This window comes from Deinococcus deserti VCD115 (assembly GCF_000020685.1).
GTDB lineage: Bacteria > Deinococcota > Deinococci > Deinococcales > Deinococcaceae > Deinococcus > Deinococcus deserti.
In genome coordinates, this window is sequence record NC_012526.1 from 20,001 (window position 1) to 131,141 (window position 111,141).

Genomic DNA, 111,141 nt, shown 5'->3' on the forward strand with positions numbered 1-111,141 from the left:
ATGCGCTCACGAAGGACGAGGCCGGGCGGTAAATCAGATCATCCGGAGTACCGAATTGTTCCAGGCGTCCTGCGTTCATCAGGGCGATCTGGTCGCCCAGCCGCAACGCTTCATCAATGTCATGCGTCACCAGGACCACGGTCTTGTGAAGGCGGCGTTGAATCTCACGGAAGGCCTGCTGCAGATGCTCGCGTGCCAGTGGGTCCAGTGCGCCGAAAGGTTCATCCATCAGCAGCACCGGTGGGTCCGCAGCAAGGGCCCGTGCCACCCCGACTCGCTGTGCCTGCCCGCCCGAGAGCTGAGCTGGGCGCTTGTGCCGGAAAGTGTCAGGATCCAGACCGACCAGGTCAAGCAGTTCGTCCACCCGGCGGGCTGTCTCCTGACGCGAACGCCCAAGCAGTTCCGGCACGGTGGCTACGTTCTGGGCCACGTTCAGGTGGGGAAACAGCCCGATCTGCTGAATGACATAGCCGATGCCCCGGCGCAGCACCTCCGGGCGCAGTTCACGCGTGTCCTGACCGCCAAGCCGCACCATTCCAGCGGTAGGCTCAATCAGGCGGTTGATCATGCGCAGGGTGGTGGTCTTCCCACAGCCCGAGGGCCCCAGCAACGCCGTGACCTGACCGGCAGGGAAGACCAGGCTCAGATCCTGAACCACCGCCTGAGCGCCGTAATGTTTTTCCAGATGCTCAAGCTCGATCATTCGTCTCCCGCCCGACCCAGCCTGCCGCTCAGCCACCTTTCGGCGGCGCGCAGCAGAGCGTCCACCAGCACTGCGAGCAGGGCTGCCGGGACCGCGCCCAGTAGAATCAGGTCAGTCGCTGCGCTTTGCAGCCCCTTGAAAATATAGGTACCCAGCCCGCCTGCCCCGATCAGCGCAGCGACCGCTGCCACACCCACCAGCATGACCGCTGCCTGCCGCACACCACTGAGCCACACAGGCAGTGCCAGCGGCAGCTCGACCCGCCAGAACGTCTGAGCTGGGGTCATGCCCATGCCCCTGGCCGCGTCCACGGTGCCGGGCGGCACCCCACGCAGCGCTTCAATGCCGTTCCGGAGGACCGGCAGCAGGGCGTAAAGCGTCATGGCCGTGAGGGCCGGAGCGACACCAATACCGGCAACGCCCACTTCCCTTAAAGCGGGAAAGGCGCGTGACAGTGCAGCAAGCGGCACAATCAGCAGACCCAGGAGGGCGAGGCTGGGGATGGTCTGAACAGCGTTTGCTATGCCCAGCGCGCCAGCGGCCACCCGTTCCCAGCGGACCGCCCAGAGTGTCAGTGGCACGCCCAGGAAAACTGCCAGTCCCAGCGCTGAGCCCACCAGCCGCAGATGCTGGCCGAATTCCTGCACCCAGCGGGGACCCTCGCTGCGGGCTTCCACGAGGACCGACCAGGTGCTCAGCTGACCGCTCAGTACCAGGAGCGCAGTTGCGGGCACCCAGGCCCAGGCCCACAGCCGGGGTACCCAGCCAGTCTGTGCCGCGCCGAAGGCGGCGATTAACGCCCCCACCATATACAGCCAGAACCCGGAGGCAGCGCTGGCCCGCGCGAACTCGGCCTGTCCGGTCAGGGCCCCGGCCGTGCGCTCGCCCAGCAGCCAGAAGGCCGCCACTATACTGCCAGCCGCGGCAGAGGCGGACAGTTCAGGAGAGCGGCGGATCAGCAGGGCCGGGAGCACGGCCAGCAGCAGCAGCACCAGCGTGATGGCCAGGGGCAGGCGCAGCAGTTCTCCAGGGGCCAGACGATTGGGCCGCAGCAGGACCCACGGCAACAGGGCACCAGACAGCAGGGGAAGGGCGCCCAGCCAGAGCACCACGCGGATATCCGCACGTGCTGATGTCCCTTCTTCCAAAGAGACGGGTTCAGAAGAAAGGGCGGTCAACGCGGCCGCCCGAAAGTCACTTGATCAGGCCTTTGCCCTTCAGATAAGCCTGTGCCACGCTCTGGGCGCTGCGCCCTTCCAGGGCGACCTGGGCGTTGAGGCCCTGCATGGTGTTTTGATTCAGGGTCGAAAACACCCGGTTAAGCAGTGTGGCGATCTGCGGATTGGCTTTCAGGGTTTCTGTGCGGATGATGACTGCGGGCTGATACACCGCCTGCGCTCCCTTTGGATCTTTCAGGGCAACCATTTTGAGCGCTGCGAGGCTGCCGTCCGTTCCATAGGCCATCGCCGCGTTCACGCCGCTGGTGCCCTGCGCGGCAGCCTGCTGTGTCTGGGGGGGCGTGGCACCTGCAAGCACGAGCTTCTGGGCACTGCTCAGCTTGAAGCCATAAGCGGCCTCGAACGCTGGCATGGTATCTGGGCGGTTGAAGAACTCTGGGCTGCCGGCAATCTTGAACTTGCCACCGGCTTTCAGATAGCGTGCCAGATCGGCCACGCTGCTCAGGCGGGCACTCTGGGCCAGTGACTGCGGCACGGCAATCACCCAGGTGTTGTTGACCTGCGCGGGTTTGAGCCAGGTGATGCCATTGCGGCTGTCCAGCTGGCGCGCCAGGCCGTAGATGGTGCCGGGGTTACCAGCCTGCTTGGGTGTGATCTTGGCCTTGGGAAACAGATAGACCGCATTGCCGGTGTACTCGGGGTACACGTCGATTTCACCGGCCAGGATGGCCTTGCGGTTGACTCCGGTATCACCCAGGCTGGTGCGGTCGGTCACTTCGATTCCGGCGTTCTTGAGGGTCAGCAGGATCATCTGACCCAGGATCTGTGCTTCGGGGTCGAGCTTGCTGCCAACCACGACAGGTTTGGCAGCGGCGCTTCCTGCCAGGGCAACGAGGGTACTGAGAATCAGAATGCGGCTCATGTGGCCTCCTTGGGGGTGCGGCCTTGGTCCTGCGCCCCCGGTGTAGTGCGCGTGTTCGAATGAAGAGTCTGGGTCCCAGCCTAGCGGCCTGAGGGCCGCACTACGGTGCGGGGGCTACACACGGCGGGGCAGCTTCCAGCAGACGATAACGAGGGCCGACCCGGTCCTGGCGTCGGCCCTCTGTAGTGCAGCGCGTTTTACAGGTTGCCTTTGAGGGTACTGGCTACCTTGAAACGGATCTTTTTTCCGGCAGGAATGGTGATCTTCTCACTAGTGCCGGGGCGTACGCCAGTGCGGGCCGCTGTCTGGGCCACGCTCAGGGTTCCCAGACCAGGCAGACCGACGTTGCGGCCCTCCCGCAGGGCGCCTACCACGCATTCGAGCATGGTGGCTACCGCGTCTCCGGCCTGCTTTTTGTTCAGGCTGGTGCGGTCGGCGACCATTTCGATCAGCTGGGTCTTGGCAATCTTGCTGCCCGCGGCAGCGGCGCGGCGGGACGTAGCAGCGGCGGGTTTCTTGGCGGCAGGCTTGGTGCTCTTGGCCATACAGGAACCTCCAGGCGATTGAATTGAGCAGGGATCGGCTCATTGGCACAGTAACACACTGTTTTTCTACGTCAATCCTGAAAACTGCGCTCTGGCACGGACTTTTGTGACGCTACCCATGCCTGGGATCTGAAATATGTCGTGGAATCGGTTGAAGGGCGGCTGGAACGCTCCACTCCTGATTCCAACACTTAAAGGAAAGATAAAGATTGGGGGGTGGCCTGCAGATTGAGTACCCGGCTGCGTCCGCTCAGGGCGTCCAGGGTCCACAGACGTCCCTGCAATGGTTCTCCTACGCCACCCAGGACTTTCAGGGCTTCCAGAGCCATCATGCTGCCTACCACATTCGGCAGTGGCCCCAGAACTCCAGCCTCGTCGCACGACAGTGCATCTGCAGCGTCAGGAAAGACGTCACGCAGGCCCAGTTCTGGCCCGAAAACGCTGACCATGCCGCTGGTGCCACTGGCCGCACCCCATACCCAGCGCTGCCCAGCACGGGTACAGACGTCTGCGATCAGATAGCGGGTCTCGAAGTTGTCGGTCGCGTCGATCACCAGGTCAGCCTCTGCAACCAGCGGGCCGATATTTCCTGCATTGACGGCCTCTGCCGTGTGCACAGTCACGTGGGGGTTGATGCACTGCACCCGCGCAGCTGCCACCTGCGCCTTGGCCCGGCCCACGTCTTCCTGGGCAAACAGCGTCTGACGGTGCAGATTGCTGAGTGCCACGGTGTCTCCGTCTGCTATCACCAGCCGGCCCACACCCGCGCCCGAGAGCTGGGCAGCCACGGGTCCACCCAGGCCGCCTGCTCCCACCAGCAGCACCGAGGCTGCGCGCACCCGCTCCTGGGCTCCAGCGTCCAGCCACTCGGGCACCAGCAGCTGACGTGAATAGCGGCGCAGCTCGGCGCGCGTCAGAGAGTCGCGGCTCATGGTACGAGTCTACGGCTTCGGCTGACCCGTCAGGAATACAGCGCCGAGTGGCAGCTCCGGCACTCTAGAATGCGGCCATGCCCGCGCTGGTGCTTGCCGTTCTTTCCTACCTGCTGGGCTCCCTGGTTATGGGCGTGCTGTATTCACGCGCACGTGGCACCGATATCCGTGAGCGCGATCTGCCGGGTGGCAGCGGGACCTACCGGCAGTACGGTCTGCAGGCCGCGCTGCTGGTCGCGGCAGGAGACATTCTGAAAGGTGTGGCCGCCGCGCTGCTGGCGCGTGCCATCGCTCCGGACGCAAGCTGGGTGGCCGCGCTGTTCGTGGTACTGGGGCACTGCTATCCAGTCTTTTTCGGCCTCCGGGGCGGCGGTGGGATCGCGCCTCTGGGCGGAGCACTGCTGGTGCTGGCTCCCCTAACGCTACTGGGGACCCTGGCCACTGCGCTGGCAGTAATTCCGCTCTACCGTGCGCTGTTGCAGCGTCGGATTAAGCTCAATGCCGTGCCGGTAGCCACAGTGGTGGCGGTACCGGTGGGGCTGATGCTCTCTACCCGCTACGGTGGGCTGCTGGATCTGCTGGCCGGGGGAGGTGCCATGGCGCTGCGTGCCCTGCACCTGCTGGCGGCCTCCCGGAGAGCATGAAGCCCTCGACCCGTGTGCTGCCGCTGGCCCTGCTGCTGCTGGGCAGTGCGTGCGCCAATGCCGTGCTTGAAGGCCGCACCCTGCGCTTCGAGAATGGACCCCGGGTCGTCTGGCAGCGGAGTTTTCCGGACTGGATGGGTACGCTGACGGCCCCGGTCGAGGCCGGTGGCGTGACCTACCTGGGGGTTGGCCCGGTGGTGTATGCCTTCTCAAACACCGGACAGATCAGCGAGCGCATTGATCTGCCGGGCATGGTGACCTCGCTGGACGCCAGCAGCGGGGGGCTGCGTGTCAGCACCGAGCAGGCCGGGGCCGTGGGGCTCTTTACCCTGAGCCGCACCAACGGGACCCTGACGGCGCTTGAGCGGGTGGTGCCGCCTCCGGATCCAAAAGTGACCGGCTGGCTGGCCTACACTGCTGACCGGATACCTGCCCAGGCGGTTGAGCCAGCCGCAGCGCAGGACCCAGGCAATCCTTTCCTGGCATTGCGCGAGGCGCGGCTGGCCAGCGCCGAGGGCGACCTGTACGGCAGCCTCAGCGCGGTGCGACGGGCCCTCAATACCACGCTGCCGTTTCCGGCGTGGGTTCAGCTTGCCGCGCGACTTGATGCCGCCGGCTTTCCCTCTGCGGCAGATCTGGCGCTGGAGCACGCTCGGCGTGACGCCGCCGAGCGTGGCTTCGATCCGGAGGTGCCGGTCAGCCGGGCGGCGCTCGGCGCTTACGGCAACCCCAGCGGGTATGTCGGCACGCTGCTTGACCAGAACCGCCTGACCCGTGCCGAGGTCTGGATGCGCTACCTGCGTGAGCTGCATCCACGGTTCGAAGGAGGGCTGGCGCTGTACGAGCGCTATGCCCGGGCCCTGGAGACCCAGGGCCGTGTCGGTGAGGCCGAGGAATGGCGTCAGTTTGCCCGCAGCCTGCGCGGCGGCACCCTGTACAACCTGGGGCTGGAGGGCACCCATACCCTGCGGGACGCAGCGCGCCTGGCAGCCCTGAGCCTGCTGCTGGCATTGACCGCCGCACTGCTGACGCTGACTGCCCGTGCCTGGCGGGCCCAGGGGGAGGACACCCGGGCGCTGGGTGGCCGCCTGCTGGGCTGGCGCCGCCCCCTGTCGCGCGCGCGGCGCCTGGCGGTGGCATATGCCAGTGCGGGCGAGCGCCTGACCCTGGTTCTGCTGGCCGCTGCCCTGTTTACGGTCCTGGGGGGCTGGCAGTGGACCAACCTGGCCAGCAGCGGTCTGAAGGCTGCGGCTGTGACCACCGGGACCTACGGAGGCAGTTGGGTCAGCACCCAGCTCAGTCGCCTGAACCTGCGGCCCGGGCCCGATACAGCGCTGCTGAGCGGACTCAATGCCCAGCTTGATGGAAATGCCACCCAGGCGCGCGAGCACTACACCCGGGCGCTGCCCGATGCCTGCGCCCGGAACAACCTGGGTGTGATCGCCCAGACCCGCGGCGATGAGGCTCAGGCCCGCGACCTGTACCGCGCCGCACTGGCAGACCGGCCTACCCTGAGCGCCGCAGCATTCAATCTTGGCCTGAGCCCCTCCTCTCCGGAGCTGGCGTTCCAGCGCACCTACCGGCCCAACCAGCCCAGGTTGTGCTATCCCGATCAGCGCAGTCTGACGCGTGCGCTGACAGGAGACCTGGGAGCCACACTGCGGGGCAACCTGCGTGAACCGGTGTCGCTGGTAACAGCGGCCCCTGGCAACAGCGTGCGTCTGGGCTGGGCCCTGCTGGGAGCCCTGATCGTCACAGGATGGTTGGCCTTCACTCTGCTACTGCCGCGTGCGGCGAACGAGGAGCGACTGGGCCGGCCAGCCGCGTACCGAATACTGGGCGTACTGCTGCCAGGATCGGCGTTGCTTCACAGTGCCTGGGGCAGCGTGCTGCTGCTGGGCTGGGCCGCCTGTATCAGCGCGCTGATGCCGCTGAGTGGCCTGATTGCCTTCCCAAATCTGGTGAACCTCTCGCTGCCTGGTGTGCGGCTGACTCTGTTGGGCGCCCTGGCGTTGACCTACCTGCTGGGCATCCTGGGGTTCGTGGCCGCTGAAATCCGCTTTGCCCGCCGCGTCCGGCTCCACGCCCAGCAGGAGGCATAAAGTCCGGGCCAAGGCTGCTAGCCTGCAGGCATGAGGCTGGTGGTGGGTATTTCGGGCGGCAGCGGGATTCCCTACGCGCATGGAGTTCTTCAGGTCCTGAAGGACCTGAATGTGGAGACGCATCTGGTCGTGAGCAGCGGAGCCAAGCGGGTCATGACAGCTGAAGAGTCCGGGCCGCAGCTGCCGGACCTGACGGCGCTGGCGTCGCAGGTTCACGAGGACCGGGACCTGGCCGCCAGCGTGGCCAGCGGGTCCTACCGCACCGACGGCATGTTGATCATTCCCTGCAGCGCCGGCACGCTGGCCAAAGTCGCGCATGGACTGGCCGACAACCTGCTGTCGCGCGCCGCGCATGTGACCCTCAAGGAGCGCCGCCCCCTGGTGCTGGTCATCCGCGAGGACCCGTTGCCCCGGCCCATGCTGCTCAACCTGCTGGCTGTCCATGATGCGGGTGCCAGGGTCATGACTGCCAGTCCAGGCTTCTATCACGCCCCGGACACCGTGGCTCAACTGCTGCACTTTGTCACTGCGCGCGTGCTGGATCAGTTCGGACTGGACGTGCCGGGGTTCCGCCGCTGGAAGGAACCCGGCAGCACCCCGGAGGCAGAGCAGTGAGCGGCCCGTGTCTGCTGGCTGGACGGAGCGCGGCCCTGGTTCCGGCCGCGGGGTCCGGTACGCGTCTGGGCCGGGGCCCCAAAGCCTTTGTGGAGGTGGCCGGGCAGACCCTGCTTGCGCGCAGTGTGGCGGCGCTGGCCCCCCACGTGGACGAGGTTCTGGTGGCGTTGCCGGTGGGCACCGAGCTTCCCCCGGGTATTCCGGCGCGGGCTATCGTGGGCGGTGAAACCCGGCAGGAGAGTGTCCGGCGCCTGCTGCATGCCACAGCAGCCGAGCGGGTCCTGGTTCACGACGCGGCGCGGCCCTTTCTGCCGGAGGGCGTGATTCACGCCCTGCTTGAAGCGGTCCTGGATACCGGAGCCGCGACCGCTGCCCTTCCGGTCGCCGACACCCTGGTGCGCGCGGGCACAGGCGAGCAGGCGGGAGATACCGGCTGCTGGGGTGAGCTGGTCAGCCGTGAGAATCTCTGGGGGGTGCAGACGCCTCAGGCGTTCCTGCGCGAGGTGCTGCTCGAAGCGCACGCGCAGGCCCGTTCGCAGGGCCATACCGCCACGGACGACGCCGGACTGGTCGCGCGGCTGGGCGGCCGGGTGCGGCTGGTGCCCGGAGACGCGCGGCTGTTCAAGGTCACCACCCCCGGGGACCTGGCGCTGGCAGAGGCGCTGGCCCGGGTATGGGACGGAGCCGGTTGCTGATGCAGGTCTTTGCCCCGGCCAAGATCAACCTTGGGCTCAGTGTGCTGGGGGTGCGCAGCGACGGTTACCATGACCTGCACTCGCTGATGGTCCCGCTGGCCACCGGCGACGAACTGGAGCTTGAACCGGCCAGCGAACTGTCTCTGCGGGTCCTGGGCGCAGACCTGCCGTGCGACAGCCGCAACCTTGTCTACCGCGCTGCGCATGCCTATCTGGACGCCGCCGGCATGGCGCGTGGCGCCGCCATCACGCTGCATAAGCAGCTGCCGCTGGCCTCCGGGCTGGGGGGAGGAAGCAGCGACGCCGCCAGTACCCTGCGGGCGCTTCATGAAATGTACCCGGCTGATGTGGACCTCCCGGGTCTGGCTCTGAGGCTCGGTGCGGACGTCCCCTTTTTTCTATTGGGCAGTGCGGCCATCGCTGAGGGTGTGGGAGAACGCCTGAGCCCTGTGCAGACTGGACCCCTTTCACTAGTGCTGCTCAACCCTGGTGTGGAGGTCAGCGCCCGGGAAGCGTACCTCTGGCTGGACGAGACGGGGGCATTTACTTCTGAACTGGACGTGCAGGCCATTGTTCAGGGATTAGCCGCCGGCTCGGAGGAAGTGCCGTACTTCAACGCCTTACAGCCTGCGGTGGTCGCCCGTCATCCTCTGATTCAGGTCGCCCTGGATGCCCTGAGGGATGCTGGCCTGCACGCGCCTCTGATGAGCGGATCCGGCAGCACCTGTTTCGCCCTGGCGCAGGACGCCATGCACGCAGACCGGGCCGCGCAGGTCCTGGCGGCGCGGTATCCGGACTGGTGGATTCAGGCGACCTCCACCCAATAGGGCGTGAATTTTCCTGTCCAGAACGATTTGAAAGCCGGTTCCCGGGCTGGCTCCATGATCCTCCTGGGCGGCGTGCGTAGAGCAGTCCGGTTGATGTCTGTCACTTCAGTGTTTCGGTGAGTGCTGGGCTTCAGGCTGCCTCTGATTCTCCTGGGGACCACAAGTGGGGCTGGCGCAGGTGGAGACCAGAAGTTTTTGCCGATTCAGGTCGGCTGAGCTACCTGTCGTTCCCGGCGTATCAGGTCATAGGCCAGGGCCACCAGGAAGGCGAGCGCTCCCAGCCCGAACACCCCGGCCTGCCCGGCGGCCTGCCATGCAGCGCCGCCCAGCACCGGTCCGATGGCGTACCCCAGTGCTTCGACCGCCATGACCGTGCCCCAGGCAGCAGCGCGGTTTCCCTCCGGGAGAGTGCGGGCCACCAGCCCGTTCCAGCCGGTCACAAAGGCTCCATACCCAGCACCCAGCAGTACAGCCAGCGGCCACAGGTGGCGCTGCACATCGGGCAGGGCCGCCAGCCCGAAAGTGGCGGCCAGCAGCAGCAGTCCCGGCAGCAGAGCCCGCCGTGGATGCTCCCGGTCTGCCAGCCGCCCGGCGCCCCACAGGCTCAGCCCGAAAATGGCCAGCGCCAGGGCACCCGGCCCCAGCAGTTGCTGCAGGCTGAGATTCAGCTGGTCAAGCAGCGGGTACAGGATGGTTATGAGCAGCCCCGGGGCCAGCGTCTGCACGAACGCCGCCGGGAGCAGCGCGGCAACCCGGCTCCAGCCCTTCCATACGTTACCGGCCAGCTCTGCCTGCCGGGGCAGGCGTAGGGGCAGCAGACTCAGGGCCAGCACGACCGCTGCTCCCTGAGCCGCGATCAGCAGGGTCCAGCCCAGGTCAGCACGGGCCTTCATCAGTGGGCCCACGCCCAGGGCACCAAGCAGAATGGCTGGTGCCACCACCAGATTGCTGACAGCCAGAGCCCGTGCTGTACGTCCAGGGTTTGCCAGCGCCTGCGAGGCACTCATCACGCCGGGCCACACGGCGGCGTAGGTAACGCCCCAGGCGGCGCAGGCCAGCACGCCCCAGACCGGGTGCGGCAGCATCCGCGTGCCTGCGATGGCCACCACTCCCAGCAGTGTGCCCAGCAGCAGGATCCGGCCCAGTCCCCAGCGTTCGGTCAGCAGGCCAGAAGGGCCTTTGCTCAGGGCGTCGCCCAGGTAATGGGCGCTGGTCAGCAGCCCGATGGCGGCGGTGCCCAGCCCCAGTGCAGGCCCGCCGACCGGCAGCGCCGACACAAAAAAGCCAGTGCGCACCAGTTCGCACAGCATCAGCAGCGTCAGAAGCCGCAGCATGGTCAGTGGCCGCACCCAGAGCATTCAACCTTCAGTGTAAGGGGCTGTGCCCTGATCAGGTGGCGCAGCGCATGCGTTCAGAGGCCGCTATGCTGCGCCCAATCTTCAATCGGGAGGCTTGGAATATGGTGCTGCGGCGCAGATCGGTGTGGTGGAGGCTTTGGCATGCATCTGCCCTGGTGGTCCTGCTGCTGGCCCTGGTGCTGGGTGCGGCAGCATGGTGGGTGCATGCAGGAGCGGCGCCACGGGTAGGTGGGGAACTCAGGCTTTCCGGGCTTCAGGGTCCGGTAACGGTCACCCGCGACGAATGGGGTGTGCCGCACATCCGTGCCCGCGCCAGTGACGAGGACGCGGTCTATGCCCTGGGTTTCGTGCACTGGCAGGACCGCTCCTGGCAGATGGATTTTCAGCGCCGGGTGGTGCAGGGCCGCCTGTCTGAAGTCCTGGGTGCCGCGGCCCTGCCGCAGGACCGGTTTTTGCGTACCTGGGGATTTCAGCGCGCCGCTCTCTCGGCGTTGCCGGCCCTTTCGGAACGCAGCCGCGGGCTGATCCGGGCTTACACGGCGGGCGTAAACGCTGCGATGAAGCAGGGGAAGGTTGCCCTGGAATTCCGCATCCTGCGCTACAGCCCGGAACCCTGGACCGAGGTGGACAGCCTGTCGTGGAGCAAGCTGATGGCCTATGACCTGGGCGGCAACCAGGCTGATGAGGTGCTGGGAACCCGGGTGGTCAGCAAGCTGGGTAGACGCGGTCTGAACGAGGTAACCGCTCCGTACCCGGCAGGAGCCCCCACAGTCCTGAGTGCTGATGAACTGGGTGCGGTGCACCCAACCCCGCCCGCGCCGGTAAACACCGGACCCGAGCACGCCAGCCGCCCGAAGACTGGGCTGCCACCTGCGACTGTGCAGGCCTTGCAGGCACACCTGAACGCGGCGCGGGAACTGGGCCTGCAGGCCGTGCCCGGCAAGGGCAGCAACAACTGGGTTCTGGCCGGCAGCCGCACCGCGAGCGGCAGGCCGATCCTGGCGGATGATCCGCATCTGGCGCTGACCAGCCCCATGCTGTGGTACCTCGCTGACCTGCAGGGACCCACCTTGAGAGCCATCGGTGCCAGCATTCCGGGGCTGCCCAGCATTGTGATCGGGCGCAATGACCGGGTCGCCTGGGGCGTGACCAACGTGAACCCGGACGTGCAGGATCTGTACATTGAGCCGGAAGGGGCACGCCTGAGTGCCCGTACCGAAGTCATCCGGGTCAAGGGCCAGCCGGACGTGCACCTCAGGGTGCGCGAAAGCAGGCACGGACCTATCGTCAGTGACGTAGGTGCCGGCGAAGTCGGGCCTCGTGTGGCGTTGAAATGGACAGCGCTGCAGCCCGGCGACACCACCCTGGACGCGTTCCTGGGTCTCAACTATGCGCGCAACTGGCAGGATTTCACACGGGCACTGGAAAAATACGTGGCCCCGACTCAGAGCTTTGTCTATGCCGATGTAGACGGCAATACTGGCTACTACGCCCCTGGACGCATTCCGGTCCGAAAGGGCTGGGACGGCAGCCTGCCGGTGTCTGGCGACGGCCGCCGCGAATGGCAGGGTTACATTCCGCATGCCCGGCTGCCACACACCTATAACCCTGCCGATGGGCTGATCGTCAGTGCCAACAATCAAGTGGTGCCGGCCGCCTATGCTTTTTCCCTGGGGAACCCACGGAACTGGGCCGAACCCTACCGGGCGCAGCGCATCACCGAACTGCTCTCCGTGCGTCCAGGTGGCCTGACGCTTGCCGACGTGCAGCGGGTACAGCTTGACACCGTCAGCCCGGTGTGGAGTGATTTCCGCTCTGTGCTGCTGAAGACCGTGCCCGGCAGTGACCTGTCTCGCCGGGCCCTGGCCCTGCTTCGTGGCTGGGACGGTAACGAGACGGTAGACAGCGTTCAGGCCACTCTTTTTGAAGCCTGGCTGATGCAGCTGCACGGTCTGGCAGAGGATGAGCTGGAAACCCAGACCCAGATGAACAGTCTCAGCGTCCTGAATCAGCTGCGCCGGAATGGTGCCCTGTGCGCGGTGAATGGTCAGGGAACCTGTGCCGAGGCCCTGTCGGGCAGCCTGGAAGCGGCGGTGGCAGATCTGCGGTCCCGACTTGGTCCGGAGCCTCAGGACTGGACCTATGGCCGGCTGCACCGGGTCGCCAGTGACCACCGTGCTTTCGGAAAGGTCAAGGCGCTGGCCTGGCTGTTCAACCACTCGGCTCCTACACCAGGAGGTACGAACACGGTCAATGTCGCCCGGCCTCAGCGCGGCTCCTATGCCCAGACCCACGGGGCGAGCTACCGGCAGGTGATTGACCTGAGTGACATGAACCGCAGCGTGTATATCGGGAGCCTTGGCCAGGACGGCCATCCGCTCGGCCGTCACGCCGACGACCAGCAGGGCCGCTGGATCGCGGGAGAGTACCTGCCCATGAGTACAGACCCTATGGACTGGGGCCGGACCCGGACCCTGCAGCTGACGCCTGATCCGCCAGCACGGACCAGATGAAAGAGCCGCGCTACACTCTCTGGTATGGCAGAACTCGACCGCGTCCGCGAGGCCCTGCGCGCCAGCATGACCGCCTGGGCGACCCTGGAGGTCCGGGGCGATCAGGCGCGCGTGATTCCGGCCCCCGACCCCGACCAGCTTGCCGCGCATCTGAGCAGTGCAGATCCGGCCTGGACCCTGACCTGGGCCTGCGACAGTGCCCAGCCGCCCGTGGTGCGTGTTCGCCTGACCCTGGCCGGCGTCACCCGTGAAGGCCTGGCAACAGCCCATACCCTGACCGACGCCAAGCTGGCTGCGCTGGCCGATGTTTCCCGGGCCTACGGCGTACCGGCGGGGGAGACCGCCTGGGTGGAGTTCGACCCTGACGAGGGTGCCAACACCACCGATCTGGATGCCGAGGCCCCCCTGCCCTCCGTGCCGCGTACGGTCACGCTGCCACCGGAGCCGCCCCGTGATCCGCAGATGGAAAAGGCCCGCCGTCACATCGAGGATCTTCTGGAGCAGCTCAAGGTGGCCGGCAGGGGAGGTGACGCTGCCCGCGTCCTGATGCGCGGATACGGCGAGACGCTCGACGAGAGCCGCGCGATCTACAAAGAACTTCAGGCGCTTCTCAAGAGCTAGGTGAACATGCACAAATTCATTGCCATCGGTGACGTGCATGCGGACTTCGACACCATGTGGTCAGCCCTGCGCGCCGCAAGCTGCGCCGATGCCCAGGGACGGCCGACGCTCCCGGTGCTTACTGGCCTGTATCAGGTTGTCCTGATCGGGGATCTGGTTCATCCCAAGAATGAGCGTGAGTACGGCCGCCTGGCAGGGGTCACGCGTTTTGAGGTCGACAACCCCGACCACCTGTATTACGCCGCCACCGCCCAGATACGCGCTCTGGAGGCGCTCAAGGCCTACCAGGAAGCGGCTCCGCATGCTGTTCACATCATTCTGGGCAATCACGATGATGTGGTGATCAATCCACAGTACGTCCTGGGGACAAGCGGCGGCTTGCGTCATCTGGAATTCGATCCCGAGCACGGTGGCCTGGCGCTGCCCGCACATCTGCGTGCCTGGATGCGGAACTTCCCCCGTGAACTGCGCGTGGCCAGTGTGCAGTTCGCCCATGCCAGCCCGCTACCGGCCCACTTGTACTACGACGATCTGTTCTACGCCGATCATGGACCCAAGCGCTGGTTCCATGAGTCGCCGGAGTATGTCGACATGGCCGGGCTGAGTTTTGGGATCTACGGTCATACCCAGATCGAGGGCGGCATTCTGCTGAACGAGACTCACCGCTTCGCCATGATCGATGCTCTGAATAGTCGTGAGTACCTTGAACTGATGCTGGACGCCCAACAGGCCACCCCAGTTCAGGGCGTGCGCGCGGTTCCGTTCTGAAGACTCCTGGTTCGAATGCACCGTGGTTGACAATGCGAAGAGGCGCCGCTATCCTTAACCCCGCTGCTTTTTGCGGCGTACCAGATGGTCCGGTAGTGTAGCGGTTAGCATAACTGCCTGTCACGCAGTAGGTCGCGGGTTCAAATCCCGTCCGGACCGCCAAAGTCCCCTCCGGGGGCATGGCTAGGTAGCTCAGCTGGTAGAGCAAACGACTGAAAATCGTTGGGTCGCCGGTTCAAGTCCGGCCCTGGCCACCAAGAAGATCCCGCCCTGTGCGGGATTTTTTATTGAGCGCGTATGGGAGAGAAAGCAGCCTCTTCTGACGTTTCTGACCAGTGCGGCACAAGCAGCGTCCTGCCGCTGACGACCACGGGTCCACGTCACTGAAACCGCGCGCCTGACCCTTTTTACTGGGGTGTTCTGTGCCGGTTGCCCAGCTGCGTCAAGCGGTGCCCGACTTTTAAGGAGGACCATATGACAACGACCCCCCCGTGCCAGCCGGGTTTTGACCGGCGCTACGACGTGCAAGGCCTCGACGCCATCGACGTGGCGGTGCTCGACACCTTTGCTTACGTCCGTCAGGACGATCCGGCCGCCTACCCTGGCGAACCGATGGACATCGAGATCATCACCGACGAGTTCAGCCCGGTGTGCCCCTGGAGCGGCCTGCCGGACTTTGGCCGGCTGGAGATCCGCTACCAGCCACGCGAAAAATGCGTGGAACTCAAGAGCCTGAAGTACTACCTGACCAGCTACCGCTTCGTGGGGATCTATCACGAGCATGCCACCCGGCGGCTGCTGGCGGACCTGACGCAGCTGCTTGATCCGCTGTCGATGACCATCCGCTGTGATTACGGCATGCGTGGTGGCCTCAATACCGTTTGCACCGTCCGCTACGTCGCGCCCGAAAGGAGAGAGGATGCCCTGGACCCTCAGGACTGAGTTCACCTTTGATTCCGCCCATGTGATCGCCGGGTATGACGGTCCGTGCGGGCGGCTGCACGGTCATACCTACCGCGTACGTATGGAACTGACCTCCTCCCGGTTGCGGCCCAGTGCCCATGTCCGGCGCAACATCATGGTGGCGGACTTCCGCACCCTGAAATGGGCGAAGAAGGACGTGACCGGGGGCGGGCTGGATCATACCTACCTGAATGACGTGCCTGAGCTGGGGGATGACACCACGGCGGAAGTGATTGCCGCGTATATCCACCGCAAGACCATGGAGCGCGTGCGTGCGGATCTGGAGCCGGGAGACGATGGTGCCGACCTGAAACTGAAGGTGACCCTCTGGGAGACCCCGGACTCCTCGTGCGAGTACTGGGAATGAAATACCCCGTCTTCGAACGCTTCTACACCTGGCAGGGTGAGGGCGTTCACCTGGGCCGCGCCGCGTATTTCGTGCGGCTGTACGGGTGCCCGCAGGAATGCCCGTGGTGTGACAGCGCCGGAACCTGGCACAAGGACTACCGCCCGGCCGGGGTGCAGCTGATGACCCCTGAGGCCATTGCGGCCTGTGTGGCCCAGGAGAGCCCCGAGGGAGCGGTGGTGGTCATAACTGGCGGTGAACCCATCCTCTTTGACCTGACTCCGCTTGTCGAGGCGCTGCATGGCCTGGGCCGGCGTGTTCACCTGGAGACCAGCGGGATCGCGCCGCTCAGGGGAGCGATCGACTGGGTAACGCTTTCACCCAAACCATTTGGGACCCTGCCGCTGCCTTCGGTGGTCCAGCAGGCCCATGAGGTGAAGATCATCGTTCACGACACCAGCGATATCCGGGACGGACTGGCAACGCTGGACGGCCTGAAGGACGACGCGGTGATCTGGCTGCACCCGGAGTGGAGCAAGGCGCGCGAGCGGGACGCGGCGGTGCTCAATGCCATTACCGAGGCCGTGAAGGCCAACCCCCGCCTGCGGGCGGGCTATCAGATGCATAAGCTGTACCGCGCCGACGATCTGGACGCAGGCAGTGACAAACGGCCCATTCCGCTGGGCGGAAATCCGCAACTGGGGTACTGAACATGACGACACAGCAAAAACGCGCCGTGGTTCTTCTTTCCGGTGGGCTCGATTCCAGCACGGTGCTGGGGATCGCCACGCGGCGTGACGGGTACACCTGCGCCGCACTGTCTTTCCGTTACGGTCAGCGGCACACCGTCGAACTGGACCGGGCCGCGCAGATTGCCCGGCATTTCGGGGCCGAGCACCGCATCATCGATATCAACCTCGGCAGCTTCGGGGGAAGTGCGCTGACGGACGAGACCATCACGGTTCCCACGGACGGCGCCGACGACGGGGTCATTCCGCCGACCTACGTGCCGGGACGCAACACCGTGTTTATCGCCATCGGCCTGAGCCTGGCCGAGGCGATAGGCGCCGAGCGGATCTATCTGGGCATCAACGCCGTGGATTACAGCGGTTACCCCGACTGCCGCCCCGAGTATCTGGAGGCCTACCAGCACCTTGCGAATCTGGCCACCAAGGCCGGACTGGAAGGACACGGGGCTGCCCTGGTGGCGCCGCTGCTGCATATGACCAAGGTCGATATCGTGAACGCGGCACTGGAACTCGGTGTGCCGGTCGACGTGACCTGGAGCTGCTACCAGGGCGGAACAGAGCCGTGCGGCGTGTGCGATTCCTGCCGAATCCGCGACCGGGCGCTGACCGAGGCAGGTCACCCTGAGCTGGCCAGCCGGCCGGCCCAGCTGGCCGCGGATTCCGGGCTCACGTCCTGACTCTGGATGTAAAGCGTCCCTGCATTTGGCAGGGACGCTTTACTCTGGCGCTGAGATTTCGGCAGGAGATGCAGCCTGAGGCAGACAGCCGGGTGCCCGCTCCTGGATTATTTGCGCAGAAAGTTCAGCAGCGCCTGGTTCACTTCTTCAGCGAAGGGCCACAGGATGTTGTGTGGCCCTTCGGGGATGACAACCAGCTCACTGCCCGCAATCAGGTCGGGCAGGCGCTTTGCGGTCGCGTCGAACGGCAGGATGCGGTCGGCGTCGCCGTGAATGATCAGGGTGGGAATATTGATTCGTGCGACGTCCTCGCGGAAGTCGGTCAGCCAGGTATCCACGCATGCGAGCGTGGCGCGGCCGGAAGCGCGGGCGGCAACGTTCCAGTTCATGCGCAGCACTTCCTCGCTGAGGCGGGTGCCGAGGTGGACGTCGGTGTTGTAGAAATTCTCGAAGAATGAGGTCAGAAACTTCGGACGATCCTGGCGGATGGCGTCCTTGATGCCGTCAAACACTTCCTGCGGAACGCCGTCCGGGTTGTCTGCGGTCTTGAGCAGGAAAGGTGGAATTGGTCCGATCAGCACCGCCTTGCTGACCCGCTCCGTGCCGTACTGCGCCACATAGCGCGTCACCTCGCCGCTGCCCATCGAGAACCCCACCAGCACCACGTCGCGTACGTCGAGATGCCGCAAGAGGGCGTCGAGGTCCGCCGTGAAGGTGTCATAGTCGTAGCCGCTGCTGGGTTTGCTGGAGGCTCCGAAGCCGCGGCGGTCGTAGGTGATGACCCGGTAACCACTGTCCAGCAGGGCTGCCTCCTGCCGCTCCCAGGAGTGGCCGTTAAGCGGAAAGCCATGAATCAGGACCACCGGCTGGCCGCTGCCGTGGTCCTCGAAATACAGTTCGATGTTCTGCCCGTTTTCCTGTCCGACCGTAACGTATGACATGGGATGCTCCTGAAACGAGAGGCAAAGCCACCGGGCCGGTCCCGTGAGGCTGCTTTCAGCTACCTGTGGGTAGGTCAAGCCAAATGAATTCAGGCGGCGCGCAGCGCGTCCACCGAGCGGCGTGCGATGTCGTGGAAACGCCGGAGGTCCGAGTGGGAGCGGGCCAGCAGCATGGCACCTTCCAGGGCGGCAAGAAGCGCCTCGGCCGCCTGCTGCGGGGTGCCGTTCAGGTGCAGTTCACCGGTCGACTGCCCCAAAGCCATCACCTGGGTCAGCCAGCTTTCGTTGAGATCGAAAAAAGCTCCGACTTCCTGCTGCATGCTGACCGGCAGGGTGTTGTATTCCCCCGCCAGTACGGTGCACAGGCAGATCCGGCCGTCCTCGTGCACGACGGTCTGGTAGGCCTGAAGATACTGCTCGAGCTGTTCGGCTGGCGAAGCCACGTTCTGGCTGATGTGATTGAGCTGCATTTCCAGACGCTGACGGTAGTGCCGGGCGAGCGCGGTCCCCAGATCATTCTTGCTGGGAAAGTAGTAATGAATGCTGGCGTTGCGGATGCCCAGCTGACGGCTGATATCCCCGTAACTGACAGCATTGAATCCCCGCTCCTGAACAAGATTCTGAGCTAGGGCCAGAATCTGATTGACGGTCTCTGCCTTGTCTGGCATGGCTCAGATTGTCTACCTACATGTAGGTTAAAGTCAAGCACGCCCGGCAGCGCCGAGGTTTATCTGTGTTTAACCTTTCAGACCTGCATGCTGCACGGCGCTGTCCTGGCCTTCAGCCATGGCTGGCGTAAAAAAGCGCCTGCCCCCACCAGGGCAGGCGCTCTGAAAAGGGGCTTTACAGCACCAGAACGATAGGCCGTTCCAGTGTGCCCGCCAGGTCGGCCAGGAACTGCGCGGCCTGGGCCGTATCCACGTTGCCGTTGAGGCTCAGGGCGGCGCGGCCGTCCTGTACACGTCCGATGCTGAGCGTCAGGGTGTGCGGGAAGTGCAGATCGTCCAGGTCACGCGCTCCGGCGTCCACGATCAGCAGATCCGGGGTGCCGGTGTGGTCGGTGTCCAGGCCCTGCAGAGCGTCGCGCAGGTGTCCACTGTTGACGCTGCGGGTCCGCTGGCCGTCGTGCAGGGCCACGCTGCCCAGGCCCAGGAGGCTGGAGTGACGCTGAGCTGCGCGGGCGACCAGCAGCGCGAGCGGCACGTCCTGACCCAGTGCGTCGCTAAGCTGCGCACGCAAGTCGGTGACGGCGCCCAGGCTGGCGTCACGGCGCAGATACACTCCGAACCACGTGGCGTCCTGGACGGGCTGGACTGCGGCCGGCGCAGGAGCGGCGGGCTGAACAACAGAAGGAACTACCGGCTCAGGCTGCGGCGCAACCGGCTCCTGGGCAGGGGAGAGTGCGGGGGCAGCAGGAGCAGCGGCCTGAACCTCGGCAGCTGCGGCGGGTGTTTCCTCGACTGGTGCGTCTGCCACAGGAACGGTTGCGGCTGGCGTGTGCACAGCCGGGACTGGCTCCACGGTGGGCGTGTCCTGGACGGCCGGCGCCTGTACGGTCGGCGTTGGCGCCATGACCGGTGCGGCGGGCTGCACCGGAGCTGGAGTTTCTGTCGTGGCGGCAGACGCTGCGCTGGCGCCGGGCTGCGCCGGGGTTTCGGCCGCCGGGCTGGTTTTGTACAGACGCGACAGCAGGCTGCCCAGGCCCGCAGCGGCCCCACCGGACGCGGGAGGCGTGGAAACGGGTGGAGCACTGGCTGGCGTCGGTGCGGCCACGGGGGCACTTGCGGCCACGGGTTGGGCCGGCTGGCTGATGGCGATGGGGGCAGGAACAGGATCAGCCACTACAGGAGCGGGAGTTTCCTCTTCATCGAGCTCGAATTCCATTTCCTCGTCATCTGCATTCACGGTTTCGGCCGGGGCCACCGGAGCTGCAACATCAGCGCCAGGGCGGGTCTGTTCGACAAACGCGGCGATATCGCTGTCCACGCCGGCCTTGCTCAGCATGTCAGCGCTGAACATGCCCCCACCGGGAATGTCCTGACCATTCCAGTCAGGCGGAGGAGCGTCCACCGGGGTGGGCGGCGGCTCTTCCTCGCCGGTCATGATGCGCGCCAGGTGAGTGAGGATGTCCTGCTCGACAATCTGGCCACCTTCGCCGCTGCCCTGCAGGTGCTGCCAGTCGATCCCGTTCGCTTCCGCCAGAATCTTGGCGAGCGGAGCAATGCGTTCCATTCAGTTCCCCCTTTGCGCGCCCATTGTAATAGAGGCCGCAGTGATCATCACGCGGTCTGTCTGGGCTGTTAAAGCAGATGATCTCATGCTTGCATGTCAGCGTGCCGTCTGGACACTGACAGCCTTCTTTCAGCCGGCACCGGACGCGAGGAAAAAGGCACATGGCCGCCGGGGGGTGCTACCCTCCAGAGACCGCGTCCGCGCCCGCGTGGCGTGCCGTTTTCGGAGAGCCTTATGTTGATACTTGAAGAGATGCAGTCGCGTGGCCACGAGGCCCTGACGCTGCTTCACCACGCGCCGACCGGCCTGCGTGCGGCCCTGGCCATCCACTCTACGGTGCTGGGCCCGGCCATTGCCGGTGTGCGCCTGCGCGATCAGGACGAGGAACTGGCCGTGCGTGGAGCGCTGGCCCTGTCCGAGAGTCTGACCCTGAAAGCCGCGCTTGCCGGGCTGAACTACGGCGGCGGCGCCTGCGTGCTGATGATGCCGGAAGCCGGGGTGGAAGACCCGCATGCCAGAGAGGCCCTGTTCCGGGCCCTGGGCCGGCAGGTGCATCCGATGGCCTCCCGGGTAGTTCTGACCGAGGACATCGGCGTGACACCCGCTGACATTGCCTTTCTGGCGCAGGAAACGCCCAGCACGCTGGGGATGAACACCGATACCAGCAGCGTGACTGGTTACGGCGTGTACCGGGGCATCAAGGCTGCGGCCCGGCATGCGCTGGGCAGCGAGAGCATGCGCGGCGTACGGGTGGCCATCGTCGGTGTCGGAGCCGTGGGCCGCTCGCTGGCCATGCACCTGCACCGCGAGGGTGCGCGGCTGACCATCTCGGATGAGCGGCAGGACCGGGCCGTGGCGCTGGCAGACGAACTCGACAATGTAAACGTGGCAGGTGTGGGCGAGATCCTGGATACCCCCTGTGACATCCTGTCGCCCTGTGGCTACGGCCACAGCATCCGCAGTGAGGACGTGCCCCGGCTGCAGTGCCGCCTCATCGCCGGCGGCGAGCACCATCCCCTGACCCGCAAGGGCGAGGGGGCCGTGAAGGAGGCTGGAATCGTCTATATGCCGGATTACGCCATCAATGCCGCCGGCCTGATTGCCGCGGCTACCGGAAGTGACGCCACCCACGCCGCCGAGCGGGTCTATCAGACCGTCAACCGCATCGTCGCAGCGGCAGAACAGTACGGCAAGGCCCCGCACGTGGTTGCGCGGCGCATGGCCGAGCGCCGCATTGACCTGATCGGCAGCCTGGGACGCGCATGACGGGTCACGTGCGCCCGTTTGTCATCGGTGTGGCTGGAGGGTCGGGGAGCGGCAAGACCACCGTGACCCGGCGGGTGATCGAGACGGTCGGTGGCAACGGCGTTTCGGTCCTGAATCAGGACAACTACTACCGCGACCAGTCTGATATTCCCTTCAACGCCCGGCTCAATACCAACTACGACCACCCCGCCGCTTTCGACTGGCCGCTGCTGCGTTCGCACCTTGACGCCCTGCTCTCGGGCGTGCCTATCGACATGCCGGAGTACGACTTTACGCAGCACACCCGTTCGGCACAGGCCAGCACGGTCCTGCCCGGCGCCGTGGTGGTGCTGGAGGGATTTTTCGCGCTGTATGACGAGGAGCTGCGTGAGCGTATGCACCTCAAGGTCTTCGTGGATGCCGACGCGGACGTGCGGTTTATCCGGCGTCTGTTGCGTGATACCCAGGAGCGCGGCCGCACGCCCGAAAGCGTGATCCAGCAGTATCTGGAGTACGTCCGCCCCATGCACCTGAGCTTCGTGGAGCCCACCAAGCGCTACGCGGACGTGATCATTCCGCACGGCGGCATGAACGAACCAGCGCTGGACATGCTGTCTGCACGTATTCGCACCACCATCTGAGATCCAGAACCCCGTACTCCTCCGGCCGTCACCGCCTTTGGATGGATGACATCTGCCGTCTGTGGCGCGCAGCATGGCCGGCGTGAGTGCCCGCCCCTTTAGGATGTGCCTGTGACCGATCCGACCCCCACCCGCCCGACCGAGCGCGGGGACCACTCTTTTCCTTCCTCTCCGTCAGGCCTGCGGTTGCCACCGGCCACCCGCCATCCCTGGACCCGCGCCCTGCTGGGCGTGATTCTGCTGTCGCTGATTCCGGCGCTGATCCTGGCCACGCAGCGCGTTGCCTACGAGCAGACGCAGAAAACGGTGGCCCTGGTCATGGATTACCCGGCGCTGTCCCTGCAGGCCCGGCGCCTGGGTCTGGAGCCGCAGGCGCTGCTCGACCGCTATAAGGGGCTGGGCCTCAACGGCGTGGCGGTCTACGAGGACGTGATCGGCAGCCTGGAACAGCGTGGGGAGATCTACATCCAGCCGGGCGCAGAGCTGGCGGTGCGCTACCCCGGCTCGGAAGTCAAGGCGCAGAACGTCTACGTGCGTTCGATCAGGCCCGGCGCCGCAGAGGCCCTGCCGGCGCGCTACACCATTCCTACCCGTCAGGTACAGGTGGGAGGAGAGACCTGGACCGAGTGGCCCACAGACCCCCGCTTCCTGCCTACGGGCCCCAACCGTGAGCAGATTGCCGACCTGAAGGCGCAGGGTCTCACGGTGATGTACCGGCCCTATGCCGACGACGCGGTAAGGGCCCCCGGGGCCGACTGGCCGGACGTGCCCTTTGTGGCGTTTACCGGCGATGAGGTGATCGGGGCGCGTACGCCTGAGCTGCTGAACGACATCAATGTTCGCCTGGGACAGCGGGTGCCCGCCCTGATCGAAGGCAATGGGCAACGCGGTCTGGACATCCTGGTCGCCACGCACGGCGGGGCCCGGATGTTCGCCATGAACCCGTCGTGGCAAAACCGGCTGGGGCCAGAGGAGGTGGCCAGCAAGTACGGACTGGCTGCGTCCGAGCGCAGCATGCGGCTGCTGTACCTGCGCCCCTACCCGACCGTCGGCGAGACCGAGGCCATGCTGTCGCGCCTGACAACCCTGCTGGCCAGTAAGGGCGTGAAGGTCAATCAGCCGGTCATCGAGCCGTTTCAGGACAACACACTGCTGCGGGCCCTGAGTCTTATGGGTCCGCTGGCGGCCCTGCTGCTGCTGGGTCTGAGTTACCCGCTGCCGCGTCTGGGAATGCTTGTGGTGGGCATGTCGGCTTTGCTGGCCTTCGGCCTCAACCGCTTTCATCCTTTTGAAGGCGCAGCGCTGGTCGCGGCCGTGACCTTCCCGGCGCTGGGGCTGGTGCTGCGGCGCCACCGGGTTTCGGACTGGTTCCTGGCCACAGGGCTGTCGCTGGCCGGGGTGCTGTTCGTCTCGGCGCTGGGGGCCAACAAGGCCAGCATGCTGGGCCTGGAGCCTTTCCGGGGCGTTGGTCTGACCCTGCTGCTGCCGCTGCTGCTGGTGGCGCTGAGCTTTCTGCCTCGTCAGGACATCCGCAAGACCGCCCGTGACCTGTACGCCGCGCCGATCAAACTCGGTGACATGGCCGTGATGGCGCTTGGCCTGGCTGTGTTTGCGCTGGTGTTCCTGCGCCGCGGCAACACCACCAGCGGCGTCAGCGTGACCGACACCGAAGCCAAGGTGCGTCAGGGACTCCAGGACAGCATCGTGCGCCCGCGCTTCAAGGAACTGGCTGGACATCCCCTCGGGTTGATCGGCCTCAGCGGCGTGCTGCCGGGGTATCTCGGCGCGATGCTGATTCTGGGCGGCGTGATCGGACAGTCGAGCATTCTCAATACCTTCTCGCACTTTCACACTCCGCTGCTGATCAGTGCCGCGCGCGTCTTTATCGGCCTGGGCATCGGTCTGATTGCCGGTCTGGTACTGATCGAGGCCTTCAAGTTCGGGCTGCGGCTGTGGCACACCTACCGTCCTGAAGGACAGTCTCGTCTGGAGGTGCAGGCATGAGAAGCACGTCCAAGCGCGTGACGGTCAGCGGTTACTACGGGTTCGGGAATACCGGCGACGAGGCCATTGCCCTGGCCATCAGCCGGGAACTGCGGGCGCGCGGAGTCGCGCCGCTGCTGCTGTCCAATACCCCGGCCGAAACGGCGCAGTTTGCGCACAGTGAAGCGGCGGCACGTATGAATCCGCTGGCCCTGCTGCGCGCCCTGCTGCGTTCACAGGTGCTGCTGTCTGGTGGCGGCGGTCTGCTGCAGGACAAGACCAGTGCGCGCACCCTGACCTATTACCTGGGGGTGATTCGGCTGGCCCAGCTTCTGGGCCGGCGGGTGGTGGTGTTCAACCAGAGTGTGGGTCCGCTGTCTCCCGAGGGAGGCCGCAAAGTACAGGCTGCCCTGAAAGGCGCCCGCGTGATCGTGCGTGACCGGGGCAGCCTGGAAACCCTTCGCCAGCTGGGGATAACGGGGGAACTGGGCGGCGACCCGGCGTTGCTGCTGAGCCCCAGCCCGGGGCTGGTCCGCGACCAGCGCACCGTGATTGTGGCGCCGCGGGGTGACGTGACTGACGCGACAACCACGCTGCGGGATGTGGTGGCGGAACTGCGCACCCACGGTCGCCGGGTCGTGGCCCTGAGCTTCATGCCGGACCACGATGACACGGCTGCCCACAGCCTGGGCGCTGACGAGGTCCTGAGCACCCGTGATCCCCAGGTCGCGCTGGACGCCATTGCGCAGGCCGGCTTCGTGATCGGGGTGCGCCTGCATGCGGTGATTCTCGCGGCGGCTGCGGGCGTGCCGTTTGCGGGGATCGCCTATGACCCCAAGGTTCTGGGCTTCTGCCAGGATGCGGGAGCACCCTCACACCCGACGTTTCTGGACCCGCAGGTGATCACGGCGCAGGCGGTGGCTCTGCTGGACCCGGACTGGGCAGCCGTGGCTCAGATGAAGGAGCGCGCGGCCAAAAGTTTTGACCGGGCTTTGCAGCGCTAAAGGATAGGCAGACGCGGAGGCTTTGGCCTCCGCGTCTGTTTTTACCGGGATTCAGTTGCTGGCGACTACTGAGATGGAAAGCGGTACGTCGCTGTCGGTAATGCCGTCGGAATAGGTCAGCTCAGCGACACGTAGCGCCACTGCCCTGGCATCCGCGTCGGCGCTGACTTTCAGGACGACCTTGACCCTCTCGTAGTAGCTCACGGTGGTTTGGAGACGGGTCTCTTCTGTGCGTGTTGTTTCCTTCATGACTGCCGCACGGTCCAGACGGACGTTGACGCCCTGCGGCAGATTGCTGGCTTTGAGGCGCAGCCAGCCGGCGTGGTGCTCGACCGAGTTCACTTTTCCGCCGTTCACATTGTCAAAGTCGATGCGCAGGTCATTGAAGTACTTGTCGTTGACACTGATCGCCGAGCGCGGGTAGATAAGCTGCACGTAGCGGGTCTGGCCGGGCTGAATTTTCACTACGGAAAGCGGAGTGGTCAGCACTTCAGGGGTCAGGGCGCCACCCGTCTGGGCGGGGGCACAGGCCCCCAGCAGGGTCATCAGAGCAGGTACAGCCGACAGGAGCATATGCTTCTTCACAAACCTCAGCCTATGCTCAGCAGGGCATCATCGTGTGCTGGTTTCAGCAGCATGGCGGGTGTGTCCCCTGGAGGGAAGAGCCGTTCAGGCCCCGGTGTTGATCACGTTGCAGGTGCAGCGCGCCAGACTGGTCACGCGGCCCCGCTCATCCTTGATTTCAATGCTCCAGACCATCACGCTGCGGCCCCGGTAGACCAGTTCGGCTTCTCCAGTCACAAACCCCCCGCTGACCCCCCGTACGTGGGTGCCGTTCAGGTCTACGCCAACCGCCACCTGCCGGCTGGGGTCCAGGTTGAGCCAGGAGCCTACACTGGCCAGTTCCTCGGCCAGGGCGAGGTTGGCTCCGCCATGCAGGCGCCCTGCCGGCTGGAGATTGCCCTCGACCGGCAACCGGGCCACCACCCGCTGCCGGCTGATACTGAGAAACTCGATGCCCAGGCGGTCGCCTAAGGTGCCGGACAGACCGTTCATACGCCCGGCCAGTTCCTCGGGGGTGTAACGCTCGAAGTCTTCTGCCGTGGGCATGCGCAGGTCCGGATGCAGGGTCATACGGCCCAGGATAGGTGAGCGCGCCGGGCTTTCCAGTTCCGCTGCCCTTCAGCCGCGCGCCTGCCCCACCCCGTGCCGGTACACCAGTTCCCCACCCAGTACGCCGCCGCAGGCGGCCAGCACCAGCCCGCCACCTGACAGGGCGCGGCCCAGCCGGCGGTGACCGCGCTGCCGGGCCAGCAGCGAGCCGGCGGACAACACGAAGGCAGTCTCGTTGATCAATCCGTGCACCAGCCCGGTGCGGCGCGCCTGACCCTGTGTCAGGGTCCAGTCGGCCCAGCCAGCAGCGATCGCCGGAAGGGCGCCCACTGTTCCCAACAGCAGGGCCTGATCCGCGGCGTGGTCGCGCTGGTCCGTGCGGCCCGGTGCCCAGTCGAGGATGCCAGCAACGATCCAGCCTCCCAGGGGCAGATGAATCAATGCCGGATGCAGCGGGTGTCCCAGTTTCTCACCGTGCAGCGTGGCGCGCACCCTGGGAGGAAGACGCTCCAGCGCCTGTTTTACCAGCGGCTGCAAGTCGCGGGCCAGAGCCTCCACGCGGCCGTGTTCACTCAGGGCGTCTTCGAACCGGTGGGTGGGCGCGTCTGATTGCTGAAAGGACGGCAGTCGCATGCAGACCTCCTGTCGTTCCTACCGTAGCTGTTCGCCGCTGCACTGGGGCGCTGACTGACCTTGTGGTTTTATTCCGGGATCAGGTCAGCCGGGTCAGGGGTCAGACACGCTTGGAACCCCTCTTCATACTCGGCGCGGTCCAGGCCACGGCCGATCACGACCAGTTCGCTGCTGCCGTCGGCCTCATCCCAGGCGTCGGCGGTGAACAGGTCACGCACGGCCTGAAACAGGATGCGCTGCGGGTACCCGTGCAGGCTGAGAAAGCCCTTGACCCGCAGCACCTCCGACGGCCGCGAGAGAATCATGGACGTCATGAAGCGCTGCCAGGCGTAGGGATCCAGTGGGCGGTCTGCCCGGAGCGTGAAGGTCTTCAGGCCCGGCGTGTGCTGCACCGGATCTGCTCCTTCCAGCACACGCGGGTCGAAATCGTCGCGTGAGAGCAGGGCCGCTGCATCCACCTGGGCCTGCTCGACCCGGACCAGGCGCGCCAGCGGATTGATACCGCGCAGCACCTCCCCGGCGTGATCCAGGCGCGCCGGATCGGCAAGGTCAGTCTTGTTCAGCACCACCACGTTCGCGTAGGCCAGCTGCCGGGCGGCCTCAGGGTGCTCGCGCAGGGTCTGCAACACGTGCCGGGCGTCCACCACAGCCACCAGGGTGGTCACCTTGAACGCGGCGCGCACCGCACGGTCCAGCAGGGTGGTCAGCACCGGGGTGGGATCAGCCACGCCGCTCAGTTCCACGATCACCGCGTCGGGTTTGTGTTCACGCATGCCGATGCCCACCAGCGCGCGCACCAGATCGTCGCGCCCGGTGCAGCACAGACAGCCGGCAGTCAGCTCCTGCACGTCCTCGTCCAGACGCTCGATCAGGCTGCCGTCCACCCCGGCCTGCCCGAACTCGTTGACAATGATGCCCAGCCGGTGCGGAAGGCTGCGGATCAGGTGGTTGACCAGGGTGGTCTTGCCGGCTCCCAGAAAGCCGCCCACCACCACCACCGGAATGCGCCCGTCGTTTGCTCCAGAGGCCGTCATGGCTCCGATCATAGGGCGTCCGGACCAGTGCCCCGCGCTCCTGCGCGCTACCCTGCCGGCAATGCCTGAAGCCCCCTCTGTGACCCGGCGACTGTATGGGCTGCTCACGCCCTACCGCCGCCGGGTGGCCCTTGGCCTGACCCTGCTGCTGGGCAGCGTGGCGGCCGAGCTGTATCCGCCGTTGGTGTGGATCCGCGTGGTGGACCAGGGCCTGCCGGCGCGCGACTGGACCTTTATAGGCACCCAGCTGGCTCTGCTGGTCGTGGTGTTCGGGGTGCAGCAGTTGCTCTCGGCGTGGCGCGGGCTGATCCTGGAGCGCGCCGGACAGCAGCTGACCCTGGACGTGCGCCTGGCGGTGTACCGCAAGCTGCAGTCGCAGTCGGCTGCGTATTTCGAGTCCCAGCGCACCGGGGACCTGATCGCCCGCGTGACCGGCGATGTGGACGCCCTGCAGGACGTGCTGGTGCGCGGCACCGACTCGGTGATCGCCAACCTGCTGCGATTGATCGGGGTGATTGGGATCTTTATTGCCCTGCAGCCCACGCTGGGCGTGCTGACCACCCTGCCGATGCTGGCTGTGGGCCTGATGCTGTGGCGGTACGGCAAATCGGTGCGGCCGGCCTACCGCGCGGCACGTTCCCGCCTGGGCGACCTCACGGCCCTGATCACCGACCGCCTGAGTGGCGTGCGGGTCGTGCAGGGCTTTGCGCGTGAGCAGGCGGAAAGCGCCCGGGTCGAGGCGCTCGGGCAGGCGCTGTACGCCGAACAGGTCCGCGCCGTGGCGCTGCGTAACCGTGCCTTTCCGCTGGCCCGCTTCGTGGGCAACCTGGGCAACGTGATCATGCTGGGCGGCGGCGCGTGGCTGATCATGGCCGGGCAGTTCACCCTGGGCGGCCTGCTGGCCTACCGCGGCTACGGGCGTTACTTCTACGGCCCCATCGACGACCTCGTGAATATCGGCGACCTGTTGCAGCGTGCCGAGGCGGCCGGACGGCGGGTGTTCGAGGTGCTTGATGCGCCCGTGGACATCGTGGAGCGCCCGGATGCGCGCGAACTGCCGTCTCCCGCCCACGGCGAGGTGCGCTTTGAGAACGTGACGTTTGGTTACAGCCCGGCGCGTCCGGTGCTGCGCGACGTGAGCTTTCATGTTCCGGCAGGCCAGCGTGTCGCGGTGCTGGGCGAGTCGGGCGCGGGCAAAAGCACCCTGCTGGGGCTGGTGACCCGCGCGCATGACCCGCACTCAGGCCGCGTGATCCTGGACGGGGTGGACGTCCGCGACCTGACGCTCCGCAGCCTGCGGACCGGCGCCGTGACCATGCCGCAGGACACCTTCTTGTTCCACGATACGGTGCGCGCCAACGTGACCTATGCCCGCCCCGAGGCGGCCCCGGAAGAGATCGAGGCCGCCCTGCGCGCCGCGCACGCCCTGGACTTCGTACGTGCCCTTCCCGAAGGTCTGGAGACCATGGTGGGGGAACGCGGCGTGAAACTGTCCGGGGGTCAGCGCCAGCGGCTGGCCATTGCCCGGACCCTGCTGGCCCGTCCGGCACTGCTGCTGCTCGATGAACCTACCAGCGCGGTGGACGCGGAAAGTGAAGCTCTGGTGGTCGCTGCCCTGGACCGGCTGATGCAGGGGCGGACCTCGCTGATCGTGACCCACCGCCTGAGCCTGGCCCGCGGCGCGGACCGGGTCCTGGTGTTCCGGGACGGCCGGCTGATCGAGGACGGCCCGCCAGCACAGCTGCGCCTGCGGGGAGGCGCCTACGCCGCGCTGGAACGCGCCGCTGAAGCTCTGGAGCGCGGCGAGGTGGTGTCCCTCAGCGAGGTGTGACGGCCTCGAACGTCCGGGTATCCGAAAGCAGCACCTGTCCCGCCGCACCCAGAACCTGAACGTCCAGACGGTGGGTACCGGCGGTGAGCAGCCCGGCCTCCAGCGTAAAGCGGTGCGGCAGCGTTGCCTCGACCTGAACCGGCCGGCCGTCCAGACGCACCCGGACTTCACGGGCAGGCTGAGCCAGCTGCACCCACAGGGCTCCGCTGGCCCGCTGACCCGTGAGTAGCTGCGCCGGCCAGGGAGTCGGAACCGCCGCCCGCTGGGACGCAGCCACAGCGTCCCAGCGGGTCAGGAAGGCGTCCTGAGACCGCAGCGTCCCGAAGGCACTCCACTTGGCCGGGCTGCCAAACAGCCGGTAATCGTTGCGGCGCTGCCAGACTTTATTGCCGTTCGGTCCGGCCAGCATATCCAGGTCCAGCCAGTTGATGTTCTTCAGCCGGGGCATGGTCAGCCAGGCGCCCCAGTACACCTCGCGCAGCTGCTCGGCGGCGAAGGCGCTGTAGTCCTGCCCAGGCGCAGCCCCGCTGCGGTGTGACGCGGCGTATTCGGACAGCTGAATAGGATGGCTCAGCGCGTAGCGGTCATAGAAGGCGCGCACCAGATCCAGCGGATGGGCGTTCAGGCGCGGCTGGCGCACATCTCCATTTTCGAACGGCAGGCTGTACAGGCTCAGGCCGGCCCAGTCCACGGCGTCTGCCCCCGGGTAGTAGGCGGCCATGCGGTTCAGGTCGCCGGGCATGGGCATCCAGACCATGGCCACATTTGGGGCCTGGGACCGGACCAGCCGCGCCACCCGCGCAAAGGTCGTGCGGTACAGGGCCGGGTCGCGTGACCAGGCGTTCTGGGGATCGTTCATCTCCGAGGCGAAACGCAGGAAGATCGGCACGCCGCTGCTCCCGGCGGCCTGGGCAAAGCGCAGGATGATCGCGTCGCTGATGGACGAGAGCGGCATGCCCGGCTCCAGGGCGAGGTGCAGCGCGCCCGCATTGGCCTTGACGGCCTGAGCAAAGCGTCCTGGAAAGACTTTAACCGGGTCGGTGGACGCCGTGAACTTCCAGTAGCGGAAGGCCACAGCAAAGTCGCGTAACGCTGGTGCCAGCAGGGGCGGGCTGCCGGAGACGCCGCTGGCGTCCACATAAGTCCCCAGCAGAATTCCCCGTGCGGGCTCCAAGCGGGCCAGCCTCTTTGGGGCGTCCGGGGTCTGCCGGCTGGTGAGCAGCATGGGGCGCAGCACCTGCCGGTAAGGGGCGGTCTGGTGCTCCAGGGCGCGCGCCGTGATGTCGTCGCCCCGGGCGCGGTAGCGGGCAGCGGCCTGTTCGTAGGCGCGGGTAGCGGCCTCATAGTCGCCCAGTTTGACCTGGGCGTCTCCCGCCGCGCGCCAGTTCGCCGCAGAGGGATTGAGGGCTGCCGCCTGCAGGAAAGCCTGAGCGGCCCGGGCATGGTCTCCGCTGCGGGTGGACTGCCGGCCCAGGGCATACCAGCTGTCGGCTGTGCGTGGCTGCGGTCCTGGCCAGGTCGTGGTTGCCGGCCGCGTCACAACTGCGCGTACAGGCGAGGCCGGAAGAAACGTCGGTGGGTTCTCGGAGAGCAGGGTGGCGGCCGACGGCGGGGTGCCGGTCAGGGTCAGCAGCACCAGAGGAAGAACGAAGCGCATCTCGCTCCATCATTCCAGCCCACAGGGCCACGGTCCACTGGCTTTTTTACAGGCCGCCGCGCGGGTTGACGTCCACCCGCACCCGGGCTTTCCAGGTGCGTGAATCCAGCACGGCCAGCAGCTGAGCCAGCCGGGCGTCACTGCGCGCGCGCAGCATCAGGTGGTAGGGATAGACGCCGCGCACCCGGGCCACCGGGCTGGGCGCCGGCCCCAGCACCTCCTGTGCGGTGGCTCCGGCCCCGTGCAGCGCGTCAGCCAGTTCCTGGGCAGCCAGCTGAGACTTTGTGGCCTCCCGCGCGGTGACTTCAATCTGCGCCAGGCGAGCGTGCGGCGGGTAGAACAGCTCGGCGCGTACCCGTTCCTCGGCGGCCGGGTAGGCCAGCGTGTCGCGGCCCTCGGCCAGCACCCGCAGGGCCGGATGGTCAGCCTGGAAGGTCTGGACCACCAGCATCGGAGCGCGGTCCGGGTGCCACTCGGCCAGCTGGCGCAGCAGGCGGTGGTAACGCTCGCTGGCCCGGAAATCCGACACGTTCAGCCAGGTGTCAGCCAGTGTCACGCCGATCACCGCCAGATTGGGTGGAGCGGGGTGCGAGAGCAGGAGCTGCGTGCCCACCAGCACCCCGTTTTCCCCGGCCATCAGGGGCCCCAGGTCATCCTGGCGGTCCTTGTCCAGCCGGTAGACCGGAAAGCCCGGCAGCAGTTTGCCGACCTCCTGGGCAATCCACTCGGTGCCGGGACCGCGCGCTTTCCACATCCGCTCGCCGCAGTTGTCGCAGCGGTCAGGGATGACCTCGTGATAGCCGCACTGGTGGCAGGTCAGCTGGCGGGTTTCCTGGTGAAAGCGCAGCGGCACGTCGCAGTTGCGGCACTGCGGGGTGTGTTCACAGCTTGGGCAGCGCAGCAGGGCGCTGTAGCCGCGCCGGGGGGCGACCAGCACCGCCTGACGCCCGCGTTCCTGCACCTGACGCAGCACGCGGGAAAGGTCATGGCTCAGCGGATAGCCCATGTCGCCCGGCGTGAGGTGCACGCCACTCAGCGGTCCCAGTTCCGGCTGCTCGGGCGGGTGGGCATAGTCCACCACATGCAGGCGGGTGCGTGGCGGCGGCAGCACCGCTCCCGGGTGCGGAATGCTTTCTACCGCCGGGGTCACCCCCACCAGGGCCAGCGCGGCGTCCTGCTCGGCAGCCACTCTCGCCGCCAGGTCCGGAATAAAGGCCCTGGAGCCGCTTTGCAGCTTGTAGGCGTCACTGCCCTCTTCCAGCACCACCAGCAGCGCGAGGTCCTCAACCGGTGCACTCAGGGCAAGGTAGCTGCCGATGACCAGCCGCGCTGCCCCACTGCGCACCAGGGCCCAGGCGTGCTCGCGCTGGGCGTCTCCCAGCTGTCCGCTGATCTGCACAGCCTGCGTATCACTGATCTGCGCCAGCCCGGAAAGCCCTTCCCAGGCGCGGCGCAGCGCGGCATGTTCCGGGGCGATGACCAGCACGCCGCGGCCCTGCGAGAGCAGCCGGGCAATACGCGGGGCCAGCACCCGGAAGCGGTTGACCGCGCGGCCACCATGCAGACGCCAGACCGGCGCTTCCGGCAGGCGGTCGGGATCGGTGGCCCCTTCGGTGCCCGCAGCGGGTTCCGGCAGCGCGGGCGGTGGCGCGGGCTGCTGCACATGCGCGGCCCAGCCCCGGGCCGCCAGGGCGCCCGCCTGCGTCACGCTCAGCGGCACTCCGGCAAGCGCGGCGCCATTCGCCCAGGCAGTCAGCGAGTCGGCCGGGCCATGCTCCCGCAGCCAGGCCCAGGCGGCGGGCGCTTCTCCCAGTTCTGCGACCATCAGGGCTCCACCTGCGTTCAGGGCGCCGGTGGTCACGCCACTGCTGACACCGGCGCCCCGGGCCCACGCACTCAGAGAGGTCTGGGGGCCGTGGGCAGCCAGCCACTCACAGGCGTGGCGCTGCTTGGGGGTCAGGTCGTCCGGCAGGGGAGAGACGGCGCGCAGCAGCGTTACGGTCCGGGCTTCGGCAGGCACGTCGTTCAGGTCGCGGGCCGCGATAACGGTCCGGGTGCGGCCCAGCGCCGTAAACGCTTCCTCCAGCAGACCCTGCTCCCGGACGGCGTCCAGCAGCGGCGGCGCGAAGGTCACGGCGTCACTCCAGCTGTTTCCCGGCGCGCGCGGCCCGAAAGCGTTCAGGTCGGCTCCCTCTACAGCGCGCACCTCGTGGGTACACAGCGACTCCCAGCCCACGCACAGCAGGTCGCACCACACCAGCCCGGCCGGCAGGTGGGCGTCTGCCGCCCAGGCGGTGACCGCGCGCACGGTGGCCGGCGTCACCCAGGGTTCGGCCGGATCGTCAAGCACATGCACCGCCTCCCGCAGCCGGTGCCCGCCCCGGGGTTCGCCTTCACCAACCACCAGCCCGACCACCAGTTCGCCCCGCCACGGCACCAGGACCCGGCAGCCCAGCGGCGCCTCACCCGGCGCACCCGGGTTGACCCAGCCATGCGGCACAGCGAAGTCGTAGGCCGGGACCGGCAAAGGCACCGCTACCCGCCACGGCACCGCCACCCGTGCGCTCGCCGTGGTGTTCCGGGGTTCAGGCAACAGCGCAGGGGCGGCAGGTCCAGACATCCACCCCGAGGCTAGCAGAGCCCACCTTCCAGCCCCAGATGGCCGGATTACACTGCGCGGCGTGACTGCTGTTCGTACCCCCACGCTTGCGCACCCCCACACAGGTCTGGCGTGGGGTCTGGCCGCCGCTCTGGCCTTTTCGACCCTGGGCATCTGGGGCAAGCTGGCCACCCAGGCAGGGTTGAGCAGCTTCACGACCCTGGGATTTCGTTTTGGCCTGGTGGCCCTGGTGCTGCTGCCGTTCACCGGCAGACTGGACCCGGCTATGCGCGTGCGCATGCTGGGGGTGGGCGTGCTGTATGCCCTGGCCACCACCTGCTTTTTCGGTGCGCTCGACCGCATCAGTGCCGGTACCACCGGGCTGCTGTTGTACCTGGCCCCCGCCTTTGTGGTGCTGCTGGGCTGGATCCTGGGCCGGCGCCCGGGCGGCGCGCAGCTGGGCGCCGTGGTGTTGGCTGCCGCTGGCCTGGGACTGGTGGTGGGCCTGCCAGGACCGGAAGATCATAATCTGGCGGGTCTGCTGCTGGGCGCCGGGGCGGGCCTGTTCTATGCCGTCTACCTGATGGTGTCCGAGCGCTGGCTCAGCGGCGCGCCTGCGCTGGCCAGCACTGCGCATATGGCGCTGGTGGCCGGGGTCTATTTCACCGGGCTTTCGCTGCTGGAAGGCACCATGCAGATGCCAGGCACCTCGGCGCAGTGGGTGGCCGTGCTGGGCATGGCGGCCATCCCCACCCTGATTGCGGTGCCGGCGCTGTACAGCGCTGTGCGGCACCTCGGTGCGGCGCGGGCCAGCCTGCTGGGAACACTGGAACCGCTGTTTACGGTACTGCTGGCCTTCTTCATCCTGGACGAGGCCTTGCGCCCGGGGCTGCTGGTCGGCGGGGTACTGATCCTGGCGGGTGCAGTCCTGTCCCAGCGGCGGCCAGGATCAGTGGCCGGGTCCTGAAGGAAATGAAGCGGCCCCCCAGCCTGATCGCTGGGGGGCTCGCTCATTCCTGGCCCCTGCTTAGGGCTGACCGGTTTCCAGCCAGCGCATGGCGACCTGCTCCAGAGTTTCGCGCTTCACAGCGCGCGCCAGACGCCATCCCCCTGACCCGGCCGCCCGCGCGGCCCAGTCGTGTGAGGCGTCCCGGAAGTCCAGGCTGGTCATCCCCAGGGTCCCGGCCTGTGCCAGCAGGGCCACGACCCCTTGCGCGGCCACGTCGTCTGAACCGTCCACGATCCGGCCCGATTCGATGACCCAGGATTCCAGGGCTGCGTCCTGCGCAGCTTCCGGAACCGTGGCCACAACTGGGCTGTCTTCCACCCCGCCAAAAAGGTCGTTGTCGCCTCCCCCCATGTCGAATACACCCAGCAGGCCGCTGAGAGCGTCCTGGCCGAAGGTCGAGGTAACCTCCTGGGCGGCGCGGTATTCGGCGTGGGCTTCGGTCAGCAGGGCCTCAGCCTCTTCGAGGGCCTGGGCGTACCGCTCACGCGCTTCGGCACTCATGGGGCCCAGGCGACGCTGGGCACGCAGGGAGTCGGCCATCCGCCCGAGGCGCTGGGTGGTTTCACCGGCCAGGCCACGGACCGTGTCGTACTCGCGGACCACGCGGTCAGCGCGGGCGTCGAAGTCCTCTCGCTGCTGTGCGGCGGCGCCCATATAGCGCTCCAGGACGGTCCACAGCGGCGTGAGGTCCATGGTCTCACCGGCAGCCACACGAAGCTGTGCGGCCGTAATCAGGGGAGCAAGTTCCTCGCTGGCTCCAGCGACATCGCGCGCTGAGCGCTCCAGCTCCAGCAGCTCACGCTGCAGTCCCAACAGCTCACCTGCCGCAGCGCCACCTTTGGCCAGGGCCTGACGCGCACTGCGCAGCTCCATCAGCTCATCGTTGATCAGCGTGCCGCCCAGCAGGCTGTTTCGGGCGGCATCGAGCACCACGCGCACATCGGCTCCAGCACGGAGCGACTCCAGCTCGGCTTCCAGGGCCTGGAATTCACTGCGCTGGGCGTCAAGCAGCCCGGCGCGGGCCTGCGTCAGTTCGTCGCGCCATGCCTCGACCACCTCAGCGGTGAGCTGCCCGGCCTGCTGCTGGGCGCGCAAGGTGTCACGTCGGGCTTCGAGCTCAGGGCGCGCGCGCAGCAACGGCGCAAACTCACGTTCCACCCGGTTGAACAGCTGTGCGCTGTGTTCCTGCTCCAGGGCCAGCACACGGGCCTGGGCTTCGGGGTCCACGGTCACCGGGGCTGCTCCCTCGCCTACCGGCTGCACCACCGACGATTCAAGCAGTTTGCGCAGCTTGAAGGTGACACTGCGCGCGCGCTCGACCTCGGCAGGCAACAGGGTGCCCTGCGTCTGCGCTTCGTCAATCTGGGTCAGCAGGGTTTCGAGACGGCGCACATCGCGGCTGCCCATCCCCTCGACCCGTTTGAAGGTAGCGCGCAGCTCGGCCAGGTCCTGGGCCTGGGCCACCAGGCCTTCTTCCAGCCGCCGGGCCATGCCGGCCAGCAGGGCGTTGCCTTCCTGAACCAGCGCGCTGATATCGCGTCCGCCCTTCTCCTCCTCGCGGGCAACGCCAATCAGTCCGCGCAGACGCTGCATTTCTGGCCAGTCAAAGTACAGCGAGAAGCGGCGCGAGGCCTCCTCCAGCTCCGGGAGCAGGCTTTCGGTCATGCTGGGCAGCAGCCGCTCCTGGGTGGACTTCATCAGCTCATTGAGGACTTCCGATACCCGTTTCTTGGCCAGCGGTGCAGGAACGCTCAGCTGCAGGCGCTTGAACACCTCGCGCTTGAGGATGTCTTCGAGCGCCGCTACATCCAGGTCGTTCATTGATTTTCCACGGCTCTGGGCGGCGTCCTGCATGATGCGCTCAAGTGCGCGCGGCGAGACCAGATCCCCGAGCATCTTGATCGGCAGACGCGACAGTCCGCCCGAGGTCATGCAGCTCCTCCGTGTGTTACAGGCGTGCAGCGGTCAGTCAGAGTCATACGTCATCATCCCAGTCCAGGCTGGCGTCCTGTGTGTCATTCTTCGCGCTTGCGCCCCGGCCCAGCAGTCCGAACTGCTCACACAGGCCCCGGAAACCAAAGGCCAGCATCCCCACGGCTCCGGCGCTCAGCAGAGCCCAGACCGGCAGGGCATAGGTTCCCTGCGACAAAGTGAAATTCAGCAGGCTGCGCAGCGGACCGACGCCCAGCAGGTCACCCAGTCCGCCCAGCAGGCCAAACAGGCCTTCAAGCAGTGTGGGCAGCAGCAGCAGCACCAGCCCGGCTGTAATGGCGCGCCAGTAGGTGTTGCGGCCACCAAAAGCCAGGTTGAGCAGGTACAGAGGCACAGCTGACAGCAGCGCCAGCAGCAGGAAGGTCAGCACCCGGACCCAGCCGCCGAAGCCGCGCGCCACCCCTCCTGAAACCCGGTCCAGCACGCTGGCGGGCTGCCCGGCCGCTGTACGTTCGAGGTTGCTCAGGCCGCCGATCAGGGCCTGGACATCCGCGGGCCGCAGCACACTCCGGGTGCTGGTGCTGCGGACGTCAGCCAGCAGGCGGTCATAGCCTGCTGCCCCACGCAGCGATGAAGGAGTGTCCGCCAGTGCCCGTTCGGCCTGCCCCAGTTGGGCCCGCGCGGTGTCCAGGTCGGCGTGACTGGCGGCGCTCAGGGAGCGTCCCAGTGCTGCGTAAGCGCCATCGAGCCCAGCAGGGACAACGGGAGCCGCGTTCCTGCCTGACGTTGTGTCTGATGTCGTGGACGCTGGGGGCGCACTGACCGCTGGGGGATCACCTGCCGTGGCCGGGCTGGAATTCCCGGCTGTTCCGGCAGGGGTGCTTTCAGCTGGGACAGTTGCTGGCGCAGTAGGCGTGGCAACTGGCGCTGCGCGCCTGGCGGGCGGGGTAGCCAGAGTTGAATTCAGCTGCAGGGAACCGGCCCGCAGGGTGGCCAGTGACTGGTTCAGCGCAGCCAAGTCGCCGCCCGTCAGCTGACGCAGGGCCTCTCCGAACTGTGCGACCTTTAATGTGGTGCCCGGTGCGTCCTGCACCACCGTGAACCAGCTCGTGGCTCGCACCAGATTCAGGTACGAAGCTGTGTTCTGTTCAGGGCGGGCTCCCTGCAGGGCGGCATTGACCTTCTGTGCTGCGGAGCGCTGCAGCCTCCAGGCCACCCGCTCCAGATCACCGGTCTGGGCATCTTGTATAAGGGCCTGTGCGGCTGCGCCCTGCAGGCCGAACTCCCGGTTCAGCAGGCGCAGCTGTGCACTGCCATTGGCCGGCTGCCCGCCCAGTCCGGCCAGGGTCTGGTCGTACAGCGCCTTGCGCATCAGGCCACGTGCCAGCTGCACCTGGGCCTGCAATTCAGCTGGGGTGCGGGCCAGTGAGGCGCGTGCTGCCCCCAGAGAAGCTTCTAACCCCGAGATGAGCTGCCGGTTACGCAGCGTCGGGGCCAGGGTGTCAAGCGCTTTCTGTGCGCGGTCAAGCTGCGTCAGTGCTGCGGCAGCTGAGGAGGGACGAACTGACGCCGCCTGATCCAGGCTGGCCGCCAGCCGGCCATACGCACTGAGGTCCTGTGCTCCAGCGGCTCCGGCTCCGGCGACCAGCAGGGCCGCATGCAGCACACCCAGGCGCCGGAGACGGCAGGTCATGCGCTCACCTGGCTTACCTGAACCTGCTGCAATTCCACCAGCAGGCGTCCCACATTGACCTGGGGTCCAGCCACGACAGCCACGCAGTAGGCCCCCAGAGGCCGGACACACACTGTCTGACCACCCAGTTCGGCAGCCATCAGGCTCAGGCCCTGTTTCTGAAACAACATGGCGGTCGCAGCTACGGCTCCACTGAGTCTCGAAGCGTCCTGCAGGGCCCTCATGCTGAGGATTTCTCCGCTGGAGCGGCAGATCATAATGCCCTGCACGCCGTTAAGCCGCGCCAGTTCAAGAATCAGGTCTTCCTGCTCCTGGGAATTTTCAAGCTGGTAGCTTCGCGTGGTCAGACCGCTGGTGTATTCGGGATCGTCAAATTCAAAGTCGTCTGCCGAGAGGTTCAGGTCCACCCAGCCTCCCTGGGTCACTTCAGGAGTCTCGTCCCATGCGGCATAGGGCTCAAGTTGTTCGAACAGTGTGGGTGCTTTGGGGTACTGCGAGGCCAGCTGAGCAGACAGGCGCTGCAGTTCCTGACGGGCCCGGCCTGCTGGCATGGCAGACGACAACCGCGTCAGCAACGACCCAGAGAGGACCTTTTGCATTTCCTCGGCAGTGACCGTATCCGGCTGAACATTCTGTTCCCGCAGCGCCGCGCGCAGCATGGTCTCGGCGGCCCGTTCGGATACAACGCCTGATAAGGCGCGCGCAATCATGGTGTACACAGCATTGGTCATGGGAACCTCAAGGAAGTATAGGTTGGTGTCACTTACATTTTTGTCTCATACGCAGGCCTTTACTTCCTCCCGGTGCTGCTCTGGCAGCCTGCTATACTCCCGTCGCCTGTGTTTGATCAGGCCCATGCACTCGTAGCTCAGTTGGATAGAGCGGCCCCCTCCTAAGGGGCAGGCCACTGGTTCGAATCCAGTCGAGTGCACCAGGTAAACAAAAGAGACCTCCGGAAATCGCCGGAGGTTTTTTCATTCTAGTATTCGACCACTTTTACTTTCCAGGCAGGCTCAGGCGTGGCCTTGATGATGAGTCCTGTCAGGTCAGCAGTGTCTCCGGTTGATCAGAAGAATCTGGCTGGGTTTCCGGCTCTATTCTCGGTGGCCCAGGCTTTGATTCGCACTGAGAGACAAACTGTATTGGAGCGCTGACGCAGGGCGCCTGGAACAATACCCTGAATGTACGCGCTCGATGGGCTCCGGCCACCCGGCATAGAACCGTAACAGACGGTGGAGTGTTTGGTTTCACGGCATGCTTTGCTGAAGGCATGCAAACTTGGAAACTGGGCGCCCTGACGGGCGCGCTGATGCTGGTGTCCTCCGCGCTGGCCAACATCGAGGAGGACCTGAGCACTGTCCTGAAGTTCGGCCCCCGTGTGGCAGGCAGTGAAGCGAACGAGAAAGCACGCGCCTACTTTGAGGCACAGTTCCAGGCCCTGGGCTATATGACCCGCCGGGATGTATTCACCTACCCCCGATTCGACGATCTCGGCTCAGACGTCCGGGTGGGTACCCGGACCCTGGCTGGCCGGGCACTGGAAGGCAGCACCGGCGGAACAGTAAGCGCCCGCGTGGTGCGCGTTCCGGGCGTTGGCACACCTGAAAACTTCAGAGCCGTGAATGTCCGCGGTCAGGTGGCAGTGGTGCAGCGCGGCCAGATTCCTTTCCTGGAGAAAGCCAGGAATGCCCTTGCTGCGGGTGCGGCCGGGCTGATCGTGGTGAACAATGAAGACAAGGAATTGCAGGGCCGTCTGGGTGAGCGTACGGAGTTGCCGGCCCTGGCAGTCAGCAGTTCCACAGGTGCAGGGCTACGTAATGATGAACGGGTGACCCTGAACGTACGTGTGCGTGACGGTGAGGTACGTGGCGTGAATGTTGTGGCGTTCAAGTCTGGCGTGACCCGGCCTGAGATCCTGTTCGGGGGCCATATGGACTCGGTGCTCCGGTCGCCCGGGGCCAACGACAATCTGTCGGGCACGGCGGCAGTAGTAGAAATCGCGCGGCGGACGGCGACGACACCTATGGCGCAACGCAGCTACTTTGTGCTGTTCGACGGCGAGGAGGACGGTCTGCGCGGCTCAAGAGCCTTTGTCAAGGAGAACCCCTTGCTGGTGCAGGGCCTGAAAGCCATGTTCAACTTCGACATGGTCGGTGTGAATGTGACTCCGCTCAACGTGTCTGGTGAGAGCCGGCTGGTGGACATTGCACGTCAGGCGGCGCAGATTGCCGGGTCGTCTCCGGACCGGGGGGGCAGTGACCAGGCGCCCTTCGCGCAGGCGGGTATTCCAACCCTGTTCTTTCACCGGGGTCTGGACACCAACTATCATCAGCCGACCGATACGCTGGCCGATCCAGCGCTGATCCGTGCCACGGTAGACGCAGCCCTGAAGACAGCAGATGCCGCCCTGCTGGCAGTGCCCGCTGGGCGCTGAGGGACCTGTTTCAGGCAATGAGGGCCAGGTGATTAAGTCGGGAAGCACGCAGGACACTGAACCTTTTCTGTGCAGCTGCAGTGCTGGCCCACATCAAACAACCGCCTGCGCGGAGAAGCCAGGGATGTATCTCAGGTGTAGGCCGAAGCATTCCCCTGCGTCTCTGGTTGTGACTGTGCTCCTGGCTGATGACTTTGGCAGCCGTAAGCCCCAATTCGCGCCAACTTCTCAACAGGTTCAAATTGTCTCCTTGGCGGAGGGATACAGCGGAAGGTCGACCGGCAGTAGAGTCTTGACCCCGCGGCAGGTGACGACATTGCTCTGCTGATTCCGGCAAGTCGGGGTGGGACAGCCAACCTGGGGAACGTGTGATCACAACCCGGCAGCGCCGCTGACACAGACGCTTGGCACCGTCTTCATGAACTGGTGTGTGTAGGGGATACTCCAGCCGGGTTGGCACAGGAGGCTCTGCACCCAGGCCTATGTCCGTTACATGCCGCGCGGGACCCCTATTCATAGGCCGAAGTCTTCAGGCTCTGCCCCTCAGTCTGCCTGTGCTTAACCCCACAGAGAAGGGACGCCCGGTTGTGCGGGCGTCCCTTCTGTCTGTGCTTTGTCAGTCCGCAGCGACCGGTGTCCGCGCCATCAGTCCCTGAAACCAGCGCCCTGAGTCCTTCCAGGTGCGTTCCTGGGTCTGGTAATCCACGTAGAACAGCCCGAAGCGGCGGCTGTAGCCGTAGGCCCACTCGAAGTTGTCCAGCATGCTCCAGGCAAAGTAGCCGCGCACGTCTGCGCCCTGCCGGGTGGCCTCAATCACCGCTGCCAGATGACGCTGGTAGTAGGCCAGCCTCTCCGGGTCATGCACTATGTCTGCGTGCCCGCGCTCGTCGGGGTAGGCGGCGCCGTTCTCGGTGATGTACATGGGCGGAACCGGGTACTCACGTTGCAGCCGCAGCAGCAGATCGGTCAGCCCCTGCGGATAGACCTCCCAGTGCATGTGGGTGTATTCGGCGTCCTGGGGCCTGACAGGCCCCTGCGCCGAGACCAGCGAGCGGGTGTAGTAGTTGACGCCCAGAAAGTCCAGCGGCTCACGGATCAGGGCGAGATCACCGTCCTGAACGTCGGGGACATCCTGACCGAAGGCGTCCCACATGTCCTGCGGGTACGCTCCCCGGAAGACCGGGTCCAGGAACCAGCGGTTGGCGTAGCCGTCGGCATACTGCGTGGCGCGGGCATCCTCCGCACTTTGTGACGCCGGGTATGCCGGCGTCAGGTTCAGGACCAGCCCCAGCTCAGCGGGTTTGCCCAGTGCCCGCATAGCCTGCACGGCCTGACCGTGGCCCAGCAGCAGATGGTGCGCAGCAGCCAGCGCGAGGCGGCGGTCGCGCAGCCCCGGGGCGTGCTCTCCGATGTCGTAGCTCAGAAAGCTGCTGCACCACGGCTCGTTCAGGGTCGCGATGCTGCGCACCCGGTCGCCCAGACGCCCGGCCACCAGCGCGGCGTAATCGGCAAAGTGGTGGGCTACTTCCCGGTTGGCCCAGCCACCGATGTCCTGCAGCGGCTGCGGCAGATCCCAGTGATACAGCGTGGCGTAGGGCTGGATGCCGCGTTCGAGCAGGCCGTCTACCAGCCGGTCATAAAATTCCAGGCCCTTCTCGTTGACCGCGCCGCTGCCGGAAGGCTGGATGCGCGGCCAGGCCAGGCTGAAGCGGTAGGCGTCCACCCCAAGTTCGCGCAGCAGGTCCAGGTCCTCGGGCCACAGATGATAATGGTCACAGGCCACGTCGCCGCTGGTGCCGTCCTGAATGCGTCCGGGCTGGCGGCAGAACGTGTCCCAGATGCTGGGGCCGCGTCCGTCTTCGGAGGCAGCGCCTTCAATCTGATACGACGAGGTGGCGGTGCCGAAGATAAAGCCGTTGGGAAAGTCCTTGCGCGTCAGGGTCATGTCTTGTCTACCTCGAAATGAAAAGAAAACGGATCTATGCGGCGTTGACGTCCTTCCTGGTTGTCCGGTGTGGGTCCCGGTCGGCCATCCACCACGTCAATTCTTTGGTGTGTGCTGATCGCCCCGTGCCCGTGCTCTGCTGGGAAAAGCAACAGAGGTAAGGGGCAGCTTCGTGTCAGCCCTTGAGCGCGCCGCTGGTCAGCCCCGCGATCAGCTGGCGGGAAGCGATGACAAACAGAATGAGCAGCGGAATAACCGTCAGGGCCACCCCGCACATCAGTGCGCCCCAGTCGGTGTTGGCGATCCCCTGCAGGCTGCGCAGGGCCAACGGTGCGGTGGAGGTCTGGTCGCTGCGGAAGATGATCAGCGGCAGCAGGAAGCTGTTCCAGGACTGCACGAAGGTCACCAGCCCCAGTGTGGCCATGGCCGGTTTGGTCAGCGGCAGCACCACGCGGCGGAAAATGCCGAACTCGGTCGCGCCGTCGATACGGGCGGCCTCGATCAGTTCACGCGGGATGGCAGTGCCGATGTACTGACGCATCAGGAAGATCCCGAAGGCGCTGGCCATGCCGGGCACCCACAGCGCGCGCGGTGTGTCGATCCACCCCAGGGCCTGCATGATCAGCGCGAACGGCACCAGGTTCAAAGTGCCTGGGATCAGCATGGTGGCAATCAACAACCCGAACAACGGCTCGCGCCCCCTGAACTCGTACATCGCGAATCCAAAGCCGCCCATCGTACAGAAAAACAGGGTGGTGGCCGTGGTCATCACGGCCAGATACAGGCTGTTCCACAGGTTGCGCCAGAACGGCGTGCGTTCCAGCAGGTTGCGGTAGTTCTCCTGCAGATTGTCGCCAAACCACAGCGGCGGTGGCAGCTGAAAAATATCGCTGCGGTCGTGCGTGGCGAATACGAACATGAAGAAGAACGGTGCCAGGGTCAACAGACCCCCGAAGAAAAGCAGCAGGTAAGCGGCCCACCGTGACAGCGGCACCACGGTGGCTTTCTTCGTGCGCGGCTGCGGCGCCGCCATAGTGGATACGGTCATCTCAGTCTCTCCCGGCCAGCCCGCTGCGTCCGAAGATGCGGTTGTTGAGCAGGGTCAGCACGCCGATCACCAGGAACAGCAGCCAGACCATTGCGGCCGCCAGACCAGCGTCGGAATACGCGGTGTAGGTGCGGTACATGTACATCACGGTGGTCAGGCCGGTCTGCCCAGGCCCACCCGAGCCGTTGGTCAGGATGAACGGCTCCTCGAACAGCTGGAAGCCGCCGATCAGGCTCAGCGTCACGGCCATGAACATGGTGGGGCGCAGCAGGGGCAGCGTGATGAAGCGGAACTGCTGCCAGCGGTTGGCGCCGTCTATCTGTGCGGCCTCGTACAGCTCGCGGGGAATGGCCTGCAGACCTGCCAGATACAGCAGTGTGTTCCAGCCGGTGTAGCGCCAGATGATCACGGTGGCTATGGCGGGCTGGACGGCCCCGGGGTCTCCCAGCCAGTTGACCTTCTCAGCTGGAAACAGCGGGCCGATAACGGGCACGGTGTGAAGGGCATTGAGCGCTGCGTTGATCGCCCCGTACTGCCAGCTGAACAGCGTAAAGAAGATGACCGAGATGGCCACGATGGACGTGATGTACGGCAGGAAGTAGACGGCCGTAACCAGGTTCTGGATACGCCGCAGCGACGTATGGATCGCAATGGCCAGTGGAATGGCGATCAGATGCTGAGGTATGCCGGACTCCACAGCCAGGATCAGGGTGTTTTTCAGTGATTGCCAGAAGGTCGGGTCGGTCAGGTTATCGGTATAGTTGCGCCACCCGACAAATTTCATGCTGCCCAGGCCCGTGGTGGGCTGCCAGTCCTGGAACGACAGGTACAGCGAAAACAGGATCGGAAACAGCCCGAAGGCGGCAAACAGAATGAAAAAGGGGCTGATAAACAGGTACGGAGCATACCGCCGCTGAAAGTTGTTCCAGCGGGCAGCCAGAGAAAGGGTAGGTCTATGGGTCAGGGGCGCTTGCACAGGACTCCTCGCTTCAGATCAGTGCGGGGGCAAGGCCGGATCTCACCTTGCCCCCGGACGTGGAAACGGTCAGCGGACGCGGCGCTCGATCAGGCGCTGGGCCTGCGTCAGGGCGTCTTGCACGCTCTGGTTGCTGGTCAGCATGTTGCTGATGGCGTCATTGACGATCTGTTCGGCCACCGGGTCCTGCCTGTTGACGTCGATCGGCTTGATTTTCGTCGCGGCGTCGCGCCACTGCAGCCGGGCCTTCTGACCTGCCAGATACGGCACGCCCTCGTTGAACAGCGGAGCATTCTGCGCCGCCTTCAGCGCGGGGAAGGCGCCGGTGGTGCGGAAGGCCAGGATCTGCTGGTCGCGGTTGGTCGTCAGGTACTGGATGAGCGCCCAGGCCTCGGCCTTGTTCTGACTCTGCGCCGGAATGGCGTAGAAGGAACCGCCGTAGCTGGCAAACGATCCGCCCGGCAGGTTGGCCGCCGCCCATTTGCCGCTATAGTCCTTGGCCAGCCAGTTCTGCATGTGGCCGACCAGCCAGGCCCCACTGAACTCGGTGGCCAGGTTTCCCTTCTGGAAGGCAGTGGTCCATTCCGGCGAGAAGGCGGCGCCTGCCTTGGCGTCCAGTCCGGCGTCACGGATCTGCTTGGCGACCGTGAAGGCGCGCACGAAGCGTGGGTTGGTCGGGCTGACCAGCAGTTTGTTGCTCTTGTCGAAAAACAGTCCTTCGCCGCTCTTGAGGCCCGAACGAAGGATAATCTGCGCGGCCTGCGAGGCGTCGGGCAGCAGGAAGGCGCCGGGGTTGGCCGCCTTGATCTTGCGTCCGGCGGTGATATACGACTCCCAGCTGCGGTTCAGTTCGGCCGGTGTCACGCCAGCTTTTTTCAGCATGTCAGTGCGGTAGAACATCGAGCCTGGGCCGATGTCGGTGGGCATGCCGACCATGCGGCCGTCCTGGGTCATGGCCTGCGGGAAGGTGTAGGCCACGAACTGACTGCGCAGCGCACCCGCGTTGTACGGCGCCTTGCTGATATCCACCAGACCGCTGCCCTCAGCGAACTTGGCCACGTAGCCGAAATCCACTGCTTCCACGTCATTGGCACCCTTGCCAGTCGACAGCGCCGTAGCCAGGGCCGTGTGGTGATCGGGGTAGGCTTTGGAATTGATCTTGACCGTTACATTGGGATACAGCTTGTAGAAACCGGGCAGGGCGGCCTTCACCACGCTATCCAGGTCCGGGAAGACCCCGACTGTGATGGTCGTCTTGGTCTGGGCGCTGGCGAGGGTGGTCAGGGCGAGCAGGGCGGTCACGGCAATCAGCTTTTTCATCTTCGCTCCTAGTCAGAAGAGAATTCGGGGGCAGGACTGGATGGTGGTCAGAGGGAGGGATCAGGTCATAAGCGCTCTCCCGGGTACTGAGGATCAGGGGGCGGCAGACGCTGCCGGTCACGGTGGGTCGGGGCAGTGGACTCGCGGACGATCAGCTGCACCCGGAACTCGGGGGGGGTCAGAGGAGTACCGCCCAGGGCGGCCAGGATGGCTTCGGCAGCGGCCACGCCCATCTCGTAGGTGGGCTGGCGCATGGTGGTCAGGGGAGGGGTGGTAAAAGCGGAGCTCGACAGGTCGTCGAAACCGATCAGCGAGATGTCCTCGGGCACGCGGATGCCCCGGCGGTACAGGCCCAGCCGGGCGCCATAAGCCATCTGGTCGTTGGCAACCATCAGGGCGCTGAACAGGGCTCCTCGTGAGAACAGCGCTTCAACGGCCATCAGGCCCGAGGGCTCCAGAAAATCTCCCTCGACCAGCAGGTTGGGATCCTCGTCGACCTTCCAGTCGGCCAGGGCACGCCGGAAGCCTTCCAGACGGTCACGGGCGTCGCGGTGGCTGGCCGGACCGGCAATGTAGGCGATACGTCGGTGGCCCAGTTCCAGCAGGTGCCGGGCGCAGTCGTAGCTGCCCTGAAAGTTGTCGATGCGCAGGCACTGTGTCTCCAGACCCTGTACGCCGCGCCCCACTGCAATCAGTGGCAGCTGGGCAGCCAGCGTACTGAGCCGCTCATCGGGGGTGTGGCCGCCCAGCACGATCAGGCCGTCAAGGGGCCGGCCCATCAACCCGTGCAGCGCGCTGGCCTCTTCCTCGACCCGCCAGTGTCCGCTGGCAAAAATTGCGGAGTACCCGCTGCCTTCCAGGCCCTGCTCGATCCCGCGCAGGACTTCACCGTAAAAGGGGCTGGAAGTGTCCTGGGTCAGCACTCCGATCAACATTGAGCGTCCGCTGGCCAGGCTGCGGGCAATCGCGTTGGGCCGGTAGCCCAGGGCATCGGCGGCCTTCATCACGGCCGCGTGCTTGTCGGCACGAACCTTCGTTGTTCCGCTGAATACACGTGATGCGGTGCTGACAGACACTCCGGCTGCCTGCGCAACATCTTCCAGGGTAATGGTCGCCATGAACCTATCCTTTCGCAGCATCAGCCTGCGATGTCCATACATGATTTTGAAGTAAGGCGAGTGTAGTCACTTTTGAAAGCGCTGTCAAGAAGAAGTTGACAGGGCTGGATGTAGCGGTCAGATGCTGCGAGCGAGAGCTGGCTTTTGGCTCGCAGAAAAGGGGAATTTATGCGTTGCAGGCAGCAAATTTGGGCGGCGGTATTGTTTTGCAAAGTGCGGGGATGTCTGAAGCCCTCTGGATGCCGTTTTCAGTTTCTGAAAACGGTTTCATATTTGGGCCAGGGGTAGCCTGTCTGGCTGACGATTGATTCGGAAACCAGGCATTTTTGATGCGGGAGATTGGTTTTCGGTTGTGGGGCTTCTGGATGTGCCAAGCACGTTTTTTAGCCTTCTGGCTGTGCTTTATCTTCTGGAAAGACGCTGACTCGCCTGCCTCGGACGTTAGCGGGCGCGCTGCTTGTAGAAGGGTGGTGTCCTCAGTGTTCAGAACTTCAGCAGACCGGGCATGACAGCAAGCGCCCGCCTCCTGATCCGGGAGGCGGGCGCCTGGAGAGGGCAGTGGTTACAGCACGCTCTTGACGACCTTCACCACATTCGGCACGCTGAAACCGAACTTCTCGAACAGCACCTTGGCCGGCGCGGAGGCCCCGAAGGTGTCCATGCCGATGACCGGGCCGCCCTGGGTCCATTCGTACCAGGGCGACTTGCTGGCGGCCTCGATGGCCACGCGCTTGACGCCAGGAGTCAGCACGCTGTCGCGGTAGCTGGCATCCTGCGCGCGGAAGACTTCCATGCATGGCATGCTGACCACGCGGGCGCCGATACCTTCAGCGGCCAATGCCTCGGCAGCGTCGAGCGCCAGGCTGACTTCACTGCCCGAGGCGATCAGAATGACCTGCGCGGCTGCGCCTTCGGGATCACGCAGCACGTAGGCGCCTTTTTTCACGCCAGCGTGGTTTCGGGGCAGAATCGGCAGGTCCTGGCGTGACAGGGCGATGGCGGTGGGGCCCTTGTCGTACTCCAGGGCCATCTGCCACGCGGCGGCCGTTTCGTTGGCGTCGGCCGGGCGGATCACGTGCGCGCCAGGCACGCTGCGCAGCATGGCCAACTGTTCAATCGGCTGGTGGGTGGGGCCGTCCTCGCCCAGGCCGATGGAGTCGTGAGTCAGCACGTACGTCACCGGCTGCATCTGAATGGCGCTCAGACGGAAAGCAGGCTTGAGGTAGTCCGCGAACACCAGGAAGGTGCCCACCAGCGGCCGGATGGCGCCGTACAGGCTCAGGCCGTTGCCGGCGGCAGCCATGCCGAACTCGCGCACGCCGAACAGCACGTTGCGTCCGCCCATCTGGCCGGCTTGCATCTCGCCGCCGTCCTTGATGGTGGTCTTGGTGCTTCCTGACAGGTCGGCGCTGCCGCCCATCAGCCCCGGCACGACCTTGGCCAGCGCGTTGATGACCTCGCCGCTGGCGTTGCGGGTGGCGACCGCCTTGCCGCCGACCTCGTAACTGGGCAGCACGTCGGCGAGGTTGGCTGGCAGCTCACGGTTGAGCATGGCGTCCACTTCACGGCCCAGGTCGGGGTAGGCAGCGCGGTAGCCCTCCAGCAGCGCGTTCCACTCGGCTTCGTACTTCGCGCCGCGCTCGGTGGCGTCCATGTGGGCGCGCACCTCATCCGGCACGGTGAAGGCAGGGTAATCCCAGCCGAGGGCCTGCTTGGTCTGCGCCACGCCCTCCTCGCCCAGCGGCTCGCCGTGGGCCTTGCTGGTGCCGGCGCGCGGGCTGCCGAATCCGATCACTGTGCGCACCTGAATCAGGCTGGGCTGCGCAGTGTTGGCCTTGGCTGCTGTAATCGCCTGACGAATCTGGTCCAGGTCGTTGCCGTCCTCGACGCGCAGCACTTCCCAGCCGTAGGACCGGAAGCGGGCAGCGGTGTCCTCGGACTCAGCCTTTTCGGTGGGGGTATCCAGCTGAATCTGGTTGTCGTCATGCAGCCAGATCAGTTTCCCCAGGCGCAGATGCCCGGCCAGTGCAGCGGCTTCGTGGTTGATGCCTTCCTGGAGGTCGCCATCACCCAGGATGGAGTACACGTGGTTGTCGAAAATGGGAAATTCAGGACGGTTGTAGCGCTCGGCAAGGTGCGCTTCGGCCATAGCCAGGCCAACGGTCATGGCCGCGCCCTGGCCCAGCGGCCCGGTGGTGGCGTCCAGACCTGGGGTGTGGAAGAACTCCGGATGGCCGGGGGTCTTGCTGCCCCACTGGCGGAAGTTCTTCAGGTCCTCCATCGGCATGTCGTAGCCGGTCAGGTGCAAAAGACTGTAGATGAGCATGCTGGCATGTCCCGCCGACAGCACGAAGCGGTCGCGCCCGGCCCACTGGGACTGCTTCGGGTTGAAGCGCAGGAACTCCTGCCACACCACGTAGGCCATCGGGGCCATGCCCAGCGGCGCGCCAGGGTGGCCACTGTTGGCGGCCTGTACGGCATCGATAGACAGCGTGCGGATGGTGTTGATGCTCAGCTGCTCAGTTGACATAAGCAGCAGTCTACCGGGCAGCCCCCGACTGGCGGGAAGGCACTCTACGCAACGCTGCGGGCACCCTCCGAAGCAAACGCCCCCACCACAGGGGTAGGGGCGCGGTCTGGTCTGAAGTTGGGGCTGCAACGAGTCCCTCCGGGCTGGGGAACAAGCACACCGATGGCGCTTCCATTCCGGTGAGAACAGAATACGCCCCCCGCATAATCCCGTCAATAGGTTACGTGAATGAATTGTGAGTATAAGCTGGGTTGAATAGAAGGTGGTGCCGTTGGGAACGATAGCAAGTGGATCTGAATGAGCGTATATACACTTGTAAGCCATTGTGCCTAGAGTCAGAAGTCGCGCTTTGTGGAGTGCTGCCGCAGCATGACGTTATGCCTGTTGTTCACGACCACTCGGTACCCGGCCCATTGACGCTACGACCCTTCCAGGATGCTGACGCGGGCGTAGTGGCCCGGCTGGTCACCGAAGGCGTGCGGGGACACTGGACCTATACCGAAGCGCAGTTCCGGGAGTCCCGGCACCCGGCACGCAGGCGGCTGGTGGCTGTCAGGGGAGACCAGATCGTCGCCACAGCCCATCTGTATCCCTTCGGGCCGGATACCCCGGACGCCCTGCGGCTGGACGTGGCCGGAGACCGGGCGGCCCTGACCCCGCTGTACCTCAGGCTGCTGGCCGAGCAGCCAGCTGGATTTTCGCGCCTGCTGGGCGTGACGCGTGAGGATTTCAGCGAGCAGATGGAACTGTTTGGGGCGGCAGGTTTCCGCAATGTTTGGCAGTCGTGGGGCGCACACCTTCAGCTGAGCAGCTTTGATTTCGAGAAGTTCCGGCCCCTGGAAGAACGCCTCTTTCTGCAGGGCTATGAGGCCGAGGAGCTTGACCCTGAGGCTCCAGACAGTGACTGGGACACGCTGGCGGCCCTGTACGCCCAGGGGGTGGCGGACGCCCCGCGCAATCCGACCACTCAGGCGCAGACATTGTCCACAAGGGAGCTGCGTGATCTTATCCGCCGGGAGGAGCAGGCTTTTGTGGTGCGTCTGCGCGGCGAAATCGTGGCGCTGACCCGCCTGACACCTCGTGGACGGGAGGTGGACAGTGAGATGACGGCGACCCATCCGTCCCACCGGGCACGCGGTCTGGCCACCCTGGTCAAGGCCCTCGCCCTGCAGTGGGCCCTGGAGCAGGGTTTTCACACCGCTGGAACCGGTGGAACGGTTCTGAACCTGCCCATGCTGCGGGTCAATACCCGGCTTGGTTATCAGGTCGAGCGCATGTGGGTCACCTGGGAACGCCAGCTGTGACAGGCTATTTTTTTGTTTCAGTTGCGTACTGGGCGATGCCTCCAGCCTTTTCATAGGCGGCGCGCAGTTCCTTCTCAGCGGTCCTGGGGTGGCTTTCCCTTTCTCCAGGCAGCGTGCGCGCAAACACTTCCAGGACGTCGCTGTAGCCGTCGCCGTCCGCATCTCCCTCTGAAGCCAGCAGGGTATGCAGCACCACCGGGAACTTCGTGTGTTTCCCGGCCTGTGCGTCGGCCCGGAAAGAAGCCCGGATGGCTTCACCGAACGGATTCCAGGGTGCACCGCCTGTGGCCTTGACGTGACAGTAGGTGCAGGGCACGACCCGGCGGTCCAGAGCCCACAGCGGGTTGTCGCGGTCATACCGGAACTGCTGGGCAGCCTGCTTGCGGTAGGTGGGCAGGGCCAGGGCGGCGGGAACGCTCAGAAGGGTCAGGACAGTCAGCGCTGTGCCCAGGAGTCTCACGTGGTCCACCTTCACGCCAGCCACTGCGGTCCTGGAAAGTTTCCGCCCAGGATGGCGCGGGCGTCCAGATCCAGCCAGCGGGTCAGGGCCCCTTCGTAGACCCCACGGAAGTCCTGCTTGTAGCGGATATCGCCGTCGCTGAGGTTTTCCAGGTCCGGACTGTCGCCGTGAATGCCGCCGCGCACACTCTTGCCCAGGGCGAACATCACGCTGCCTTTGCCGTGGTCGGTCCCGGCACTGTCGTTTTCCGCAACCCGGCGCCCGAACTCGGAAAAGCCCATCACGATGACCCCATCGGCCAGGCCCTGCCGTTCCAGGTCGGCCTGGAAGGCGCTTAATCCGCCGGCCAGAATTCCCAGCAGCTCGTCCTGATCCGCGCGCTGACCGGCGTGAGTGTCGAAGCCGCCCAGGGAGACATACAGCACGCGTTGGCCCACACCAGCGGCGATCAGGCGAGCTGCGTCACGCAGCTGACTTGCAAACCGGCCCTCGGGGTATGTGGCACCGGCCTTGTATTTCTGGACATTCTGCTGCACGCGGGCAGTGTTGGCCATCATCTGGCGGGTGGCGCGCGACAGATACTCGGCTTCACCACGGCGTGGCGTATTCAGCATGCTCTCGAAGGCACCCTCCAGGCCCTGCGGCAGCTTGACCTGAAAGCCGTCCACGGTTTCGATGCTGGGCAGGCTGAACTCGCTGGCCCGCAAGGCCTGCGGGGTGGTGCCGCCTACGTTGCTGGCGCAGAAGGGATCTCCGATCTTCTCGGCCAAGCGGCCAATCCAGCCGTCTCCCTGAGCCTGCGTGGGATCGGCGGTGTGCCAGATGGCCATGCTGGCAAAGTGGCTGCGGTTGGGGTTGGGGTACCCCACGTTTTCCATCCAGGCGAACTGCCCGGCGTCCCACAGCGGCATGAGAGGTTTCAGGGCCGGGTGCATGCCCAGGTCGGGCGTAAGAGTCAGGACGTCCTTTTTCGGAATGGCGATCGTCGGGCGCGCGGCGTAGTAGGCGCCGTTGCTGTAGGGAATCAGGGTATTCAGGCCGTCGTTGCCGCCGGTAAGCTGAATCACCACCAGGGTTTTGGTGCCGTTGCCCTGCGCCTGGGCCGCGGCGCGTGCCAGAAAGCCGGGCATGCCGCTGGTGGCGGCCACAGCCAGCGCGGAGTACTTCAGAAAGTCACGTCGTGTCGTCATGGCTGCGTTCCTCCGCGCTCAGGCGAGCTGAAATTCCGGACTGATCAGGGTCAGGTAGGTGCGCTGGCGGTCATTCAGGCGTTCGGTGCCGGGCAGCGGCGTTTCGCGGCCCAGCAGCGCCAGCGGTGTGGGCGCCGTTTCCAGCTTCGGGGCATTGCCGCTCAGCGTCAGGCTGGCCGCCACCTGCATGCGGGTCAGCAGGGCGGTGTCGTTGATCCATTCCCGTCCTCCGTCCCAGCCCTTGACCGTGTCGGGCTGCAGCAGAAACTGGCCCATCTTGCCGGCGGTCTGCGCCAGATTCAGAAGCTGTTTGGGTTCCAGGGGTGGCTGTCCCAGCGTCCGCAGCGCGCCGACGATGAAGGCGACCGGACCACGGATGATGCTCGCGCGCTGAGTATAGAAGTGGTCACTGGCAAGCAGCTCCTCCAGCACGGCGCGGACGTTGCCGTGCGTTCTTCGGAAGGTCTCGGCGCTGGCCGCCACGGCCGCCGGGTCCGGCTCGTCGGCGATAAAGGCACGGTGCAGCTTGCGGGCGACAAAAGCGGCGGTCGCGGGATGAGTCGCGGCGATCCGGACGACGTCCTCGCCCCTCAGGTTCCCGCTCTGACCCAGGTACGTCTTGCGGCCTCCGTCGTGCTCTCTGGAAATGAAGAAATATTCCGAGGCCTCCAGAAACTTCTGATTGCCGCGCCCGCCCCTGAAGGTCCAGCCGGTCAGGGCGCGGGCGCCTTCCTGTACGTCCTTCTCGGTATAAGGGCCGATGCCGGTGGTGAATAGTTCCAGCAGTTCGCGGCTGAAGTTCTCGTTCGGCCTGCCCTTGCGGTTCTGGTCCGCGTCGAGGTAACGCAGCATCGCAGGGGACTGCGCCACTTCCAGGGTGAACCGGGCGAAATCGGTGGTGGCCGCGTGGCGGCGCAGCAGGGCCAGGTACTCCGCAAGCACCGGCACGTTGCGTACCTTGTCGGTGCCGACCACAAAATGGTTGCTCCAGGTCAGCGTCAGCAACTCGCGAAGGGGGTGAGGACCGTACAGCAGTTCGTACAGCCAGGCTGCCCGCGTGAGTTGAACCCCGGCGAAGGGTGTGGCGGCCTGTGCAGGGTCAAAGGGATTGCCGGAGGCACGGTCCTGACCGAAGTTCAGGTGATGGCGGGCGACCGCGCGGGCGTCCTTGCCGGCCAGGGCGCGGATCTGCGCGTCGGTCGCGCCGAACGCCGTGCGCCGCAGAAAGTGCGCGGCGTCCTCGGCGCTGAGGGGGCGGGTGTAGGGAGTAAGGGACATGCGGACTCCTGCAAGGGGAAATGAAGGTCAATTGAGACGGGTCTACGGATTGGAGTCAGCGGGAGTCACAAAAGTTCCCAGGGTCTCCGGATTCACCTGCTGTACCCTCGAGAGCGCTTCGTGCAGCGCACTTTGCGGCAGGGTACCCACCAGCCACAGCCACTGGACGCCGACCTTCCGGGAGGCGACGCCCGGAGCCACCTGCACGCCGCGCGGCGCAGCCACCAGGGCCAGCACGTTCAGGCCGTCCGAAAGCGTTACGGTCCAGCGCAGGTCCTGACGCTGAACGTCCACTGGCACGAATCCCGGAGGCAGACGCAGCCCCGGCAGGGCCCGCATCAGTGCACCGCGCAGACCGGCAGGCAGGGCCGGTACCGGGCGGGTGACTTTTGCCGGGGTAGGATTGACCTTCGTAAAGGACGCCCGCCGCGCCAGGGTGCCGTCAGCCAGCCGTTCCTCGAAGGCCAGGGGCACATTCCAGGCACTGTCGACCCATAGGGTCCAGTGCCCTGCCGTGGCGTTATGTGGGGTCAGGTCGTAGCGCGTGACGGCGCGGTCCGCCACGCTCTCCGGCACCGCGCGGCTGACCGTGAAGTTCCGTGCTATCAGTGCGGGGCGGAACGGCACGGCTGGCAACTGCGCCGCACGCCGCGCCGGACTGGCCTGCGGCGGGAAGTTCACGGTGACTTCCACATGTCCGCGTGCTGCCAGGGCACGGGCGCGCTTCAGCGCCAGAAGCAGATTGTCCATGCTGGTTGCCGCCGCCGGGCTGCCTGTCAGGATCAGGGCAGCGCTGACCAGCCATGACACGCGCCTCACCAGTCTTCTCCCAGCGCATCCTGGTAGGCCGCGTACGCGGCGCTGCTGGGCAGTTCGGGGGCCGCTGGCCTCAGCACGCTCACGCCAGTCACGACCGCTGCTGCCAAGGCCAGCAGGGCTGAAAACCAGCCGGTGTGCCGGCGCCGGGCCTGAGTCTGACGGGCGCGGTGGCCGGTCAGGAAACGCTCGGCCGCGCCGCTGTCCTGTGCGCTCAGGGCGCGGGCCTGGGCAAACAGGCGGTCGAGTTCGGAATCAGGGGAGAGGCTCATCCGTGGATCTGCTCCTTTCATGGCGTGATGCCGGCGCGGGTCAGCCACGCACGCAGGGCAGCGCGGCCCCGGTTGATACGGCTCTTGACGGTGCCCAGTTCGGTACCGGTCACGGCGGCAATCTCGGCGTAGTCCAGACCGGCTATCTCGCGCAGGGTGAGAGCTTCACGCTGCTCGGCGCTCAGGCTCTGCAGGCCGGCGGCCAGACGTGCGCGCAGCTGCGCCTGCTCGCTGGCGCGGACCGGATCGTGCGGCGCGGCCAGCTCAGGGCCGTCGTCCAGGGCCAGGGTGGCCCGGGTGCGCAGGGCCCGGGCACAGGCGTTCAGGGTGATGCGGTGCAGCCAGGTACTGAAACTGGCCTCGCCACGGAAGCCCTTCAGATTCTGGTGAACCGAGATAAACACCTCCTGAACCACATCGTCGGCGGCACCCGGTCCCACCGTGCTGGCCGCCAGCCGGTGAACCGACGCGGCGTGCCGCCTCACCAGTTCCTCAAAGGCGCGTTCATCACGCACGGCAAGGCGGACCAGATCGGCGTCGGCCAGGCTGGTCCGGGCCAGGGGAAAAAGGGCATCACTCAAGGTCACCTCATACCTTAGAGGTGACACACCCTTTAAAAGTTCCATCTCTGTCTCCCATTAGACTGAGGGCATGACGGCGCGCGCCCTGTCCCCCTCTGCCGAGGATTACCTCAAGCACCTGTATGTCCTCGGGCAAGGCAGCCACCTTCAGGGCGGTAAGGTCAGCACCCAGGCCCTGGCCGACGTGCTGGAGGTTGCGCCCGCCAGCGTCACCGGCATGCTGCGCAAGCTGACCGAGCAGGGCCTCGTCTCCCATGCACCGTACCAGGGGGCCCGCCTGACTGCTGAAGGTGAGAGGGTTGCCCTGGAGGTGCTGCGCCATCACCGGCTGCTGGAACTGTTTCTGCACCGGGCGCTGGGGGTACCGCTTGACGAGGTTCACGATGAAGCCGAGCGTCTGGAGCACGCACTGAGCGAAAAGCTCGAGGCCCGGATTGCCGCGTGGCTGGGCGATCCCACCCATGATCCGCACGGTGATCCGATTCCTACTCTGGGCGGTGAACTGCCCGAGCGGGCCGAGCGCCGGCTCTCACAGCTGGCAGTCGGCGACCGCGCGGTGGTGGCCCGTGTGCCGGACGGCGACGCCGATCAACTGCGTGCTCTGGTGGCTGTGGACCTGACTCCCGGCGCCGTCCTGGAAGTTCTGAGTGTAGACGTCGCTCTGGGCACACTGACAGCTGAGGTCAGAGGCCATACCCTGACCCTGGCGCTGGCCGTGGCTGCGCAGGTACAGGTGCACGCTCCCTGAGGTGATCCTCAGGGAGCGTCAGTAAGTTCTCTACCTGTCAGGAGCGGTCAGGCACGGCGCAATTGCCGTCCTCGCAACCGTCACCAGCTTCACCCAGCAGGGTCAGAGGTGCGGGGTTCGTCTCCTGCCACACCTGATTCAGCGCACCCAGCAGCACACTCGCGTCCTGCGCGCCGCTGACGCCATATTTGCCGCCCAGCACAAAGAACGGCACGCCGTTGATGCCCAGAGCGTGGGCCTGTGCTTCATCCTGACGCACAGCCTGAGCATAGGTGCCGGCTTCCAGAGCGGTGCGCACTTCAGCGGCGTCCAGTCCGACCTCCTGGCCCAGGCGCACCAGGGTCTCGATCTCGCCGATATGCTCGCCCTGGGTCAGGTAGGCCAGCAGCAGGCGTTCTTTCATCTGGTCCTGAAGCCCATGCTCACTGGCCAGATGAATCAGCTGGTGGGCCAGGAAGGTGTTGGTCATGCGGGTGCGCTCAAAATGGTATTCCAGGCCGTCGGTGGCGGCCACGCGGGTCATGTTGTCCATCATGCCCTGGGCGTCTTCGATGCTGCGGCCATACTTGCGCGCCAGATGCTCGGGCATACTCAGCGGCTGCTCCACGGGCGCAGAGGGATCAAGCTCGAAGCTGTGCCAGACCACCTGCACAGCGTCCCGCTGAGGAAAGCGCTCCAGGGCAGCTTCCAGACGCCGCTTGCCGATATGGCACCACGGACAGGCGATATCCGACCAGATGTCCACCCGCAGCTGAGCCGGAGCTGTGGGAGCAAACAGGGAAGCTGGAGAGGCATGAGTCGTCATGCCCCTACTCTGCCATGCTTTACAAAACAAAGCAGGAGGCAGGCCACAATAGGCGCCTCCTGTCCTGAACAGGTGGGTCTCAGCGTTCGCTGCTGTCGCAGGCCAGACCGTTGCGGTTGGTATCCAGAGCGCTGCGGTACCCCGGATGCCCAAGCCGTAAAGGGGCCACTCCTGCTGCACGCGCCGCAGCACATGAGGCATAGAAACGCACACCTTCGCCACTCAGCGGGGCACTGCGTGTCACTGGGCGCAGCAGCGTGCGGGCAATGTAGCCGCCTCGTCCCTGGTAAGTCGTCCGGCACCACTCACCACGGCACGCAACCGTCAGAAGGGTATTGGCCGGCACGACACCGATGACCGCACCGCTCATGGCCGGAAGGCGGCGCAGATTGACTGTCGTCGTCGTTATAGACGTTGCCGCTTCCGCTGCTCCGGTCAGAGCAGCAGCAAGCACCAGCCCTCTCAGTACGGTCCTCATACGATCAGGATGTCACGCCTCTATGAAAAGCAACTTCATGTTGTTTTCGAAAGAGGATCGTCAGCAGGGGTTGGGTGTTCCTAATTTTCTGTGGGGCCGGAACGAGGACCGTTGTCATTTTCTTCCGTGGTTTCAGTTCCTGTGTGCTGGTTGCCGGGTGTGCCCGTACTGCCTGCGCCGCCAGCGCTGGTTTTACCGGTTGCCTGTTCCTGCTCCTGGCGCTCGGCGTAGGCTTCCTGCATCTGCTCGGCTTCATTGCCTTTATCGGTCATGCGCCGAGCGTAAGCGCCGGACACATGGGGGAGGTGTGGGGGCCGTCAAGTCCGTCTTCATGCGGCTGAAAACGAAGCCGACTCTCCCGGACGGCTTCAGGCGAGGTCCGACCGCCGTGGCCCGCTCCGCATTTCTGTGTCAGGAGCGGTCATTCTCTCTGCAGCTGCATTACTGCTGCTCAAAAAAGAGCCGGGGCATGACATGCAGTGATGTGAGTCTGTGACCAAGACATGCTGGGCGGAGTAGCCAAATCTTCACATAGAAGACACCTACGCTGACCCTGAAAGGGCGGGAGCTACTGGACCGCTCAATTCAGTGAAAGGCATTTATCCTTGGGAGGTCAACTTATGACGACTCTGGTACGCCGCGCACTGCTGACAACCACACTGCTCCTCAGCCTCGGAATGGCGGGAGCCCAGACAGGGCAGACAAGCACATCTGCCCTGCCTGCACAGACCACGCTTACACTGCGCTCCGGAGAACTGACACTTCCATACCTGGAAGGCGCCACGCCAGTCCGAAGCGTCAGGACCTTTACCGGTGTCGGTGTGGTCTACCGGGGTTCTGTCGCCGACGCTCTGCAGCGGTATACCCAGGCACTGGTCACAGGAGGATTCACAGCCGTAGACCGCTCAGCACCTGCTGAAACGGAAGCCGGCAACGCGGAGGGAACCGGCGATACCACGGAGACGACTGAAACGACCGGAACCACGGACGCGGCCACCGGGACCACCGGAACAGCTGGGGGTGGAACGGCCGGAGGCACTGGGACAGCCGGCAGCGGAGCGACAGGGACAGCAGGAGCTACAGCCACTGGAACGACTGGCACCACAGCCACCGGAACGACGGGCGCAGCAGGTACAGCCGCCACAGGAACCACCGGAGCCACGGGCAGTACAACCGGAGCGGCTGGAACTGGTACCACGGGAGCGGCGGATACGACCGGAACTGCTGGCACGACAGGCAATGCTGGAACCTCCGCTACCGGGACAACAATGACCCGGCCTGAGGTCGGCAACGGTGGACCGGTTCAGACTTTCGAGCGCAACGGTGAACGTGTCCAACTCCGTGTCTATGAAAGCATGGGACATACGGTGGTCCTGATTTCCCGCATCAGTGTTCCGGGGGCGACCACCCCGGGTAGCTAAAGGGCGCAGGGGCAAGGGCGGATTGCCAGGGGTGATCCGCCCCTCCTTCTGGCAGCTGAGACGGACTGCTGAATGATCCGTTACGACTCCTCCGCTCCGCTTTGGCGCCTTCACTCCTCTCCGTCACGGTTTTCTTCCTGTTGGGTAAATCAGTTATGAAGGAACTGATTCAATGAAATCCACAGGACTTCGTTGACCTTATCCAGATACACCGCGGTCATCTGAAACAAGGAGGAAAGCAGGAGAAACGCGTTCCATCTCGCGTTTCTCCTGCTTTTGAGTACTTCAGCTGGTGGGGGCCTCAGCCAGCTACAGCTTCCTGCGTCTGCCAGTCCTGCAGGCTCCGGACGCGCAACTCCGATCCCTGGGCGGCGGCAATGGCCTTGCTGGTCCACACAGCTGCTTCGCGCGTACTGACGATGGGCACACCCCGTTCCAGAGCGGTGCGGAGCAGCGGAGAGCCGGTCACGTCGATCAGCAGGTCCGGCAGGGTGTTGCCGTCCTGTTCCCGGATCACGTTCAGACCTGCGCCCTGGAGCGTGCTGGCCACCTCGTCCAGACCGTCACCCAGCAGCAGCGCGGTCCCGCTGAGTGGCAGATAGCTCTTGGCTCCCAGTTGCGCCCGGTAAAAGGCCAGGTAGGGGTCGGCGTCGATCCCCATGCTTTCGCCGGTGCTCTTCATCTCCGGGCCAAGAATCGGGCTGACCCCTTTGAACTTCAGGAAGGGCAGGTGCACTTCCTTCACGCTATACATGGCCGCCTCGGGGGTTTCGGTCAGGCCGATCTGTTCCAGGGTATGCCCCACGGCGATTCGCGCTGCGCTCTTGGCCAGGGGATGGTTCACGGCCTTGGACACGAACGGCACCGTGCGGCTGGCGCGCGGGTTGGCCTCCAGGATGTATGCCGTGCCGTCCTTGACTGCCCACTGCACGTTCATCAGGCCACGCACGCCCAGTTCCAGCGCCAGGCGTTCGGTATCGGCCTTCACACGTGCGAGAAGCTCGGCACTCAGGTTGACCGGGGGAAGCACACAGGCGCTGTCGCCGCTGTGGACCCCGGCAGCCTCCACGTGTTCCATGATGCCGGCCACCACGGCGCGTTCTCCGTCGCACAGGGTATCCACGTCCAGCTCCAGCGCGCCTTCCAGGAACTGGTCGAGCAGAATGCTGGGCTGGCCTTCCACGGCGGCGTAGACCTCGTCCAGATAGGTGACCAGCTCTTCCATGCTGCGCACCGTGCGCATGGCCCGTCCGCCCAGCACGTAGCTGGGCCGGGCCATCAGGGGAAAGCCCAGCTCAGCGGCCAGCTGGCGGGCCTGCTCCGGCGTCTCGGCGACCTTACCCCTGGGCTGTGAGAGGCCAAGCCGCTCGCACAGGGCGTTGAAGCTGGCGCGGTCCTCGGCTTCGTGGATCGTTTCGGGACTGGTTCCGATGATCGGTGCGCCTGCGTCAGCCAGCTTTTTGGCCAGTTTCAGAGGTGTCTGTCCGCCGAGCTGCACGATCACGCCTACAGGCTTTTCGTGGTCGACGATGTTCATGACGTCTTCAAAGGTCAGCGGCTCGAAGTACAGGCGGTCGGCGGTGTCGTAGTCGGTGCTGACCGTCTCAGGATTCGAGTTGACCATGATGGTCTCGTATCCGGCTTCCTGCAGTGCCCAGACGGCGTGTACGGTGGCGTAGTCAAATTCCACGCCCTGGCCGATGCGGTTGGGCCCTGAACCCAGGATGACCACTTTGGGCTTGTCGGTGCCGGTGACCTCGTCCTCCCACTCGTAGGTGGAGTAGTGGTAAGGGGTATAGGCCTCGAACTCGGCGGCGCAGGTATCGACCGTCTTGTAGACCGGCGTGGCCCTGGCGGCCTTCCGCAGCTGACGCACCTGCAGTTCGCTGAGGCCGACAATCTCCCCGATGCGGGCGTCACTGAAGCCCAGGCGTTTGACCTCGCGCCAGTATTCGTATTTCCACTCGCTGATGGGGCCGAGCTCCAGCAGCTCATGCTCAGCGTCGATGATCTCCTTGATCTGCTCCAGGAACCAGCGGTCAATCTTCGTGGCATCGAACAGGGCGTCTATGCTCTCGCCGCGGCGCAGCAGCTCGATGACTGCTTCAATCCGGCGGGGATTGGGGTAAAGCAGGGCGCGCAGCCCGGCCTCGTCCATCTCGGCATACACGCCCCGGATATCACTTTCCGTGGAGCGCAGCGCTTTTTGCAGCGATTCCTTGAAGGTGCGGCCAATGGCCATCACTTCGCCCACACTGCGCATCTGGGTGCCCAGGTGGTCGGATGTCCCGGGGAATTTCTCGAAGGCAAAGCGTGGGATCTTGGTCACCACGTAATCGATGCTGGGCTCGAAGGACGCCGGCGTGACGCGGGTGATGTCGTTGGGCAGCTCGTCCAGGTGGTAACCCACCGCCAGCAGCGCGGCGATCTTGGCAATCGGAAAGCCGGTGGCCTTGCTGGCCAGAGCGCTGCTGCGGCTCACGCGCGGGTTCATCTCGATGACGATCACGCGACCGTTGTCAGGATTCACCGCGAACTGGATGTTGCTGCCGCCAGTGGCCACGCCAATCTCACGGATGATCGCCAGCGACTGGTTGCGCAGGCGCTGGTATTCCACGTCACTCAGCGTCTGCGCAGGCGCGACCGTGATGCTGTCTCCGGTGTGCACGCCCATGGGGTCGAAGTTTTCGATGCTGGTGATGATGATCACCGTATCCGCGGTGTCGCGCATCACTTCCAGCTCGTACTCCTTCCAGCCCAGGATGCTTTCCTCGAGCAGCACGCTGGTCACCGGACTGTCGCGCAGGCCACCCTCAGTGATAGCCAGGAACTCCTCATAGGTGTGCGCGATGCCGCCACCAGTGCCACCCAGCGTGAAGGACGGCCGGATCACGATGGGCAGGCCGATCTCCTTCTGGTATTCCACAGCTTCTTCCATGGAGTGAACCATCTTGCCGCGCGCGGTTTCGACACCGATTTTCTTCATGGCGGCCTGGAAGAGCTCGCGGTCCTCACCCTTCTTGATGGCTTCCACGCCTGCACCAATCAGTTCGACACCGTATTTCTCCAGGGTGCCGCGCTCGTGCAGTTCCATGGCCAGGTTCAGAGCAGTCTGGCCGCCCAGGGTAGGAAGGATCGCGTCGGGCTTCTCAAGCGCGATGATCTTCTCCACAAACTCAGGAGTCAGCGGTTCCAGGTAGGTCGCGTCGGCCAGGTCGGGGTCGGTCATGATGGTCGCCGGGTTGCTGTTCACCAGCACCACTCGGTACCCCTCACCGCGTAGAGCCTTCAGGGCTTGCGTGCCGGAATAGTCGAACTCGGCTGCCTGCCCAATCTGGATAGGGCCGCTGCCGAGAATCAGGATGGTCTGGAGGTCAGTACGCTTAGGCATTCCAGACGCTGAGTATGCCACGGATGGGTGAGAAGTGTCGCAGGTGGTTGTATGGTTATGCAATTGGTAGGTGCTGAGCGCTCCAGGGATGGGAAAACGGCACCGGATATCTGATGTCTGGCGCTGTTGCTCAGGTTGTGCCTGTCATGGTTCCCTCCGGTCTGCTCGGTGCCTGGACTTACAGTGCAGTGATTCACCTGACACGTGACTTCCGTACCTTCGCGCTCCACCCGGCTGCATTGGATCAGTGGGCGGTTCAGGCACTGCACCCCAGCTCCAGTTTCCAGAAGGGGTCTGTGCTTTGTAGTGACTGTGTGCTGACTCTGCGTGCCAGGGACGGAAGGGGCCTGTACTACGGAACTTATGGCTCTTATGCACTCTAAGAGCTGATTCCAACAGGACTCTTCCGAAACTCTCATAATACGCTTAGAAATGAGAGAAATACAAAGCAGCATCATGCATTTTGTAAAGAAAACACTTTGTTTCGGCTCTTCTCGCGTGGCTATGCTCAGCGTATGAAGAAGGTACTTCTTGGCCTGATGGCCCTTACTGCCGCCTCACCTGCCCTTGCTGCCGGCTACGTCGGTGGATCTGTCGGGTCAGGTGCCAGCCTGCATTATCAGCAGGACCTGACCACCAACTCCGCGATGCGCTACAGCCTGAACCTGGAGTCCACGGGCTTCAATTTCAATACGCTGACGGTGGGCGGCAGCGTGGATTACCTGGCAGATATCCCCAGCACCAGCACTCTGGGCGGCCTGACCCCCTACTACGGCCTCGGACTTGGGATCGGTGTTGCTGTCGGCAACACCACGGGCGTCATGGTGTACCCCCACGGCAACCTCGGCCTGCGCTATCAGGTGTCTGCTCCTCTGAGCATCTTTGGTGAAGGCAACGTTGGTCCCTCTATTGTGGTCAGTAGTGCTGGAACTGGAATTGGTTTCGGCTTTGGGGCCAAGATCGGTCTGAACTACCGTATTCAGTAACGTCTGAATGTCAGAAGGTGAATCTGGGTTTCCAGGTTCACCTTTTCGTGTGGCTTCTCCTGGAGTGCATACCAGGGGCAACCTATGACCCACCCTTATTTCTTATGAGTTGGTTGCGAAGGGCTACAGGCCTCCATTCCCTTGACCCCCTGCATTTCGACTGCTACCTTGCTGTGTATAGCTATGCGTAATTTACGCATAACCATTCAGAAATGCAGACCCTGACCCCCCGACGCTGAATTTGCCCTGCCTTCCGGAATCTGGACAGGCTGAGCAAGTCGCGCCGGGCGTGTTGCGCTGCCTTCATACAAACGCGGGAGAATCCAGATATGGCAAAAGACAAAATCGTACTGGCATACAGCGGCGGGCTCGACACCAGCATCATCCTCAAGTGGCTGCAGACCGAGCGTAACTACGACGTGGTCTGCTTCACGGCGGATCTGGGTCAGGGCGACGAGGTCGAAGAAGCCCGCGTCAAGGCCCTGAATACCGGAGCCGTCGCTGCCTACGCTCTGGACCTGCGCGAGGAATTCGTGCGGGACTACGTGTTTCCTATGTTCCGCTCCAGCGCCCTGTACGAGGGGTACTACCTGCTGGGCACCTCGATTGCCCGGCCCCTGATTGCCAAGAAGATGGTCGAAATTGCCCAGAAGGAAGGGGCCGTGGCCGTGTCGCACGGCGCGACGGGGAAGGGCAACGACCAGGTGCGCTTCGAGATGACCGCGTACGCTTTGCAGCCCGACATCGTCACGGTTGCCCCCTGGCGTGACTGGGAGTTCCAGGGACGCGCGGACCTGGAGGCCTTTGCCCACGAGCACGGGATTCCGGTTCCCACCACCAAGAAAGACCCCTGGAGCACCGACGCCAACATGCTGCACATCTCTTACGAGGGCGGCATTCTGGAAGACCCCTGGGCCGAGCCGCCCGCACACATGTTCAAGCTGACGGTGGCTCCTGAGGAGGCGCCCGACGAAGCCGAGTATGTGGAAATTGAGTTCCTGAACGGTGACGCCGTGGCCATCAACGGTGAAACGCTGTCGCCCGCTGCGCTGCTGGACCGGGCCAACGAGATCGGTGGCCGTCACGGCGTCGGCCGGGTGGATCTGGTCGAGAACCGCTTCGTGGGCATGAAGTCGCGTGGGGTCTACGAGACGCCCGGCGGCACCTTGCTGTACCACGCCCGCCGCGCCGTAGAAAGCCTGACCCTGGACCGCGAGGTGCTGCATCAGCGTGACGCCCTGGGCCCCAAGTATGCCGAGCTGGTCTACAACGGTTTCTGGTTTGCTCCCGAGCGCGAGGCCCTGCAGGTCTACATGGATCACGTGGCCAAGGCCGTAACCGGTACCGCGCGCCTGAAGCTGTACAAGGGCAACTGCATCGTGGCGGGCCGCAAGGCCGAGCGCAGCCTGTACGACAAGGATCTGGTGAGCTTCGAGGCTGGTGGGGATTACAACCAGCACGACGCCGGAGCCTTTATCAAGCTCAATGCGCTGCGCATGCGCGTTCAGGCGCGGGTGGAGGCCAAAGCCGGACAGAAGGACAAGGCCGGGGACTGACATGACGAATCTGGCAGAGGTCGTCGCAAAGCAGCTGCCGTTCCTGCGGTCCATAACCGAGGAACAGGCTGAGCGCAGGCCTGCTCCAGACGTCTGGTGCGCCAAAGAAATCCTGGGGCATCTGATCGACAGTGGTGTCAACAACCACGCCCGCTTTGTCCGGGCCAGCCGGGAGGAGGGGCTCGACCTGCCCGGCTACGATCAGAACGCCTGGGTCGAGGCGGGAACCTACAGCGGGCGGCCCTGGGCGGATGTGCTTGAGCTGTGGGCCGGGTACCAGCAGCACCTCGCTCAGGTCATGGCCTCACTGCCGGTCAGCAGCCTGGACCACACCCTGCGCGTCGGTGGGGGAGAGCCGGTCACCCTGCGCTTCCTGACCCAGGAGTACGTCACTCATCAGGTGCATCATCTGGCACAGATCCGGGAGCGCACCGGAGTATGAGCCTGCCCGGGAAGTACATGCTGCGGCCCGCCACGGCAGCCGACGCCGACATCATCGCCGCGCACCGTGGCCAGATGTTTGTCGATATGAACGAGCTGACGTCCCAGGGTGCCGAAGAGCAGCTGGACCTGTGGGCAGGCTGGCTGCGCTCGGCTCTCCCACAGGGGGAGTACACCGGAATTCTGGCCGTCTATGAGGCGCAGGTGGTCGGCGGCGTGGGCATGATGGTTCATCCCAAAATACCCAGCGTGCGGGACCCGGCTCTTTTCTCGGCCTATGTCATGAACATGTACGTGGCTCCGCCGCACCGGCGCCGCGGGCTGGCTGAAGCATTGATGCGGGAAATGCTAGAGGTGATCCGCTCCAAGGGCATGAACAGCGTCAAGCTTCATGCGGCGCCCATGGGCCGCGCCATCTACGAGCGCCTGGGCTTTGCCGAGTCCAGCAACCCGGAACTGCGGCTGTCGCTGGGGCAGCCATGAGCGGGCCCGTCACCATCCGTCCGGTCGAGCAGGCTGATCTGCCCGGTTTTCACGCCGTGATGATGGCCGCCGGCATGGATCCCCGCAGCAGCTGGAACCGCACCACACTGACTGACCTGGAACGTTCGTTGTTCGGGGCGGACTCAGGCGGCTTTATCGCTGAGCTTGAGAATGCCGGGGTGGTGGGTTGCGTCGGCTACCGCCCGGACGGCACGCAGACCCTGACCCTGAACAAGCTGGCCACCCGGCCTGAGGTCCGGGGGCAGGGTCTGGGGGCCCGGCTCGTTCAGGCGGTAGAGAGTCACGCTTCCCGCGCCGGGTATGCCCGGGTGCTGCTGGCCGTCTCGCAGTTCAACCAGGACGTGATTCCCTTTTACATCCGCCTGGGCTACGCCCGGTCCGAGGAACCCTACGCCCACGCCAATCCGGCCAGCCCGGCCCCGGTGGTGTTTGTCAAAAACCTCGGCACGCCAGCCCGGGCCTCATGACATGGAACACGAATTCCGCCTTTCCCAGGCGGAGAGTCTGCTGGAGATACATATGACACCTTCAACACAAGACAAGAAACTCTGGGGCGGGCGGTTTGCCGAAGCCACCGACGGCCTGGTGGAACTGTTCAACGCCTCGGTGGGTTTTGACCAGCGCCTCGCTGAGCAGGACATCCGCGGCTCGCTGGCCCACGTGGCCATGCTGGGGCAGGTCGGCATCCTGACCAGCGAGGAAGTCACGCAGATCAGTGACGGCCTCGGCGCCGTGCTGGCAGACATCCGGGCCGGCACCTTCGAGTGGCGCCTGGACCGCGAGGACGTTCACATGAACGTGGAAGCCGCCCTGCGCGACCGCATCGGGCCGGTGGCGGGCAAGCTGCACACTGCCCGCAGCCGCAACGATCAGGTGGCAGTGGACTTCCGCCTGTTCACCAAGGAAGCGGCGCTGGACCTCGCAGACAAAACCCGGGCCCTGCGCGCGGTCATGCTGGCCGAAGCGGAGAAGCACCTGGCGGCTGAGGTCATTCTGCCCGGGTACACCCACCTGCAGGTGGCGCAGCCGATTCTGCTCGCGCACTGGTTCATGGCTTACGTGGCCATGCTGGAGCGCGACGAGGGCCGATTCCGTGACGCAGCGGAACGCATGGACGAGTCGCCGCTGGGCAGTTCTGCCCTGGCCGGCACGCCGTGGCCGATCGACCGCCATGCCACCGCCACGGCGCTGGGTTTTGCCCGCCCCACAGCCAACTCTCTGGACGGCGTCGGCAGCCGGGACTTTGCACTGGAATTCCTGTCTGCGTGCGCCATTCTCTCGGCGCACCTGTCGCGCCTGTCCGAAGAGCTGATCGTGTACTCCACCTTCGAGTTCGGCTTCCTGACGCTGCCGGATTCACACACCACCGGCAGCTCGATCATGCCCCAGAAGAAAAACCCCGACGTTTCGGAACTGGCCCGCGCCAAGGCCGGCCGGGTCTTCGGCAACCTGATGGGCCTGCTGACCGTGGTCAAGGGCACTCCGCTGGCCTACAACAAGGACCTGCAGGAGGACAAGGAAGGAGTCTTTGATTCCTACGACACCCTCAGCATCGTGCTGCGCCTGTATACCGAGATGCTGCCCCGGACCGTGTGGCACGCGGAAGTGACCCGGGCGGCGGCGGCACGTGGGTACAGCACCGCGACCGACGTGGCCGACTTCCTGGCGCGCCAGGGCGTTCCGTTCCGCGAGGCCCATGAGGTGGTCGGCGGGCTCGTCGGACTGGCCAGCCGTTCGGGGCGGCAGCTGTGGGACCTGACCGATTCTGAACTGCGCGCGGCTCACCCCCTGCTGGGTGCGGAAGTGGCGCAGGCCCTGACGGTCGAACAGAGCGTCCGCGCCCGCCAGAGTTTCGGCGGTACGGCGCCCGCACGTGTCAGCGAGGCCATTGCCCAGGCCCGCGAGGCGCTGGGCTGAGATGAGCGCCCAGGTCTGGAGTCCCGGCACGCGGAGGCGACGACGCTGACCGTTCCTGTCTCCGCTTCCCTTTGCCCTTTCCCGGCCTTTGCCCTCCTCCGAGGTATTCCCATGACCCAGACCCCTGTTTCCCTGAACTCCATGCACATCAGCCTGCGGCAGGCCGCGCCGGCCGATTTCCCTGTCATTCTCGACCTGCTGGGCCGCTGCGGGCTTCACACCGGCAGCGCCACCCTGGAGGGCAGTACCTACTGGATTGCCCAGCTTGACGGCGTCCCGGGCGGCTGTATCGGGCTGGAGCACGGCGAGGGCGTATCGCTGATCCGCTCCACGGCCGTGGTTCCCGAAGCCCGCTCGCAGGGACTGGGCCGGGCACTGGTGCTCTCGGCCCTGACGCAGGCCAGCCTGCGGGGCGATCACACCGTGTACCTGTTCAGCTCCGAGGCCGGGGACTACTGGAAGCGCTTCGGCTTCGAGCCGTCCACCGTACAGGCCGTGGGCGAGGCGTTGCCCGGCGCCTCGCAGGTGCGCAGCGGCTTTGACAGAGGCTGGATTCATGACGAGCAGGTCTGGCAGCGTTCGCTGAACCAGGCGGGTGGGGAGACCGGAACATGACCATGACGGGCTGCGCACGCGTGCGCTATTGTGCCGGGAACCAACATTCAACCGTGCCAGACCCGCTTCTGGGCCTGTGCGGCGTGATCACATCCGGAGGGCTCTTTCATGACCGATTCCAATGTTCAGATTCGTCTCGCCACCCCCAACGACAAGGACACCGTCTGCCGTGTGTTCCGCGAAGCCGGCCTGGATACCGACGCGGCGCTGGCCGACGGCACCACCTACTGGGTGATGGAACGCGGCGGCCAGCCGGTGGGCAGCATCGGTCTGGAGCACGGCGACGGGGTTTCACTGCTGCGTGGAGCGGCAGTGCTGCCCGAAACGCGCGGCGGTGGGCTGGGACGGCGTCTGGTCATGAGTGCCCTGGAGTATGCGCAGGCACGTGGCGACCGCGCCATCTACATGTTCAGCAAGGGCGGCGACTGGAGCTCGTTCGGCTTTCAGCAGGTGCCGCTGGCCGTCGTGATGGGCGACATCCCGGACGCGCCGCAGGTGCAGGCCTACAAAGCCCGGGGGGAGCGGCCCGGCGGCACCACCTGGATGCGCAAGCTGAGTCAGTAAAGCTGACCGCAGCCCACTGCTGCCAGAGGCTGGGAGGTCCGGCATGACCTTCCTGGCCCTGGATTCGATTGCCATTCCTGACGTTCATCCGCAGGCGCCGCTGAGTATGCGCAAGGCGCGGCTTTCGGATATTGACGCCATTCATGAGCTGATCGGCTACTGGGCGGCGCGCGGGCTGATGCTGGTGCGTGCCCGGGGGCTGCTGGCCGAGACCATCCGGGACTTTCACCTCGTGCTGGCCGAGCCGCATGAAGGTCAGCCCGGCGGTCTGGTTGGGGTGTGTGGCCTGCACATGCTGGCTCCGGATCTGGCCGAGGTGCGTGGCCTGGCCATTCATCCTGCTATGCAGGGCCGGGGGCTGGGACGCGAGCTGGTGGCCGCGTGCGAGCGGGAGGCACGTGAGATTGCGCTGCCGGCACTGTTTGCCTGGACCTATCAGCAGGTGTTCTTCGAGAAGTGCGGTTTCCACCGCATCGACAAGACGAACCTGCATCCCAAGGTCTGGAGCGAGTGCCAGCGCTGCGCTTTCTTTGAGAACTGTAACGAGATCGCCATGTTCAAGGCTCTGGAGTGACACCGCCCGGTCTTGGGAAAGGTTTCGCGGCCACCAGGCCGGACTTTGCGCAGTTGCGGTCCGGGCAGGCGTCCTGGCCTCCTAAGATCAATGTCATGAAAGTTGCAATTGGCCTGACTCTGACCGCAGCTCTGACCCTGACCTCTGCCCAGGCGGCGTCCCTGGCTGATCATCTGCCAGCGGGCGCGCTGCTCACACTGGAAACCCGCAACGCCGGATCAGCTCTGGACCGCCTGAGTGGTCTTATTGCAGGAGTACTGGAAGATTCCGGCATGGACGAGGAGGTTCCCTCAGAGATGGTTGAGGGCATTGGCGCCATGCTGAAGGACTCGGTGGGACGTGAGGGACTCGTGGGTGTCTTCACAGTGGGCCGCTCTGGGGGCCGCTTCAGCCCCGAGGTCCTGGCAGTGGCACGAGTAGGGGCCCTGTCACGGGACATGGCCGCAGAGCTGGTGCCGCAGGGGAAGGGTGCGCGCGTGGGCAACTACACCTTCGGCCGCTCGGATGACATGTTCATCGGCCAGAGTGGAGGCCTGATCTATGCTTCCAGCAACAAGGCCCTGTTGATGAGCTACCTGGGGCGGCTGAGCGGCAAGGCAGGTCCTCGCCTGAACGCGGCCAGCACCTACGCCACTCCCACCCGGGCCATAGGCGCGCAGGAAATCAGCCTGTATGCCAACCTCTCTGCAGTGGCCAAGGTCGTGCGCGGCGAATTTGCCCGTATGGGAGTGCCGCGCCTGCTCTCGCCGCTGGTCGATGGCCTGGACACCCTGGGCCAGTACGCGGGTGGACTGCGCACCACCGCAAGCGGGCTGACCACCACGAGTGCCCATGTCGTCAACCCCCAGGGCAAAGATCAGCCGCTATCACGCATGCTGTCCCACACGACGGATTTTACGGTGCAGGAGATTTTGCCAGCCGACGTGGAAGCCGTACAGGCCAGAGCCTGCCACCCCGAAAGCGGCGCGTACCTGGGCCGCTGGCTGACCCGGCTGGATCTGTTCGAGCCGTTCGGCTTCCTGACGGACAGCCAGCTGGCCAGCCATCTGGAGCGCTCGGGGCGGTACCTGGGAGACGAGTGCGCCCAGGTCACACTGGCCGGGGGCCTGAAAGCCAGCCTGAACAGTCAGGATCCGGTGGACAGTCTGCGGCACGTCGTGACGTACCAGCGCGTGAAGGATCAGGCGGCTGCCCAGGCTCACCTGCCGGAGTACGCCCGCAGTCTCAACGACGCGGTCAGCGGGCTCAGAAAGACCATCTTCAAGACCCTGACTGGCCTGAAGAACGCTGACCTGCCCGGCTCAATGGGCCGTGTTGGTGCGACTGGGATAGCTGCCGGCATGGGTGCGGCCAAGGAATTCGACGCATTGCTCGGCGACCTGAAAATGGTCTACGGCTTCCGCGACGGGTATCTGATTACTGCCTGGACGGAAGAGGCCCTCAGGGCTGCGCTGGCTCCAGCCGAAACCACCCTGGCCAGCAGCGAGGCCTTCCGTGGCGAGGGGCTGAACCTCAAGAACGCGGGCGGCTGGACCTACCAGCCTGACCTGGCGGACCTGAACAGCGAAGACCTGCTCAGCGCCCTGCCCGAAGACCTCCGGGATGAGGAGCTGGACGACATTTTTGGCCCCATGGCCGAAACCGGCGCTGGCCTTATTAACCGCTTTAACGGCATGACCTCACAGAGCAGCGTGCAGGGGAATGTCATCATCGGCAAGACGAACGTGCGGTACGACTGGTAAGGTCTTGGTCGGCCCGCGTAATCGGCAAGCCATGAAACGCGTCCTGTGAGGCGCGAATGGAGGACAGGAACATGATCAGAAAAGAACGAGCAATTCTGGCTCTGGAAGACGGCACGGTCTACCGCGGTTATGCCTTCGGGCACCGTGGAGAAACGGTGGGCGAAGTGGTGTTCAACACCTCCATGACCGGCTACCAGGAGATCATGACCGATCCCAGTTACAACGGGCAGATCGTAACCATCACCTACCCGCATGTCGGCAACTACGGCGTGGCGATCTATGACATGGAGAGCAACAAGCCGTATGTGCGCGGCTTTATCTCCCGTGAGTTCTCAGGGGAGTACAGCAACTACCGCGCTCAGCAGTCGCTGGAAAGCTTCATGCAGCAGTACGGCGTGGTCAGCATCCAGGGGATCGACACGCGTGCGCTGGTCAGGCGCCTGCGTACCGGCGGGGTCGTCAAAGGCGTGATTGCTCACCGCAGTTACACTCACCCGGAAGATCCGTACGGCGAGTTCACCCCGGCCGAGGAGCAGGTGTACGTGCAGCGTGCGCTGGGTCATCAGGACATCGACGGGCATGACATGACCCGCGAGGTCACCACCGCGCTGCCCTACGCGTTCCCCACACTGCGGCAGGGCAAACGCGTCGTGCTGATGGATTTCGGGATCAAGCACACCATCATTGAGCGTCTGGCGGAAGTTGGCATCGAACCTATCGTGGTTCCGGCGCACACCACCCCGGCGCAGATCATGGCGCTGCAGCCGCACGGCCTGTTCCTGTCCAACGGTCCTGGTGACCCCGCTCCGCTGGAATACGCCCACAAGACTGCCTGGGAACTGATGGGGCTGCTGCCGACGTTCGGCATCTGCCTGGGACACCAGATTCTGGGGCTGGCGGCGGGCGGCCGTACCTTCAAGATGAAGTTCGGACACCGGGGTGGCAACCAGCCGGTCAAGAACCTGTTGACCGGCAATGTGGAGATCACCTCGCAGAACCACGGCTACGCGGTGGACATCGATTCCATCCCGAACGGCGCTTTCGTCGCCACGCATGTCAATCTCAACGACGGCACGCTGGAAGGCATGGCGCACAGCCGTTACCCGGTGTTCAGCGTGCAGTATCACCCCGAAGCTTCCCCCGGACCACACGACAGCCGCTACCTGTTTGACCGTTTTATCGAGGAAATCGATGCATTCGACGGCGGCAATGGTTCTCCTGTGGCCAAGGCTGCGGCAGGGCGCCTGGGTATCTGAGCCGCTTCACGGGCTGCTCAGATATGTCAGAGGCAGTAGGCATATCCTTGCTGGAGTAAGAGCTCTGAAAATACCTTTCTGCACCATGACTGTTGGTGACAACGTGGTGGCGCAAAGCCGGTGGGACCTCCAGGTCTCACCGGCTTTGCGTGATGGAGGGAGGTGCGCTCAGGTTGCTCTACAGGTCAGGTGATGCGGGGCGTTGTTCCTCGCTGACAGTCAGGAGACCAGAGCCGTCAGAAGACGTGGGAAAGCACCCGACCTGTTTCTTTTCTCATGTACCTTACACAAATATGACGGCCCGTGGGAAACCTCATAGCTTCTCGCCTCCGTCTGCGTCATGCTTCGTGTATTCGTTCCACACAACTATGGCCCTGTCTGAGGACATGTGATCGCTGCGCTTTACCAGACACTCAACCTGCACATTTCTGCTTCCTGCTGGCTCTGCCTGGGAGGCTTTAAGGAGACCGTGATGACCAAATTCCTTCATATTGCCCTGCTTCTGACTGTTCCGCTGGCCACTGGTTGCGGTCAGGTGGTTGGCAAGCTGATTCCTCCTCAGACGTTCAACAACCCGGCCAACCTGGACGGCGCGCAGCTCAGCAGCTCCAGCACCCTGCAGCCGGCAGCTGTCAAAGGGACCATCGCCTACGACACCAGTAAGACTGCACCGCCCACGCCCTTCGCGGACCTGCAGTACCCGGAAAATGTTCCCTTCGGTGTCCGGCCGTACGCCATGAAGCTGCAGGCGCAGTTTACCCGGGCCGTCGTTCAGGGCAGCTGCAGCTTTCCCGCCGCATTTCAGCTGACGGTGCAGCGCTTCGACGCCGCCATCAGTGACGCAAGCGGCAACGCCACGCTCAGCGTGGAACCAAAACTGACCGTCACCCTCACAAAGACCGGCGGTACGGCCACGTCAGCGACGTACAGCATCAGTGACCACACCGTGACAGTCAGTGCGAACGCCGCCACGACGTCCAAGGCCATCAACATCCTGACCAGTGGTGGGCAGAACAACGCCAGCGCCACCGCACATATCGTCGCGGATCAGGATGGACTTGCGGGCTGCACCGTTCAGTTCACGCTGGGCAAGACGTCACTGACCCTCTCTGACTTTTCCTGAAGTCTTCAGGCTGGTCGGGTGCGCGCCGCAGGGTGCGCACCTGTTCTTTTGTTGTTCGCCAGTCGGTGCCCCGAGGTGTATGCAGACTGGACGGGAAAGCTCAGCAACGCCCTGTTTGCTGGTTGCCTCTGCTGCAGACGCTTGAGCATTTCTTGAGGAGGCGTGTGGTCGACCACGGCGGCAGAGGAAACTACACTTCATCATGAGTGACCAACCGGACCTGTTCGGCACGCCCACGGGCGCGAAGGCACCGCACGCGATCATGCCTGCCGGGCTGCCGGCGTCCTGGAAGGAAGCACTGGCTGAAGAATTTGCCGCGCCGTATTTTCATGCCCTGAAAGACTTCCTGGTCGAGGAACGCCGGACGCACACGGTGTATCCGCCGGCGGCGGACGTCTTCAATGCCCTGCGTTACACGCCGCTGGAAAACGTGAAGGTCATGATTCTGGGACAGGACCCCTACCACGGCCCCGGTCAGGCGCATGGTCTGAGCTTCAGCGTGCGCCCCGGCGTGCGCATTCCTCCCAGTCTGAAAAACATCTATAAGGAATTGCAGAGCGACATCCCGGGCTTTACTCCGCCGCGCCACGGGTACCTGAAGGCCTGGGCCGAGCAGGGAGTCCTGCTGCTTAATGCTGTCCTGACGGTGCGGGCGGGCGAAGCGAACAGCCACGCCGGTAAGGGCTGGGAGAGTTTTACCGACGCCGTGATCCGGGCCGTCAATAACCGGCCTCAGCGGGTGGTCTTCGTGTTGTGGGGCGCGTATGCCCGCAAGAAAGCCAGGCTGATTACAGCGCCGCACCACGTCATCATCGAATCGGCGCACCCCAGTCCGCTGAGTGTGACGCGCTTCATGGGTACGCGGCCGTTCAGCCGGGTCAATGCCGCGCTGGAGGAAGCCGGAGAAGCACCAATCGACTGGCAGCTGCCCGCACAGGTCGAAGAATGATGTTCAGGGCTGGTGGCATATGGTTTTTCTGAGGGTATTTCTGACACCCGTCGCGCCCGGGGCGGCCTGATGCCCAGCCGCACCGAACTGCTGGCCGAGGAATACCTGCGCCGTGAGGGTCACGACCCCAAGGCCTTCCATTACTTCTATCCGGACGGCTCGGAGTATGACGACCCGGACGGAATGGCCCGCATTGCCCGTCTGGCAGTGCCGCCCGCTTACACCGACGTGTATGTTTCGCCTGATCCGGACGCCGAGTTGCAGGCGTTTGGCCGGGACGCCGCGGGCCGATTGCAGTACCGCTACCACCCGGACTTCGTGCAGGCCGGTGCCCTGCGCAAGTGGCAGCGCCTGACCCGCTTTGCCGAAGCGCTCCCGGTTCTGCGCGTCGCCACAACCGCCGATCTGCGCGCCAGCGGTCTGCCTCCCCGCAAGGTCATGAGCCTGATGACCCGGCTGCTGCATGTGGCGCGCTTCCGGGTAGGCAATGATCTGTACGCGCAGCGCCACAAGACCTATGGTCTGAGCACGCTGCGCCAGCGGCATGTTCAGGTCGAGGGCAATACAGTGACCTTTCATTTCCGTGGAAAACACGGCATCTCACAGCACAAGGCCACCACTGACCGCACGTTGGCCAGCAACATTTCCCGGCTCCTGGAGCTGCCTGGTCCCTGGCTGTTTCAGACCGTCAATGAGGAAGGAACCCGCCGGCGAATCCGGGCCGGTGAACTGAACGGCTACCTGCGCGAGGTCATCGGGCCCTTTACCGCCAAGGATTTCCGTACCTGGGGCGGCACCCTGCTGGCGGCTGAGTATCTGGCCGAAACCGGAGTGGCCGACAGCGACCGGCAGGCCCGCCGGGCCCTGGTGGACTGCGTGAAGTATGTGGCTGCTGACCTGGGCAATACCCCGGCCGTGACCCGGGGCAGTTACATCTGTCCGGTGATCTTCGACCGGTATCTGGAAGGCAAGGTGCTTGACGATTACGAACCTCGTGTCAGCCGAGCCGACGAGCATCTGGAAGGCCTGACCCGCAGTGAGGCTGCGCTCAAGCGCATGCTGGAAAGCGAAAAAACACTGCGCCGGCGTCGTTCACGTGTCTGAACTCATTCGGGGCCAGCAGCAGTCCTGCCCGGTACGGTTCCTTGGGCTGTATTTCAGAAAAGGGCCGGGAAAGTGTATAAGCTCATCTTCAGGCTCAACGAGTGGAGCGCGCAAAGCGATGCGGTATCTGGCTGAAGATCGCAGATACGCCGTGGCCAATTGGGCCCCGGAGACCCGTCCTGCTCGCCGGTCTGCTTTCCGAGCGCCGCTGCTGAGTCCAGTGTGCTCAGCCTCGCGCCTGGAATCAGCTTCAACAAAGGCATTGCCCTCGGCATTGTCATACAGCGTGGACACTCGAGGTTACGGGCTCTCACATCCGCATTTCAGTGAAATTGACGGCCCTGTAGCAGGCTGCGGCAGACAGTCGAGGAATGGATTTCTGGGGAACCTGTAATTCTGCCACCCGTCCGGTTCTCCGACAGGTGAGTGTAGACAGGGCCAGGGCCTTTTAGAGATGAACCCGGCAGCCCACCCCTGGGCAGCTGTGACAATTCAGGGTTTTCTGACAGAGGGAGATTGTCCTTCCGATTCTCAGATGAAGATGCATGTATGAGTTCAGGAGGCCAGCAGAGCCAGAAGCGTCGTCACTTTCTGCCGTGTAGGAGAACAAACAGGTGCATACGCCGCAAGGAAGCCTTCAGGCTCAGGTGCAGAAGCGTCTTAATGTAGAAGCGTCTTAATGTGGTTTCCTGCTCTGTCAGGAGAGAACTTACAAAGACCGGTCAACAGGTTCATGAATCCAAAAAAATTGAAAAACCATGTTCAGGACGTGGTTTTTCCGACTACCCTGTGGTCATGACCACCGCCTTCTCCCGTCCGCTGAGCCTGGCCCTGACTGCCCTGTGCTTTGCCCTGCCGCTGATGACCAGTTGCGGCGGAACGGGAGCCGTTCAGCCTCAGACCACCGCGAGTGCCTCCACTGGAACCGCGGAGGCCAACCTGTCTGGTGAAGGTCAGGCGGCACTGCGGGCCCTGCGCGCGTCTACAGGGATGGTGCTGACAGAAAACGGGTATCTGAACCAGGTGGCCGTGACGCCGGTCAGTGGCAGCCTCAACGAGCGCACTGGCGCTGGTCAGCTGCGCTGGCTGCACAGCTGGGCGGCCAACCGCTGGGCACAGGTGGGGCCTTCTCTCGTGAAGGTCCAGTGGATGCGCGCCTACGCTGGTGAAGGTGCCCTGACCCCCCAGGCCCTGGCCGGCGCCTGTCAGGCGGACGGCATCGAGCCTATGGCCTGCGCACAGGTGCTGCGCAAGGCCACCCACGCGGCAGTAGAGCGTCATGCAGCCACGAACACCTGGCTGGTTGTTCTGGCGGAGATCGACCGGCCCCTGTCGGTGCAGCCTCGCTGAAGTTATCTGGAATAGAGGCCGGCGCTGTCATGGTGGGCAGCGCCGGCCTCTGCCTGCTACGGGGCTGGCCTCTAGGCTGAGCCCCATGTTGCTTGAAAGCACCCTCGCGGTGTACGGGACACTGTCTGCGGCCGGTGTTACCTGCTGGCTGATCGGCGGCAACGCCATCGAACTTCTCTGCGGGCATCACGTGCGTGAACATGATGATCTGGACTTCCTGATTCTGGCCTCTCAGGGCGTCCAGGCCCAGACTGCCCTGGAACGGGACGGCTTCCACCATGCCACGGTTCACTGGAAGCAGGCAACGTGTTTTTTCGGCGTGGGGACCTGCTGGTGGATCTGGTTCCGGTGACCCCAGACCCGCCGCGTATGCTCGGTGAGCTCTCCCGGATGGTCTGGCCTGGGCAGTTTCTGGATAAGTGGTGGGCCGAACTGGAGGGCATGCGGATCCGGACCCTGAGCCCGGCCATGCACCGGATCATGAAAGACCCGGTCTCGGCGTACCAGGGGGTGGAATTAAGGGAAAAAGACCGGCTGGATCTGGCTGCCCTTGCTACCTTGGACACATGAATGCTTCCGATGCTCAGGTGCGGGCCAGACTCACGGCGCTGGTGCCAGCGCTGCGGGCCTTTCACTCGGCACTGATGGATTTTGCCAAGAGCGAGCACGAATTCCTGCATGGACCGGTCAAAGGTCCCTTTGAGCTGTACTCGCTGGTCATGAACCACCCGGGCTTTCAGTGGCTGCGTCCGCTCTCGGGCCTGATGGCCACCCTGGACGAGGTGCTTGATGCCAAGGACACGTCCCTGACCCGTCAGAACGTGGAAGACGTCAAGGCAGCACTGGGCCTGCTGTTTGCCGATACCGACACCCGCTTTGCCGAGTTCCGGGCTGGCTACGTCCGGGCCCGGGGGGACCTGCGTGTGCGTGAGACCGAGGCCCGCTGGCGTGAGGTTCTCGGCGCCCTGGAGGCCTGAGGCCTTGAAACTCGTTGTTGGTCTGGGGAACCCTGGCACGCAGTACGCGCAGACTCGTCACAACGTCGGCTGGCTGGTGGTCAACGAGGTGGCCCGGCGCTGGGGAGCCACCTGGCGTAAGGAGAAGGACGCCGAGGTCGCGGAAATTCGCCTGGGACCGGCCCCCGGTGTCAAAGTGCTGCTGGTCAAACCCCAGACCTTTATGAACGCCTCCGGCAAGGCAGTGGTGCCGCGTCTGTCGTTTTTCAAGCTGGATCCGGGGGCCCTGCTGGTGGTTCAGGATGATCTGGACAGTCCTTTCGGTCTGATGAAGGTCCGGCTGGGCGGACGCCACGGAGGTCAGAACGGCGTGCGGGACATCATCAGGCTGCTGGGCACCGAAGCGTTTGCGCGCCTGAAGCTGGGGATCTCGCGGCCTCCTGCAGGCCGTGATCCGGCCGACTGGGTGCTCAGCCGCTGGCGCGACGAGGAGCAAAGCACCCTAGGAGACCTCGTGCGGCTGGGTGCAGATGCCGTAGAGCGCTGGGCCACCGCTGGTCTGGCCGAGGCGCAGCAGGCCTTTAACAGCACCGACCTGCGCCCCAGGCCAGAGCCCGTGCCTGCACCCCAGCCGGCTGACGTGTCCGGGCCTCAGGAAACGGGACCAGCGGAACGTCCGGAAGTCTGAACCCGCGTCTCCAGGCACAGGACACCGGGCGGTGAAGCCCCATGGGAGCGGCGTATCCTGCCCGCGTGTCTACAACTGATTTGCGGCTGGATGTGCTGATGCAACTTTCCGATCTGCCTGGCGTTCCGGGGCAGGAAGATGCGGTGCGGGACTTCGTTCTGGGAGAACTTGAAGGTCTGGCCGACGAGGTGCGGGTAGACGCACTGGGCAACGTGATCGCCTTCCGTGGTGCAGCAGGGGAGGGTGCAGCGCGTCAGCGGGTCATGATCTCGGCCCACATGGACGAGATCGGATTTCTGGTGCGCTTCGTGGACGACAAGGGCTTCCTGCGGGTGCAGGCTCTGGGGGGCTTCGATGCCCGCAACCTGTTCGCCCGCAACGTCACGGTGCACACCCGCGGGGGCAAACTCAGCGGCATTCTGCAGCCCGGTACCAAGCCGGTGCATGTGGCCTCCGCTGAGGAGCGCAAAAAGATTCCCGAAATCCGCGAATTTTTTATTGACCTCGGACTCGACAGTGAAGAAGCCCGCCGTCAGGTGCGGATCGGGGACATGGTCACCCTGGAGCAGAGTGCTCGTCAGGTCGGCCGGCTGATTACCGGCAAGGCCATGGATGACCGCGCCAGCGTATTCATGTTGCTCGAAGTTCTGCGTCACCTGAAGGGCCAGTCCCTCAAGCACGACCTGTATGCCGTCTTCAGTGTTCAGGAAGAGGTCGGCCTGCGTGGCGCCATCACGGCTGCCTACGGTGTGGAACCCACCATTGGCATCGGTCTGGACGTGACCCTGGCCATCGACGGGGTGGGTGGCAGCCCGGAAGACGCCGTGACACGTCTGGGTGACGGCATCGGCATCAAGGTGTTTGATTCCAGCATGATCAGCACCCGCTGGCTGGTGGACGAGTTCTACGATCTGGCCGAAAGCCGCGGCATCAAGTCCCAGCTGGAGGTCCTGTCGATGGGGGGCACGGACGGCGGGGCAATTCAGCGCAGCCGGGCAGGCGTTCCCACCCTGACACTCAGCATTCCGACCCGTTACATTCACACCGTCGTGGAGTCGGTGCACGAACAGGACGTGAGGGCCGGTGTGGACCTGCTGCTGGCCTATCTGGCCTGAGCGCCGGCTACTCTGAATAAAGAAACGCGTTAGGCACTTCCGCCAGCGCGGGAGGCATGGTGCAGGCATGGAGATCCTGTCTGGTCTGTTGTCTTCCCTGGGCCTGTCTGGCGCGGCTGGGCTCAATGCCTACATCCCGCTGCTGGTCGTGGGCTTCCTGGCACGCTTCGGCGTCATGGATCTGGCGGCCCCCTACGACCTGCTGGCCAATACCTGGGTGCTGCTGGGGATCGGCGCCATCGGCCTGCTTGATTTTGTTGGAGACAAGATCCCCGGCGTGGACCATGTGCTGCACCTGGTAGGCAGCGTCGTGAATACGGCGGCCGGGGCGGTTCTTTTCGCGTCGCAGACGGGAGTCGCAGACATTCCTCCAGCGCTGAGTCTGGCTTTGGGGGTCATCGTGGCTGGAGGAGTGCATGCCACCCGCACGGTGGTGCGCCCCGTGGCCACGGCGACAACTGGCGGTCTGGCCAATCCGGTGATCAGCTCCGCTGAGGACGGCCTCAGTCTGGGGGTCAGCCTGCTGGCGGTGTTCATGCCGATTCTGGCGGTGGTGTTGCTTGCGGCCATTCTGTTTCTGGCCGCGCGGCTCTGGCGCCGATTACGCGGGCGCCGTCTGATCTAGAGCAGATACGAAGAGCAGAGATCAAAACAGGAGAGGCCTGAACGCCTCTCCTTTCTTTTTGCTCTTAGAAAAGGCATTTCAGAAAAGGCAGTTCAGACGGTGGGCCAGATTTGCTGGACAACTTGCACGCCGGCTGTTCCCAATCAGAGTGATTCTCTGGATTTATGCACTTTGTCATCTGAAATCTAGCCAAATGATCAAGTTAGTTTTGACAATCTACACGCGTGTTCCTAAGATAAGGGCATGCGGGGATGCGATTTCTGCAAATTGATCACGAAAAAGGAGACGCCATGAAACTCATCACGGCGATCATCAGGCCCGAACGGGTTCAGCAGGTCAAAGAGGCCTTATTCCAGGCCGGCATCAGTGGCCTGACCCTCTCGCGTGTCAGCGGCCACGGCGGAGAACAGGAACTGGTCGAGCATTACCGCGGTACCCGGGTCATGGTGGAATTCCGCGACAAGGTCGAGGTCCGGATGGCCGTCAGCGAACCGTTTGTCGATGCTGCCATTCAGGCCATCTGTTCGGCTGCCCGGACCGGTGAGGTCGGCGACGGCAAAATTTTCGTGCAGCCCCTCGAGCGTGTCGTGCGCATCCGTACCGGCGAGGAGAACAACGCCGCCCTGACTCCGGTGACCGAGACCAAACTCGTCCCCGTCTGAAGCTGTTTTTCTTGAGGAGTACTGATCATGATCAAGAACCTGCTTTCTCTGGCCACCTTGCTGGGCGGCGCCGCGCTGGCGCAGGACTCAGCGCCTGAACTCAGCAGCGGCGACACCGCCTGGATGCTGATCTCGGCGGCGCTGGTGCTGCTGATGACCCCTGGTCTGGCCTTTTTCTACGGTGGCCTGACCCGCTCCCAGAGCGTACTGAACACCATGATGATGAGCGTGATGTCTATAGGCGTGGTCGGGGTGCTCTGGATGCTGGCCGGTTACTCTCTGGCTTTCGGTGAAGGGGGCAATGCCCTGATAGGAGGGCTGGGCAACCTGGGTCTGGAAGGCCTGAAGGATCAGTTGACCGGCACCATACCGACCTATGTCTTCGCGGCTTTCCAGGCCATGTTCGCCATCATTGCCCTGGCTCTGATCAGCGGCGCAGTGGTCGAGCGCATGCGCTTTGGCGCCTTCTTGCTGTTCGGTGCCCTGTGGACCCTGCTGATCTATTCCCCTCTGGCCCACTGGGTCTGGAGCGCTGACGGCTGGCTGTTCAAAGACGGCGCCCTGGATTTTGCCGGGGGCACCGTCATTCATATTTCCGCCGGTGTCAGCGCCCTGGTGGCCGCCTTCGTCATCGGACCCCGCATCGGGTATCCGCGCACGGCCCATGTTCCCCATAACGTGCCCCTGGTGCTGCTCGGCGCAGGCCTGCTGTGGTTCGGCTGGATGGGCTTCAACGCCGGGAGCGCCCTGAGCGCTGGACACACTGCGGCCCTGGCCCTGATCACCACGCTCATTGCGCCGGCCGCTGCCATGCTGGCCTGGCTGGCCTGGGAAAGCGCAGGGAACGGCAAGCCCACGGCCGTAGGCGCTGCGACGGGTGTGGTTGTGGGTCTGGTGGCCATAACCCCGGCCTGCGCCTTCGTCAGTCCCTGGGCGGCTCTGCTGATCGGGGCCCTGGGGGCCACGGCCAGCTACTGGACTGTGCAGTTCAAGCATCGTCTGGGTGCCGACGACAGCCTGGACGTCTTCGCCTGCCACGGAGTCGCCGGCATCGTGGGCGCGCTGCTGACTGGCGCGCTGGCCTGGACCACCGGCAGTGGCAAGGCGCTGCCTGAACAGATGCTCACCCAGCTGATCAGCGTGGTCGCCAGTGTGGTGTATGCCGGTCTCGGAAGCTGGGCACTGTTAAAACTGGTCAGTGTCCTCACTCCGCTGCGGGTGCCCGCTACTCAGGAGCTGACCGGAATGGACCTGCATGCCCACCGCGAGCAGGGTTACAGCGAAAACGAAACTGGCCTGGGCGCTCCCATCTTCCTCGGCGGTGACTGACGGCCCGTCCCTACTTTCCTGACCTTCCACGTCCCTGCTCCCGTCCGCATCCCCGGGAGCAGGTTTTTTAGCTGTCTGTGCCGGGCCCACCCAGGCTTTTCTCCGTTGAAACGTCTCTTGCCGGGTGACGCCGCCATGGCATTTCCCCGGCCGCTTTCCGGGACGCTTGGCCCGCCAGAAGCCAATTAACGCTGTGTTAGGATGCTGGGCGAGTCTGACGCAATTGTAATAAGGGTCGGGCCATAAGCACGCTTCAGTTTCCTGACGCCTCATCTCCGGATGGGGATTTTCGGACGGAATCATGGGCGCGTGTCACGAAGGGAAAGGAGGAGGGATTTGGACGTTTCAAGTCGAGTCTTGAGTGAGCTGGCCAGCCGTGAGGCCGCGCTGGACGCGCAGATCGAAGCCGCCCGTGAGGAAGCCAGGCGGGAAGTCGAAGCGGCAGAAGCTGAAGCGGCCCGCATCCTCCGCGATGCGGAAGCGCGCGCGCAGGCCCTGCAAGCCGAGCATGACCAGCAACTCGCCGCCGAGACCGCGCGCATCCGCGAGGAGGCCCGTGCCAAGGCGGAAAGCGAAGCGCGCATGACCCGTGAACGTGCTTCGGCGCGCATTCAGCAGGCTGCCGAGCACATCCTGAGGGCGGTGCTGCCGTGATCAACCCGATGCAGCAGGTCGTGATCGCCACGCGCAAGCGCGACAGCGAGTCGGTCATTGCGGCCCTGCAAGACGCCGGGGTGCTGCATCTCAAACCCATCACGGGCGGGCCGCTCAACACCGGCACGCTCGCCGGGCAGGATGCCCAGCACCGCCGCGAGGACGAGCGCCTGCTTGCCCGCGTGGACAGCACCATCGCCGAACTGGGTGCCTACCGGCCTGCCCCCACTTCCCTGCCTGCTCAAAGCGAGTGGGCAGAGGTGGTGGAGGCCGCTGCCGGGCCGGTCTCAACGCTGGCCAGGGAACGTCAGGAACTCCAGGCTGACCTGGATACCGAGCGCGCCTACGGCGACGTCGTGCGCGCGCTTGCTCGCATGGTGGGTGGCCTGAGCCGCAGCCGCCGTGTGGCGCTGGTGCCATTTCTGCTGTCTCCTGCCGATAACGCCAGCGAGCTGGACGCTGCCCTGCGCGAAGCCCTGGCCGACCGTTACGAGATGGCTATGGAGAGCGTGGGTGCCAACCGCGTCGGTGTGATTGCCACGCTGCGCGGCGAGCGCGACGCCGCCCGCGCTGCGCTGAGCCGAGTCCGCCTCGGTGAGTTGCGCCTGCCTGGCCGCTTCGATCAGCTTCCGCTGGCCGATGCTGCAGCCGAGCTGGACCAGATCGCGCGCACCGGCGCCGACCGTCAGCGTCAGTTGAACGACCGGCGTGACCGTCTGGCGCAGACCCACGGCCCGGTCCTGTATGCCGTGCGTGACGCCCTGAAAGACCGCGTTGCGGTCCACGACGTGCGTGCCGTAAGCGCGCGCGGGAAGTACAGCCTGGCTATGCAGGGCTACGTCCCGGTGGACCGGGTGCCGGCCCTGCAGGCAGCGCTGGGTAAGTTCGGCGACGCCGTGAGCTACGAGCTGCACCCGGTTGATGAGCATCACGACGACGCCGTGCCGGTCCAGCTCAAGAACAACGGGTACGTCAAGCCGTTCCAGACTGTGATGGGCCTGATGAGCCTGCCCAAGTACGGGTCTTTCGACCCCACCTGGGTGGTGGCGGTGTTTTTCCCGCTGTTCTTCGGAATCATCATTGCCGACATCGGCTACGGTCTGCTGTTCCTGCTGTTCGGCATGTGGCTGCTGGGCAAGGCCCGGCGCAACGAAGGCTGGGATCTGAGCTTCTTCGGCGCGTACGTTCCGCCGGCAACCCTCAAGGACCTGGGCTTCGTCACCAATGTGATGGCCGCCTGGAGCATCCTGTGGGGCGTCCTGACCGGGGAGTTCTTCGGCACGCTGCTGGAGCACATGCATTTCTTCTACATCAACCCGGATCTGCTCAATAACCTGTGGGGCTGGACCGGTATCCGCTACGAGGATCACGGCGGCAAGCACTACGGCCTGATTCCTATCGTGTTTCCACGCCTGGAAACCAGCTACTTCAGCAATGTTGCGCTGGTCTTCGCGCTGCTGTTCGGAATCCTTCAGGTCCTCTGGGGCTGGGCTATCCGGATTCAGCAGGGCATCAAGCACCGTGACAGCGCCCACACCTGGGAAGGCATCGCGCTGTTCGGCGGCGTGTTCGGCCTGGTCATGATGGCCTTCGCCACCCGCGCCGGAAAGGACTTCGGAGCTTTCGGCAACTTTGCTGATCCCCGCGTCCTGCTGATGTACCTGGGCTTCGCGGCCTTCATCATCGGCTACCTGCGCGTCATCAAGCAGTTCCCCATGCTGCCTATCGAACTGCTTTCGCAGGGCGGGGCTGTCATGAGCTACTCCCGTATCTTCGCCGTCGGTCTGGTGTCGGCGATTCTCGCCAAACTCTGCACCGATGTCGGCTGGAGCATGTACGAGCGTATCGGCTTCATCGGTATCCTGCTGGGCATCATTCTGGGCGCTGTGCTGCACTTTTTCGTGCTGGCCCTGACATTGATCGGCCACATCGTGCAGCCGCTGCGTCTTCACATGGTCGAGTTCCTGAACCCCACCGGCTTCAACAACGAGACCAGCCCCGCCTACAACCCCCTTCGTCGCCTCAGCCCAGCTGCCAACAGCGGCGGGCAGGTCAAATAATTTTCAGGAGTGTCTGACATGACCAAGTACAACAAGATCGTCCTCGCGTCCCTCGTCCTTGCCCTCGCCACCAGCGGTCTGGCTGCGGAAGCCGGCGCCGCCGGCGGTTCCGACGATGCCTACCGTGGCCTGCGTGCCATCGGCGCCGGTCTGGCCCTGGGCCTGGGTGCTGTAGGCACCGGCATTGCACAGGCCCGCATCGGCTCGAGCCTGGTCGGCGCTGTCGCCGAGGACCCCAGCAAGGCCGGTAGCCTGCTGCTGTACTTCCTGATTCCCGAAACCCTCGTCATCTTCGGCTTCCTCGCGCTGTTCATCCTGGCCTGATATATATGGCCCTCGACAAGCTTCTCGAACAGGAGGCGCAATCGGAGATCGAGCGCATCCGCGCCGAAGCCCGTGACCGCTCTCAGATGATTGTTGCTCAGGCCCAGGAACGTGCGCAGGCGCTGATTGAAAGCCGTCAGCGTGCGCTGGAAACCCAGCGTCAGGCCGGGATCGTGCGCGCGCGCAGCGCCGCCGACCTGGACCTGAACGCCGCCCGCCTCACGGCCAGCGAAAGCGGCATGAGCCAGGTGTACGAGCTGGTCAACCAGCAGATCACGGAAATCACCCGCGTCCCCGAGTACCGTGACATTCTGGGCCGCCTGATCTATCAGGCCCGCGAAGTGATCACCGATGCCGAGGCCGTAGAGGTTAACCCCGCTGAAGCGGCGCTGGCCCGCGAACTGGTGCACGATATTGCTGTGCGCGAGAACCCGGCTATCCAGGGCGGCGTGCGCGTGGTCGCCCGCGGCGGCAAGAGCGGCATCACCAACACCCTCGCGGGCCGGCTGGAACGCGTCAGGGGCGAACTCGCGCCGCAGGTCAGCCGCCTGCTCGCCGAGTAAAGGAACCGCTCATGCCCGACGACTACTCGTACATCAACACGCGTGTCCGTGTCATGCGGACCAAGCTGCTGGACGGGCGCGCCCTGGACGCGGCGCTCGCGTCGGGCAGCTACCAGGAGTTCCTGCGCGTGCTCAGTGAAACGGATCTCGGCGCCAACATGCGCGAGACCACCACTGAGGGCGCCGGGCTTCCCGAACTCGACCGCGCGCTCTCGCAGAACCTGTTTGCCACCACCCAGAAGGTCCTGGGCTTTGCCGATGGCGACGCTAAGCGCGAGATCCAGGCCCTGCTGATGAAGTGGGACCTGATCAACCTCAAGACCATCGTGCGCGGCATTGTCAGCGGACGCGGCGCGGACGCGATTCTTGAGGGCCTGATCCCAGGTGGCACCATTCGCCCGGCAGCCCTGCAGACCGCCGCACAGAGCACCGACCTGCAAAGCGCAGCAGCAGCCATCGCTGTCAGTGGTCATCCACTGGCTCAGGCCATGCGCAACGGTGCGTCGGCGTACGGCAGCACCAACCGACTGCTTGATCTGGAAGTGGCGCTGGACCAGGGGTACTACCGCTACGCCCTTCAGGTGGCGCGCAACACCAGCCTGCGCCGTTATCTGACGCGCGAGATCGACGTGACCAATGCGCTGATCGCTCGCGCGGCCCGTGGTACCGGAGCGCAGGCACAGGCGCTGGACCCCAACCTGTTTGTTCCGGGCGGCAGCCTGGACGCAGGCGGGTACAGCCGCCTGAGCGCTGGAGACGCCGGCGGCGTGGCAAGTATCGCCGCGATTCTGGAAGCGCCCAGCATGGAAGAGGCCGAGGTGGCCGCCCGCACTGCCCTGGACACCGCCGCGCGCAATGTCGCAGCTGGTGACCCGGAAGGCGTGGGCATCATCCTGGACTTCCTGCGCCGCAAGGAAATCGAGATTGCCAAGCTCCGCCTGATCGGGCGCGGCAAGTACTACGACCTGCCCACCGATCAGATCCGCCGTGAGGTGCAGGCATGACGCAAGCAGGCAGCACCCAGCGTGTCGCTGTGCTCAGCGACACCGAAACCGCCACCGGCTACCGCCTGGCCGGCGCGCAGGTTATCGAGGCCGGCCGCGAGAATGCCGTGCAGGTTCTGGAGCAGGCCATCCTCAGCGGCGACTTCGGTCTGATCGCAGTGGACACCGGCCTGATTCCGGACCCGGCGAGTGCGACCGCGCGCGTCATGCGCGGCCGTGACCTGCCGATCCTGCTCCCGATCCCCAGCCTCAAGGACGCCTTTGCAACCGATACGGTGGATGCCAAGGCCTACATGGGCAAACTGGTTCGGGACACCATCGGCTTCGACATCAAGCTGTAAAAGAGGTCAACGGGTCAAAGCGTCGGGGGCGTGTCCGGAAGCCCTGCTTCAACAGGGCACCGCCTCTTCAGGCTGCAACCTCTTCGACCTTTCCCGCTCCCGCGCTTTCCGGCCCCTCTTCGACCTTTCTCAAGGAGATCCAAATGACGCAGAACAAGCAAGGCGTCGTGCAGAGCATCGCCGGACCGGCCGTCATCGCAGACGGCATGTACGGCGCGAAAATGTACGACATCGTGCGCGTGGGCAGAGAACGCCTCGTGGGCGAGATCATCCGCCTCGACGGCAACACCGCCTTCGTGCAGGTGTACGAAGACACCAGCGGCCTGACCGTTGGTGAGCCCGTCGAGACCACCAACCTTCCCCTGAGCGTCGAGCTCGGGCCGGGCATGCTCAACGGCATCTATGACGGTATTCAGCGCCCGCTGGACAAGATCCGCGAAGCTTCAGGCGACTTTATTGCCCGTGGTATCGAAGTGTCCTCGCTGGACCGCACCAAGAAGTGGGCCTTCACGCCCAGCGTGCAGCCCGGCGACACGGTGGTCGGCAGCGGCATTCTGGGCACCGTTCCAGAGTTCAGCTTCACGCACAAGATCCTGACGCCCCCCGACAAGGGAGGCAAGCTGCGCTGGGTCGCTGCCGCTGGTGAATACACCATCGACGACACCATCGCTGAACTGGAAGACGGCACCAAGCTGCGCCTGGCCCACTACTGGCCCGTGCGCGCGCCGCGTCCGGTGCAGAAGAAGCTCGACCCCAGCCTGCCGTTCCTTACCGGAATGCGCATTCTGGACGTGCTGTTCCCCCTGGTGATGGGTGGCGCCGCCGCAATTCCCGGCCCCTTCGGAAGCGGCAAGACCGTGACCCAGCAGTCGGTCGCCAAGTACGGCAACGCCGACATCGTGGTGTACGTGGGCTGCGGCGAGCGTGGCAACGAAATGACCGACGTGCTGGTGGAGTTCCCGGAACTGGTTGACCCCAAGACCGGCGGGCCGCTGATGCACCGCACCATCCTGATCGCCAACACCTCCAACATGCCCGTGGCCGCCCGTGAAGCCTCGGTGTACACCGGCATCACGCTGGCCGAGTACTTCCGCGACCAGGGCTACAGCGTGTCGCTGATGGCCGACAGCACCAGCCGCTGGGCCGAGGCGCTGCGCGAGATTTCCTCCCGCCTCGAAGAAATGCCTGCCGAAGAAGGCTACCCGCCCTACCTGGGCGCCAAGCTGGCTGCCTTCTACGAGCGCGCCGGAGCCGTCAAGACCCTGTCCGGTGACGACGGAGCGGTTTCCGTGATCGGCGCCGTGAGCCCCGCAGGCGGCGACATGTCCGAGCCCGTGACCCAGGCCACCCTGCGTATCACCGGCGCCTTCTGGCGTCTGGACGCCGGTCTGGCGCGCCGCCGCCACTTCCCGGCCATCAACTGGAACGGCTCCTACAGCCTGTTCACGCCGATCCTGGACAAGTGGTACCGCCAGAACGTGGGCCCGGACTTCCCGGAACTGCGCCAGCGCATCACTAACCTGCTGCAGCAGGAAGCTGCTCTGCAGGAAGTCGTGCAGCTCGTCGGTCCCGACGCCCTGCAGGACAACGAGCGTCTGATCATCGAGACCGGCCGCATGCTGAGGCAGGACTTCCTGCAGCAGAACGGCTTTGACCCGGTGGACGCCTCGGCCTCCATGCCCAAGAACTACGGCCTGATGAAGATGTTCCTGAAGTTCTATGACGAGGCCGACTTGGCCCTCAAGAACGGCTCGACCATCGACGAGATCATCCAGAACCCCGTGATCGAGAAGCTGGCCCGCGCCCGCTACACCCCCGAGAACGAGTTTGCGGCCTACGGTGAAGGCGTGATGGATCAGCTGAGCACCACCTTCAAAGGAGTGAAAGCGTGACCCTTCTCCAGAAGGAATACAACGACGTCGCGTACATCTCCGGTCCGCTGCTGTTCGTCAACGCAGCTTCGGACCTGGCGTACGGCGCCATCGTGAACATCAAGGACGCCAGCGGGCGTTCACGCGGCGGTCAGGTCATCTCGGTGACCGATCAGAACGCCGTGATTCAGGTGTTCGAGGAAACCCGCGGTCTGGACCTGGCGACCGCCAGCGTAAGCCTCGTTGAGGACGTGGCGCGCCTGGGCGTGAGCAAGGAAATGATCGGTCGCCGCTTCGACGGCCTGGGCCGTCCTATCGACGGACTGCCCCAGGTTGTCGCTGAGCAGCGCCTGAGCATCAACGGCCAGGCCATGAACCCGGCCGCGCGCGCCAAGCCCGAAGAGTTCATTCAGACGGGCATCAGCACCATCGACGTGCAGACCAGCCTGATCCGTGGCCAGAAGCTGCCGATCTTCTCCGGCTCGGGTCTGCCGCACAACGAACTGGCCGCGCAGATCGCCCGTCAGGCGAAGGTGCCCGGACACGAAGGTGACTTCGCCGTGGTCTTCGCCGCGATGGGTCTGACCCAGCGCGAAGTCAGCTTCTTCACCCAGGAGTTCGAGCGCACCGGTGCGCTGGCCCGTTCGGTCCTGTTCCTGAACAAGGCCGACGATCCGGCCGTCGAGCGTCTGCTGACCCCCCGCATGGCGCTGACCACCGCCGAGTACCTGGCTTTCGAGCACGGCTACCACGTGCTGGTGATTCTGACCGACCTGACGAACTACTGCGAGGCGCTGCGTGAAATCGGCGGTGCACGTGAAGAGATCCCCGGTCGCCGTGGCTTCCCCGGCTACATGTACACCGATCTTGCGTCGCTGTACGAGCGCGCCGGCGTGGTGGAAGGCAAGCCCGGCTCGGTTACCCAGGTGCCGATTCTGTCGATGCCCGACGATGACATCACCCACCCTATTCCCGACCTGACCGGGTACATCACCGAAGGGCAGATCGTGGTGGACCGCACCCTGAACTCCAAGGGTGTGTTCCCGCCGATCAACCCGCTGCCCAGCCTGAGTCGTCTGCAGGGCAACGGCATCGGCAAGGGCAAGACCCGCGCCGACCACAAGAACATCTCTGACCAGCTGTTCGCCGCTTACGCCAACGGCCTGGACCTGCGCAAACTGGTGGCCATCACCGGTGAGGACGCGCTGACCGAGACCGACAAGCTGTACCTGCGCTTCGCTGATGACTTTGAGCAGTACTTCATCGGCCAGGGTGACCAGGACCGCAGCATCGACGATAGCCTGACGGTCGCCTGGGGCATTCTGTCCAAGCTGCCCCAGAGCCAGCTGACCCGTATTTCCAAGGACGCCATCGACAAGTACTACGGCACCAAGATGGACGAAATGTGGAAGGGCAGCCGGAGCCTGGGCTAAGCTAGACCAGGCACGGAAGGGGGCGCGTACGTGCGTCCCCTTCGGACTCCACTGCACGAGGAGGTGAACATCAATGGCAGGACAGATCAGCCCTACCCGCAGCGCCCTGCTCGCCAGCAAAGCCAGTCTCAAGACGGCCTCTGGCGGTGCAGACCTGCTCAAGCGCAAGCGTGACGCCCTGATCGGCGAATTCTTCGCTCTGGTCAAGGACGCCCTGGCAGCGCGCGAGCAGCTCGGCGGTGTCAGCAAGGGAGCCTACACCAGCCTGTTCGGGGCCAAGGCCTGGGACAGCCCTGAAGCGGTTGAGAGCCTCAGTCTGGCAGGCAGCGGCGACTACGCTGTGAATATGCAGATTGAAAGCATCTATGGCGTGAAGGTGCCCCGCATCAACATCCCCGAGCGTACCCAGACGACGAACTTCAGCCCCATCAACGTCGGCGCACGCACCATCCAGGCCGCCACCGATTTCGGCGGCGTCATGGAAGCGATCGTGAAGGTCGCCGCTACGGAAACGAAGCTGCGCCGGATCGGTGAGGAGATCAAGAAAACCTCCCGCCGGGTCAACGCCCTGGAGCAGGTGGTCATTCCCGGCATCGAGGATGACATCCGCTTTATTCGCAGCGTGCTCGACCAGCGTGAACGCGAAGCCAGCTACACCCAGAAGAAAATCAAGGCCAAGATCGAGGCCAAGGCCAAGCAGCAGCGCAAGGACATTCAGTCCGGCAACCACGGCAGCGCCGCGGACTGAAGCTGTTTTTCTGTGAAACGCGCCTCCCGGTACCGGGAGGCGCGTTTCATTTACCGGCTGTTTTCCAGCGCCTCTATGGCAGCGCGCAGGTTCCGCCGGGCCGGAGCGTCCAGCGCTGCGAACTCCGAGGTGAGATACAGCGTCTCGCGTTCCAGAAAGCCGCGCAGCACTGCCAGACGCCCATGCCGGTAACGACACTCCGGCACGTGCGCGTACTCCTTGCGGATGGCCGCGTGATAGGCAGCAAACGCTTGCGGACTGGCACCCAGGATGCTCAGGTCGGCGTCCACCATCAGGGCTTCTTCGCGGGTAAAAGCGGGAGCCACATGCTGGGTCACCAAGATCAGGTCTCTTATCTGTTCCCGCAGGCTGTCCGGTGCTCCCCGTGACCACAGCCAGGCGTCGAACAGCTCCGCGCTGCGCTGCTCGTTGTCAGTGGCGCGGGGCTCATAGACCAGGTCATGCCCCCAGACTCCCAACGCCAGTGCCGGGCTCAGCACGCCGCGGCGCCCCAGTCCGAGCAGCATGTCCCGGACATGCGCGGCCGTGTGGTAGGCCCGGTGGGGTTCCTGATAGAAGGGCAGGGCATAAGTCCGCACCTCAGCAAGGAATGACCAGGGGTCGGCTGGAGTCATGGCTGCGCGGGCCTCAGCCGTGCTGGGCGGCCAGGGCGGCGCCGATCACACCAGCGTCGGTGCCCAGCTGCGCGCGGCGGATGGTCACAGGGGCGAAGCCGGCCGCGTATTCGTTGGCAGCAGCCTGAACGCCCTGAAAGAAGAAATCGCCCACACTGGCCACGCCCCCGCCGATCACGAAGACCTCTGGGTCCAGAACCTTCTGCAGGTCGGCCAGGGCCACGCCAATGTGCTTCAGGGCCTGCATGACGACACGCCGGGCGCCAGGGTGACCCTGCTGAGCCAGCGAGAAGGCCTCGGCAGTGCTGACCTCACGGTTCAGGGTATAGCTGGCGTCACGGGCAATGGCAGTGCCACTGGCTATGGCCTCCAGGGCGCCGTCCAGGCCTGCGCCGCTGACCGGGCCGCCGGGCATCACGGTGACGTGGCCCAGTTCGCCGGCAATGCCGTGCCGACCGCGCCAGATGCGGCCATTGATGACGATCCCGGCTCCGATGCCGGTGCTGACCGTCACATACACGCTGCTCTCGGCGCCGCGGGCTGCCCCCAGGTGGGCTTCGGCCAGGGCCGCCGCCTTGGCGTCGTTTTCCAGAATGATGCGCTGGCCCAGGCGGTCCCGCAGGCCGTCCACCATAGGCACGTCGGTAAAGCCGTAGATGTTGGGCGCAAATTTAACGCGGGTCCGGTCGGCGTTCAGAGGCCCCGGAATCCCCACGCCAATCAGGCGGGCGTCCGGGTGCGCGGTCTGAATCTGCTGGACCTGGGCGGCGATGGCGTCGAGCACAGCTTCCCAGCCGGTCTCCGGGGTGGGCTGTACGTGGCGCTCAAGCAGCTGATCACCGCGCAGCACGCCGCAGGCGATCTTGGTGCCGCCCACATCCACGCCGATACTGGCGGGTTGGGCACTGAGGGTAGGATTGGTCATGGGGACTCCTGAAACAAGCCGGAACCGGTTCCACGCTTCCGGAAAGAATGCTTAAGACTAGACGCTACTTTAGCGTCAGGTATCTTCATGCTTCTCTGGGCCGTCTACGCCGCCGTCTTCCTCTCCCAGCAAGAACAGAGCCTCGCGCAGCTGCACTTCGGGAACGTACAGCCCGACATCTCCCAGGTAGCCGCCCGTCTCGATCTCGATCACCGGCGACGCCATGGCCCACTGGAACGGGGTGCGCACCACGCTGACCACGCCACCTTCCGAAAGGATCCGGCGCCAGCCTTCGGCCAGCAGGCGTGGCAGGGTATCAAGCCGCACCCAGATGTCGCCCTGATACATCACGCGGTCTTCGTAGTGCGCCCCGCTCATAAGCGGACCATCAGCGGTGCCAGTGCCTCACGGACCCAGTCTGGCAGCGGCTGAGGCTGGTGATCAGGATTCACCCGCACCAGCACCGCGCGTGAAAAGGCGCATGGCACCCCGTCAGCCAGAATGCGGGCCACCACGGTCCAGCTGGTGCGGCCCATCCGCTCGATCAGTGATTCGACCATCAGCTCCTGCCCGGCGCGGATTTCCTGCACGTAGTCCAGTTCCATGCGGGCCAGCACGGTCCGTTCGCCAGCCCCCCACAGCCCCACGTCGCGCATCAGCATGATGCGAGCATTTTCCAGATATTCGCCATAGCGGCCATTGTTGACGTGGTGGTTGGTGTCTATGTCGCTGTAGCGCATCTGGATACTCGCGCGGTGAGCATCGGCCCAGTTCAGCTCCGGGATGCGGCCCGCGGCTGGCTGAGGAGGGGCAGAAGGGGAGACGTCGGTCATATCGCCCAGTGTAACGGCGCTGTCCGGAGGGGTCCGGACCATGCCAGTGCCAGATCAGGACAGCTGACCGCCGGGACTCAGCGCTATGCTGCTGCATATGGATCAAGGTGCTCCTCCGCCGCCGCCCGCACCGCGCCGGGACCTGTGGCGGCGTTTGAGCCGGCTGCCTCTGAGCATGATGCTGGCAAGCCTGCTGGCTGGTCTGGGAATCGTGCAGCTGACATTCCAGCTGGGTCATACCACCTACCGCAGCCTGACCTGGAGTCAGCAGACCCGCGAGACCCGCGAGCGTATCCAGGCCCTGGAGCGTGACGTGAAAATCCTGCAGGACGCACAGCGCAACGCCACCAATCCCGACTATCTGCGTGAGCAGGCACGCTGCCAGGGCTTTGTGGGAACAGACGAGCAGGTCATTGTGGCGACCAACGCGCCGGATACTCCAAGCGAGAACTGCCGCATTGTTCGTCTGCCGTAGGCAATTGCGGACAATCCCAGAACGTTTCAGAAGCGGGACCCGGGTGCTGAGCGAACGGAGCGGATACAGGAAGAGCCGGCTGGACAGGGATGGCTGGACTGAACAACAGAAAGGAGACGAGGGTTGCCTGACCCTCGTCTCTGCCAACCATTGACTCAGTTCACTCGGTCAAGAATCAAAGGCTCAGGCTGCGGAGGCGTCTCACTGAGGCTCAGGCCGTCCTGGAGCAGCTGCCGTGCGGTCTCCAGGCCACGGCCATCACGGTGGTAGAGTCGCAGGACGGCCTCGCCGGCTTTCACCGACTCGCCGGGTTTGCGGATCAGTTCCACACCCACTCCGTGATCGATTGCCTCGCCCTTGCGCTCACGGCCTCCCCCCAGTGCCAACACAGCCCGGCCTACACTCAGGGCGTCTATCCGCCCGACAAAACCGGTCGTCGTGGCGGTAATGTCTGCGCGGCCAGGGGCCACATCAAATTTCGAGGGCTCATCCACGTAGCTGGCGTCTCCACCCTGCGCCTCGACAAAAGCCCGGAACCGCTGCAACGCCGAGGCGTCGGTCAGGGTAGTGCGGGCGCGTTTTTCAGCCTGGGCCGCGTCCTCTCCCTGGGCAGCCAGCGCTTCTACCGCCAGGGCCACACACAGCTCGGTCAGATCCTGCGGCCCCTCGCCCCGCAAGGTATCCAGCGCTTCCAGAACCTCCAGACTGTTGCCGGCCATATGCCCCAGCGGAGTGTCCATGTCGGTCAGCACAGCGCGCACCTGTCGTCCGGCGCGCGTCCCGATGTCCACCATGGCGCGTGCCAGACCGCGGCCGTCCTCCAGCGTGCGCATGAAGGCTCCTGCGCCGACCTTCACGTCCAGCACGACTGTATGAGCGCCTGAAGCCAGCTTCTTACTCATGATCGAGCTGGCGATCAGCGGGAGACAGTCCACTGTGGCCGTCACATCGCGCAGGGCATACAGTTTGCCGTCCGCCGGAGCCAGATCCTTGCTCTGCCCGACCAGTGCAAGACCGATTTCGCGCGCCTGTGACAGAAACTGCGCTTCTTCCAGTTCCGAACTCCAGCCTGGAATGCTTTCGAGCTTGTCGATTGTCCCGCCTGTATGCGCCAGACCACGGCCGCTCATCTTGGCCACGGTCAGTCCCAGTGCCGAGAGCATGGGGGCCAGAATCAGGCTGGTTTTGTCGCCCACGCCTCCGGTGGAGTGTTTGTCCACCGTCCGCGGCAGGTCACCCAGGTTCATCAGGTCGCCGCTCTGCGCCATCATCAGGGTCAGGTCGGCCGTCTCCTGCTCAGCCATGCCTTTCAGGTACACCGCCATCAGCCAGGCGCTGATCTGATAATCCGGAACCTCGCCACGGGTATACCCCAGCACCAGCGCTTCAAGCTCCTCGCGGGTATGGGTCTGGCCGTCGCGTTTCTTGCGGATCAGATCTGGGATGTTGAATGAAGCCATGCGGCATTGTACTCAGGGCCTCCGGACACCCGGAGAGCGGCCTGAGGCAAGGTCAGCGGCCGTGGTTCCTGGCTGGTCCAGCCCATGTGGGCATGGGGACCGTCGCCCTAGGGTTTGTTGGCTCCACAGTGGCCCAGTGCGGCGCGCATCTCAGGCGGGCCCGCCGCGTTCAGGTCATCCCGCAGGACCAGAGGCCTGTCCGGCACCAGGGTAACGGTGGTCATGGCCTCCGGCTGTTCTGGCTCTTCACCCTCAGCAGGTAATGCAGCGCACCCGCCGGACAGGTACGGTCAACCGCAGCCACCTCCTTTGCAGCCGCCTGATCCGCCTGGGTCCGTGCCCTTCACCCGACCGAATCATCGCAGGAAGGGCACGGACCCAGTTGGCAACAGGCATGCATCGCCGGACGTTCTACTACACTGTTACGCCTTGTCCGCTGTACGTCTTGCCATAAGCGGGGTCATTGTCCGTGGGGGTGCTCATGACGCAGCGGAAGTAACCTGCTGTGCACAGCGCTGAGCGAGGGTGGCAAAAGCTGCACGCAGTTCAGGCGGGTCGTCTACCCGGAAAGACACTCCAAGCCCCAGCAGAAACGCCGCAAATGACTCCAGCCGGTCGCGCTGGGCACGCAGCCGGGTCCCGCCCGCCTCGGGCACGATTTCGGTGCACCAGGTGGAAACCCGGCCACGCAGCTCTTCAGGTGGGCATGCCAGCCAAACGCTGAGCTCATGCGTCTGGATTTCGGGGAATGCAGCGCGCACCACTGCGGCCGCGTCGAAGCTGGCCGGGGCGACAAAACGAGTGTCAAGCACGCACAGCTCCTCCATCCGGTCCAGCCGGAACGAGCGCAAAGCCCCGCGAAGCAGGCACCAGCCCACTGCATACCAGCGGCCATCCAGATGCAGAACACGGTAGATATTGGCCTGCCGGGTCGTACCTACTCCCTGCGCAGCGACATACCGGAATTCAACCGTCCGCGATTCGCGTACCGCGCGGAGCAGGGTAGCCAGCAGGGCAGCGTCGGTACTGACCACCCAGGGCGAGGCGTCGAGCTGAACAGCGGTTTCCAGGGCCTGCACTCCGTCGCGCAGGGGTGCCGGCAGGGTGCGTGAAAGCTTGGCACCAGCTGCTTCGGCCGCAGGCGCCAGGGCGTGCAGGCCCAGGTGCCGTAAGGCTCGCAGCCCCAGAGCCAGGCTGAGCGCCTCCTCGTCGGTAAACATCAGCGGCGGCAGCCGAAATCCGGGTTTCAGACAGTAGGCGCCGCCGACACCACGCCGGCCCTCCACAGGAATCCCCAGGTCCTGTAGCCGGGTTACATAGCGCTGCACCGTGCGGGGGCTGACTTCCAGACGGCGGGCCAGCTCCGCGCCAGTCACGCTTTCGCGCGCCTGCAGCAATTCCAGCACAGTCAGCACCCGCATGGAGGGGTCATACATAGATCCAGTCTAAAAGAGAAAAGCGACACGTTCTGACGGCAATGCCGGTTACGCTGTGGGCAGATTTAACCCAAGGAGGTTCATATATGACGATCCACACCATGCCCGCTGCTGTCCTGACGCTTGACGATCTGCTGACCCACTGGCAGGGACACCGGGGGCTGACCCGCCGCGTCATTGAAGCCTTTCCCGAAGACGCCCTGTTCAGCTTCACGGCGGCGCCACCCATGCGCTCATTCGGTGAGCTCGCCTGGGAACTCCAGGGTCTGACCGACTACTGCCTGAAGGGCCTTGCCCAGAATGACTGGAGTTGGCAGCCGCCCCAGGAACCTGATCCCAAAGACCGCTCTGCCCTACTGACTGCCTGGGACGCCCAGACGCCCCGGCTGGCTCAGGCATTGCCACTCGCTGACCCCGAGTGGCTCATGCGCAAGCAGGAGATGGCCTGGGGTCAGCTGTCACCGCTGGAAACTCTTCTGTATGCCATAGACAACGAAAACCATCACCGCGGACAGGGTTACGTGTACCTGCGTGCCCTGGGCATTGAGCCTCCCGCCTTCTACGAGCGTTAAGCCACTCAGCGCACGCCACCTGCGCCTGGACTTCTGGTTCTGGAGCGGAGTGGCTGTGCAGCTGCCCCAGTCATGGGTTCGGGCAGGTTGGTCGGAATTCGTGACGTCCTCAATCTGGCAGGTCGCTCAACGCTACGCCTGCTGATCTCTGTCCCTGGCAACCGACACAGGTCAAGGTGCATCCATATGCTCAGGCGAATGCTGGTTTCTTGCACCAGTCATTACAGGAGACTTTTATGGCCGACACGACCCTGATCCTCAGCGCTTTCCGCCGCAATGCCCGCGTCAACACGGTCCTCCTGTCAACCATGACCTCAGCGGACCTGGATATCAATGACAGCCGGGGCGGCTGGAGCGTGGGGCAGCACCTGGGGCATCTGGCAGGCTTCCGCGCAGGCTGGCTGTCGCACATCTCACCAGCCCATGCCTCCGGGTTACCGGAAGTGGTAGCTGGAACCGAAGAGAACTTCTGGCTCACGACGCGTGACGTCGCGCAGCTGGCCCACGCTCTGGACAAAGGAGACGAGGCTGCGCTGAACGCTGTCCAGGCTGCCCTGGATGAGGGACGTGGTTTTGAAGGTGTGTACACCTCGCACCCCACCGGTTTCCTGATGCATACGGTGGTGCACGACAGCCATCACCGGGGCCAGATCATGTCGCTGCTGCGTCAGGGTGGCCGTTCGCCAGAAGAGATGGACGCGCTCGACCGTCGGACCTGGGCCATCTGGCGCGAGTAGGACTGACCCGACCTGTGCATGCCAGCATAGGGAATGCCTCCATGTCTGACCCTGTCTCTGCTTCCGGCTGCTTTCGCCGTAGTCCGGCTGCCCATCAACGGACCATTGCCTGCACCCGGCGGGATTTTCTTCAACCTGACCCTGACGGCTGAAGAGTGCTCGGTGGTCTGCGAGGAACACCTCGTGCCGCAAGGAGCGCGGGCTCAGCACGGTTGGGTGGCCTTTAAGCTGCACGGACCTTTCGAATTCAGCCTGACCGGCATCCTGGTTTCGGTCCTGGAGCCGCTGCGTGACGCTGGTGTCGGGATCTTTGCGCTGAGCACCTTCGATACCGATTACGTGCTGGTGGCCCGGACTCAGCTTCGAGACACGCTAACAGCTCTGCGCGCCGCTGGGCATACGGTGCTGGAGGCGTAGAACGTCTTGTGCGACCTCTGCCTCAGGTTGCTCTGATGCATCTGCTCCGGTGAACACGCTGAGGCGACACCTGTAAGCTGCTATTGACCACATGCAGGTAGAGTCCTGCCGTGTGGACAGGCAGTCAATGTTTGTAGGGGCGCGAGATCCGGAAGCAACAGCAGCGGAACACCAAAGAGAACAAAGCCGCGCAGCATAAACAAAAACCCCCGCCGGAGCGGGGGCAATTGCATTGTCTGGTACTGGGTCGTCAGGCGGTGGTCTGGGGCATGGGCTGGCTGTGGCCTCCCACGCGGGCCACGGCTTCGCGCACCACGTCACCGGTAATGAGTTCCTGCGAAAGCAGGGCGTCGGCCACTTCGTGCATGGCCTGCTTGTACTCGGTGACAATCTCGCGCGCACGCTCGAAAGCGCGGTTCAGGATGCGTTTGACGTCCTCGTCCACCAGCTGAGAGGTGTGCTCACTGAACATCTTGGGCTTGGCCATGTCCTCGCCCAGGAAGACCGGACCGCTGTCGGTGGTCAGGGCCATGTTCTTGAAGTTATCGCCCATGCCCCACTCGAGAACCATCTTGCGGGCAATGTTGGTCGCCTTGCGGAAGTCGTCCGCGGCTCCCGAGGTCACGCTGCCCATAAACACTTCCTCTGCAGCGCGTCCACCCAGCGCCACGATCAGCTGGTTTTCCAGGCGCTCCTTGCTCATCAGCACCTGTTCTTCCGGCAGATAGAAGGCAGCGCCCAGCGCGCGACCGCGCGGAATGATGCTGACTTTCTGAAGCTTGTCGCTGCCAGGAATCACCGCAGCGGTGACTGCGTGTCCGGCCTCGTGGTAGGCGATGGCCTTTTTCTCCAGGTCGCTGATGGTCAGGGAACTGTTTTCCAGGCCCAGCGTGATCTTGTCCAGCGCACGGTAGAAGTCGCTCATGTCGATCTGCGTCTTGCCGATGCGCGCGGCTTCCAGAGCGGCCTCGTTGGTGACGTTCTTGAGGTCGGCACCACTGAAATACGGGGTGCTCTTGGCAATTTCCTCGACATCCACCCCCGCAGTCAGGGGCTTGTTGCGCAGATGAACCTTCAGAATCGCCTCGCGCTCCTTGAGGTTGGGCAGGTCAATGGTGACCTGACGGTCGAAGCGCCCGGGGCGCAGCAGCGCCGGGTCCAGCACGTCGGGGCGGTTGGTCGCGCCCAGCACAATCACGCTGCTGGATTTGTCGAAGCCGTCCATTTCCGACAGGATCTGGTTGAGGGTCTGCTCGCGCTCGTCGTGTCCGCCGCCGATACCTGCACCACGCTTGCGTCCGATGGAATCGATCTCGTCGATGAACATGATGGCCGGAGCGCTCTTGCGGGCGTCCTCGAACAGGGTGCGTACACGGCTGGCGCCGACACCCACGAACATCTCCATGAATTCCGAAGCAGAAACCGAGAAGAACGGCACATCGGCCTCGCCGGCAATCGCTCGGGCCAGCAGCGTCTTACCGGTGCCGGGAGGGCCGACCAGCAGCACGCCCTTGGGAATCTCAGCGCCAAGCTGGTGGTACTTGGCGGGATTTTTCAGGAAGTCCACAACTTCGATAAGTTCGCGCTTGGCTTCCTCGTGACCGGCCACGTCGGTAAACTTGGTCTGGACACGGTTTTCCTTGCCGTACTTCTTGGCCTTTGACTGGCCAAACTGCATGACGCCGCTCTGGCCGCCCTGGGCGCGCATAAAGAAGAAGTACATCAGGCCGAACAGCAGGAAAATCGGCAGCAGACTGACGAAAATTGACAGCCACTGGCTGGGAGCTTCAAAGCGGTAGTTGACAGCCTTGGCCTCAAGCTGCGGAATAAGCGTGCTGTCGGGCGTTGCAAGGTTTCCGGGCAGCCGCACAGTGAAGTTGGAGACGTTATCGCGTTCCTGCACGCCCTGCGGGGTGTTGACCGGCACCTTGGTGGGGCCGTTGAGCGTAACACTGGCATTTTCCTGCCGGATGATGATGCTCTTGATCTGCCCCTGTTCCAGCAGGGACCTGAACACGTTGTAATTGACGGTGGACCGCCCCATATTCCCGGTTTGTGAAAACATCAGAAACAGGGCCAGCACAAACAGAACGATCAGCCAGGGATTGAGCCGCCTCAAGGGTAAGCCTCCGGGAGAAAGGGTGAAATAGGGCGAGCGGGACGCCACGCGCCCCGTGGACTTGAGTGTACCAAGCTCAAGATGTATGTGTGTCCCGCAGGTTACGGACCGGGTTCACGAATCCCAAAGTTTCGTGCTGGCGCGCTATGCTCGCCTACGATGATCGACGTCGCCACCACCTGGCAACAGGCTTGCACGGCCCTCGCCGCAGGCGACTATGATGCGGCTTTTGCCATTCTGGAAGCGGCCAGCCGCGAAGTTCGTCCGCCTGAACGTGCTCAGCTGGCGGTGTATCTGGCCAGTATTCATGCCCTGTACGGAGACACGGCCACCGCCGAGACCCGCGCGGCGCTGCAACTGGCCCTGCACTACAACCCTGCCTTTCAGGCTGACCCGCTGTGGCAGGCCCTGAACGCTGAACTGGAGGCACGGACCCTTGAGGGGCAGGCGACGCCCCCTGAGCCTGCCGTACGCGAGGCTCCCGAGCCTCTGGCCCGTTTTCACGCGCTATGTGCGCTGGCGCTGGGCGGCGATCCGCAGGGAGCGCTGGATGTTCACGTCACCCCGCAGGAACTGCCAATACATCTGCGCTGGCGTCTGCGCAGCTGGCAGGCGGATGCCCATGAGCAGCTGGGCCAGACTGCAGAGGCCGTGCACCTGTATGCCGAGGCTGCCCACCTGGCAAGTGGCCTGGACCGTGCAGTGATGCTCCAGGAGCAGGCTGCCCTGCTGCTGCAACAGGGCATGAGTGCCGAGGCGAAAGCAGCGTTGGACCAGGCCCGGCCGCTGTACACGCCCGGCACGCTGCCCGAGGACGAAGCCCTGAATCTGGCCACATGGCATTACCTGCGGGCTCAGGCCCTGCTGAATATGGGACAGCCTGACACCGCACACGACATGATCCGTGAGGCTGACCGCCTGGAGCGGCAGTACGGTGATCCCAGCTACGGCGTGGCGCTGGTACGCGGTCAGGTGCTGACCCATCTGGGACAGCCGGAGCAGGCCCTGGCGGCCTTCGAGCAGGCCCTGGCCCTGGCGACCGACGGGGACCGTCCCTATGCCAACCACGAGCTGGGTGTGGCGCTGCTTGACCTGGACCGTCCTGTGGAAGCCCGCGAAAAGCTGGAAGCAGCCCAGCAGGAGCCGGAGTACCCCTATGGCCCCGAGGTCCTGGCGGATCTGGCTGAATGCGACTACCGGCTGGGGCGCATGCATGAAGCCCAGCACCTCGCCGAGCAGGCTCTGGCACTGGGCGCCGTGGTTCCGGCCAGTCTGGTCCTGGGCAGCGTGGCCATGGACTATTACCACCTGGACGAGGCCCTGGATCACTACGAACGCGTGGTGCAGGAAGCCGCGCCCGAGAGCCGCGACTGGATTACGGCTCATCAGATGGCGGCCGATGTCATGGCCCAGCAGGGCTTCCCGAACCCCGCTGCCGCCTATGCACATGCCCAGCAGGCGCTGGCCCATACTCCCGAAAGCGATGACTGGTACGTGACCCTGCGTGACCACCTGAAGAAGGCCGAGGAACTGATGAGCCAGCAGGGTGGACGCATGCTGAACTGAAGGAAGCGCCCGGTCAACAATTCCCGCACTGCACCCTGACAGAAGGAAACAAGGTGTGGCTTTGTCAGCGCCATTATCTTCCACTGAACAGACGCAGAAGCCGCTAAAAAGATCCGGAGTGGACTGGATTCAGCGTTGCAGCTGAGAATGGGGGTGGGCCGCTCAGGTGTCGGTAGGGCGTCGAAGCAACGTTATGGCTGGTTTTCGTGCTTTCAACTCCGGAGGTTTACATGAGCCATGTGCTGCAATGCACCCAGTGTCAGGCAAAAAACCGTGTCCAGGCCGTACCTGGCGGGGCGGTGCCAGTATGTGCCCGGTGTGGGGCAGCGCTGCCCTGGCTGCACGACGGCACCGATGACAGTTTCGCCCAGGACATCCAGGCAGGCGTGCCGGTCCTGGTGGACTTCTGGGCGCCGTGGTGCGGTCCCTGCCGGGTGGTGGGTCCCATGCTTGAGCAGATTGCGCGCGAGCGCCCAGGACAGGTACGGATCGTCAAGGTCAATGTGGACGACAACCCCCAGACGCCCTCTCAGTTTCAGGTGCAGGGCATTCCTACCATGATTATTTTCAGGAATGGCCAGCCAGTGGACCGTGTGGTCGGCGCCGCCGGCAAAGCCGCTATCGAGGCGCGGCTGTTTCCGTCGTGAACTGAAAGCTCCTGCTTTCTCGCGGCGACGGAGGTTTATCGATCAGGTGCCCGTCCTGAAAGGGAAGAGCCTGAAGAACAACACTTATAGGCGGCCCGCGCTCGCGCCTTAGGAGGCTGCCAGTGTGGGCCGCTGAATTCTAAATCTCGACTATTTGCCGTTCAGGGCGTGCGTCAGGCCTGCAGCCACCTGCTTGGGGTCGGCCTTGCCGCCGGTGGCGCGCATGACCTGTCCTGTAAAGAAGCCCATCAGCGCGGTTCTGCCGCTGCGGTAGGCCTCCACCTTGTCGGGGTTGGCTGCGAGCACAGCCTCGATGGCGCCCTGCAATTCATTCTCGCTGAGGCCAGCATTCAGGCCTTCGCGTTCGATGATTACGGCGGGTGCCTCGCCACTCGCCGCTGAGCGGGTCAGGGTGTCGCGCGCCACCCGAGTGGTGATCTGACCACCCGCCAGAAGGCTGGCCAGCGGAGCAAGGTCAGCAGCGCTGATCTTGACCTGGCCCGCACGCACAAGTCCTGCCATGTCATTCACAGTCCAGGAGGCCACCTGACCGAAGGTCGAATCCGCAAGCGCGTCATTCAGGAAGGTCAGCAGCTGGGGATCACGCGCAAGGGTCCGGGCATCGGCTTCCGCTGCTCCCAGGGCTCGCAGGCGGCTGGCTTCTGCCTCCTGTTCGGGGCTGAGCGCATGCACTTTCTGGGGGGCTGCGGGCGCAGGGTCCTCTTTCGGTGCGGTTTTCCTGGGCGCGGCAGCCTGGGGGGCGGCGGTCTGGGCGCCTTTGCCCCAGGTGTCTTTCAGGGTGATGATCCGTCCGAACACCAGGGCGTCCTCGCGGCTGTCCACCGGATCGCGCCAGAAGTAGCCCTGCCGCTCGAACTGGTAGCGGGTGTCCTGTGGGTCATTGGCCACGCTGGGCTCCACGAAACCCTGGTGCACGCGCAGGCTGTCCGGGTTCAGAAAGCGCAGGAAGCCCGCGTCCAGCGAGGACGCTTCGTTCTCGTGGCTCATGTGCTCGGGGTCAAAGTCCGGCGGATTCAGCTCCGAGCCGCTGTCTTCCGGGTTCTCGCCCTCGGGATTGGGCACGCGGAACAGGCGGTCGTAGAGGCGGAACTCGGCGGGCAGGGCCTGGGCAGCGCTGACCCAGTGGATGACACCGCCCGCTTTGGCTTCCTCGCCCAGCAGGGTGGCGTGCACGCGCGTGACCTGACCGGCTTCATCGGTCTCGAAACGGTCAGCTCGGATAATTCCGGCGCCGCGCAGCCGCACGGTTCCGCCTGGCGTCAGGCGTTTGTAGCCTTTGGGCGGATCAGCGTGAAAATCCTCGCGCTCGATGTACAGCTCGCTGCTCAGCGGAACCTGACGCACCGCCTCTTCCGGCGTCACGCGCCGTCCATCAGGCAGACCGACAAGACCGTCAGGTGAGTCACGGATCACGTCGAAGGGCCAGTAGGGAAGACTCAGGGTCCGGGCACCCTCCAGGTCGCTCAGGGTGACGGGCAGCGGGTCAAGCACGGCCATCACACGCGGCGCCCGGTGATTCAGGTCGTCACGCACGGCATTCTCGTAGACACTGATGTCCACGGTGCGGTTGGTGCGGCTCACGCCGATCTGCGCGGCAAAAGCCCGCACGGCCTCCGGCGTCACGCCCAGTCGGCGCTGGGCCCGCAGCGTCGGCATGCGCGGATCGTCCCAGCCGTTGACGACGCGTTCCTCGATCAGCCGGCGCAGCTTGCGCTTGCTGGTAATGGTGTACTCCAGCCCCCGGCGCCCGAACTCGTACTGGTGCGGCCGGGGCTCGAAGCCCAGCTTGTCCATCAGCCAGTCGTAGATGGCGCGGTTGTCCACGAATTCCAGGCTGCACATGCTGTGTGTGACGCCCTCCAGGGCATCTTGCAGTGGGTGCTGAAAGTCGTACATGGGATAGATGCACCACTGGTTGCCGGTGCGGTAGTGATGGCCGCGCAGGATGCGGTACAGCACCGGGTCGCGCAGTTTCATGTTGGGACTGCCGAGATCGATTTTCGCGCGCAGGGCATGCTGACCATCGGCGAATTCTCCGGCCCGCATGCGCCGGAACAGGTCCAGGTTCTCTTCGGGCGTCCGGTCGCGGTAGGGGCTGGGGCTACCGGGCGTGGTGGCGTTGCCGCGCAGACGGGCCATCTCGTCGGGGGAGACGCTGTCCACGTAGGCGTCACCCTGGGTGATCAGCTGCTCGGCGTAGGCGTAGTAGCGCTCGAAATTGTCCGAGGCGTAGTACAGGTGCTCGCCCCAGTCCCAGCCCAGCCAGCGCAGGTCGTCGGCAATAGCCTCGGCGTATTCCTGGGTGGCCAGCGCGGGATTGGTGTCGTCCATGCGCAGGTGGTAGCGCCCGCCGTACTGCACGGCCGTCTGAAAATCCAGAAAGGAGGCAAACACGTGGCCCAGGTGTGCGTAGCCGCTGGGCTCTGGCGGAAACCGGGTCACGATCTGCGGGTACCGGCCTTCCTGAAGGTCGCGTTCGATGATCTCGGTGATGAAATTGGGACTGACGCGGGCCGCAGGCCTGAAGCCGGAACTGTGCCCGGAATGGCCGGGACCGGCGTGGCCATTGGCAGAAGGGTCGTGGGCCGTCATCCCGTCAGCATATCGCCCTGCACGGATGAAGCGGCATGAAACAACAAAAAGGCGCTCCCGGGACAGGGGAGCGCCGGGCGTAGCCGGGATTCAGGCAGCGGGTTGCTCGCTCACGGCGGGTTCGCTGACCTCACCGCGCCGGGCCCGCGCCGGACGCTCGGTGGGCGCGTCGGTCGGCGTAGCGGCAGGAGCCGCGCCAATGCGGGTCAGGGTATCGGCAAAGGCGCGCAGGGCGTCGCTGCTTTCCAGGTCAGCCACAGCGCGGGCATTCAGGGCCCCCAGTTCTTCGCGGGTCACCGCGTATTCAGGCGCCTCATGGCCTTTGAGGCCCTGCAGCACGCTGTAGGCCGTCCGGGCCTCAATGGTCGCACCTTTGGCGGTGGTCAGCGCCGGCTGCGCACTCATCTCGGTCCCCACCAGGGTGATGTTGTCCGGGGAGATCAGGGTCACCCGGTCGCCCCGTTCCTCCATATGGGCCGCGAGTTGCAGCAGGCTGCGCAGATCGCGCATCCGGGTAAACAGGTCCAGGTGCGCAAGCATGGCGCCGGCTTTTTTCAGGGTATCCATATCCGCATTATTATGTTTAAAGCAGAATTGTCAAGAGGCATTCTTAAGATACGTCAGTTCCGCAGGCTGCTTCGGCCAGCCAGCGTCATCTTGACGTTCAGGGTCTGACTGCCCCGCAGCACCGTCAGCGTCACGGTATCTCCGGGTTGATAGGAGCGCACGGCGTACTGGAACTGGCTGAAGTTCACAATGCGTTTTCCGTTGACAGCCGTTACCACGTCACCCGCCAGCTTGCGACCCTGCGGGTCATAGCGCAACGCCTGCAGACCGGCCTGAGCTGCTGGACTCCCGGGTGTGACTCCCGTAAAGAACGCTCCTGGTGTGTCGCCCAGCCCCAGTTTCAGCAGTTCATTGGCTTCCTTGAAATCCTCGGCGCTGAGTTCGGTCAGCAGCATGAAGTTCCCACTCAGGCTGATGCCGATCACCGGAGCCTCGCGCTTGACTCCACGTTGCAGGTCAGCCACCAGAGAATCGTTGGCAGTCACCGGCACGGCGTAACTGGTGATGTCCTGATTACGCCCCTGCACCGTAATGAAGCTCACGACCCCCGTGACCTCGCCCCGCGGATTGAGTACCGGACCTCCGCTGTCTCCGGGACGCAGCGGCGCGGTAAGTTCCAGGGTTCCGGCCGGAAAGTCGGCGCGCCCGGCGTCGGCGTCCAGGCCGATCAGGCGACCGGTTTTGGCCTGCAGGAAGGCGCCGGCGCCGTTGCCCACCGCCAGAGCGGTCTCTCCGATCTGCGGCCGCGCCGTGGCCAGCGGAAGGAACGGGGTCCCTTTCGGCACGTTGACGCGCAGCAGCGCCACATCACGCTGATCGTCAAACCCCAGAACTTCCACCTTGTACCGCTTCCGGTCGACCGTCACAGCTGAAAGGTTCTTGGCGTCAAACACAACATGGTAGGCCGTCAGGGCAAGCCCGTCGTCGGAAATCAGGAACGCCGTTCCAACGCCGTCAGGATCGGTGCAGTCGTTGGGTGGGCAGTCCTCGATGCGCAGGGTGGCTGGACGTACCTTGGGAAACAGCGTCTGAAGCGTACTCAGTTCGCTGCTGTTCAGGGGCGCTGGAGCAGGCCTGGTTTGCCTGAACGCCGGCTGGGCCGGAGGCTCGGCACTTTGCGCGCTGGTGGCAGGAGCCGGGCCAAGAGTGAGAAGCAGAGTGAGAATCAGGACAGGCCGGGTCAGCCGAAAGGCCACCGGTGCGCCAGGCGCTGATGGGTGCATGCCTCATTGTCCCGATGAGCCAGAAGATCTCTGTAACGAACGTTCTGATCGTGTACTGAGCGTCCCGGATTACCCTTTGGGACTGGAAACCTCCGGCGCATGGGAACCCTGCAGTTCTGCCAGGATTCCAGGATCAGGAGCCAAGGATTCCTCCAGGCTCCGCGTGTCGGGACCATGGAGTCCCAGCCATTTTTCAATAAGGCCACCCAGCCGGCTCAGGATTCTTGGACCACTCCACCCGGTGACACAGGCAAAGGCCAGCAGCAGCGCTGGGTCTGGCGCCGGAGAAACGGCCGCGCTGAGCAAGGCGCTGACGCTCAGGGCCGCGATGCCCGCAGCAGTGGCCTGAGCCAGGGCGAGGCGCAGGGGCGGGGCTTTGGGACGCGCAAGCTGACGGGTGAGCTGAGTCAGACTGCCTGCCAGAAAGGTTGCAGCCAGAAGGGGCGCCAGGGCAATCAGAGCGGAGGCAAAGGATACGGAAGAGGACATGGCCAACCTCCTGAGACCGTACAGGACGGCAAAAGAATCGACTCTGTTGTGAACGTAACTGGCCTCTACTTTATATGTCTACAGACATAAATTCAAGCAGGCTGAATTCCAATCTTTGGACTCAGGATGTCTACACTGGCTCTATGTCCCCTGAGTCCGGTGCTGTGTCTCCTGATGAGCTGTCCAGCGCTGTAGCCGACTGGTTGCGCGAACGCAGGGCGGCTCTGGGTCTGCAGCAGGCAGACATCAGCGCCCGTACAGCCAGTCTCAGCGGAGAGACCGGCCGGGTGACACAGCCGTACCTCAGCCGCCTGGAGAGAGGGACACGGCTGCTGTCGTCACTGACGCCCGCGCGTCAGGACGCGCTGCGCCGAGCCCTGGAGCTTACAGCCAGCGAATGGATTGCCCGGACCGGGCTGCCCCTGCTGACTCCTGTGCCAGGCGAGGACGTTCTGGGAACCCTGGAACTCGTGCGCGTTCCGGTCCGGGCTCTGGCCACCGCCGGACTGCCCCTCACCGAGGACTTCGAAAGTATCATCGACCACGAGCTCGTGCCGCTGCGCGACCACCGACCCGGCATGCTGGTGCTGGAAGTGCAGGGTGATTCCATGACCACCGACGGCGGCGCAGGCGGCATCCGGTCAGGAGACCGCATCTATGTGGACGCTGGAGACCTTGATCTGCGCGAGGGCCGCGTCTATGTGCTGCACGTCCCCGGGCTGGGGCTGACCGTCAAACGGCTGCGCCGATACGGCCGGGAGCTGTGGCTGACCAGCGACAACCCGGATCATCCCCCGGTGCGGCCCGAGGAAGCCACCACAGTGGGCCGGGTGTACTACCACCAGCCACGCGGCCATCGCCTCTAGGCCCGTAAGCGCCCGGTATAACAGAAGCAAGATGAGTGAGCCGCTGACCACCGTGTTTGTCTACGGAACCCTGATGCCTGGCGAGCGCAATGCTCATGTGGCCGCGCGGGGCGGGCCCTTTGTGGCCCGCCCGGCTGCGCTGCCCGGATATCGCCTGCTGCACCTTGACCCGGAGGCCTATCCCGCGCTGCAGCCGGGAGAGCCCGGCGAACAGGTCGCGGGTTACGCCCTGACCTACGAACCGGATGCCTGGGCAGCAGCCCTGCCTTTTCTGGACGCTCTGGAAGGCCTCGATGAGGAGCCGCCGCTCTACACACGCGAGCGGGTGCAGCTCCGGCTGCAGGGCGGCCAGACGCAGCCGGCCTGGGTCTACGTCTATGCCCGCACCGAGCGCCTCCAGGGTCCAGGCGTAACTCATCTGCCGGAGGGCCGCTGGACGGTGCTGGACAAACGTACGCGGCCTCATCCCGATCACCGATAACAAACAAAACCGCCGCCCGGTACCGGGCGGCGGAAGGGTTGCCGGAGTTCAGCGAACGATGCGCTGGCCGCGGCGGATCTTGAGCTGATCGGTCAGAGCAATGTACTCGTCGTAGTTCTTGCGCTCGAGGTACTTGAGCAGACGGCGACGCTGGCCGTTCAGAAGCTGCAGGCCCCGCTGACCGTGCTTGTCCTTCTTGTTGGCGGTCAGGTGAACCGACAGGTTGTTGATGCGCTCGGTCAGCAGTGCGATCTGAACTGCGGTGCTGCCGGTATCGTTGGCGCTCTTGGCGTGGGCCTGGATGGTCTGTTGTTTGTCGATCATGGAAAAACCTCTGGTGTTATGAAGTCCCGCGCGCAGCAGCCGGGCAAACAAGGGCCCACCGCTCGCGGCGGCAAACGTGAGCATACCACGCGGAAGACTGGAATCAAGAGGCGCGAAGTAGCCGTCTGCCTTGACAAGGACAAAGGTGACCCCTAGTATTGCTTTCGCCTCTCAGACAAGTGTGCTCGGGTGGCGGAATTGGTAGACGCGCACGTTTGAGGGGCGTGTGGGTAACCGTGTGGGTTCAAGTCCCATCCCGAGCACCAGACAAATGCCGGACGTCCTAGTGACGCCGGCATTTTCCATTGTGTGTCCTGAGGCTGTCATAGGCAGCGCATGTGCTATCTTCTGCAACGCATTGCTGGCGTAACGCAGCGTGAACGCCTGAACCTGGTCAGGGCCGGAAGGCAGCAGCCATAAGGGATGATTCGCGGGTGCCGTTGCTCACCGGCAATGCTTTTTTGTTGCCTGCATCGGCTGTAGAGCTTATCGGGTCAGGCGCTGCAGTTCAGACTGTGAGGCCAGCCGCCGGGCCTCGCGCACCTCGCGCTCGCTCCATAAATAACCGTCGGGACCAGCCCGTTCGCCAAGGTGATGCCACAAGGCAGGAAGGAATTTGGGGTCCCTGGCGAAGGCAGCCGGCCATCTCGGAACAGTCATGAAGAGCTGAGGGGTCATGCCGACACTGTGCTCCTTCACTGTGCGCCTGCTATATCACCGGGACATCTGGCAGGCGTCAGCGGCGGGTCAGGCTTGGTATTCGTTCCTGGTTTTAACTCAGAAAAAATCAGGATGGACAGGAACAACTTTTCTGGACAGTTCCTCAGAGGACACTGCTGCGTTCCAGTAGACAGCCTTCCTGGCAAGGGGCACTTTCGGGAG

Annotated in this window: 109 protein-coding genes, 4 tRNA genes and 1 other RNA gene (1 of these 114 cut by a window edge); 67 read left to right on the forward strand and 47 right to left on the reverse strand. The window is 64.7% G+C overall.

From position 1 onward, the window contains the following. From DEIDE_RS00095 to DEIDE_RS00115, 5 genes are all read right to left on the reverse strand, one after another. Positions 1–703: the 5' portion of an ABC transporter ATP-binding protein gene (locus tag DEIDE_RS00095; protein WP_012691938.1), read on the reverse strand. The gene continues 224 nt to the left of window position 1, outside the view; the window shows 703 of its 927 coding nt (coding positions 1–703); it begins with the start codon at positions 701–703; its stop codon lies beyond the left edge, outside the window. After that, positions 700–1,815, reverse strand: coding sequence for an ABC transporter permease (locus DEIDE_RS00100; RefSeq protein WP_242402926.1), 1,116 nt, complete (start codon positions 1,813–1,815; stop codon positions 700–702). The genes DEIDE_RS00095 and DEIDE_RS00100 overlap by 4 nt, the downstream gene beginning before the upstream one ends. An 82-nt stretch (positions 1,816–1,897) precedes the next feature. Beyond that, the gene (locus DEIDE_RS00105; protein ID WP_012691940.1) at positions 1,898–2,803 is read right to left on the reverse strand and encodes a glycine betaine ABC transporter substrate-binding protein; all 906 of its coding nucleotides are present in this window, start codon (positions 2,801–2,803) and stop codon (positions 1,898–1,900) included. A gap of 197 nt (positions 2,804–3,000) precedes the next feature. Beyond that, positions 3,001–3,348, reverse strand: coding sequence for an HU family DNA-binding protein (locus DEIDE_RS00110; RefSeq protein WP_012691941.1), 348 nt, complete (start codon positions 3,346–3,348; stop codon positions 3,001–3,003). Between the two features lie 191 nt (positions 3,349–3,539). Next, positions 3,540–4,280: a HesA/MoeB/ThiF family protein gene (locus DEIDE_RS00115; RefSeq protein ID WP_012691942.1), complete on the reverse strand. Its 741-nt coding sequence runs from the start codon at positions 4,278–4,280 to the stop codon at positions 3,540–3,542. 77 nt (positions 4,281–4,357) lie between these two features. Between DEIDE_RS00115 and DEIDE_RS00120 the strand changes: the two genes are divergently transcribed. The 5 genes from DEIDE_RS00120 to DEIDE_RS00140 are packed head-to-tail and all read left to right on the forward strand — an operon-like array spanning position 4,358 to position 9,163. Further along, complete coding sequence (locus tag DEIDE_RS00120) at positions 4,358–4,924, forward strand: glycerol-3-phosphate acyltransferase (protein ID WP_012691943.1); 567 nt, start codon at positions 4,358–4,360, stop codon at positions 4,922–4,924. Further along, positions 4,921–7,026, forward strand: a complete 2,106-nt coding sequence (locus DEIDE_RS00125; protein WP_012691944.1) for a hypothetical protein — start codon at positions 4,921–4,923, stop codon at positions 7,024–7,026. Before DEIDE_RS00120 ends, DEIDE_RS00125 begins: the two co-directional genes overlap by 4 nt. Positions 7,027–7,056: 30 nt before the next feature. Continuing rightward, positions 7,057–7,641 carry a UbiX family flavin prenyltransferase gene (locus DEIDE_RS00130; RefSeq protein ID WP_012691945.1) on the forward strand — a complete coding sequence of 195 codons (585 nt, stop codon included), beginning with the start codon at positions 7,057–7,059 and terminating at the stop codon, positions 7,639–7,641. Continuing rightward, positions 7,638–8,336, forward strand: coding sequence for a 2-C-methyl-D-erythritol 4-phosphate cytidylyltransferase (gene ispD / locus DEIDE_RS00135; protein WP_012691946.1), 699 nt, complete (start codon positions 7,638–7,640; stop codon positions 8,334–8,336). The genes DEIDE_RS00130 and ispD overlap by 4 nt, the downstream gene beginning before the upstream one ends. After that, the gene (locus tag DEIDE_RS00140; RefSeq protein ID WP_012691947.1) at positions 8,336–9,163 is read left to right on the forward strand and encodes a 4-(cytidine 5'-diphospho)-2-C-methyl-D-erythritol kinase; all 828 of its coding nucleotides are present in this window, start codon (positions 8,336–8,338) and stop codon (positions 9,161–9,163) included. Before ispD ends, DEIDE_RS00140 begins: the two co-directional genes overlap by 1 nt. Positions 9,164–9,366: 203 nt before the next feature. Here DEIDE_RS00140 and DEIDE_RS00145 read toward each other — a convergent pair whose 3' ends face one another. After that, positions 9,367–10,521, reverse strand: coding sequence for an MFS transporter (locus DEIDE_RS00145; protein WP_012691948.1), 1,155 nt, complete (start codon positions 10,519–10,521; stop codon positions 9,367–9,369). A gap of 101 nt (positions 10,522–10,622) precedes the next feature. On the opposite strand from DEIDE_RS00145, the gene DEIDE_RS00150 reads away from it, so the two are divergent. From DEIDE_RS00150 to queC, 9 genes are all read left to right on the forward strand, one after another. Beyond that, on the forward strand, positions 10,623–13,034 hold the full coding sequence (locus tag DEIDE_RS00150; protein WP_012691949.1) for a penicillin acylase family protein: 2,412 nt from the start codon (positions 10,623–10,625) through the stop codon (positions 13,032–13,034). Positions 13,035–13,058: 24 nt separating this feature from the next. Continuing rightward, positions 13,059–13,655 carry a hypothetical protein gene (locus tag DEIDE_RS00155; protein WP_012691950.1) on the forward strand — a complete coding sequence of 199 codons (597 nt, stop codon included), beginning with the start codon at positions 13,059–13,061 and terminating at the stop codon, positions 13,653–13,655. A gap of 6 nt (positions 13,656–13,661) precedes the next feature. Beyond that, positions 13,662–14,423 (forward strand): metallophosphoesterase, encoded by a 762-nt coding sequence (locus DEIDE_RS00160; protein ID WP_012691951.1) that lies wholly within the window; start codon positions 13,662–13,664, stop codon positions 14,421–14,423. Positions 14,424–14,509: 86 nt separating this feature from the next. Beyond that, positions 14,510–14,585 (forward strand) — tRNA-Asp (locus tag DEIDE_RS00165). A 19-nt stretch (positions 14,586–14,604) separates the two neighbouring features. Continuing rightward, positions 14,605–14,680 (forward strand) — tRNA-Phe (locus DEIDE_RS00170). A 217-nt stretch (positions 14,681–14,897) separates the two neighbouring features. After that, on the forward strand, positions 14,898–15,365 hold the full coding sequence (gene queF, locus DEIDE_RS00175; protein WP_012691952.1) for a preQ(1) synthase: 468 nt from the start codon (positions 14,898–14,900) through the stop codon (positions 15,363–15,365). Further along, positions 15,343–15,753, forward strand: coding sequence for a 6-pyruvoyl trahydropterin synthase family protein (locus DEIDE_RS00180; RefSeq protein WP_012691953.1), 411 nt, complete (start codon positions 15,343–15,345; stop codon positions 15,751–15,753). The genes queF and DEIDE_RS00180 overlap by 23 nt, the downstream gene beginning before the upstream one ends. Next, positions 15,750–16,442, forward strand: a complete 693-nt coding sequence (locus DEIDE_RS00185; protein WP_012691954.1) for a 7-carboxy-7-deazaguanine synthase QueE — start codon at positions 15,750–15,752, stop codon at positions 16,440–16,442. The genes DEIDE_RS00180 and DEIDE_RS00185 overlap by 4 nt, the downstream gene beginning before the upstream one ends. A 2-nt stretch (positions 16,443–16,444) precedes the next feature. After that, a complete protein-coding gene (queC, locus tag DEIDE_RS00190) occupies positions 16,445–17,158 on the forward strand; it encodes a 7-cyano-7-deazaguanine synthase QueC (RefSeq protein ID WP_012691955.1) in 714 nt (237 codons plus the stop codon). Positions 17,159–17,265: 107 nt separating this feature from the next. Here queC and DEIDE_RS00195 read toward each other — a convergent pair whose 3' ends face one another. The 3 genes from DEIDE_RS00195 to DEIDE_RS00205 all read right to left on the reverse strand — a co-directional run bounded on the left by DEIDE_RS00195 (position 17,266) and on the right by DEIDE_RS00205 (position 20,331). Beyond that, the gene (locus DEIDE_RS00195) at positions 17,266–18,099 is read right to left on the reverse strand and encodes an alpha/beta fold hydrolase (RefSeq protein WP_012691956.1); all 834 of its coding nucleotides are present in this window, start codon (positions 18,097–18,099) and stop codon (positions 17,266–17,268) included. A gap of 89 nt (positions 18,100–18,188) precedes the next feature. After that, a complete protein-coding gene (locus DEIDE_RS00200; RefSeq protein ID WP_012691957.1) occupies positions 18,189–18,767 on the reverse strand; it encodes a TetR/AcrR family transcriptional regulator in 579 nt (192 codons plus the stop codon). Between the two features lie 175 nt (positions 18,768–18,942). After that, the gene (locus tag DEIDE_RS00205) at positions 18,943–20,331 is read right to left on the reverse strand and encodes an E3 binding domain-containing protein (RefSeq protein ID WP_012691958.1); all 1,389 of its coding nucleotides are present in this window, start codon (positions 20,329–20,331) and stop codon (positions 18,943–18,945) included. 234 nt (positions 20,332–20,565) lie between these two features. On the opposite strand from DEIDE_RS00205, the gene DEIDE_RS00210 reads away from it, so the two are divergent. From DEIDE_RS00210 to csaB, 4 genes are all read left to right on the forward strand, one after another. Continuing rightward, entirely contained in the window at positions 20,566–21,597 is a 1,032-nt protein-coding gene (locus DEIDE_RS00210; protein ID WP_012691959.1) for a Glu/Leu/Phe/Val dehydrogenase family protein, read from the forward strand. Beyond that, a complete protein-coding gene (gene udk / locus DEIDE_RS00215) occupies positions 21,594–22,217 on the forward strand; it encodes a uridine kinase (RefSeq protein ID WP_012691960.1) in 624 nt (207 codons plus the stop codon). Before DEIDE_RS00210 ends, udk begins: the two co-directional genes overlap by 4 nt. A 186-nt stretch (positions 22,218–22,403) precedes the next feature. Beyond that, positions 22,404–24,221 (forward strand): DUF5693 family protein, encoded by a 1,818-nt coding sequence (locus DEIDE_RS00220; RefSeq protein ID WP_012691961.1) that lies wholly within the window; start codon positions 22,404–22,406, stop codon positions 24,219–24,221. Next, complete coding sequence (csaB, locus tag DEIDE_RS00225) at positions 24,218–25,204, forward strand: polysaccharide pyruvyl transferase CsaB (protein WP_012691962.1); 987 nt, start codon at positions 24,218–24,220, stop codon at positions 25,202–25,204. The genes DEIDE_RS00220 and csaB overlap by 4 nt, the downstream gene beginning before the upstream one ends. A 51-nt stretch (positions 25,205–25,255) precedes the next feature. Here csaB and DEIDE_RS00230 read toward each other — a convergent pair whose 3' ends face one another. The 4 genes from DEIDE_RS00230 to DEIDE_RS00245 form a co-directional block, all read right to left on the reverse strand. Continuing rightward, positions 25,256–25,789, reverse strand: a complete 534-nt coding sequence (locus DEIDE_RS00230; protein WP_012691963.1) for a hypothetical protein — start codon at positions 25,787–25,789, stop codon at positions 25,256–25,258. A gap of 84 nt (positions 25,790–25,873) precedes the next feature. Continuing rightward, a complete protein-coding gene (locus tag DEIDE_RS00235; RefSeq protein WP_012691964.1) occupies positions 25,874–26,338 on the reverse strand; it encodes a PaaI family thioesterase in 465 nt (154 codons plus the stop codon). Positions 26,339–26,386: 48 nt separating this feature from the next. Next, the gene (locus DEIDE_RS00240; RefSeq protein ID WP_012691965.1) at positions 26,387–26,950 is read right to left on the reverse strand and encodes a DUF2231 domain-containing protein; all 564 of its coding nucleotides are present in this window, start codon (positions 26,948–26,950) and stop codon (positions 26,387–26,389) included. Between the two features lie 68 nt (positions 26,951–27,018). Beyond that, entirely contained in the window at positions 27,019–27,984 is a 966-nt protein-coding gene (locus DEIDE_RS00245; RefSeq protein ID WP_041227294.1) for a CobW family GTP-binding protein, read from the reverse strand. A gap of 61 nt (positions 27,985–28,045) precedes the next feature. Here DEIDE_RS00245 and DEIDE_RS00250 point away from each other — a divergent pair, with 61 nt between their 5' ends. Then, entirely contained in the window at positions 28,046–29,815 is a 1,770-nt protein-coding gene (locus tag DEIDE_RS00250; protein ID WP_041226954.1) for an ABC transporter ATP-binding protein, read from the forward strand. On the opposite strand, the gene DEIDE_RS17845 is transcribed toward DEIDE_RS00250, so the two are convergent. Both DEIDE_RS17845 and priA read right to left on the reverse strand, forming a co-directional pair. Then, entirely contained in the window at positions 29,802–31,472 is a 1,671-nt protein-coding gene (locus DEIDE_RS17845; RefSeq protein WP_012691968.1) for a glycoside hydrolase family 26 protein, read from the reverse strand. The two genes, DEIDE_RS00250 and DEIDE_RS17845, sit on opposite strands and share 14 nt — an antisense overlap. Before the next feature lie 46 nt (positions 31,473–31,518). Beyond that, the gene (priA, locus tag DEIDE_RS00260; protein WP_012691969.1) at positions 31,519–34,092 is read right to left on the reverse strand and encodes a replication restart helicase PriA; all 2,574 of its coding nucleotides are present in this window, start codon (positions 34,090–34,092) and stop codon (positions 31,519–31,521) included. 61 nt (positions 34,093–34,153) lie between these two features. Between priA and DEIDE_RS00265 the strand changes: the two genes are divergently transcribed. Further along, complete coding sequence (locus tag DEIDE_RS00265; RefSeq protein WP_049760419.1) at positions 34,154–35,038, forward strand: DMT family transporter; 885 nt, start codon at positions 34,154–34,156, stop codon at positions 35,036–35,038. Positions 35,039–35,098: 60 nt separating this feature from the next. On the opposite strand, the gene DEIDE_RS00270 is transcribed toward DEIDE_RS00265, so the two are convergent. From DEIDE_RS00270 to DEIDE_RS00280, 3 genes are read right to left on the reverse strand one after another with little or no spacing between them, the layout of a single operon-like run. After that, complete coding sequence (locus DEIDE_RS00270) at positions 35,099–37,012, reverse strand: coiled-coil domain-containing protein (protein WP_012691971.1); 1,914 nt, start codon at positions 37,010–37,012, stop codon at positions 35,099–35,101. A 43-nt stretch (positions 37,013–37,055) separates the two neighbouring features. Further along, entirely contained in the window at positions 37,056–38,705 is a 1,650-nt protein-coding gene (locus DEIDE_RS00275; protein WP_012691972.1) for a hypothetical protein, read from the reverse strand. Then, a complete protein-coding gene (locus DEIDE_RS00280; RefSeq protein WP_012691973.1) occupies positions 38,702–39,436 on the reverse strand; it encodes a roadblock/LC7 domain-containing protein in 735 nt (244 codons plus the stop codon). Before DEIDE_RS00280 ends, DEIDE_RS00275 begins: the two co-directional genes overlap by 4 nt. 126 nt (positions 39,437–39,562) lie before the next feature. Here DEIDE_RS00280 and DEIDE_RS00285 point away from each other — a divergent pair. Both DEIDE_RS00285 and DEIDE_RS00290 read left to right on the forward strand, forming a co-directional pair. Beyond that, positions 39,563–39,639 (forward strand) — tRNA-Arg (locus tag DEIDE_RS00285). Between the two features lie 336 nt (positions 39,640–39,975). Next, positions 39,976–41,139, forward strand: coding sequence for a M28 family metallopeptidase (locus DEIDE_RS00290; protein ID WP_041226955.1), 1,164 nt, complete (start codon positions 39,976–39,978; stop codon positions 41,137–41,139). 616 nt (positions 41,140–41,755) lie between these two features. Here DEIDE_RS00290 and DEIDE_RS00295 read toward each other — a convergent pair. The 6 genes from DEIDE_RS00295 to tkt all read right to left on the reverse strand — a co-directional run bounded on the left by DEIDE_RS00295 (position 41,756) and on the right by tkt (position 50,076). Beyond that, entirely contained in the window at positions 41,756–43,084 is a 1,329-nt protein-coding gene (locus DEIDE_RS00295; RefSeq protein WP_012691975.1) for a GH1 family beta-glucosidase, read from the reverse strand. Between the two features lie 175 nt (positions 43,085–43,259). Beyond that, positions 43,260–44,132 carry a carbohydrate ABC transporter permease gene (locus tag DEIDE_RS00300; RefSeq protein WP_041226956.1) on the reverse strand — a complete coding sequence of 291 codons (873 nt, stop codon included), beginning with the start codon at positions 44,130–44,132 and terminating at the stop codon, positions 43,260–43,262. Position 44,133: 1 nt separating this feature from the next. Beyond that, entirely contained in the window at positions 44,134–45,108 is a 975-nt protein-coding gene (locus DEIDE_RS00305; protein ID WP_012691977.1) for a carbohydrate ABC transporter permease, read from the reverse strand. 69 nt (positions 45,109–45,177) lie between these two features. Next, positions 45,178–46,428 carry an ABC transporter substrate-binding protein gene (locus tag DEIDE_RS00310; protein WP_012691978.1) on the reverse strand — a complete coding sequence of 417 codons (1,251 nt, stop codon included), beginning with the start codon at positions 46,426–46,428 and terminating at the stop codon, positions 45,178–45,180. Positions 46,429–46,493: 65 nt separating this feature from the next. Further along, a complete protein-coding gene (locus DEIDE_RS00315; RefSeq protein ID WP_012691979.1) occupies positions 46,494–47,546 on the reverse strand; it encodes a LacI family DNA-binding transcriptional regulator in 1,053 nt (350 codons plus the stop codon). 562 nt (positions 47,547–48,108) lie between these two features. Then, on the reverse strand, positions 48,109–50,076 hold the full coding sequence (tkt, locus tag DEIDE_RS00320; protein ID WP_012691980.1) for a transketolase: 1,968 nt from the start codon (positions 50,074–50,076) through the stop codon (positions 48,109–48,111). 377 nt (positions 50,077–50,453) lie between these two features. Here tkt and DEIDE_RS00325 point away from each other — a divergent pair, with 377 nt between their 5' ends. After that, entirely contained in the window at positions 50,454–51,380 is a 927-nt protein-coding gene (locus tag DEIDE_RS00325) for a GNAT family N-acetyltransferase (RefSeq protein ID WP_012691981.1), read from the forward strand. Positions 51,381–51,384: 4 nt separating this feature from the next. On the opposite strand, the gene DEIDE_RS00330 is transcribed toward DEIDE_RS00325, so the two are convergent. From DEIDE_RS00330 to DEIDE_RS00355, 6 genes are read right to left on the reverse strand one after another with little or no spacing between them, the layout of a single operon-like run. Next, positions 51,385–51,840, reverse strand: coding sequence for a hypothetical protein (locus tag DEIDE_RS00330; RefSeq protein WP_162485357.1), 456 nt, complete (start codon positions 51,838–51,840; stop codon positions 51,385–51,387). 11 nt (positions 51,841–51,851) lie between these two features. Then, complete coding sequence (locus DEIDE_RS00335; RefSeq protein WP_012691983.1) at positions 51,852–53,030, reverse strand: DUF1501 domain-containing protein; 1,179 nt, start codon at positions 53,028–53,030, stop codon at positions 51,852–51,854. Between the two features lie 18 nt (positions 53,031–53,048). After that, the gene (locus DEIDE_RS00340) at positions 53,049–54,308 is read right to left on the reverse strand and encodes a DUF1800 domain-containing protein (protein WP_012691984.1); all 1,260 of its coding nucleotides are present in this window, start codon (positions 54,306–54,308) and stop codon (positions 53,049–53,051) included. A 42-nt stretch (positions 54,309–54,350) separates the two neighbouring features. Next, a complete protein-coding gene (locus DEIDE_RS00345) occupies positions 54,351–55,127 on the reverse strand; it encodes a hypothetical protein (protein WP_012691985.1) in 777 nt (258 codons plus the stop codon). Continuing rightward, a complete protein-coding gene (locus DEIDE_RS00350; protein WP_012691986.1) occupies positions 55,124–55,396 on the reverse strand; it encodes a hypothetical protein in 273 nt (90 codons plus the stop codon). Before DEIDE_RS00350 ends, DEIDE_RS00345 begins: the two co-directional genes overlap by 4 nt. Before the next feature lie 17 nt (positions 55,397–55,413). Continuing rightward, complete coding sequence (locus DEIDE_RS00355; RefSeq protein WP_415543367.1) at positions 55,414–55,983, reverse strand: RNA polymerase sigma factor; 570 nt, start codon at positions 55,981–55,983, stop codon at positions 55,414–55,416. 64 nt (positions 55,984–56,047) lie between these two features. On the opposite strand from DEIDE_RS00355, the gene DEIDE_RS00360 reads away from it, so the two are divergent. Next, positions 56,048–56,725, forward strand: a complete 678-nt coding sequence (locus DEIDE_RS00360; protein ID WP_012691988.1) for a metal-dependent transcriptional regulator — start codon at positions 56,048–56,050, stop codon at positions 56,723–56,725. Between the two features lie 37 nt (positions 56,726–56,762). Here the strand turns inward: DEIDE_RS00360 and DEIDE_RS00365 are convergent, their stop codons facing one another. From DEIDE_RS00365 to DEIDE_RS00375, 3 genes are all read right to left on the reverse strand, one after another. After that, a complete protein-coding gene (locus DEIDE_RS00365) occupies positions 56,763–57,530 on the reverse strand; it encodes a DsbA family oxidoreductase (protein WP_049760420.1) in 768 nt (255 codons plus the stop codon). A 79-nt stretch (positions 57,531–57,609) separates the two neighbouring features. Further along, entirely contained in the window at positions 57,610–58,008 is a 399-nt protein-coding gene (locus DEIDE_RS00370) for an SH3 domain-containing protein (protein WP_012691990.1), read from the reverse strand. Positions 58,009–58,088: 80 nt separating this feature from the next. Continuing rightward, complete coding sequence (locus DEIDE_RS00375; protein WP_041226957.1) at positions 58,089–58,280, reverse strand: hypothetical protein; 192 nt, start codon at positions 58,278–58,280, stop codon at positions 58,089–58,091. A gap of 348 nt (positions 58,281–58,628) precedes the next feature. Here DEIDE_RS00375 and DEIDE_RS17850 point away from each other — a divergent pair, with 348 nt between their 5' ends. Further along, positions 58,629–59,429 (forward strand): hypothetical protein, encoded by an 801-nt coding sequence (locus DEIDE_RS17850; protein WP_049760421.1) that lies wholly within the window; start codon positions 58,629–58,631, stop codon positions 59,427–59,429. Between the two features lie 301 nt (positions 59,430–59,730). On the opposite strand, the gene carB is transcribed toward DEIDE_RS17850, so the two are convergent. Next, on the reverse strand, positions 59,731–62,820 hold the full coding sequence (carB, locus tag DEIDE_RS00385) for a carbamoyl-phosphate synthase large subunit (protein ID WP_012691993.1): 3,090 nt from the start codon (positions 62,818–62,820) through the stop codon (positions 59,731–59,733). Between the two features lie 515 nt (positions 62,821–63,335). On the opposite strand from carB, the gene DEIDE_RS00395 reads away from it, so the two are divergent. From DEIDE_RS00395 to DEIDE_RS00550, 32 genes are all read left to right on the forward strand, one after another. Further along, positions 63,336–63,806 carry a hypothetical protein gene (locus tag DEIDE_RS00395; RefSeq protein ID WP_012691994.1) on the forward strand — a complete coding sequence of 157 codons (471 nt, stop codon included), beginning with the start codon at positions 63,336–63,338 and terminating at the stop codon, positions 63,804–63,806. A gap of 329 nt (positions 63,807–64,135) precedes the next feature. Further along, positions 64,136–65,362, forward strand: a complete 1,227-nt coding sequence (locus DEIDE_RS00400; protein WP_012691995.1) for an argininosuccinate synthase — start codon at positions 64,136–64,138, stop codon at positions 65,360–65,362. Position 65,363: 1 nt separating this feature from the next. Beyond that, positions 65,364–65,804, forward strand: a complete 441-nt coding sequence (locus tag DEIDE_RS00405; protein WP_012691996.1) for a DinB family protein — start codon at positions 65,364–65,366, stop codon at positions 65,802–65,804. Beyond that, positions 65,801–66,286, forward strand: coding sequence for a GNAT family N-acetyltransferase (locus tag DEIDE_RS00410; RefSeq protein ID WP_012691997.1), 486 nt, complete (start codon positions 65,801–65,803; stop codon positions 66,284–66,286). The genes DEIDE_RS00405 and DEIDE_RS00410 overlap by 4 nt, the downstream gene beginning before the upstream one ends. After that, on the forward strand, positions 66,283–66,774 hold the full coding sequence (locus tag DEIDE_RS00415) for a GNAT family N-acetyltransferase (protein WP_012691998.1): 492 nt from the start codon (positions 66,283–66,285) through the stop codon (positions 66,772–66,774). Before DEIDE_RS00410 ends, DEIDE_RS00415 begins: the two co-directional genes overlap by 4 nt. Positions 66,775–66,826: 52 nt before the next feature. Beyond that, positions 66,827–68,224 (forward strand): argininosuccinate lyase, encoded by a 1,398-nt coding sequence (argH, locus tag DEIDE_RS00420; RefSeq protein ID WP_012691999.1) that lies wholly within the window; start codon positions 66,827–66,829, stop codon positions 68,222–68,224. 111 nt (positions 68,225–68,335) lie between these two features. Beyond that, positions 68,336–68,839 (forward strand): GNAT family N-acetyltransferase, encoded by a 504-nt coding sequence (locus DEIDE_RS00425; RefSeq protein WP_012692000.1) that lies wholly within the window; start codon positions 68,336–68,338, stop codon positions 68,837–68,839. Positions 68,840–68,947: 108 nt separating this feature from the next. Beyond that, positions 68,948–69,403, forward strand: coding sequence for a GNAT family N-acetyltransferase (locus DEIDE_RS00430; protein WP_012692001.1), 456 nt, complete (start codon positions 68,948–68,950; stop codon positions 69,401–69,403). Between the two features lie 43 nt (positions 69,404–69,446). Then, the gene (locus tag DEIDE_RS00435) at positions 69,447–69,977 is read left to right on the forward strand and encodes an N-acetyltransferase (RefSeq protein WP_012692002.1); all 531 of its coding nucleotides are present in this window, start codon (positions 69,447–69,449) and stop codon (positions 69,975–69,977) included. 95 nt (positions 69,978–70,072) lie between these two features. Further along, positions 70,073–71,719, forward strand: coding sequence for a hypothetical protein (locus DEIDE_RS00440; protein WP_012692003.1), 1,647 nt, complete (start codon positions 70,073–70,075; stop codon positions 71,717–71,719). A gap of 71 nt (positions 71,720–71,790) precedes the next feature. Beyond that, the gene (gene carA / locus DEIDE_RS00445; protein ID WP_041227300.1) at positions 71,791–72,975 is read left to right on the forward strand and encodes a glutamine-hydrolyzing carbamoyl-phosphate synthase small subunit; all 1,185 of its coding nucleotides are present in this window, start codon (positions 71,791–71,793) and stop codon (positions 72,973–72,975) included. A 472-nt stretch (positions 72,976–73,447) separates the two neighbouring features. Beyond that, positions 73,448–74,098 (forward strand): hypothetical protein, encoded by a 651-nt coding sequence (locus DEIDE_RS00450; protein ID WP_012692005.1) that lies wholly within the window; start codon positions 73,448–73,450, stop codon positions 74,096–74,098. A gap of 202 nt (positions 74,099–74,300) precedes the next feature. Beyond that, on the forward strand, positions 74,301–75,047 hold the full coding sequence (locus DEIDE_RS00455; protein ID WP_012692006.1) for a uracil-DNA glycosylase: 747 nt from the start codon (positions 74,301–74,303) through the stop codon (positions 75,045–75,047). Between the two features lie 69 nt (positions 75,048–75,116). After that, positions 75,117–76,151, forward strand: a complete 1,035-nt coding sequence (locus DEIDE_RS00460) for a DNA topoisomerase IB (protein ID WP_012692007.1) — start codon at positions 75,117–75,119, stop codon at positions 76,149–76,151. Positions 76,152–76,946: 795 nt separating this feature from the next. After that, positions 76,947–77,501: a hypothetical protein gene (locus DEIDE_RS00465; protein WP_012692008.1), complete on the forward strand. Its 555-nt coding sequence runs from the start codon at positions 76,947–76,949 to the stop codon at positions 77,499–77,501. Positions 77,502–77,586: 85 nt separating this feature from the next. Further along, positions 77,587–77,853, forward strand: coding sequence for a nucleotidyltransferase domain-containing protein (locus DEIDE_RS00470; protein WP_041226959.1), 267 nt, complete (start codon positions 77,587–77,589; stop codon positions 77,851–77,853). Next, a complete protein-coding gene (locus DEIDE_RS00475; RefSeq protein WP_206775261.1) occupies positions 77,808–78,071 on the forward strand; it encodes a hypothetical protein in 264 nt (87 codons plus the stop codon). The genes DEIDE_RS00470 and DEIDE_RS00475 overlap by 46 nt, the downstream gene beginning before the upstream one ends. Next, positions 78,068–78,478 carry a hypothetical protein gene (locus DEIDE_RS00480; RefSeq protein ID WP_012692010.1) on the forward strand — a complete coding sequence of 137 codons (411 nt, stop codon included), beginning with the start codon at positions 78,068–78,070 and terminating at the stop codon, positions 78,476–78,478. The genes DEIDE_RS00475 and DEIDE_RS00480 overlap by 4 nt, the downstream gene beginning before the upstream one ends. 4 nt (positions 78,479–78,482) lie before the next feature. Next, positions 78,483–79,145 carry an aminoacyl-tRNA hydrolase gene (pth, locus tag DEIDE_RS00485; protein WP_012692011.1) on the forward strand — a complete coding sequence of 221 codons (663 nt, stop codon included), beginning with the start codon at positions 78,483–78,485 and terminating at the stop codon, positions 79,143–79,145. Positions 79,146–79,210: 65 nt separating this feature from the next. Then, positions 79,211–80,260: a M42 family metallopeptidase gene (locus tag DEIDE_RS00490; RefSeq protein ID WP_242402928.1), complete on the forward strand. Its 1,050-nt coding sequence runs from the start codon at positions 79,211–79,213 to the stop codon at positions 80,258–80,260. 67 nt (positions 80,261–80,327) lie between these two features. Next, positions 80,328–80,885, forward strand: coding sequence for a DUF4126 domain-containing protein (locus DEIDE_RS00495; protein ID WP_012692013.1), 558 nt, complete (start codon positions 80,328–80,330; stop codon positions 80,883–80,885). A gap of 290 nt (positions 80,886–81,175) precedes the next feature. Then, positions 81,176–81,547 (forward strand): P-II family nitrogen regulator, encoded by a 372-nt coding sequence (locus DEIDE_RS00500; protein ID WP_041227302.1) that lies wholly within the window; start codon positions 81,176–81,178, stop codon positions 81,545–81,547. 27 nt (positions 81,548–81,574) lie between these two features. Beyond that, positions 81,575–82,876 (forward strand): ammonium transporter, encoded by a 1,302-nt coding sequence (locus DEIDE_RS00505; RefSeq protein ID WP_012692015.1) that lies wholly within the window; start codon positions 81,575–81,577, stop codon positions 82,874–82,876. Between the two features lie 336 nt (positions 82,877–83,212). Then, positions 83,213–83,530, forward strand: a complete 318-nt coding sequence (locus tag DEIDE_RS00510) for a V-type ATPase subunit subunit G family protein (protein ID WP_041226961.1) — start codon at positions 83,213–83,215, stop codon at positions 83,528–83,530. Continuing rightward, positions 83,527–85,590 carry a V-type ATP synthase subunit I gene (locus DEIDE_RS00515; RefSeq protein WP_012692017.1) on the forward strand — a complete coding sequence of 688 codons (2,064 nt, stop codon included), beginning with the start codon at positions 83,527–83,529 and terminating at the stop codon, positions 85,588–85,590. The genes DEIDE_RS00510 and DEIDE_RS00515 overlap by 4 nt, the downstream gene beginning before the upstream one ends. A gap of 18 nt (positions 85,591–85,608) precedes the next feature. Next, positions 85,609–85,914 carry an ATP synthase subunit K gene (locus DEIDE_RS00520; RefSeq protein WP_012692018.1) on the forward strand — a complete coding sequence of 102 codons (306 nt, stop codon included), beginning with the start codon at positions 85,609–85,611 and terminating at the stop codon, positions 85,912–85,914. 5 nt (positions 85,915–85,919) lie between these two features. Continuing rightward, positions 85,920–86,477 (forward strand): V-type ATP synthase subunit E, encoded by a 558-nt coding sequence (locus DEIDE_RS00525; protein WP_012692019.1) that lies wholly within the window; start codon positions 85,920–85,922, stop codon positions 86,475–86,477. A gap of 11 nt (positions 86,478–86,488) precedes the next feature. Next, a complete protein-coding gene (locus DEIDE_RS00530) occupies positions 86,489–87,481 on the forward strand; it encodes a V0D/AC39 family V-type ATPase subunit (RefSeq protein ID WP_012692020.1) in 993 nt (330 codons plus the stop codon). Beyond that, a complete protein-coding gene (locus DEIDE_RS00535) occupies positions 87,478–87,822 on the forward strand; it encodes a V-type ATP synthase subunit F (RefSeq protein WP_012692021.1) in 345 nt (114 codons plus the stop codon). The genes DEIDE_RS00530 and DEIDE_RS00535 overlap by 4 nt, the downstream gene beginning before the upstream one ends. Before the next feature lie 143 nt (positions 87,823–87,965). Then, the gene (locus DEIDE_RS00540) at positions 87,966–89,714 is read left to right on the forward strand and encodes a V-type ATP synthase subunit A (protein ID WP_012692022.1); all 1,749 of its coding nucleotides are present in this window, start codon (positions 87,966–87,968) and stop codon (positions 89,712–89,714) included. Beyond that, a complete protein-coding gene (locus DEIDE_RS00545; protein WP_012692023.1) occupies positions 89,711–91,126 on the forward strand; it encodes a V-type ATP synthase subunit B in 1,416 nt (471 codons plus the stop codon). Before DEIDE_RS00540 ends, DEIDE_RS00545 begins: the two co-directional genes overlap by 4 nt. Positions 91,127–91,199: 73 nt before the next feature. After that, positions 91,200–91,874: a V-type ATP synthase subunit D gene (locus DEIDE_RS00550; RefSeq protein WP_012692024.1), complete on the forward strand. Its 675-nt coding sequence runs from the start codon at positions 91,200–91,202 to the stop codon at positions 91,872–91,874. Between the two features lie 50 nt (positions 91,875–91,924). Here the strand turns inward: DEIDE_RS00550 and DEIDE_RS00555 are convergent, their stop codons facing one another. The 4 genes from DEIDE_RS00555 to DEIDE_RS00570 all read right to left on the reverse strand — a co-directional run bounded on the left by DEIDE_RS00555 (position 91,925) and on the right by DEIDE_RS00570 (position 94,267). Further along, positions 91,925–92,509 (reverse strand): HD domain-containing protein, encoded by a 585-nt coding sequence (locus DEIDE_RS00555; protein WP_012692025.1) that lies wholly within the window; start codon positions 92,507–92,509, stop codon positions 91,925–91,927. A gap of 13 nt (positions 92,510–92,522) precedes the next feature. Next, on the reverse strand, positions 92,523–93,434 hold the full coding sequence (locus DEIDE_RS00560; protein WP_012692026.1) for an ROK family protein: 912 nt from the start codon (positions 93,432–93,434) through the stop codon (positions 92,523–92,525). A 75-nt stretch (positions 93,435–93,509) separates the two neighbouring features. After that, on the reverse strand, positions 93,510–93,812 hold the full coding sequence (locus tag DEIDE_RS00565; RefSeq protein ID WP_012692027.1) for a hypothetical protein: 303 nt from the start codon (positions 93,810–93,812) through the stop codon (positions 93,510–93,512). Beyond that, the gene (locus DEIDE_RS00570) at positions 93,809–94,267 is read right to left on the reverse strand and encodes an acyl-CoA thioesterase (RefSeq protein ID WP_012692028.1); all 459 of its coding nucleotides are present in this window, start codon (positions 94,265–94,267) and stop codon (positions 93,809–93,811) included. Before DEIDE_RS00570 ends, DEIDE_RS00565 begins: the two co-directional genes overlap by 4 nt. Before the next feature lie 97 nt (positions 94,268–94,364). On the opposite strand from DEIDE_RS00570, the gene DEIDE_RS00575 reads away from it, so the two are divergent. Next, a complete protein-coding gene (locus DEIDE_RS00575; RefSeq protein ID WP_193589555.1) occupies positions 94,365–94,742 on the forward strand; it encodes a cell division protein FtsB in 378 nt (125 codons plus the stop codon). A gap of 155 nt (positions 94,743–94,897) precedes the next feature. On the opposite strand, the gene DEIDE_RS00580 is transcribed toward DEIDE_RS00575, so the two are convergent. Together DEIDE_RS00580 and DEIDE_RS00585 are read right to left on the reverse strand one after the other, a co-directional pair. Further along, positions 94,898–96,202 (reverse strand): thymidine phosphorylase, encoded by a 1,305-nt coding sequence (locus DEIDE_RS00580; RefSeq protein ID WP_012692030.1) that lies wholly within the window; start codon positions 96,200–96,202, stop codon positions 94,898–94,900. A gap of 479 nt (positions 96,203–96,681) precedes the next feature. Beyond that, on the reverse strand, positions 96,682–97,638 hold the full coding sequence (locus DEIDE_RS00585; RefSeq protein ID WP_012692031.1) for a helix-turn-helix transcriptional regulator: 957 nt from the start codon (positions 97,636–97,638) through the stop codon (positions 96,682–96,684). A gap of 86 nt (positions 97,639–97,724) precedes the next feature. On the opposite strand from DEIDE_RS00585, the gene DEIDE_RS00590 reads away from it, so the two are divergent. From DEIDE_RS00590 to DEIDE_RS00600, 3 genes are all read left to right on the forward strand, one after another. Beyond that, complete coding sequence (locus tag DEIDE_RS00590) at positions 97,725–98,210, forward strand: DinB family protein (protein ID WP_012692032.1); 486 nt, start codon at positions 97,725–97,727, stop codon at positions 98,208–98,210. A gap of 236 nt (positions 98,211–98,446) precedes the next feature. After that, positions 98,447–98,947 carry a DinB family protein gene (locus DEIDE_RS00595; RefSeq protein ID WP_012692033.1) on the forward strand — a complete coding sequence of 167 codons (501 nt, stop codon included), beginning with the start codon at positions 98,447–98,449 and terminating at the stop codon, positions 98,945–98,947. Positions 98,948–98,980: 33 nt separating this feature from the next. After that, positions 98,981–99,364: an ACT domain-containing protein gene (locus tag DEIDE_RS00600; protein ID WP_012692034.1), complete on the forward strand. Its 384-nt coding sequence runs from the start codon at positions 98,981–98,983 to the stop codon at positions 99,362–99,364. A 250-nt stretch (positions 99,365–99,614) separates the two neighbouring features. Here DEIDE_RS00600 and ftsH read toward each other — a convergent pair whose 3' ends face one another. Beyond that, positions 99,615–101,483 carry an ATP-dependent zinc metalloprotease FtsH gene (ftsH, locus tag DEIDE_RS00605; RefSeq protein ID WP_012692035.1) on the reverse strand — a complete coding sequence of 623 codons (1,869 nt, stop codon included), beginning with the start codon at positions 101,481–101,483 and terminating at the stop codon, positions 99,615–99,617. Positions 101,484–101,642: 159 nt separating this feature from the next. Here ftsH and DEIDE_RS00610 point away from each other — a divergent pair, with 159 nt between their 5' ends. Together DEIDE_RS00610 and trxA are read left to right on the forward strand one after the other, a co-directional pair. Beyond that, positions 101,643–103,049 carry a tetratricopeptide repeat protein gene (locus DEIDE_RS00610; protein ID WP_012692036.1) on the forward strand — a complete coding sequence of 469 codons (1,407 nt, stop codon included), beginning with the start codon at positions 101,643–101,645 and terminating at the stop codon, positions 103,047–103,049. Between the two features lie 230 nt (positions 103,050–103,279). Further along, a complete protein-coding gene (gene trxA, locus DEIDE_RS00615) occupies positions 103,280–103,696 on the forward strand; it encodes a thioredoxin (protein ID WP_012692037.1) in 417 nt (138 codons plus the stop codon). 150 nt (positions 103,697–103,846) lie between these two features. Here the strand turns inward: trxA and DEIDE_RS00620 are convergent, their stop codons facing one another. The 4 genes from DEIDE_RS00620 to DEIDE_RS00635 all read right to left on the reverse strand — a co-directional run bounded on the left by DEIDE_RS00620 (position 103,847) and on the right by DEIDE_RS00635 (position 108,588). After that, the gene (locus DEIDE_RS00620; RefSeq protein WP_012692038.1) at positions 103,847–106,309 is read right to left on the reverse strand and encodes a glutamine--tRNA ligase/YqeY domain fusion protein; all 2,463 of its coding nucleotides are present in this window, start codon (positions 106,307–106,309) and stop codon (positions 103,847–103,849) included. A 90-nt stretch (positions 106,310–106,399) separates the two neighbouring features. Beyond that, complete coding sequence (locus DEIDE_RS00625) at positions 106,400–106,876, reverse strand: multidrug DMT transporter (protein ID WP_012692039.1); 477 nt, start codon at positions 106,874–106,876, stop codon at positions 106,400–106,402. Between the two features lie 53 nt (positions 106,877–106,929). Next, positions 106,930–108,099, reverse strand: coding sequence for a S1C family serine protease (locus tag DEIDE_RS00630; protein WP_012692040.1), 1,170 nt, complete (start codon positions 108,097–108,099; stop codon positions 106,930–106,932). Positions 108,100–108,168: 69 nt separating this feature from the next. Then, positions 108,169–108,588 carry a hypothetical protein gene (locus DEIDE_RS00635; RefSeq protein ID WP_012692041.1) on the reverse strand — a complete coding sequence of 140 codons (420 nt, stop codon included), beginning with the start codon at positions 108,586–108,588 and terminating at the stop codon, positions 108,169–108,171. A 143-nt stretch (positions 108,589–108,731) separates the two neighbouring features. Between DEIDE_RS00635 and DEIDE_RS00640 the strand changes: the two genes are divergently transcribed. Both DEIDE_RS00640 and DEIDE_RS00645 read left to right on the forward strand, forming a co-directional pair. Next, positions 108,732–109,454, forward strand: a complete 723-nt coding sequence (locus tag DEIDE_RS00640; protein ID WP_012692042.1) for an XRE family transcriptional regulator — start codon at positions 108,732–108,734, stop codon at positions 109,452–109,454. A gap of 31 nt (positions 109,455–109,485) precedes the next feature. After that, the gene (locus DEIDE_RS00645) at positions 109,486–109,935 is read left to right on the forward strand and encodes a gamma-glutamylcyclotransferase family protein (RefSeq protein WP_012692043.1); all 450 of its coding nucleotides are present in this window, start codon (positions 109,486–109,488) and stop codon (positions 109,933–109,935) included. 48 nt (positions 109,936–109,983) lie between these two features. On the opposite strand, the gene rpsO is transcribed toward DEIDE_RS00645, so the two are convergent. Next, entirely contained in the window at positions 109,984–110,259 is a 276-nt protein-coding gene (rpsO, locus tag DEIDE_RS00650) for a 30S ribosomal protein S15 (protein WP_012692044.1), read from the reverse strand. A gap of 183 nt (positions 110,260–110,442) precedes the next feature. On the opposite strand from rpsO, the gene DEIDE_RS00655 reads away from it, so the two are divergent. Further along, a tRNA-Leu gene (locus DEIDE_RS00655) sits at positions 110,443–110,525 on the forward strand. 92 nt (positions 110,526–110,617) lie between these two features. Further along, positions 110,618–110,716: signal recognition particle sRNA small type (ffs, locus tag DEIDE_RS18290), an RNA gene on the forward strand. Positions 110,717–110,745: 29 nt separating this feature from the next. On the opposite strand, the gene DEIDE_RS00660 is transcribed toward ffs, so the two are convergent. Beyond that, complete coding sequence (locus DEIDE_RS00660; protein WP_041226962.1) at positions 110,746–110,937, reverse strand: hypothetical protein; 192 nt, start codon at positions 110,935–110,937, stop codon at positions 110,746–110,748. Positions 110,938–111,141 lie beyond the last annotated feature (204 nt).

Bases quoted from the DNA above. Each gene is read 5' to 3' on its own strand.
- DEIDE_RS00325 (WP_012691981.1), top strand. From the start codon at position 50,454: ATGCCTGTTGTTCACGACCACTCGGTACCCGGCCCATTGACGCTACGA.
- DEIDE_RS00350 (WP_012691986.1), bottom strand. From the start codon at position 55,396: ATGAGCCTCTCCCCTGATTCCGAACTCGACCGCCTGTTTGCCCAGGCC.
- DEIDE_RS00550 (WP_012692024.1), top strand. From the start codon at position 91,200: ATGGCAGGACAGATCAGCCCTACCCGCAGCGCCCTGCTCGCCAGCAAA.
- csaB (WP_012691962.1), top strand. From the start codon at position 24,218: ATGAGAAGCACGTCCAAGCGCGTGACGGTCAGCGGTTACTACGGGTTC.
- DEIDE_RS00275 (WP_012691972.1), bottom strand. From the start codon at position 38,705: ATGACCTGCCGTCTCCGGCGCCTGGGTGTGCTGCATGCGGCCCTGCTG.
- DEIDE_RS00495 (WP_012692013.1), top strand. From the start codon at position 80,328: ATGGAGATCCTGTCTGGTCTGTTGTCTTCCCTGGGCCTGTCTGGCGCG.
- argH (WP_012691999.1), top strand. From the start codon at position 66,827: ATGACACCTTCAACACAAGACAAGAAACTCTGGGGCGGGCGGTTTGCC.
- DEIDE_RS00340 (WP_012691984.1), bottom strand. From the start codon at position 54,308: ATGTCCCTTACTCCCTACACCCGCCCCCTCAGCGCCGAGGACGCCGCG.
- DEIDE_RS17850 (WP_049760421.1), top strand. From the start codon at position 58,629: ATGACGACTCTGGTACGCCGCGCACTGCTGACAACCACACTGCTCCTC.
- DEIDE_RS00630 (WP_012692040.1), bottom strand. From the start codon at position 108,099: ATGCACCCATCAGCGCCTGGCGCACCGGTGGCCTTTCGGCTGACCCGG.
- DEIDE_RS00565 (WP_012692027.1), bottom strand. From the start codon at position 93,812: ATGAGCGGGGCGCACTACGAAGACCGCGTGATGTATCAGGGCGACATC.
- DEIDE_RS00560 (WP_012692026.1), bottom strand. From the start codon at position 93,434: ATGACCAATCCTACCCTCAGTGCCCAACCCGCCAGTATCGGCGTGGAT.
- DEIDE_RS00300 (WP_041226956.1), bottom strand. From the start codon at position 44,132: ATGACCGTATCCACTATGGCGGCGCCGCAGCCGCGCACGAAGAAAGCC.
- tkt (WP_012691980.1), bottom strand. From the start codon at position 50,076: ATGTCAACTGAGCAGCTGAGCATCAACACCATCCGCACGCTGTCTATC.
- DEIDE_RS00590 (WP_012692032.1), top strand. From the start codon at position 97,725: ATGACGATCCACACCATGCCCGCTGCTGTCCTGACGCTTGACGATCTG.
- DEIDE_RS00235 (WP_012691964.1), bottom strand. From the start codon at position 26,338: ATGACCCTGCATCCGGACCTGCGCATGCCCACGGCAGAAGACTTCGAG.
- DEIDE_RS00310 (WP_012691978.1), bottom strand. From the start codon at position 46,428: ATGAAAAAGCTGATTGCCGTGACCGCCCTGCTCGCCCTGACCACCCTC.
- DEIDE_RS00405 (WP_012691996.1), top strand. From the start codon at position 65,364: ATGACGAATCTGGCAGAGGTCGTCGCAAAGCAGCTGCCGTTCCTGCGG.
- DEIDE_RS00240 (WP_012691965.1), bottom strand. From the start codon at position 26,950: ATGCGACTGCCGTCCTTTCAGCAATCAGACGCGCCCACCCACCGGTTC.
- DEIDE_RS00580 (WP_012692030.1), bottom strand. From the start codon at position 96,202: ATGGCTTCATTCAACATCCCAGATCTGATCCGCAAGAAACGCGACGGC.
- DEIDE_RS00395 (WP_012691994.1), top strand. From the start codon at position 63,336: ATGAAGAAGGTACTTCTTGGCCTGATGGCCCTTACTGCCGCCTCACCT.
- DEIDE_RS00370 (WP_012691990.1), bottom strand. From the start codon at position 58,008: ATGAGGACCGTACTGAGAGGGCTGGTGCTTGCTGCTGCTCTGACCGGA.
- DEIDE_RS00640 (WP_012692042.1), top strand. From the start codon at position 108,732: ATGTCCCCTGAGTCCGGTGCTGTGTCTCCTGATGAGCTGTCCAGCGCT.
- DEIDE_RS00125 (WP_012691944.1), top strand. From the start codon at position 4,921: ATGAAGCCCTCGACCCGTGTGCTGCCGCTGGCCCTGCTGCTGCTGGGC.
- queC (WP_012691955.1), top strand. From the start codon at position 16,445: ATGACGACACAGCAAAAACGCGCCGTGGTTCTTCTTTCCGGTGGGCTC.
- DEIDE_RS00440 (WP_012692003.1), top strand. From the start codon at position 70,073: ATGAAAGTTGCAATTGGCCTGACTCTGACCGCAGCTCTGACCCTGACC.
- udk (WP_012691960.1), top strand. From the start codon at position 21,594: ATGACGGGTCACGTGCGCCCGTTTGTCATCGGTGTGGCTGGAGGGTCG.
- DEIDE_RS00270 (WP_012691971.1), bottom strand. From the start codon at position 37,012: ATGACCTCGGGCGGACTGTCGCGTCTGCCGATCAAGATGCTCGGGGAT.
- DEIDE_RS00205 (WP_012691958.1), bottom strand. From the start codon at position 20,331: ATGGAACGCATTGCTCCGCTCGCCAAGATTCTGGCGGAAGCGAACGGG.
- DEIDE_RS00435 (WP_012692002.1), top strand. From the start codon at position 69,447: ATGACCTTCCTGGCCCTGGATTCGATTGCCATTCCTGACGTTCATCCG.
- DEIDE_RS17845 (WP_012691968.1), bottom strand. From the start codon at position 31,472: ATGCGCTTCGTTCTTCCTCTGGTGCTGCTGACCCTGACCGGCACCCCG.
- DEIDE_RS00365 (WP_049760420.1), bottom strand. From the start codon at position 57,530: ATGACGACTCATGCCTCTCCAGCTTCCCTGTTTGCTCCCACAGCTCCG.
- DEIDE_RS00600 (WP_012692034.1), top strand. From the start codon at position 98,981: ATGCCTCCATGTCTGACCCTGTCTCTGCTTCCGGCTGCTTTCGCCGTA.
- DEIDE_RS00450 (WP_012692005.1), top strand. From the start codon at position 73,448: ATGACCAAATTCCTTCATATTGCCCTGCTTCTGACTGTTCCGCTGGCC.
- DEIDE_RS00620 (WP_012692038.1), bottom strand. From the start codon at position 106,309: ATGACGGCCCACGACCCTTCTGCCAATGGCCACGCCGGTCCCGGCCAT.
- DEIDE_RS00130 (WP_012691945.1), top strand. From the start codon at position 7,057: ATGAGGCTGGTGGTGGGTATTTCGGGCGGCAGCGGGATTCCCTACGCG.
- DEIDE_RS00585 (WP_012692031.1), bottom strand. From the start codon at position 97,638: ATGTATGACCCCTCCATGCGGGTGCTGACTGTGCTGGAATTGCTGCAG.
- DEIDE_RS00150 (WP_012691949.1), top strand. From the start codon at position 10,623: ATGGTGCTGCGGCGCAGATCGGTGTGGTGGAGGCTTTGGCATGCATCT.
- DEIDE_RS00360 (WP_012691988.1), top strand. From the start codon at position 56,048: ATGACGGCGCGCGCCCTGTCCCCCTCTGCCGAGGATTACCTCAAGCAC.
- DEIDE_RS00295 (WP_012691975.1), bottom strand. From the start codon at position 43,084: ATGACCCTGACGCGCAAGGACTTTCCCAACGGCTTTATCTTCGGCACC.
- DEIDE_RS00180 (WP_012691953.1), top strand. From the start codon at position 15,343: ATGCCCTGGACCCTCAGGACTGAGTTCACCTTTGATTCCGCCCATGTG.
- DEIDE_RS00290 (WP_041226955.1), top strand. From the start codon at position 39,976: ATGCAAACTTGGAAACTGGGCGCCCTGACGGGCGCGCTGATGCTGGTG.
- DEIDE_RS00525 (WP_012692019.1), top strand. From the start codon at position 85,920: ATGGCCCTCGACAAGCTTCTCGAACAGGAGGCGCAATCGGAGATCGAG.
- DEIDE_RS00400 (WP_012691995.1), top strand. From the start codon at position 64,136: ATGGCAAAAGACAAAATCGTACTGGCATACAGCGGCGGGCTCGACACC.
- DEIDE_RS00460 (WP_012692007.1), top strand. From the start codon at position 75,117: ATGCCCAGCCGCACCGAACTGCTGGCCGAGGAATACCTGCGCCGTGAG.
- DEIDE_RS00570 (WP_012692028.1), bottom strand. From the start codon at position 94,267: ATGACCGACGTCTCCCCTTCTGCCCCTCCTCAGCCAGCCGCGGGCCGC.
- DEIDE_RS00505 (WP_012692015.1), top strand. From the start codon at position 81,575: ATGATCAAGAACCTGCTTTCTCTGGCCACCTTGCTGGGCGGCGCCGCG.
- DEIDE_RS00555 (WP_012692025.1), bottom strand. From the start codon at position 92,509: ATGACTCCAGCCGACCCCTGGTCATTCCTTGCTGAGGTGCGGACTTAT.
- DEIDE_RS00625 (WP_012692039.1), bottom strand. From the start codon at position 106,876: ATGGATACCCTGAAAAAAGCCGGCGCCATGCTTGCGCACCTGGACCTG.
- DEIDE_RS00185 (WP_012691954.1), top strand. From the start codon at position 15,750: ATGAAATACCCCGTCTTCGAACGCTTCTACACCTGGCAGGGTGAGGGC.
- DEIDE_RS00425 (WP_012692000.1), top strand. From the start codon at position 68,336: ATGACCCAGACCCCTGTTTCCCTGAACTCCATGCACATCAGCCTGCGG.
- DEIDE_RS00410 (WP_012691997.1), top strand. From the start codon at position 65,801: ATGAGCCTGCCCGGGAAGTACATGCTGCGGCCCGCCACGGCAGCCGAC.
- DEIDE_RS00145 (WP_012691948.1), bottom strand. From the start codon at position 10,521: ATGCTCTGGGTGCGGCCACTGACCATGCTGCGGCTTCTGACGCTGCTG.
- priA (WP_012691969.1), bottom strand. From the start codon at position 34,092: ATGTCTGGACCTGCCGCCCCTGCGCTGTTGCCTGAACCCCGGAACACC.
- DEIDE_RS00455 (WP_012692006.1), top strand. From the start codon at position 74,301: ATGAGTGACCAACCGGACCTGTTCGGCACGCCCACGGGCGCGAAGGCA.
- DEIDE_RS00160 (WP_012691951.1), top strand. From the start codon at position 13,662: ATGCACAAATTCATTGCCATCGGTGACGTGCATGCGGACTTCGACACC.
- DEIDE_RS00500 (WP_041227302.1), top strand. From the start codon at position 81,176: ATGAAACTCATCACGGCGATCATCAGGCCCGAACGGGTTCAGCAGGTC.
- DEIDE_RS00140 (WP_012691947.1), top strand. From the start codon at position 8,336: ATGCAGGTCTTTGCCCCGGCCAAGATCAACCTTGGGCTCAGTGTGCTG.
- DEIDE_RS00480 (WP_012692010.1), top strand. From the start codon at position 78,068: ATGAATGCTTCCGATGCTCAGGTGCGGGCCAGACTCACGGCGCTGGTG.
- queF (WP_012691952.1), top strand. From the start codon at position 14,898: ATGACAACGACCCCCCCGTGCCAGCCGGGTTTTGACCGGCGCTACGAC.
- rpsO (WP_012692044.1), bottom strand. From the start codon at position 110,259: ATGATCGACAAACAACAGACCATCCAGGCCCACGCCAAGAGCGCCAAC.
- DEIDE_RS00575 (WP_193589555.1), top strand. From the start codon at position 94,365: ATGGATCAAGGTGCTCCTCCGCCGCCGCCCGCACCGCGCCGGGACCTG.
- DEIDE_RS00375 (WP_041226957.1), bottom strand. From the start codon at position 58,280: ATGACCGATAAAGGCAATGAAGCCGAGCAGATGCAGGAAGCCTACGCC.
- DEIDE_RS00115 (WP_012691942.1), bottom strand. From the start codon at position 4,280: ATGAGCCGCGACTCTCTGACGCGCGCCGAGCTGCGCCGCTATTCACGT.
- DEIDE_RS00645 (WP_012692043.1), top strand. From the start codon at position 109,486: ATGAGTGAGCCGCTGACCACCGTGTTTGTCTACGGAACCCTGATGCCT.
- DEIDE_RS00245 (WP_041227294.1), bottom strand. From the start codon at position 27,984: ATGACGGCCTCTGGAGCAAACGACGGGCGCATTCCGGTGGTGGTGGTG.
- DEIDE_RS00195 (WP_012691956.1), bottom strand. From the start codon at position 18,099: ATGTCATACGTTACGGTCGGACAGGAAAACGGGCAGAACATCGAACTG.
- DEIDE_RS00535 (WP_012692021.1), top strand. From the start codon at position 87,478: ATGACGCAAGCAGGCAGCACCCAGCGTGTCGCTGTGCTCAGCGACACC.
- DEIDE_RS00110 (WP_012691941.1), bottom strand. From the start codon at position 3,348: ATGGCCAAGAGCACCAAGCCTGCCGCCAAGAAACCCGCCGCTGCTACG.
- DEIDE_RS00415 (WP_012691998.1), top strand. From the start codon at position 66,283: ATGAGCGGGCCCGTCACCATCCGTCCGGTCGAGCAGGCTGATCTGCCC.
- DEIDE_RS00120 (WP_012691943.1), top strand. From the start codon at position 4,358: ATGCCCGCGCTGGTGCTTGCCGTTCTTTCCTACCTGCTGGGCTCCCTG.
- DEIDE_RS00200 (WP_012691957.1), bottom strand. From the start codon at position 18,767: ATGCCAGACAAGGCAGAGACCGTCAATCAGATTCTGGCCCTAGCTCAG.
- DEIDE_RS00210 (WP_012691959.1), top strand. From the start codon at position 20,566: ATGTTGATACTTGAAGAGATGCAGTCGCGTGGCCACGAGGCCCTGACG.
- DEIDE_RS00155 (WP_012691950.1), top strand. From the start codon at position 13,059: ATGGCAGAACTCGACCGCGTCCGCGAGGCCCTGCGCGCCAGCATGACC.
- DEIDE_RS00315 (WP_012691979.1), bottom strand. From the start codon at position 47,546: ATGGCGACCATTACCCTGGAAGATGTTGCGCAGGCAGCCGGAGTGTCT.
- DEIDE_RS00280 (WP_012691973.1), bottom strand. From the start codon at position 39,436: ATGACCAATGCTGTGTACACCATGATTGCGCGCGCCTTATCAGGCGTT.
- carB (WP_012691993.1), bottom strand. From the start codon at position 62,820: ATGCCTAAGCGTACTGACCTCCAGACCATCCTGATTCTCGGCAGCGGC.
- DEIDE_RS00470 (WP_041226959.1), top strand. From the start codon at position 77,587: ATGTTGCTTGAAAGCACCCTCGCGGTGTACGGGACACTGTCTGCGGCC.
- trxA (WP_012692037.1), top strand. From the start codon at position 103,280: ATGAGCCATGTGCTGCAATGCACCCAGTGTCAGGCAAAAAACCGTGTC.
- DEIDE_RS00530 (WP_012692020.1), top strand. From the start codon at position 86,489: ATGCCCGACGACTACTCGTACATCAACACGCGTGTCCGTGTCATGCGG.
- DEIDE_RS00430 (WP_012692001.1), top strand. From the start codon at position 68,948: ATGACCGATTCCAATGTTCAGATTCGTCTCGCCACCCCCAACGACAAG.
- DEIDE_RS00540 (WP_012692022.1), top strand. From the start codon at position 87,966: ATGACGCAGAACAAGCAAGGCGTCGTGCAGAGCATCGCCGGACCGGCC.
- DEIDE_RS00595 (WP_012692033.1), top strand. From the start codon at position 98,447: ATGGCCGACACGACCCTGATCCTCAGCGCTTTCCGCCGCAATGCCCGC.
- DEIDE_RS00335 (WP_012691983.1), bottom strand. From the start codon at position 53,030: ATGACGACACGACGTGACTTTCTGAAGTACTCCGCGCTGGCTGTGGCC.
- DEIDE_RS00105 (WP_012691940.1), bottom strand. From the start codon at position 2,803: ATGAGCCGCATTCTGATTCTCAGTACCCTCGTTGCCCTGGCAGGAAGC.
- DEIDE_RS00250 (WP_041226954.1), top strand. From the start codon at position 28,046: ATGCCTGAAGCCCCCTCTGTGACCCGGCGACTGTATGGGCTGCTCACG.
- DEIDE_RS00610 (WP_012692036.1), top strand. From the start codon at position 101,643: ATGATCGACGTCGCCACCACCTGGCAACAGGCTTGCACGGCCCTCGCC.
- DEIDE_RS00465 (WP_012692008.1), top strand. From the start codon at position 76,947: ATGACCACCGCCTTCTCCCGTCCGCTGAGCCTGGCCCTGACTGCCCTG.
- DEIDE_RS00660 (WP_041226962.1), bottom strand. From the start codon at position 110,937: ATGACCCCTCAGCTCTTCATGACTGTTCCGAGATGGCCGGCTGCCTTC.
- DEIDE_RS00520 (WP_012692018.1), top strand. From the start codon at position 85,609: ATGACCAAGTACAACAAGATCGTCCTCGCGTCCCTCGTCCTTGCCCTC.
- DEIDE_RS00635 (WP_012692041.1), bottom strand. From the start codon at position 108,588: ATGTCCTCTTCCGTATCCTTTGCCTCCGCTCTGATTGCCCTGGCGCCC.
- carA (WP_041227300.1), top strand. From the start codon at position 71,791: ATGATCAGAAAAGAACGAGCAATTCTGGCTCTGGAAGACGGCACGGTC.